Annotated in this window: 126 protein-coding genes, 1 pseudogene and 1 riboswitch (2 of these 128 only partly in view); of the genes and pseudogenes, 107 read left to right on the top strand and 20 right to left on the bottom strand. The window is 38.6% G+C overall.

Features of this window, described 5'->3' with window-relative positions; genetic code table 11:
* Both mntR and LZP85_RS15095 read left to right on the top strand, forming a co-directional pair.
* On the top strand, positions 1–105 hold the 3' end of the coding sequence (mntR, locus tag LZP85_RS15100) for a transcriptional regulator MntR (RefSeq protein WP_025911536.1). It extends 327 nt beyond the left edge of the window; only the last 105 of its 432 coding nucleotides appear in the window; its start codon lies beyond the left edge, outside the window; the stop codon is at positions 103–105.
* A gap of 118 nt (positions 106–223) precedes the next feature.
* Positions 224–1,105, top strand: a complete 882-nt coding sequence (locus LZP85_RS15095; RefSeq protein WP_119543439.1) for a patatin-like phospholipase family protein — start codon at positions 224–226, stop codon at positions 1,103–1,105.
* Positions 1,106–1,143: 38 nt separating this feature from the next.
* Here LZP85_RS15095 and LZP85_RS15090 read toward each other — a convergent pair whose 3' ends face one another.
* Together LZP85_RS15090 and LZP85_RS15085 are read right to left on the bottom strand one after the other, a co-directional pair.
* A complete protein-coding gene (locus tag LZP85_RS15090; RefSeq protein WP_025911533.1) occupies positions 1,144–1,542 on the bottom strand; it encodes an SA1362 family protein in 399 nt (132 codons plus the stop codon).
* Between the two features lie 41 nt (positions 1,543–1,583).
* Positions 1,584–2,531 (bottom strand): DUF1385 domain-containing protein, encoded by a 948-nt coding sequence (locus LZP85_RS15085; RefSeq protein WP_234561782.1) that lies wholly within the window; start codon positions 2,529–2,531, stop codon positions 1,584–1,586.
* A gap of 222 nt (positions 2,532–2,753) precedes the next feature.
* Here LZP85_RS15085 and LZP85_RS15080 point away from each other — a divergent pair, with 222 nt between their 5' ends.
* The 27 genes from LZP85_RS15080 (at position 2,754) to LZP85_RS14950 (ending at position 25,517) form a co-directional block, all read left to right on the top strand.
* Complete coding sequence (locus tag LZP85_RS15080; protein ID WP_206782108.1) at positions 2,754–3,278, top strand: YqhR family membrane protein; 525 nt, start codon at positions 2,754–2,756, stop codon at positions 3,276–3,278.
* Positions 3,279–3,370: 92 nt separating this feature from the next.
* Positions 3,371–3,808, top strand: coding sequence for a type II 3-dehydroquinate dehydratase (gene aroQ, locus LZP85_RS15075; RefSeq protein WP_119543441.1), 438 nt, complete (start codon positions 3,371–3,373; stop codon positions 3,806–3,808).
* Between the two features lie 3 nt (positions 3,809–3,811).
* Complete coding sequence (locus LZP85_RS15070; RefSeq protein ID WP_025911528.1) at positions 3,812–4,870, top strand: M24 family metallopeptidase; 1,059 nt, start codon at positions 3,812–3,814, stop codon at positions 4,868–4,870.
* Between the two features lie 19 nt (positions 4,871–4,889).
* On the top strand, positions 4,890–5,447 hold the full coding sequence (gene efp, locus LZP85_RS15065) for an elongation factor P (RefSeq protein ID WP_076512146.1): 558 nt from the start codon (positions 4,890–4,892) through the stop codon (positions 5,445–5,447).
* A gap of 123 nt (positions 5,448–5,570) precedes the next feature.
* Positions 5,571–5,852: a YqhV family protein gene (locus tag LZP85_RS15060; protein ID WP_025911524.1), complete on the top strand. Its 282-nt coding sequence runs from the start codon at positions 5,571–5,573 to the stop codon at positions 5,850–5,852.
* Between the two features lie 66 nt (positions 5,853–5,918).
* Positions 5,919–6,851 carry a stage III sporulation protein AA gene (gene spoIIIAA / locus LZP85_RS15055; protein ID WP_025911522.1) on the top strand — a complete coding sequence of 311 codons (933 nt, stop codon included), beginning with the start codon at positions 5,919–5,921 and terminating at the stop codon, positions 6,849–6,851.
* A gap of 16 nt (positions 6,852–6,867) precedes the next feature.
* Positions 6,868–7,380 carry a stage III sporulation protein SpoIIIAB gene (spoIIIAB, locus tag LZP85_RS15050; RefSeq protein ID WP_076512148.1) on the top strand — a complete coding sequence of 171 codons (513 nt, stop codon included), beginning with the start codon at positions 6,868–6,870 and terminating at the stop codon, positions 7,378–7,380.
* A gap of 18 nt (positions 7,381–7,398) precedes the next feature.
* Positions 7,399–7,605 (top strand): stage III sporulation protein AC, encoded by a 207-nt coding sequence (spoIIIAC, locus tag LZP85_RS15045; protein WP_025911519.1) that lies wholly within the window; start codon positions 7,399–7,401, stop codon positions 7,603–7,605.
* A 20-nt stretch (positions 7,606–7,625) separates the two neighbouring features.
* Positions 7,626–8,009: a stage III sporulation protein AD gene (gene spoIIIAD / locus LZP85_RS15040; RefSeq protein ID WP_061784668.1), complete on the top strand. Its 384-nt coding sequence runs from the start codon at positions 7,626–7,628 to the stop codon at positions 8,007–8,009.
* A gap of 37 nt (positions 8,010–8,046) precedes the next feature.
* Positions 8,047–9,219, top strand: coding sequence for a stage III sporulation protein AE (gene spoIIIAE, locus LZP85_RS15035; RefSeq protein ID WP_090752760.1), 1,173 nt, complete (start codon positions 8,047–8,049; stop codon positions 9,217–9,219).
* Between the two features lie 11 nt (positions 9,220–9,230).
* A complete protein-coding gene (gene spoIIIAF, locus LZP85_RS15030; protein WP_119543444.1) occupies positions 9,231–9,842 on the top strand; it encodes a stage III sporulation protein AF in 612 nt (203 codons plus the stop codon).
* Positions 9,843–9,849: 7 nt separating this feature from the next.
* The gene (gene spoIIIAG, locus LZP85_RS15025; protein ID WP_076512149.1) at positions 9,850–10,497 is read left to right on the top strand and encodes a stage III sporulation protein AG; all 648 of its coding nucleotides are present in this window, start codon (positions 9,850–9,852) and stop codon (positions 10,495–10,497) included.
* Between the two features lie 13 nt (positions 10,498–10,510).
* Positions 10,511–11,104, top strand: coding sequence for a SpoIIIAH-like family protein (locus LZP85_RS15020; RefSeq protein WP_119543445.1), 594 nt, complete (start codon positions 10,511–10,513; stop codon positions 11,102–11,104).
* Positions 11,105–11,436: 332 nt separating this feature from the next.
* On the top strand, positions 11,437–11,940 hold the full coding sequence (gene accB / locus LZP85_RS15015; RefSeq protein ID WP_119543446.1) for an acetyl-CoA carboxylase biotin carboxyl carrier protein: 504 nt from the start codon (positions 11,437–11,439) through the stop codon (positions 11,938–11,940).
* Between the two features lie 13 nt (positions 11,941–11,953).
* Positions 11,954–13,306, top strand: a complete 1,353-nt coding sequence (gene accC / locus LZP85_RS15010) for an acetyl-CoA carboxylase biotin carboxylase subunit (protein ID WP_206782105.1) — start codon at positions 11,954–11,956, stop codon at positions 13,304–13,306.
* Between the two features lie 29 nt (positions 13,307–13,335).
* Positions 13,336–13,737 (top strand): Asp23/Gls24 family envelope stress response protein, encoded by a 402-nt coding sequence (locus LZP85_RS15005; RefSeq protein WP_025911505.1) that lies wholly within the window; start codon positions 13,336–13,338, stop codon positions 13,735–13,737.
* Between the two features lie 289 nt (positions 13,738–14,026).
* Positions 14,027–14,419 carry a transcription antitermination factor NusB gene (gene nusB, locus LZP85_RS15000; RefSeq protein WP_119543447.1) on the top strand — a complete coding sequence of 131 codons (393 nt, stop codon included), beginning with the start codon at positions 14,027–14,029 and terminating at the stop codon, positions 14,417–14,419.
* A gap of 83 nt (positions 14,420–14,502) precedes the next feature.
* Positions 14,503–15,846: an exodeoxyribonuclease VII large subunit gene (xseA, locus tag LZP85_RS14995; RefSeq protein WP_119543448.1), complete on the top strand. Its 1,344-nt coding sequence runs from the start codon at positions 14,503–14,505 to the stop codon at positions 15,844–15,846.
* Between the two features lie 2 nt (positions 15,847–15,848).
* Complete coding sequence (locus LZP85_RS14990; RefSeq protein WP_025911499.1) at positions 15,849–16,082, top strand: exodeoxyribonuclease VII small subunit; 234 nt, start codon at positions 15,849–15,851, stop codon at positions 16,080–16,082.
* 2 nt (positions 16,083–16,084) lie between these two features.
* Positions 16,085–16,978: a polyprenyl synthetase family protein gene (locus LZP85_RS14985; protein ID WP_061784665.1), complete on the top strand. Its 894-nt coding sequence runs from the start codon at positions 16,085–16,087 to the stop codon at positions 16,976–16,978.
* A 316-nt stretch (positions 16,979–17,294) separates the two neighbouring features.
* Positions 17,295–19,193, top strand: coding sequence for a 1-deoxy-D-xylulose-5-phosphate synthase (gene dxs, locus LZP85_RS14980; protein ID WP_076512153.1), 1,899 nt, complete (start codon positions 17,295–17,297; stop codon positions 19,191–19,193).
* Positions 19,190–20,020 (top strand): TlyA family RNA methyltransferase, encoded by an 831-nt coding sequence (locus LZP85_RS14975; protein ID WP_025911493.1) that lies wholly within the window; start codon positions 19,190–19,192, stop codon positions 20,018–20,020. Before dxs ends, LZP85_RS14975 begins: the two co-directional genes overlap by 4 nt.
* Before the next feature lie 186 nt (positions 20,021–20,206).
* Positions 20,207–20,656, top strand: a complete 450-nt coding sequence (gene ahrC, locus LZP85_RS14970; protein WP_025911491.1) for a transcriptional regulator AhrC/ArgR — start codon at positions 20,207–20,209, stop codon at positions 20,654–20,656.
* A 16-nt stretch (positions 20,657–20,672) separates the two neighbouring features.
* Complete coding sequence (gene recN / locus LZP85_RS14965; RefSeq protein ID WP_025911489.1) at positions 20,673–22,391, top strand: DNA repair protein RecN; 1,719 nt, start codon at positions 20,673–20,675, stop codon at positions 22,389–22,391.
* A 186-nt stretch (positions 22,392–22,577) separates the two neighbouring features.
* Positions 22,578–23,855: a SpoIVB peptidase gene (gene spoIVB, locus LZP85_RS14960; protein WP_119543449.1), complete on the top strand. Its 1,278-nt coding sequence runs from the start codon at positions 22,578–22,580 to the stop codon at positions 23,853–23,855.
* Positions 23,856–24,080: 225 nt separating this feature from the next.
* Entirely contained in the window at positions 24,081–24,872 is a 792-nt protein-coding gene (spo0A, locus tag LZP85_RS14955) for a sporulation transcription factor Spo0A (RefSeq protein ID WP_094910755.1), read from the top strand.
* Between the two features lie 396 nt (positions 24,873–25,268).
* Positions 25,269–25,517 (top strand): DUF2798 domain-containing protein, encoded by a 249-nt coding sequence (locus tag LZP85_RS14950; protein WP_224839988.1) that lies wholly within the window; start codon positions 25,269–25,271, stop codon positions 25,515–25,517.
* Positions 25,518–25,550: 33 nt separating this feature from the next.
* On the opposite strand, the gene LZP85_RS14945 is transcribed toward LZP85_RS14950, so the two are convergent.
* The 3 genes from LZP85_RS14945 to LZP85_RS14935 all read right to left on the bottom strand — a co-directional run bounded on the left by LZP85_RS14945 (position 25,551) and on the right by LZP85_RS14935 (position 28,517).
* On the bottom strand, positions 25,551–27,122 hold the full coding sequence (locus LZP85_RS14945; RefSeq protein WP_234561780.1) for an L-lactate permease: 1,572 nt from the start codon (positions 27,120–27,122) through the stop codon (positions 25,551–25,553).
* Between the two features lie 49 nt (positions 27,123–27,171).
* Complete coding sequence (locus LZP85_RS14940; protein WP_119543450.1) at positions 27,172–28,113, bottom strand: L-lactate dehydrogenase; 942 nt, start codon at positions 28,111–28,113, stop codon at positions 27,172–27,174.
* Between the two features lie 260 nt (positions 28,114–28,373).
* Positions 28,374–28,517 (bottom strand): YycC family protein, encoded by a 144-nt coding sequence (locus LZP85_RS14935; protein WP_064484024.1) that lies wholly within the window; start codon positions 28,515–28,517, stop codon positions 28,374–28,376.
* A gap of 101 nt (positions 28,518–28,618) precedes the next feature.
* Here LZP85_RS14935 and LZP85_RS14930 point away from each other — a divergent pair, with 101 nt between their 5' ends.
* Positions 28,619–29,347: a glycerophosphodiester phosphodiesterase gene (locus LZP85_RS14930; RefSeq protein ID WP_076512157.1), complete on the top strand. Its 729-nt coding sequence runs from the start codon at positions 28,619–28,621 to the stop codon at positions 29,345–29,347.
* Between the two features lie 14 nt (positions 29,348–29,361).
* On the opposite strand, the gene LZP85_RS14925 is transcribed toward LZP85_RS14930, so the two are convergent.
* Complete coding sequence (locus LZP85_RS14925; protein WP_061784659.1) at positions 29,362–29,622, bottom strand: DUF2627 domain-containing protein; 261 nt, start codon at positions 29,620–29,622, stop codon at positions 29,362–29,364.
* A gap of 145 nt (positions 29,623–29,767) precedes the next feature.
* Here LZP85_RS14925 and LZP85_RS14920 point away from each other — a divergent pair, with 145 nt between their 5' ends.
* From LZP85_RS14920 to LZP85_RS14840, 17 genes are all read left to right on the top strand, one after another.
* On the top strand, positions 29,768–31,837 hold the full coding sequence (locus tag LZP85_RS14920; protein ID WP_119543453.1) for a sigma 54-interacting transcriptional regulator: 2,070 nt from the start codon (positions 29,768–29,770) through the stop codon (positions 31,835–31,837).
* 229 nt (positions 31,838–32,066) lie between these two features.
* Entirely contained in the window at positions 32,067–32,975 is a 909-nt protein-coding gene (gene yqiS / locus LZP85_RS14915) for a phosphate butyryltransferase (protein WP_061784658.1), read from the top strand.
* Between the two features lie 15 nt (positions 32,976–32,990).
* Positions 32,991–34,091: a branched-chain amino acid dehydrogenase gene (gene bcd / locus LZP85_RS14910; protein WP_061784657.1), complete on the top strand. Its 1,101-nt coding sequence runs from the start codon at positions 32,991–32,993 to the stop codon at positions 34,089–34,091.
* Positions 34,092–34,332: 241 nt separating this feature from the next.
* Positions 34,333–35,433, top strand: coding sequence for a butyrate kinase (gene buk, locus LZP85_RS14905; protein ID WP_119543482.1), 1,101 nt, complete (start codon positions 34,333–34,335; stop codon positions 35,431–35,433).
* A 20-nt stretch (positions 35,434–35,453) separates the two neighbouring features.
* Complete coding sequence (gene lpdA, locus LZP85_RS14900) at positions 35,454–36,875, top strand: dihydrolipoyl dehydrogenase (protein ID WP_119543454.1); 1,422 nt, start codon at positions 35,454–35,456, stop codon at positions 36,873–36,875.
* Between the two features lie 21 nt (positions 36,876–36,896).
* Positions 36,897–37,889 carry a thiamine pyrophosphate-dependent dehydrogenase E1 component subunit alpha gene (locus LZP85_RS14895; protein ID WP_025909226.1) on the top strand — a complete coding sequence of 331 codons (993 nt, stop codon included), beginning with the start codon at positions 36,897–36,899 and terminating at the stop codon, positions 37,887–37,889.
* Positions 37,890–37,902: 13 nt separating this feature from the next.
* Entirely contained in the window at positions 37,903–38,886 is a 984-nt protein-coding gene (locus LZP85_RS14890; protein WP_206833197.1) for an alpha-ketoacid dehydrogenase subunit beta, read from the top strand.
* A gap of 14 nt (positions 38,887–38,900) precedes the next feature.
* Positions 38,901–40,169 (top strand): dihydrolipoamide acetyltransferase family protein, encoded by a 1,269-nt coding sequence (locus tag LZP85_RS14885; protein ID WP_206833198.1) that lies wholly within the window; start codon positions 38,901–38,903, stop codon positions 40,167–40,169.
* A 197-nt stretch (positions 40,170–40,366) separates the two neighbouring features.
* Positions 40,367–42,319 (top strand): methylmalonyl-CoA mutase family protein, encoded by a 1,953-nt coding sequence (locus LZP85_RS14880; RefSeq protein WP_234561778.1) that lies wholly within the window; start codon positions 40,367–40,369, stop codon positions 42,317–42,319.
* Positions 42,312–44,468, top strand: a complete 2,157-nt coding sequence (gene scpA, locus LZP85_RS14875) for a methylmalonyl-CoA mutase (RefSeq protein ID WP_119543457.1) — start codon at positions 42,312–42,314, stop codon at positions 44,466–44,468. The genes LZP85_RS14880 and scpA overlap by 8 nt, the downstream gene beginning before the upstream one ends.
* Positions 44,469–44,472: 4 nt before the next feature.
* On the top strand, positions 44,473–45,474 hold the full coding sequence (meaB, locus tag LZP85_RS14870; RefSeq protein WP_119543458.1) for a methylmalonyl Co-A mutase-associated GTPase MeaB: 1,002 nt from the start codon (positions 44,473–44,475) through the stop codon (positions 45,472–45,474).
* Positions 45,475–45,565: 91 nt separating this feature from the next.
* Positions 45,566–46,003 carry a BrxA/BrxB family bacilliredoxin gene (locus LZP85_RS14865; RefSeq protein ID WP_025909220.1) on the top strand — a complete coding sequence of 146 codons (438 nt, stop codon included), beginning with the start codon at positions 45,566–45,568 and terminating at the stop codon, positions 46,001–46,003.
* A 282-nt stretch (positions 46,004–46,285) separates the two neighbouring features.
* Positions 46,286–47,080: a transporter substrate-binding domain-containing protein gene (locus LZP85_RS14860; protein ID WP_025909772.1), complete on the top strand. Its 795-nt coding sequence runs from the start codon at positions 46,286–46,288 to the stop codon at positions 47,078–47,080.
* 32 nt (positions 47,081–47,112) lie between these two features.
* Positions 47,113–47,772 carry an amino acid ABC transporter permease gene (locus LZP85_RS14855; protein ID WP_025909773.1) on the top strand — a complete coding sequence of 220 codons (660 nt, stop codon included), beginning with the start codon at positions 47,113–47,115 and terminating at the stop codon, positions 47,770–47,772.
* The gene (locus tag LZP85_RS14850) at positions 47,765–48,487 is read left to right on the top strand and encodes an amino acid ABC transporter ATP-binding protein (RefSeq protein ID WP_062686278.1); all 723 of its coding nucleotides are present in this window, start codon (positions 47,765–47,767) and stop codon (positions 48,485–48,487) included. Before LZP85_RS14855 ends, LZP85_RS14850 begins: the two co-directional genes overlap by 8 nt.
* A 148-nt stretch (positions 48,488–48,635) precedes the next feature.
* Positions 48,636–49,586 (top strand): aromatic acid exporter family protein, encoded by a 951-nt coding sequence (locus LZP85_RS14845; protein WP_119543459.1) that lies wholly within the window; start codon positions 48,636–48,638, stop codon positions 49,584–49,586.
* 63 nt (positions 49,587–49,649) lie between these two features.
* The gene (locus LZP85_RS14840) at positions 49,650–50,156 is read left to right on the top strand and encodes a L,D-transpeptidase (protein ID WP_119543460.1); all 507 of its coding nucleotides are present in this window, start codon (positions 49,650–49,652) and stop codon (positions 50,154–50,156) included.
* 29 nt (positions 50,157–50,185) lie between these two features.
* Here LZP85_RS14840 and prli42 read toward each other — a convergent pair whose 3' ends face one another.
* Positions 50,186–50,281, bottom strand: a complete 96-nt coding sequence (prli42, locus tag LZP85_RS14835) for a stressosome-associated protein Prli42 (protein WP_165932592.1) — start codon at positions 50,279–50,281, stop codon at positions 50,186–50,188.
* A gap of 155 nt (positions 50,282–50,436) precedes the next feature.
* On the opposite strand from prli42, the gene mce reads away from it, so the two are divergent.
* The 13 genes from mce to rnz all read left to right on the top strand — a co-directional run bounded on the left by mce (position 50,437) and on the right by rnz (position 66,040).
* Complete coding sequence (gene mce / locus LZP85_RS14830; protein WP_025909777.1) at positions 50,437–50,850, top strand: methylmalonyl-CoA epimerase; 414 nt, start codon at positions 50,437–50,439, stop codon at positions 50,848–50,850.
* A gap of 3 nt (positions 50,851–50,853) precedes the next feature.
* The gene (locus LZP85_RS14825; protein WP_061786356.1) at positions 50,854–52,404 is read left to right on the top strand and encodes an acyl-CoA carboxylase subunit beta; all 1,551 of its coding nucleotides are present in this window, start codon (positions 50,854–50,856) and stop codon (positions 52,402–52,404) included.
* 25 nt (positions 52,405–52,429) lie between these two features.
* Positions 52,430–53,548, top strand: coding sequence for a tripeptidase T (locus LZP85_RS14820; protein ID WP_025909779.1), 1,119 nt, complete (start codon positions 52,430–52,432; stop codon positions 53,546–53,548).
* A 243-nt stretch (positions 53,549–53,791) separates the two neighbouring features.
* A complete protein-coding gene (locus tag LZP85_RS14815) occupies positions 53,792–55,159 on the top strand; it encodes an NAD(P)-dependent oxidoreductase (RefSeq protein WP_025909780.1) in 1,368 nt (455 codons plus the stop codon).
* A gap of 23 nt (positions 55,160–55,182) precedes the next feature.
* Positions 55,183–56,463: an NAD-dependent dihydropyrimidine dehydrogenase subunit PreA gene (gene preA / locus LZP85_RS14810; protein ID WP_025909781.1), complete on the top strand. Its 1,281-nt coding sequence runs from the start codon at positions 55,183–55,185 to the stop codon at positions 56,461–56,463.
* 25 nt (positions 56,464–56,488) lie between these two features.
* A complete protein-coding gene (gene hydA / locus LZP85_RS14805) occupies positions 56,489–57,904 on the top strand; it encodes a dihydropyrimidinase (RefSeq protein WP_061786354.1) in 1,416 nt (471 codons plus the stop codon).
* Between the two features lie 116 nt (positions 57,905–58,020).
* On the top strand, positions 58,021–59,499 hold the full coding sequence (locus LZP85_RS14800) for an NCS1 family transporter (RefSeq protein ID WP_206782099.1): 1,479 nt from the start codon (positions 58,021–58,023) through the stop codon (positions 59,497–59,499).
* A 9-nt stretch (positions 59,500–59,508) separates the two neighbouring features.
* Positions 59,509–59,721 (top strand): hypothetical protein, encoded by a 213-nt coding sequence (locus LZP85_RS14795; RefSeq protein WP_025909784.1) that lies wholly within the window; start codon positions 59,509–59,511, stop codon positions 59,719–59,721.
* Between the two features lie 265 nt (positions 59,722–59,986).
* Positions 59,987–60,184, top strand: coding sequence for a hypothetical protein (locus tag LZP85_RS14790; protein ID WP_025909785.1), 198 nt, complete (start codon positions 59,987–59,989; stop codon positions 60,182–60,184).
* Positions 60,185–60,326: 142 nt separating this feature from the next.
* Positions 60,327–61,964 (top strand): PucR family transcriptional regulator, encoded by a 1,638-nt coding sequence (locus tag LZP85_RS14785; protein ID WP_374955886.1) that lies wholly within the window; start codon positions 60,327–60,329, stop codon positions 61,962–61,964.
* A gap of 151 nt (positions 61,965–62,115) precedes the next feature.
* Entirely contained in the window at positions 62,116–63,585 is a 1,470-nt protein-coding gene (locus LZP85_RS14780; RefSeq protein WP_076512170.1) for a CoA-acylating methylmalonate-semialdehyde dehydrogenase, read from the top strand.
* Positions 63,586–63,672: 87 nt separating this feature from the next.
* Positions 63,673–65,037: an aspartate aminotransferase family protein gene (locus tag LZP85_RS14775; protein WP_061786534.1), complete on the top strand. Its 1,365-nt coding sequence runs from the start codon at positions 63,673–63,675 to the stop codon at positions 65,035–65,037.
* 85 nt (positions 65,038–65,122) lie between these two features.
* Entirely contained in the window at positions 65,123–66,040 is a 918-nt protein-coding gene (gene rnz, locus LZP85_RS14770) for a ribonuclease Z (protein ID WP_234561776.1), read from the top strand.
* Positions 66,041–66,070: 30 nt separating this feature from the next.
* Here rnz and namA read toward each other — a convergent pair whose 3' ends face one another.
* Both namA and proI read right to left on the bottom strand, forming a co-directional pair.
* Complete coding sequence (namA, locus tag LZP85_RS14765) at positions 66,071–67,087, bottom strand: NADPH dehydrogenase NamA (RefSeq protein WP_025909790.1); 1,017 nt, start codon at positions 67,085–67,087, stop codon at positions 66,071–66,073.
* Positions 67,088–67,217: 130 nt separating this feature from the next.
* Complete coding sequence (gene proI / locus LZP85_RS14760) at positions 67,218–68,072, bottom strand: pyrroline-5-carboxylate reductase ProI (RefSeq protein ID WP_119543483.1); 855 nt, start codon at positions 68,070–68,072, stop codon at positions 67,218–67,220.
* A gap of 252 nt (positions 68,073–68,324) precedes the next feature.
* Between proI and LZP85_RS14755 the strand changes: the two genes are divergently transcribed.
* Both LZP85_RS14755 and LZP85_RS14750 read left to right on the top strand, forming a co-directional pair.
* Complete coding sequence (locus LZP85_RS14755; RefSeq protein ID WP_025909792.1) at positions 68,325–69,278, top strand: MBL fold metallo-hydrolase; 954 nt, start codon at positions 68,325–68,327, stop codon at positions 69,276–69,278.
* A gap of 66 nt (positions 69,279–69,344) precedes the next feature.
* Positions 69,345–70,136 carry an SDR family NAD(P)-dependent oxidoreductase gene (locus LZP85_RS14750; RefSeq protein ID WP_025909793.1) on the top strand — a complete coding sequence of 264 codons (792 nt, stop codon included), beginning with the start codon at positions 69,345–69,347 and terminating at the stop codon, positions 70,134–70,136.
* A gap of 25 nt (positions 70,137–70,161) precedes the next feature.
* Here the strand turns inward: LZP85_RS14750 and LZP85_RS14745 are convergent.
* Both LZP85_RS14745 and LZP85_RS14740 read right to left on the bottom strand, forming a co-directional pair.
* Positions 70,162–70,560 (bottom strand): annotated as a pseudogene (locus LZP85_RS14745) (SDR family oxidoreductase); the annotation flags it as partial.
* Positions 70,561–70,569: 9 nt separating this feature from the next.
* The gene (locus tag LZP85_RS14740; protein WP_234562263.1) at positions 70,570–70,758 is read right to left on the bottom strand and encodes a CDGSH iron-sulfur domain-containing protein; all 189 of its coding nucleotides are present in this window, start codon (positions 70,756–70,758) and stop codon (positions 70,570–70,572) included.
* A gap of 169 nt (positions 70,759–70,927) precedes the next feature.
* Between LZP85_RS14740 and LZP85_RS14735 the strand changes: the two genes are divergently transcribed.
* Positions 70,928–71,266, top strand: a complete 339-nt coding sequence (locus tag LZP85_RS14735; RefSeq protein WP_061784739.1) for an iron-sulfur cluster biosynthesis family protein — start codon at positions 70,928–70,930, stop codon at positions 71,264–71,266.
* 24 nt (positions 71,267–71,290) lie between these two features.
* Here LZP85_RS14735 and LZP85_RS14730 read toward each other — a convergent pair whose 3' ends face one another.
* Positions 71,291–72,202 carry a hydroxymethylglutaryl-CoA lyase gene (locus LZP85_RS14730; protein ID WP_206833202.1) on the bottom strand — a complete coding sequence of 304 codons (912 nt, stop codon included), beginning with the start codon at positions 72,200–72,202 and terminating at the stop codon, positions 71,291–71,293.
* A gap of 175 nt (positions 72,203–72,377) precedes the next feature.
* On the opposite strand from LZP85_RS14730, the gene LZP85_RS14725 reads away from it, so the two are divergent.
* From LZP85_RS14725 to LZP85_RS14710, 4 genes are all read left to right on the top strand, one after another.
* A complete protein-coding gene (locus LZP85_RS14725; RefSeq protein ID WP_119543467.1) occupies positions 72,378–73,565 on the top strand; it encodes an acetyl-CoA C-acetyltransferase in 1,188 nt (395 codons plus the stop codon).
* 233 nt (positions 73,566–73,798) lie between these two features.
* A complete protein-coding gene (locus LZP85_RS14720; RefSeq protein ID WP_119543468.1) occupies positions 73,799–74,488 on the top strand; it encodes a CoA transferase subunit A in 690 nt (229 codons plus the stop codon).
* 17 nt (positions 74,489–74,505) lie between these two features.
* Positions 74,506–75,174, top strand: a complete 669-nt coding sequence (locus LZP85_RS14715; RefSeq protein WP_206833214.1) for a 3-oxoacid CoA-transferase subunit B — start codon at positions 74,506–74,508, stop codon at positions 75,172–75,174.
* A 65-nt stretch (positions 75,175–75,239) separates the two neighbouring features.
* A complete protein-coding gene (locus LZP85_RS14710) occupies positions 75,240–75,488 on the top strand; it encodes a YqkE family protein (RefSeq protein WP_309247706.1) in 249 nt (82 codons plus the stop codon).
* 31 nt (positions 75,489–75,519) lie between these two features.
* On the opposite strand, the gene LZP85_RS14705 is transcribed toward LZP85_RS14710, so the two are convergent.
* Together LZP85_RS14705 and mciZ are read right to left on the bottom strand one after the other, a co-directional pair.
* The gene (locus LZP85_RS14705; protein ID WP_206782095.1) at positions 75,520–76,428 is read right to left on the bottom strand and encodes an aldo/keto reductase; all 909 of its coding nucleotides are present in this window, start codon (positions 76,426–76,428) and stop codon (positions 75,520–75,522) included.
* Between the two features lie 115 nt (positions 76,429–76,543).
* Complete coding sequence (mciZ, locus tag LZP85_RS14700) at positions 76,544–76,696, bottom strand: Z-ring formation inhibitor MciZ (RefSeq protein ID WP_076512177.1); 153 nt, start codon at positions 76,694–76,696, stop codon at positions 76,544–76,546.
* A 71-nt stretch (positions 76,697–76,767) separates the two neighbouring features.
* On the opposite strand from mciZ, the gene LZP85_RS14695 reads away from it, so the two are divergent.
* The 3 genes from LZP85_RS14695 to fur all read left to right on the top strand — a co-directional run bounded on the left by LZP85_RS14695 (position 76,768) and on the right by fur (position 78,631).
* The gene (locus LZP85_RS14695; RefSeq protein WP_025909101.1) at positions 76,768–77,319 is read left to right on the top strand and encodes an NUDIX domain-containing protein; all 552 of its coding nucleotides are present in this window, start codon (positions 76,768–76,770) and stop codon (positions 77,317–77,319) included.
* A gap of 97 nt (positions 77,320–77,416) precedes the next feature.
* Positions 77,417–78,061, top strand: coding sequence for a stage II sporulation protein M (spoIIM, locus tag LZP85_RS14690; RefSeq protein WP_119543471.1), 645 nt, complete (start codon positions 77,417–77,419; stop codon positions 78,059–78,061).
* A 111-nt stretch (positions 78,062–78,172) separates the two neighbouring features.
* On the top strand, positions 78,173–78,631 hold the full coding sequence (gene fur, locus LZP85_RS14685) for a ferric iron uptake transcriptional regulator (RefSeq protein ID WP_094910708.1): 459 nt from the start codon (positions 78,173–78,175) through the stop codon (positions 78,629–78,631).
* A 97-nt stretch (positions 78,632–78,728) separates the two neighbouring features.
* Here fur and LZP85_RS14680 read toward each other — a convergent pair whose 3' ends face one another.
* Positions 78,729–78,914: a hypothetical protein gene (locus LZP85_RS14680; protein ID WP_119543472.1), complete on the bottom strand. Its 186-nt coding sequence runs from the start codon at positions 78,912–78,914 to the stop codon at positions 78,729–78,731.
* Between the two features lie 152 nt (positions 78,915–79,066).
* Between LZP85_RS14680 and LZP85_RS14675 the strand changes: the two genes are divergently transcribed.
* The 17 genes from LZP85_RS14675 to lysA all read left to right on the top strand — a co-directional run bounded on the left by LZP85_RS14675 (position 79,067) and on the right by lysA (position 93,386).
* Positions 79,067–79,294, top strand: a complete 228-nt coding sequence (locus LZP85_RS14675) for a YqzK family protein (protein ID WP_025909098.1) — start codon at positions 79,067–79,069, stop codon at positions 79,292–79,294.
* A gap of 6 nt (positions 79,295–79,300) precedes the next feature.
* Entirely contained in the window at positions 79,301–80,194 is an 894-nt protein-coding gene (gene xerD, locus LZP85_RS14670; protein WP_025909097.1) for a site-specific tyrosine recombinase XerD, read from the top strand.
* Between the two features lie 247 nt (positions 80,195–80,441).
* The gene (gene deoB, locus LZP85_RS14665; RefSeq protein ID WP_076512179.1) at positions 80,442–81,626 is read left to right on the top strand and encodes a phosphopentomutase; all 1,185 of its coding nucleotides are present in this window, start codon (positions 80,442–80,444) and stop codon (positions 81,624–81,626) included.
* A gap of 16 nt (positions 81,627–81,642) precedes the next feature.
* Positions 81,643–82,470, top strand: coding sequence for a purine-nucleoside phosphorylase (locus LZP85_RS14660; protein WP_206833203.1), 828 nt, complete (start codon positions 81,643–81,645; stop codon positions 82,468–82,470).
* A gap of 93 nt (positions 82,471–82,563) precedes the next feature.
* Positions 82,564–83,868, top strand: coding sequence for a pyrimidine-nucleoside phosphorylase (locus LZP85_RS14655; protein ID WP_061784733.1), 1,305 nt, complete (start codon positions 82,564–82,566; stop codon positions 83,866–83,868).
* Between the two features lie 114 nt (positions 83,869–83,982).
* Positions 83,983–85,149, top strand: coding sequence for a D-alanyl-D-alanine carboxypeptidase family protein (locus LZP85_RS14650; RefSeq protein WP_119543474.1), 1,167 nt, complete (start codon positions 83,983–83,985; stop codon positions 85,147–85,149).
* 106 nt (positions 85,150–85,255) lie between these two features.
* A complete protein-coding gene (spoIIAA, locus tag LZP85_RS14645; RefSeq protein WP_025909092.1) occupies positions 85,256–85,606 on the top strand; it encodes an anti-sigma F factor antagonist in 351 nt (116 codons plus the stop codon).
* Entirely contained in the window at positions 85,606–86,049 is a 444-nt protein-coding gene (spoIIAB, locus tag LZP85_RS14640) for an anti-sigma F factor (protein WP_025909091.1), read from the top strand. The genes spoIIAA and spoIIAB overlap by 1 nt, the downstream gene beginning before the upstream one ends.
* Before the next feature lie 12 nt (positions 86,050–86,061).
* Entirely contained in the window at positions 86,062–86,820 is a 759-nt protein-coding gene (gene sigF / locus LZP85_RS14635; RefSeq protein ID WP_025909090.1) for an RNA polymerase sporulation sigma factor SigF, read from the top strand.
* Positions 86,821–86,956: 136 nt separating this feature from the next.
* Positions 86,957–87,577 carry a stage V sporulation protein AA gene (locus tag LZP85_RS14630; protein ID WP_025909089.1) on the top strand — a complete coding sequence of 207 codons (621 nt, stop codon included), beginning with the start codon at positions 86,957–86,959 and terminating at the stop codon, positions 87,575–87,577.
* Positions 87,567–87,989, top strand: coding sequence for a stage V sporulation protein AB (locus LZP85_RS14625; protein ID WP_025909088.1), 423 nt, complete (start codon positions 87,567–87,569; stop codon positions 87,987–87,989). Before LZP85_RS14630 ends, LZP85_RS14625 begins: the two co-directional genes overlap by 11 nt.
* A gap of 17 nt (positions 87,990–88,006) precedes the next feature.
* Positions 88,007–88,465: a stage V sporulation protein AC gene (gene spoVAC, locus LZP85_RS14620; RefSeq protein WP_119543475.1), complete on the top strand. Its 459-nt coding sequence runs from the start codon at positions 88,007–88,009 to the stop codon at positions 88,463–88,465.
* Between the two features lie 18 nt (positions 88,466–88,483).
* Positions 88,484–89,497 carry a stage V sporulation protein AD gene (spoVAD, locus tag LZP85_RS14615; RefSeq protein ID WP_119543476.1) on the top strand — a complete coding sequence of 338 codons (1,014 nt, stop codon included), beginning with the start codon at positions 88,484–88,486 and terminating at the stop codon, positions 89,495–89,497.
* Between the two features lie 2 nt (positions 89,498–89,499).
* Positions 89,500–89,850, top strand: coding sequence for a stage V sporulation protein AE (gene spoVAE, locus LZP85_RS14610; RefSeq protein WP_025909085.1), 351 nt, complete (start codon positions 89,500–89,502; stop codon positions 89,848–89,850).
* A gap of 10 nt (positions 89,851–89,860) precedes the next feature.
* The gene (locus LZP85_RS14605) at positions 89,861–90,442 is read left to right on the top strand and encodes a stage V sporulation protein SpoVABEA (RefSeq protein WP_076512181.1); all 582 of its coding nucleotides are present in this window, start codon (positions 89,861–89,863) and stop codon (positions 90,440–90,442) included.
* A gap of 7 nt (positions 90,443–90,449) precedes the next feature.
* Positions 90,450–91,901 (top strand): spore germination protein, encoded by a 1,452-nt coding sequence (locus tag LZP85_RS14600; protein ID WP_374955887.1) that lies wholly within the window; start codon positions 90,450–90,452, stop codon positions 91,899–91,901.
* Between the two features lie 165 nt (positions 91,902–92,066).
* Positions 92,067–93,386 (top strand): diaminopimelate decarboxylase, encoded by a 1,320-nt coding sequence (lysA, locus tag LZP85_RS14595; protein WP_119543478.1) that lies wholly within the window; start codon positions 92,067–92,069, stop codon positions 93,384–93,386.
* Between the two features lie 30 nt (positions 93,387–93,416).
* Here lysA and LZP85_RS14590 read toward each other — a convergent pair whose 3' ends face one another.
* On the bottom strand, positions 93,417–94,280 hold the full coding sequence (locus LZP85_RS14590) for a DUF1002 domain-containing protein (protein ID WP_373688723.1): 864 nt from the start codon (positions 94,278–94,280) through the stop codon (positions 93,417–93,419).
* Positions 94,281–94,550: 270 nt separating this feature from the next.
* Between LZP85_RS14590 and LZP85_RS14585 the strand changes: the two genes are divergently transcribed.
* The gene (locus LZP85_RS14585) at positions 94,551–94,985 is read left to right on the top strand and encodes a peptidylprolyl isomerase (RefSeq protein ID WP_025908337.1); all 435 of its coding nucleotides are present in this window, start codon (positions 94,551–94,553) and stop codon (positions 94,983–94,985) included.
* A gap of 201 nt (positions 94,986–95,186) precedes the next feature.
* Positions 95,187–95,540, top strand: coding sequence for a GNAT family N-acetyltransferase (locus LZP85_RS14580; protein ID WP_025908338.1), 354 nt, complete (start codon positions 95,187–95,189; stop codon positions 95,538–95,540).
* A 20-nt stretch (positions 95,541–95,560) separates the two neighbouring features.
* Here the strand turns inward: LZP85_RS14580 and LZP85_RS14575 are convergent, their stop codons facing one another.
* Positions 95,561–96,085 (bottom strand): DUF309 domain-containing protein, encoded by a 525-nt coding sequence (locus tag LZP85_RS14575; protein ID WP_234561774.1) that lies wholly within the window; start codon positions 96,083–96,085, stop codon positions 95,561–95,563.
* Between the two features lie 73 nt (positions 96,086–96,158).
* A complete protein-coding gene (locus LZP85_RS14570; RefSeq protein WP_076512182.1) occupies positions 96,159–96,254 on the bottom strand; it encodes a YjcZ family sporulation protein in 96 nt (31 codons plus the stop codon).
* A gap of 178 nt (positions 96,255–96,432) precedes the next feature.
* Between LZP85_RS14570 and LZP85_RS14565 the strand changes: the two genes are divergently transcribed.
* From LZP85_RS14565 to LZP85_RS14510, 12 genes are all read left to right on the top strand, one after another.
* The gene (locus tag LZP85_RS14565; protein ID WP_119542497.1) at positions 96,433–97,194 is read left to right on the top strand and encodes a segregation/condensation protein A; all 762 of its coding nucleotides are present in this window, start codon (positions 96,433–96,435) and stop codon (positions 97,192–97,194) included.
* A complete protein-coding gene (scpB, locus tag LZP85_RS14560; RefSeq protein WP_025908341.1) occupies positions 97,191–97,763 on the top strand; it encodes an SMC-Scp complex subunit ScpB in 573 nt (190 codons plus the stop codon). Before LZP85_RS14565 ends, scpB begins: the two co-directional genes overlap by 4 nt.
* A gap of 167 nt (positions 97,764–97,930) precedes the next feature.
* Positions 97,931–99,067 carry a D-alanyl-D-alanine carboxypeptidase family protein gene (locus LZP85_RS14555; RefSeq protein WP_119542498.1) on the top strand — a complete coding sequence of 379 codons (1,137 nt, stop codon included), beginning with the start codon at positions 97,931–97,933 and terminating at the stop codon, positions 99,065–99,067.
* 1 nt (position 99,068) lies between these two features.
* Entirely contained in the window at positions 99,069–99,668 is a 600-nt protein-coding gene (locus LZP85_RS14550; protein ID WP_025908343.1) for a nucleoside recognition domain-containing protein, read from the top strand.
* Positions 99,665–100,198 carry a spore maturation protein gene (locus tag LZP85_RS14545; RefSeq protein WP_025908344.1) on the top strand — a complete coding sequence of 178 codons (534 nt, stop codon included), beginning with the start codon at positions 99,665–99,667 and terminating at the stop codon, positions 100,196–100,198. The genes LZP85_RS14550 and LZP85_RS14545 overlap by 4 nt, the downstream gene beginning before the upstream one ends.
* A 126-nt stretch (positions 100,199–100,324) precedes the next feature.
* A complete protein-coding gene (locus LZP85_RS14540) occupies positions 100,325–101,050 on the top strand; it encodes a pseudouridine synthase (protein ID WP_061784724.1) in 726 nt (241 codons plus the stop codon).
* A 228-nt stretch (positions 101,051–101,278) separates the two neighbouring features.
* Positions 101,279–101,800, top strand: coding sequence for a thiol-disulfide oxidoreductase ResA (resA, locus tag LZP85_RS14535; RefSeq protein WP_119542500.1), 522 nt, complete (start codon positions 101,279–101,281; stop codon positions 101,798–101,800).
* A 12-nt stretch (positions 101,801–101,812) separates the two neighbouring features.
* Entirely contained in the window at positions 101,813–103,435 is a 1,623-nt protein-coding gene (gene resB, locus LZP85_RS14530) for a cytochrome c biogenesis protein ResB (RefSeq protein WP_119542501.1), read from the top strand.
* Positions 103,436–103,446: 11 nt separating this feature from the next.
* On the top strand, positions 103,447–104,625 hold the full coding sequence (gene ccsB / locus LZP85_RS14525; protein ID WP_119542502.1) for a c-type cytochrome biogenesis protein CcsB: 1,179 nt from the start codon (positions 103,447–103,449) through the stop codon (positions 104,623–104,625).
* A 221-nt stretch (positions 104,626–104,846) separates the two neighbouring features.
* On the top strand, positions 104,847–105,563 hold the full coding sequence (locus LZP85_RS14520; protein WP_025908349.1) for a response regulator transcription factor: 717 nt from the start codon (positions 104,847–104,849) through the stop codon (positions 105,561–105,563).
* Positions 105,563–107,341 carry an ATP-binding protein gene (locus LZP85_RS14515; protein ID WP_234561772.1) on the top strand — a complete coding sequence of 593 codons (1,779 nt, stop codon included), beginning with the start codon at positions 105,563–105,565 and terminating at the stop codon, positions 107,339–107,341. Before LZP85_RS14520 ends, LZP85_RS14515 begins: the two co-directional genes overlap by 1 nt.
* Positions 107,342–107,499: 158 nt before the next feature.
* Positions 107,500–108,183 carry a peptidoglycan DD-metalloendopeptidase family protein gene (locus tag LZP85_RS14510; protein WP_163070591.1) on the top strand — a complete coding sequence of 228 codons (684 nt, stop codon included), beginning with the start codon at positions 107,500–107,502 and terminating at the stop codon, positions 108,181–108,183.
* A 35-nt stretch (positions 108,184–108,218) separates the two neighbouring features.
* Here LZP85_RS14510 and serA read toward each other — a convergent pair whose 3' ends face one another.
* Positions 108,219–109,793 (bottom strand): phosphoglycerate dehydrogenase, encoded by a 1,575-nt coding sequence (gene serA, locus LZP85_RS14505; RefSeq protein WP_061784721.1) that lies wholly within the window; start codon positions 109,791–109,793, stop codon positions 108,219–108,221.
* Between the two features lie 376 nt (positions 109,794–110,169).
* A riboswitch (FMN riboswitch) is annotated at positions 110,170–110,308 on the top strand.
* A gap of 147 nt (positions 110,309–110,455) precedes the next feature.
* On the opposite strand from serA, the gene LZP85_RS14500 reads away from it, so the two are divergent.
* Positions 110,456–111,031, top strand: a complete 576-nt coding sequence (locus LZP85_RS14500) for an ECF transporter S component (RefSeq protein ID WP_025908353.1) — start codon at positions 110,456–110,458, stop codon at positions 111,029–111,031.
* Between the two features lie 48 nt (positions 111,032–111,079).
* On the opposite strand, the gene LZP85_RS14495 is transcribed toward LZP85_RS14500, so the two are convergent.
* Complete coding sequence (locus LZP85_RS14495; protein ID WP_061784720.1) at positions 111,080–111,328, bottom strand: ferredoxin; 249 nt, start codon at positions 111,326–111,328, stop codon at positions 111,080–111,082.
* A 258-nt stretch (positions 111,329–111,586) separates the two neighbouring features.
* Here LZP85_RS14495 and LZP85_RS14490 point away from each other — a divergent pair, with 258 nt between their 5' ends.
* The 5 genes from LZP85_RS14490 to LZP85_RS14470 all read left to right on the top strand — a co-directional run.
* The gene (locus LZP85_RS14490) at positions 111,587–112,639 is read left to right on the top strand and encodes a YpbB family protein (protein WP_078990515.1); all 1,053 of its coding nucleotides are present in this window, start codon (positions 111,587–111,589) and stop codon (positions 112,637–112,639) included.
* A 15-nt stretch (positions 112,640–112,654) separates the two neighbouring features.
* Positions 112,655–114,172 (top strand): RecQ family ATP-dependent DNA helicase, encoded by a 1,518-nt coding sequence (locus tag LZP85_RS14485; RefSeq protein ID WP_234561771.1) that lies wholly within the window; start codon positions 112,655–112,657, stop codon positions 114,170–114,172.
* A gap of 84 nt (positions 114,173–114,256) precedes the next feature.
* A complete protein-coding gene (locus LZP85_RS14480) occupies positions 114,257–114,706 on the top strand; it encodes a DUF2663 family protein (RefSeq protein ID WP_206782090.1) in 450 nt (149 codons plus the stop codon).
* A 62-nt stretch (positions 114,707–114,768) separates the two neighbouring features.
* Positions 114,769–115,137 (top strand): hypothetical protein, encoded by a 369-nt coding sequence (locus LZP85_RS14475; protein ID WP_206833208.1) that lies wholly within the window; start codon positions 114,769–114,771, stop codon positions 115,135–115,137.
* Positions 115,138–115,150: 13 nt separating this feature from the next.
* Positions 115,151–115,343, top strand: the start of a protein-coding gene (locus LZP85_RS14470) for a metallophosphoesterase (protein WP_224839984.1). It continues 581 nt past the right edge of the window; 193 of the gene's 774 nt are visible here — the first part of the coding sequence; its start codon is at positions 115,151–115,153; its stop codon lies off the right edge, out of view.

The raw sequence follows: 115,343 nt of genomic DNA, 5'->3' as shown, positions 1-115,343 counted from the left end.
ATTGACAGAATCGGTGATTTAGTACAATATTTTGAGGAAGATCCAGAGCGTGTGCAAGGTTTGCGAAGTGTCCAAAAGAAAAATGAAGAAGAGCAACAGCTATAACGCATATTGGAAAAGCCGTTCTAATTTAGATTAGAACGGCTCTTTTTATTTTTAGCATAATTTAATAAAAGAGGTACTAAAGTGTAGATAGGAGGCAGACTGAAGGAGTTGAGAACTTCTGTATATTGATGGCGTTTTTTCAGGTGGTGGCCTTAAAGGCTTTGCATTAATTGGGGCCTTACAAGCTTTAGAGGAGCGAGACTTTATTTTCAGGCGTCTAGCAGGTACAAGTGCTGGCTCAATTGTATGCGCTCTTATTGTGGCAGGTTATACAAGTGACGAAATGATGGAGATGATGGATGAAATGAATGTGAAGTCTTTGCTAGATCAACGCGTTTCTTTTCTTCCATCCGCCTTAACAAAGTGGCTTCTTCTCTATTGGAACTTAGGATTATATAAAGGTGAAAAATTAGAAAAATGGATAGCGAGTAAATTAAAAGCAAGAGGCATTGTTACATTTGGTGATTTGCCAGCGGGATCGTTGCGCATCATTGCTTCTGATTTAACAAATAGTAAGCTCGTTATACTACCCGATGATTTGCCTAGGTATGGAATAGATCCAAAGAAATTTCCCGTAGCAAAAGCTGTGCGGATGAGCTGTAGCATTCCCTACTTTTTTGAGCCAGTTAGGCTGCGGACAAATCCCGTAAGCCTCATTGTGGACGGTGGGGTATTAAGTAACTTTCCTATTTTTTTATTTGACGATGATCAAAAGCGTAAACAAAGGCCTGTTTTGGGTATTAAGCTTAGCCCTCGTGAAAAAGAAGAAGATAAAAAAAATATTAAAAATGCAATCGCGATGTTTTCAGCTTTATTTGATACAATGAAAGACGCTCATGATGCAAGGCATATATCAAAACGTCACGAGCGAAATATTATCTTTTTACCAGTTAGTGAAGTGTTCGCTACGGAATTTTCCTTATCAGACGAACAGAAACATCAGCTTTTTCACTATGGCAAGAATAAAGCGGAGCTATTCTTAAAAAGATGGTGCTATTAAATAGAAAAAACTGCGTCTTTGTAAGGCGCAGTTTTTCATTAAAAGAAGGCACGGTTTTTCTTTTTTCCTTTTTTGCCTTCAATGACTGTTAAATGTGTATTGCTTTTCTTCTTCTTTAACGGTTTGTTAACTTTAGCAGATGGACGTTTTTGGACGTTTCGATAAGCGTTCATATCCACTTTATTACCGCTGCGTTCTTTTTCTTTTTGGCGTATTTTTGATTGTTTTACAGCTCGATGATAGCCTTTGTCTTGTCCTTTGGTTTGGGCAGGACGGATAATAAACCGATAAACTAAGTAAAACAAAATGATAAATAAAAAGATATAGCCTGCTTGGCGCAATAGGCTTGTTGGATTTGTTGCAAGTGTGTAAATAAACCCAATGATTCCTAAAGCAATTAATGAATTAACAAGTGGTTTAACGAATGGACGCCTCATTTTGTTCACCTCCTAAAATGATAAAAGAAAGCAAAACAGTCTTAACTTACTTGTTCGCCACCGGTTACAGATTTTCCCTCATTTTCAATGCGTAAAAGCTCTTGAAACGAAGCGATTGCAACTTCGACTTGGTCATCCTTAGGTTCCTTTGTAGTAAGAAGCTGTAGCCATAGCCCAGGGTAACCTAAGAATCGTAAAACAGGTACATGGCGAACTTTATTGGTCAATTGTAGTACTTCAAAAGATAAACCCAACACGACGGGAATCAAAGCAAGTCGGTTTACGACTCTAAGCCAAAGCGGGTCCGTAGGGACAAGGAGATAGACAAACATTCCAACGACAACTGTAAATAGAATGAAGCTACTTCCGCAGCGATAGTGTAGCCGAGACTGAGCTTGAACTGATTCTACCGTAAGTTCCTGATTGTTTTCATACGCATTAATGACTTTATGTTCTGCTCCGTGATATTGAAAGACGCGTTTAATAAGCGGAGTTTGTGAAATCGCGTAAATATAACCGAGCAATAATAAAAGCTTAAAGAAGCTTTCAATCACTACTTGTGCTAAATCGGAAGCGAAAATAGGACGAGTCAAATTTGCTAAAAACACTGGGATTAGAGTGAAAAGCACTTTTCCAAATAGAAAAGAAAGTACACCAATTGTTGCAACACCCAATATTAAGGATAGTTTTGATTCTTTTTTTTCTTCTTTAATTACATCGTCTTCGTTAGGATGTACATCGTAACGTTCAGATGAAAAATTTAAATGTTGTGTACCGTTTGCACTTGCTTCAATAATCGCTACAATTCCTCTTAAAAACGGAATTTTTTTCAGCGCTGTTAGTACACGATTCGATCTCCGGGAAGATTGAAAATACTCAATAGATTGATCTTTGCGACGAATGGCAGTGACCATCATTTTCTTGCCGCCAAACATGACTCCTTCAATGACAGCCTGCCCACCGTATGCGGTTTTTTGTAATTTAGACATTTCAGACACCAACCTAACTCAGACTAATTGCCCCTTAATAATTTATATTCTACAGCAATTTCGAATAAACCTCTAGGTCGATGTATGTTATCTAGTTTAGACAAAACTTTTCTATATCACACATGAAATGATAAAATTTTCCTGTTATTCTCATTAAGAAACGTTCAACCTTATAATAGAACAGTAAAGATCAGCTCATACTATTCAGTAGAGGTGATGAAGATGACAGCTAAACAAGATAATAAGTCGACAAATCAACAAATACAATCAAAGGAAGGCTCATTCTTAGCTAAAGCGGTAGTTATTGGTTTTGTAGGAGGAGTGTTTTGGAGCTTAATGGGATACATTACGTATTTATTTAGCTTTAGTGAAATTCATCCCAATACGATTTTACAGCCGTGGGCTTTTGGTAGCTGGAAAGATCGCTGGCCAGGGCTTATTGTTAGCGTTTTGATAATTGGTATTATATCAATTGGTGTAGCGCTTCTTTACTATGTGCTCTTAAAAAAGTTTAAATCAATATGGTTTGGTATTGCATATGGGGCAGTGCTTTGGGCGCTCGTTTTTCTTTTACTCAACCCGTTGTTTCCAAGCATGAAAATGATAGGAGAATTAACGTCTAATACCATTATTACAACCATTTGTTTATACATCTTATACGGGGTATTTGTCGGATATTCCATTTCCTTTGAGGCAGCAGAGCTAAACAGCAGTTCTAGACATAACCCAGAACTTGTGAATGAGTAGTGTGAATGTTTTGATTTATGATAAACTAAAAAGAGAAAACATAAGGTTTATTTTAATGATAGAAATAGCTGTGTAAGCAAGGGAGAGTGTCCATGAGAAAGTTTTTGGTAATTAATGGTCCGAACTTAAATAGGCTCGGTGTTCGAGAACCAGCAGTTTATGGGAGAGAGAATTTAAAAACGTTAGAGCACAACCTCCAGCAGCTTGCTGAGCAACAGGGTGTGCATATTGAATGTGTTCAGTCTAATCATGAAGGAGTTATTATTGATTGGATTCATGAAGCAGACGAGAACTTTGATGGAATTGTCATTAACCCAGGGGCATTCACCCACTATAGCTACGCAATCCGCGATGCGATTGCAAGCATTTCAGTTCCTGTGCTTGAAGTTCATATTTCAAACGTACATAAGCGAGAAGCATTTCGTCACGAATCAGTGACGGCGCCTGTCACAGCAGGACAAATTGTAGGTTTGGGTATTTATGGATATGAGTTAGCGATTCTTGCTCTGTTGCAAAAGAAAGGGGAATGAAGGATGAAAATAGAGAAATTACGCAAACAGTTTCATACGTTAAATGTTGACGGAATGGTTATTACAAGTGAATATAACCGTCGCTATATGACTAACTTTACTGGTTCGGCAGGTATAGCAGTAATCTCTAACGATAAAGCTGTATTTATCACAGATTTTCGTTATGTAAAGCAGGCCGCTGAACAAACAGAGGGATTTGAAATTGTGCAACATAAAGGCCCAATCTTAGAAGAAGTAGGGCAGGTTATTACGAAGCTTGGAATGAAAAGCGTTGGCTTTGAAGAGAATCATGTTTCATATGCTCAGTTTCAACAGCTTGAAAAGCACGTCAAAGCAGAGCTTATTCCAGTTTCCACTGCCGTTGAAAACTTACGCTTGATAAAGAGTGACTCAGAGATTAAGATATTAAAGGAAGCTGCAAAAATTGCAGATGCAGCATATGAGCATATTTTGACCTTCGTTAAGCCTGGTGTAACAGAGCTTCAAGTGTCTAATGAGCTGGAGTTCTTTATGCGAAAGCAAGGTGCAATTTCGTCCTCGTTTGATACAATTGTGGCGTCAGGTCATCGTTCGGCATTACCGCACGGCGTTGCTTCTGAAAAAGTCATTGAAGCAGGAGAATTTGTTACGCTTGATTTTGGTGCGTATTATAAAGGCTATTGTTCTGACATTACCCGTACATTTGCGGTAGGGAAAGTCAGTGAAGGACTAAAGGGAATTTATGATACAGTATTAGAGGCGCAGTTAAGAGGCATGAAAGGAATTAAAGCGGGTATTACGGGTAAGGAAGCCGATGCCTTAACAAGAGACTATATTGTAGAAAAAGGATATGGACAGTATTTTGGTCATTCTACAGGTCATGGTGTGGGGTTAGAGGTTCATGAAGGCCCGTCGCTTTCTGTGAAGTCTCAGGATACGCTGCAGCCAGGAATGGTTGTAACGGTTGAACCAGGTATTTACATACCAAACCTTGGTGGCGTTCGTATTGAAGACGATACCGTGGTAACAGAAGAAGGAAATGAGTCATTAACATACTCACCGAAAGAACTTATTATTTTATAAGATGTAGGAGGATTTTTTCATGATTTCAGTAAACGATTTTCGCACAGGTCTAACAGTAGAAGTAGACGGAGGTATTTGGCGCGTAATGGACTTTCAACACGTAAAGCCAGGTAAAGGAGCAGCGTTTGTTCGCTCAAAGCTTCGTAACTTACGTACTGGAGCTGTTCAAGAGAAAACATTCCGTGCAGGTGAAAAGGTAGCAAAAGCACAAATTGATAACCGTAAAATGCAGTATTTATATGCAAGTGGTGATCAGCACGTATTTATGGATAACCAATCATATGAGCAATTAGAACTTCCAGCATCAGCAATTGAATATGAGCTAAAGTTCTTAAAAGAAAACATGGAAGTAGCTATCATGATGTATCAAGGTGAAACGCTAGGTGTTGAGCTTCCAAATACAGTTGAATTAAAAGTTACTGAAACAGAACCAGGTATTAAAGGTGATACAGCATCAGGTGGTACGAAGCCAGCTACGGTTGAAACAGGCCTAATTGTACAAGTTCCATTCTTCGTGAATGAAGGCGATGTATTAATTATCAACACAACAGATAGCAGCTATGTATCACGTGCATAATAAAGCATAAAAAAAGAAGAGATGATTATCTCTTCTTTTTTTATGCTTTTCTTTTTCGTAAGTGATAAGTTGTCTACGGATTGCATAGGTTGTACTAAATGATGTAATACGTGGGAGGAAGTTATGAAGCATTGGTTTGATCACATAAACGGAACTGTTTTGACGATGGCTTGCTTACGGTTTGTCTCATCTTTTATTGAATTCATCGCAGCCATTTTAATTTTTACGAATAATGATGTCAAAAAAGCATTAATGATTAATGGAATGCTGGCGCTGGTAGGGCCAATTGTGATGATCACGTCATTTAGCCTTGGATTAGTATCAGTTGCTGACCAACTATCTTTTGGCAAGCTTGTGCTCATCGGTACAGGCGTCCTTTTAATTTTAATTGGGGTATTTAAGTGAAGTTTCTGACATAACAAGTAAAAGCTTGCCATACATTGAAATGAGTATAAAGGTGAGGGGATTTCAATGCTAGATGAAATTGTGGCTATTTTTCCAGAAGGCATTAAGCGTAATGTCCAGCCATATATACAGCGCTATATAGATACTTTAGAGGAAGTGCGCATTCGAATTGGAAGGCCAATTGAGCTAACAATTGACAGTCAGCCAGTCTTTTTGTCCTATGTGGTAACGGCAGAAGATACGCTATTTATTTTAAACAAGCTCAGTCATTTCTCTATTTATATGATTGAAGAAGAATTGAAAAAAGGGTATGTCACGATTGAAGGGGGTCATCGAGTAGGACTTGCAGGTAAAGTTATTACTGAAAATGGACATGTTCGTGTAATCCGTGATGTGACGTCGTTCAACATTCGAGTGGCAAAAGAACAGATTGGCATAGCGGAACCACTAATTCCTCTTCTCTACCAATCCCGATGGCTTAGCACCATTTTGATTGGTCCCCCACAAACGGGAAAAACAACAATGATAAGGGACTTAGCAAGAATGATGAGCACAGGGAATAGGCAACGAAAGATTGAAGCGGTTAAAGTGGGTATCGTAGATGAACGCTCGGAAATCGCAGGCTGTGTCAAAGGTGTTCCACAACATACTTTTGGAACACGAATAGATGTTTTAGATAGCTGTCCGAAAGCTGAAGGAATGATGATGATGATTCGATCGATGAGTCCAAACGTATTAATTGTGGATGAGGTAGGAAGTGAAGAAGATTGTCAAGCTGTGTTAGAGGCTGTCAATGCGGGTGTACAAGTGTTTATGACGGTGCATGGTTATGATCTATTTGATTTAAATAAACGTCCCTCCTTGAAACAATTAATAGAGCTTGAAGTATTCGAACGCTATATCGTATTAACCAATGAGAATGGTCCAGGAACTGTAAAAACCATCTATGATCGAGGAAGAAAGCCACTTTCGTTGAAGTCGAATTATTCTTTGAAATAAAAAGGGTGACGAAGAAATGAAAATTTTAGGAGCTATTTTTATTTTGCTTGCTTCTACGTTCACAGGTTTTGAAGTTGCCAAGCAGCTTAGCGAAAGGCCGAGGCAACTTCGGCAATTGAAAACAGCGCTACGATCGTTAGAGTCAGAAATTATGTACAGTAATCGCCCACTTCATGAAATTTCACACATGCTTTCAAAACAATTTCCTAATCCGTTATCGCTTTTTTTTAAGGAGTTTGAACAGCGTTTAACACAAGGAATGACCACTGCCAAAGAAGCGTGGGAGCATGCTCTTCAAACTCATAAAAAAGCGCTTGCCTTTAAAGAGGGAGAACTTGAAGTGTTGAAGCAGTTTGGTGAAACGTTAGGACAACATGATCGGTATTCCCAACAAAAACATATATTATTAGCTATTAACCATTTGGATCGGGAAGAACAGGACGCACTTGAACAGCAAAATCGGTATGAAAAAATGATAAAAAGTCTGGGCTTTTTATCAGGATTGCTACTCGTCATTTTATTGATGTAGTGATTGGGGGAATTAGGGATGAACATTGATATGAATACAATTTTTCAAATAGCAGGAATCGGTATTGTTGTAGCATTTCTCGTTACGGTGTTAGAGCAAATGGGGAAGAAAGATTACGCGAACTGGGTAACGCTTATAGGGTTTATTTATATCTTGTTTATGGTTGCATCGATTGTTGAAGATTTATTTCAAAAAATTAAAGCCGTTTTTTTATTTCAAAGCTAAGGGAGTGATTAGCCATTGAAATGATACAAATTGTGGGCTTAGGCTTAGTGGCTACCTTTTTAGCACTCATTTTAAAAGAACATAAATCGCCCATTGCCTTTTTACTTGTTGTCTTTGTAGGCTGCGTGATCTTTTTATTTTTAATCGATCAGATATACGAGATTATTAAAATGATTGAAAAACTTTCTGTGAATGCACATGTGAATATGATTTATGTGGAAACAATCTTAAAGATTATAGGGATTGCTTACATTGCAGAGTTTGGTGCTCAGATTACGAAGGACGCTGGGCAAGGTGCGATTGCTTCTAAAATTGAACTGGGCGGTAAAATTTTAATTTTATCAATGGCTATTCCAATTTTAACAGTAATTATTGAAACAATTATTTCCATGCTACCGTCCTAAATTATTAAGCTTATGAGGTGACGAGATGAAGTGGTGTATGAGTAAACGAAAATTGCTCGCATTCCTTTTGCTCCTCTTCTTTTTCTTTCCAAATAATGTACAAGCCTCTCAGTCTGCGCCTCAAGAAGAAATAGTAGATGAACAAATAGACCAGCTCGATATCGATGAAGTGAAGCAATTTTGGGATGATATCTTGACTCAGTATGGCGGCTTTTTACCAGAAAGTCAAAAGGGTAGTTTAGTTGACTTCTTAAAAGGTGACAAAGAGTTTTCACTTCAAGAATGGCTGAACGGGTTGGTGAAATTTTTACTTCATGAAATTATTTCAAATGGAAAACTGCTGGGAACGCTCATTATGTTAACTGTATTCAGCGTCTTTTTACAAACGTTACAAAGTGCATTCAATCAGCAAGCTGTTAGTAAAGTGGCATATGCACTTGTTTATATGGTGTTAATTATCATTGCTTTAAATAGTTTTCAAGTAGCCATTGCATACGCAACCGGCGCAATTGAAACAATGTCTAAGTTCATTTTAGCCTTAGTGCCATTATTATTGGCGTTAATGGCTTCATCAGGCGGGGTAATATCGGCTGCTTTCTTTCATCCAGTCATTTTATTTTTAATGAACATTAGCGGGATGCTAATCCAGTATATAGTCATGCCACTATTATTTTTATCAGCACTATTAAGCATTGTGAGCACTATTTCAGATCAGTACAAGGTTACACAGTTAGCTCAGCTACTTCGAAACGTCAGCATTGGTATTCTAGGAATCTTTTTAACAGTCTTTTTAGGAGTCATTTCAGTACAAGGTGCTACTTCTGCTGTGGCGGATGGAATTACTATTCGGACCGCTAAATTTGTTACGGGAAACTTTATTCCAGTTGTGGGACGAGTGTTTACGGACGCGGCAGATACCGTTATCACAGCTTCACTTCTTTTAAAGAATACAGTTGGAATAGCAGGAGTGGTGGTTTTACTTCTAATTGTTGCTTTTCCAGCTATTAAAGTATTAGCCCTAGCACTTATTTATAAGCTAGCAGCAGCACTTTTACAGCCGATTGGCGGTGGTCCTGTTATTTCGTGTTTAAGCATTATTAGTAAAAGTGTTGTTTACATTTTTGCTGCATTGGCAATTGTCTCACTGATGTTTTTCCTATGTTTAACAGTCATCATTACGGCCAGCAACGTTACGATGATGGTGAGATAGGAGGGAAAGAAATGCAAGCACTAACAAGTTGGATTACGAATATTATTCTATTTATTTTACTAGCAACCGTTATAAATTTACTGCTTCCTAGTTCAGGCTTTCAAAAGTATACGAAGCTCGTCATTGGCTTGCTTTTAATGTTAATTATTGTTACGCCAGTCTTTCAAATTTTAAAAGTAGACGTGAACAAAATGTTTAATTCTATTCGATTGTCAGCGGCTAGTGACGATGCAGGAGTAGAAAATTTAATAGAAAGTAAGAAAAAAGAAATACAAGCTTCACAACGTGCATATATTTTAGAACAAATGGCTGTCCAAATGGAGACAGAGGTAAAAGAGGAGCTGATGGAACAGTATGGTGTAGCAATTGATCAGATGCACATTGAAACGAAAAGCGAAGAAGCAGATCCCGAAGCCGACAATATAAAAACGATTACAGTTGTGATGAGTGCAGAAGAGCCTGAGGATGAACAGGCCGTGGCAGTTGTGAAAGAAATCTCCATTGACACCTCCACACCAATTGAAAAGGAACCTTCAAAAGAAGCGACGGATATTACTACGTATCTAGCAGCTAAATGGGGCATAGATGAAAAACAAATGATTGTAAACTTGGAGGAGGAGTGAACGTGACATGAATGATAAAAAAGAAGGATCATCATTTTTAAAAAGACTTTTCTCCTTGACAAAAAAATCAGATGATAAGAAGCCGTCTAAGCTTGTCTACATGGGTATTTTATTAGCAGCAGGCATGGTGTTTATGCTCATGAACGGTTCAAAGGGTATGTTGCAATCAACAGTAGATGAAGCAAAACCAGCTTCTTCTACTGTACAGGACCAAGAGGATGTTCCGACATTTGGTTCAAAAAAAAACACAGCGATTACTGATTATGAAAAAAAATATGAAGAACAGTTACAAGACGTATTAGAACAGATTGATGGTGTAAGCAAGGTGGAAGTAATCGTAAACCTCGATGCAACAGAGGCAAAAGTTTATGAAAAAAACACGGTGACCCAAAAGCAGTCGACAGACGAAACAGATCGTGAGGGTGGAAAACGAAAAGTAGAAGACATCTCTACGGATGAAAAGTTAGTTATCGTCAGAAGTGGTGACCAGGAAAAGCCTGTTGTAGTGAAAACAGAAAAGCCGAAAATACGAGGTATCCTCGTCGTTGCGAAAGGGGCTGATAATATCGAAGTGAAAAAATGGATTATTGAAGCAGTCACACGCTCCTTAGATGTGCCTAGTCATAGAGTTGCTGTATTACCTAAAAAAGGTTAAGGGGGAAATCCAAATGTTATTAAAAAAGCAAACAGTTTGGTTATTAACAATGTTAAGTTTAGTAGTGGTTTTATCAGTGTATTATATGACAACGCCAGAAAGCCCTCAGTCAAACGTAGCGGTTGTGGATCAACAAGAAGAAAATACGAACAAAGAAGATGTAAAAGAAGATGCTAAAGAGCCAGCAAAAGAAGATACAAAAAAGGAAAATGCTAAGTCTACTACAGAGAGCAAAACGACTGTATCAAATGTAGAAAGTGATGAATTATTTACGGCGCTTCGCTTAGAGCTAATTGATGAGAGAAGCAAGCTGAAAGAAGAGTTACAGGAAGTAGCTGCTTCTAAAAACGTATCAGCTACTGAAGTAAGTAAAGCAATGGATAAAATCGACCAGCTATCGGAGCTAGCAGAGAAAGAGGCTGTCATTGAAACTTTAATTAAGTCTAAAGGTTATGAAGATGCACTGGTAAGAGCTGATGGTAGCGAGGTTAACATTACTGTGAAAACTGAAAAGCATTCTAAAGCAAAAGCAAATGAAATTATTCAATTAGTGAAAAAAGAGCTTGGGCAAAAAGAGGTAGCAGTTGAGTTTCAACCAACAAAATAAATCAATTCAAAAAGCGATGAAGCCTATTGTCATCGCTTTTTTTTTATGATTCTTACTAGGCTGATAGCTGAATTTTAACGTGGATTTATCCAGGTGATTGGGTTATAATTATCATTATAGCCTTATATTAGTACTAGGTTATAATGTTTTTCTACAATTGTAATTTCTCTATCGATACGATTATAATTGTAAATAGTAGTAAGTTCTAAAACCCATTTTGAGTAGATTATTCTTTTACATGCGCACAAAGCAATTTGAATGAAGATTGCAATTTGTCGTATCATAGCAAAGTAGTAGAAAGATTTCTATTTCATGAAGTAGGAGTGTTTAATATGTTGAAAATTCAAGAAATCCGTGAATTAATTAAATTAGTTGATCAATCATCCATTGAAGAATTTGTATATGAGCATGAAGGGTCAAAAGTAAAAATGAAAAAGAAAGATGCAATTGTTTCAAAGAACGCTGCGCCTGTACAAGTTGTTTCATCAACTCCTGAAGTAGTAGCACCACAACCTGTTGCTCAGCCACAAGCGGCAGCCGTAAGTGAAACAAAAACAGCTGAGCCAGTAGAAGCAGCACCAGCAAAAGATGAGAATCTACATAAAATTACGTCTCCAATGGTTGGAACGTTTTATGCATCATCTTCTCCAGACGACGATGCGTATGTTGCAGTGGGTGACAAAGTTCAAAAAGATTCCATTGTGTGCATCGTTGAAGCAATGAAATTATTTAATGAAATTGAAGCAGAGGTTAAAGGTGAGATTGTAGAAATTTTAGCTGAGAATGGTCAGCTTGTAGAATATGGTCAACCACTGTTCTTAGTGAAGCCTGAATAAGGAGCGGTAAAACATGATTAAAAAGCTTTTAGTTGCAAATAGAGGAGAAATTGCAGTTCGTATTATTCGTGCCTGCAAAGAATTAGGCGTAGAGTCAGTTGCAGTTTATTCCCAAGCCGATCGCAACGCTCTTCATGTACAGCTTGCAGATGAAGCTTATTGCATCGGACCTACGGCATCAAAAGATAGTTATTTAAACTTTACAAATATCATGAGCGTTGCAACATCGACAGGTTGTGATGCAATCCATCCTGGATATGGATTCTTAGCGGAGAACTCTGATTTTGCAGAGCTTTGTCGCGAATGCAATATTACATTTGTGGGACCTACTCCTGAAGCTATTACAAAAATGGGAACAAAAGACATTGCGCGAGAAACAATGCGTGAAGCAGGTGTGCCAATTGTTCCAGGCTCAACGGGTATCGTAGAGTCTGTTGAAGATGGCATGTCAATTGCTAAAGATATTGGGTACCCTGTTATTATTAAAGCAACAGCCGGCGGTGGAGGAAAAGGAATTCGCGTTGCGAGAACGGAGCAAGAGCTCGTAAAAGGAATTACGATTACGCAACAAGAAGCTGCTACGGCATTTGGTAACCCTGGTGTATATATTGAAAAGTACATCGAGGACTTCCGTCATGTTGAAATTCAAGTATTAGCAGATACACATGGTAACGTGATTCATTTAGGAGAGCGTGACTGTAGTATTCAGCGCCGACTTCAAAAATTAATTGAAGAAACGCCTTCTCCAGCATTAAATGAAGAAACACGTACTAAAATGGGAGACGCAGCTGTAAAAGCGGCTCAAGCAGTTGGCTATACAGGGGCTGGTACAGTAGAGTTTATCTTTGATTATCGCGAAAATAAATTCTATTTTATGGAAATGAATACACGGATTCAAGTAGAGCATCCTGTAACAGAAATGGTAACAGGTGTTGACTTGATTCAGGAACAAATTAAAGTAGCAAATGGCGAATATCTTCCTTTAAAACAAGAGGAAGTAACATTTAATGGGTGGGCAATTGAATGTCGTATTAACGCAGAAAACCCTGAGAAAAACTTCATGCCATCTGCTGGAACAATCGAAATGTATTTACCACCAGGGGGCTACGGAGTACGCGTTGATTCAGCCGCATACCCAGGCTATACAATCCCGCCATATTATGATTCTATGATTGCGAAGCTAATTGTTCATGCACCAACTCGCGAAGAGGCAATCGAGCGAATGAAGCGTGCTTTAAGCGAGTTTGTTATTGAAGGAGTTGCAACAACGATTCCGTTCCACTTGAAATTATTAAATCACGAACAGTTTGTAGGTGGAGAATTCAATACAAAATTTCTTGAGCTACATGATGTAATGAATTCGTAGTATAGTATAAATAATAGGAGGTGCTGTACATGAACGAAAATCATGTATTAGAAATGGAAGAACATCCAAATTCCTTAGGTAAAGTTGAAATTGCTCCTGAAGTCATTGAAGTAATTGCAGGGATTGCGGCTTCAGAAGTAGATGGCGTTACGGCTATGCGTGGCAATTTTGCAGCAGGTGTCGTTGAAAAGTTAGGGAAGAAAAACCATGGAAAAGGCGTTAAAGTTGATTTAACTGAAAATGGTATTAAAGTTGATGTATTCTGCATGATGAAGTTTGGTGTATCTATTCCGGTTGTGGCGCAAAAGGTACAAGATAATATCCGCCAAGCGTTAAAAAATATGACAGCAATTGAAATAGATGAAGTAAATATTCATATTGTAGGCGTTCAATTTGATACGCAAAAGCAAGAAGTTGAAGAAGAGGAGTAACTCCTAATTTTAGTTATTTCTTTTCCAGACAAGCTATGGTAAAGTGAAAAAGACTGTCTCGTCACATAGACGGTCTTTTTCGTGTTTATGAGTTGGTCTAGAAGGTGTAACATGGCGGAAAAGCACTTAATGAAGAAGGACGCCATGTTACGCTTTCTAGTGTTGGATGATTAACAGCCGCGTAAAAATGAGATAGTAATGACGGGTGAAATTCCTTCTTTGATTTACAATAAATTGTGCTATTATCTAGGTATACTAGTGAAAGTAGATAAATAAAGGAGTCAAAATAATGAAAAGACATACAGCAAGACAAAAAGCATTACAGGCCTTATTTCAACACGATCTTGGGCAAATTGAGCCATTAGAAGCGATGGAAAATGTGTTGCAAGAGGGAAAAGGTGACGATTTCTTAGAAAAATTAGTGTTAGGCGTGGCAAACAATCAGAAAGAGATTGATGGCATTCTACGCGACCACTTAGAAAAATGGACGTTAGATCGAGTTGCAACGGTAGACCGTACTATTTTACGTATGGCGGTATATGAAATGAAATACGAAGAAGAAATTCCTGGAAATGTTACAATGAATGAAGCAATTGAGTTAGCAAAAGTATTTGGTGATGATCAATCTGGTCGCTTTATTAATGGCGTATTATCGAAGGTAGCTGTTACTCTATCTCGTTAACCGAGTACAATCTAATAGGGTACTTCTCTCCTTTATCTAAAAAGGAGAGGGGAAGAACCTTTTAGAAACAAGGAGGTTATATTATGAGTGAAGTTCGTTATTTAACTGTGTCAGCATTAACACGCTATATTAAGCGGAAATTTGATGTCGATCCTCATCTACAAGATATTTGGATTAAAGGTGAAATATCTAACTTTAAAAAGCATAGTAGAGGTCATATGTATTTTACTTTAAAAGATGAAAATGCTCGCATTGCAGCGGTCATGTTTGCTGGTCATAACAGCAAATTAGCCTTTCAGCCTGAAGAAGGAATGAAAGTGTTAATTCGCAGCGAAATATCTGTATACGAGCCGAGTGGAAACTACCAAATGTATGTAAAGGAAATGCAGCCTGATGGCGTTGGTAATCTCTACTTAGCTTATGAACAGTTAAAGAAAAAGCTTGAAAAAGAAGGGTTATTTCATGCTTCCCACAAACAAAATCTCCCTAAATACCCGAGTACAATCGGTGTAATTACATCCCCGACAGGAGCCGCAGTGCGCGACATTATTACAACGCTAAAGAGGCGCTATCCAATCGCTAAAATCATTGTTATACCAGCTCTCGTTCAAGGTGTGAACGCTGCTCCTTCAATCGTAAAAGCAATTAACGAAGCAAACAAGCGAGACGAAGCTGATGTGCTAATTGTTGGGCGAGGAGGAGGGTCAATTGAAGAGCTATGGGCGTTTAATGAAGAAGTGGTTGCACGCGCGATTTATCATTCTGCGCTGCCTATTATTTCAGCTGTTGGCCATGAGACGGACTTTACAATCGCAGATTTTGTAGCAGATCTAAGAGCACCTACTCCAACAGGAGCTGCAGAACTGGCGGTACCAAGTATTGCTGAGATTTCAGAGCGTATTTCACAGCGGAATATTCGTTTACTTCGCGCGATGAATGAAAAAATTCAGCACAGTAAAAGAAGATTAGAAAAGTCTCAAAAATCGTATGCGTTTCGTTATCCACAAAAACTAATCGAACAAAAAGAGCAACAACTTGACCGCGTTATCGATACATTATATCGTGAAAGCAAGAGATTTTTTGAAAGAAAGCAAAATCAGTATGAACAACTTGCTATGAACTTGCAGCGTAACCACCCTCAGCAAAAAGTTAAGCAAGCACGTGAACAGCACATGCAGCTAGCAAAAGTATTGCAAAGAGAAATGCAACAGCTTATGAAACAGCAACACCTTTTATTTGCAACTACAGCTTCTAAGCTACATGCATTGAGCCCGTTAAAAACAATGGAGCGAGGTTATAGCCTGGTGTACGATGATGACCAGACGCTAATAAAGTCCACAAAACAATTGGCAAAAGGTGATACCATTCAAGTTCGATTAACAGATGGACAATTACAGTGTGAAGTGTCAGATATAAAGGAGCGATAAAAATGGCGAACAAAACAGAGCAGACGTTTGAAGACGCAATGGACCAGCTAGAGAAAATTGTGAATAAGTTAGAAGAAGGCGACATTCCGTTAGAAGAAGCGATTGAAAAATTTCAGCAAGGGATGTCTTTATCAAAATTCTGTCATGATCGCCTTCAGCAAATTGAAAAACAAATGGAGAGCATTTTGCAAGAAGACGGAACGTTAGCACCTTTTACTGTTCAGGAGGAAGAATAGACGTGAGCGAACAGCAGCTACAGGAGTACATTCAGTTTACAAAAGGTAAAGTAGAGACATTTCTACATGGATATGTAACGAATCTGCAAGCGCCTTCGCTATTAAAAGAATCGATGTTGTATTCATTAACGGCTGGAGGAAAGCGTCTGCGACCAATGTTAGTCTTTGCGACGCTAAAAGCATTAGGGCATGATGAAGAAAAAGGGCTCGCAGCTGCAAGCGCAGTTGAAATGATTCATACATATTCACTCATTCACGATGACTTACCAAGCATGGATGACGATGATTTACGAAGAGGTAAGCCAACAAATCATAAGGTGTATGGCGAAGCAACGGCGATTTTAGCTGGTGATGCGCTATTAACCAACAGTTTTCAGGTAATTATAAACGCCTCAGAAATAAAAGATGAAGTAAAAGTGAAGCTTCTAAGTGAGCTTGTGAAAGCAGCTGGAGCAGAAGGTATGATTAAAGGACAGGTTGCTGATATGCAAGGAGAACAGCAGCATGAACATTTAACTCTTCAGCAGCTAGAAGATATTCATATACATAAAACAGGAAAGCTTTTAAGTTTTTGTGTGAAAGCAGGTGCAATCTTAGGTGAAGCGACTGAGGAACAATTAGAGCTTCTAGAGAAGTTCAGCTTTAACTTAGGGCTTGCTTTTCAAATTCAAGATGACATTTTAGATATTGAAGGGTCCGAAGAAGCAATTGGTAAACCTGTTGGAAGCGATACGGAGAATGAAAAGACGACGTATCCTCTTCTACTTGGAATGGAAGCAGCAAAGCAAAAGCTTCATCATCATATTCAATCCAGCTTAGATGCGCTTAAAACAACCAAGTTGGATACGGGGTTGCTTGAAGAAATTTGTCTATACGTGGCGAAGCGTGATCGTTAAGTAATGGACCTGTTTTTTATATAAATGAGATAAAATAAGATTGAGTCCCAATATTGCCTATGCTATAATAGCCTTACTACTATGTCAAAGACGTAGTGCATAGGTTTGCAAGACATATACAATATTTTGGTGGCCGTTATCACATTTGTGTTAGCGGCTATTTTTTCACGGTTTTCTTTTAAAGAGAGGTATGTTTACTTATAACCTGACAAAGGTATTATAAGTAGTAACTGTGTTAATAATTGACTATTAGTATAAAACCATACAAAATGTATTAAGGTAACTTTATAACAAGTACGAAAGTGAGTGATCCAGATTGGATCTTACAACGATAAAAAGTCCTGATTTTTTAAAAAAGATGTCAATAACAGAATTAGAAGCATTGAGTGAAGACATTCGTCGCTTTTTAATTACAAAGCTCTCTGCAACAGGAGGCCACATTGGGCCAAACCTAGGAGTAGTTGAGCTGACGGTTGCGCTTCATAAAGTATTTAACAGCCCAAAGGATAAATTTTTATGGGATGTTGGACATCAGTCCTATGTTCATAAAATTTTAACGGGGCGAGCATGCGAATTCGATACGATTCGCCAGTACAAAGGTCTTTGTGGCTTTCCTAAGCGGGATGAAAGTGAACATGATGTGTGGGAAACAGGACACAGCTCTACGTCATTATCTGCTGCAATGGGAATGGCAATTGCGCGTGATTTGCAAAAAACAAAATCTTATGTTGTCCCAATTATTGGTGACGGAGCATTAACAGGCGGAATGGCCTTGGAAGCGCTAAACCATATTGGACATGAAAAGACAGATATGACGGTTATTTTAAACGATAACGAAATGTCAATTGCCCCAAATGTAGGTGCTCTTCACAGCGTACTAGGACGACTTCGTACAGCAGGGAAATACAACTGGGTAAAAGATGAGCTAGAAGTATTTCTGAAAAAAGTGCCAGCCGTTGGAGGGAAGTTAGCAGCCACAGCGGAGCGAGTTAAAGATGGCCTGAAGTATATGGTTGTGTCCGGTATGTTTTTTGAAGACCTTGGGTTTACATATCTAGGTCCGGTGGATGGTCATAATTACGAAGAGCTTTTAGAAACTCTTCAGTATGCCAAGAAAACAAAAGGTCCAGTTGTCGTTCATGTTATTACGAAAAAAGGTAAAGGTTACTTGCCAGCGGAAAGTGATACTAGCGGTGCGTGGCACGGTCCAGGCCCTTATAAAATTGAGTCTGGTGACTTTATTAAAGATAAGAATGTACCGGTAGGATGGAGCGCATTAGTGAGTAATACTGTTTTAAAGATGGCTCGTAAAGACGACCGTATTGTAGCAGTGACTCCTGCTATGCCGGTTGGTTCGAAGCTAGAAGCATTTCAACAAGAATTTCCTGATCGTATGTTTGATGTTGGAATTGCAGAGCAGCATGCGACAACGATGGCAGCTGGCTTAGCTACTCAAAATATGAAGCCGTTTTTAGCTATTTATTCAACGTTCTTGCAGCGTGCTTACGATCAAGTTGTGCATGATATTTGTCGTCAAAAGCTAAATGTATTTATCGGAATTGATCGAGCTGGTTTAGTAGGAGCAGATGGTGAAACACATCAAGGTGTATTCGATATTGCGTTTTTACGTCATTTACCAAACTTGGTGTTGATGATGCCGAAAGATGAAAACGAAGGTCAGCACATGGTTCATACAGCCTTAACATATGAAGCAGGACCGATTGCTATGCGTTACCCTAGAGGGAATGGTTTAGGCATACCATTAGATGACGAGCTAAAATCGATTGATATTGGGACATGGGAAGTGCTAAAAGAAGGTACAGATGCAACGATCTTAACGTTTGGTACAACCATTCCAATGGCTATGGAAGCGGCGGAAGCGTTAAGTAAAAAAGGTATTCAAGTTGAGGTTGTAAATGCACGTTTTATTAAGCCAATGGACGAAGAGATGCTGCATAACATTTTAAAATCAAATCGTCCTGTTTTAACAGTTGAAGAAGCTGTATTGCAAGGTGGGTTTGGAAGTGCAGTACTAGAGTTTGCTTCAGAGCATGGCTATTATTCCGCCATCGATCGTATGGGGATTCCAGATAAATTTATTGAGCATGGAAGCGTAACAAAGTTATTAGAAGAAATCAACTTAACAACCGAAGAAGTAATTAATCGAGTAAATAAACTCGTAAGACCAATACAAAAGAGGCTTGAAGTGAAGTGACGAAAAAAGAACGAGTAGACGTTTTACTAGTCGAAAGAGGCTTGGTAGAAACGAGAGAGAAAGCGAAGCGAACAGTTATGGCTGGTCTTGTATACGCGAACGAACAGCGGTTAGATAAGCCCGGGGAAAAGATTGACCGAGATACACCGTTGACTGTAAAGGGAGCAGTAATGCCGTATGTGAGTAGAGGTGGCTTTAAGCTTGAAAAAGCACTGAAAGAGTTTGATGTACAAGTAAAAGATCGTATTATGATTGACATCGGCTCATCAACGGGTGGATTTACTGACTGTGCTTTGCAAAACGGAGCAAAAATGTCATATGCATTAGATGTTGGGTACAACCAACTAGCTTGGAAGCTACGACAGGATGAGCGAGTGGTTGTAATGGAACGTACGAACTTTCGTTATGTTACGCCAGCTGACCTAGCAGCAGGATTACCTGAATTTGCGTCAATTGATGTTTCATTCATTTCCTTAAAGCTAATTCTACCCGTGTTAAAACAGCTCCTTGTATCAGGTAGTGATGTGGTAGCACTTGTGAAGCCGCAGTTTGAAGCAGGTCGTGAGCAAGTTGGAAAAAAAGGGATTGTACGAGATGCAAAGGTTCATGAAGAAGTTGTTGAAAACATGATGAACTTTGCACTCAAGGAAGGGTATGATGTACGAAACGTATCGTACTCACCGATTACGGGTGGAGATGGAAACATTGAATTTTTACTTCACCTACATTGGAAAGGGCAAAGAGAACAAGGAGAGAACCTTGCTGGTCTGACAGCTCAAGAAGTTGTTGAACAAGCGCATTCTGTACTTAAAGAGAAAAAGTCTTAACGCTCTTGTCTCTTTTCAAGCATCAAAAGCCAATGCTAGTAATTCTAGCATTGGCAATTTGATTATACACCTTTATACGCAAAGGTGTATAATCAAATTGAATGTCAGCATGATGTGGAAGAGAATCATAACATTTCGTCTATACTATAAGAAATAAGATAATACATATTAGTGTGAGGTGCCAGTATGAACAAAGGGCAAAGACATATTAAAATTCGTGATATTATTACAAACAATGATATTGAAACGCAAGATGAGTTAGTAGATATTTTAAAAAATCAAGGATTTAACGTAACGCAAGCAACCATCTCTCGCGACATTAAAGAGCTTCACTTAGTAAAAGTTCCGTTAATGGATGGTCGCTACAAATACAGTCTCCCTGCAGATCAGCGCTTTAACCCTTTACAAAAGCTAAAGCGTTCATTAATGGATGCTTTTGTAAAAATTGATTCAGCTGGACATATGCTGGTAATGAAGACCTTGCCGGGTAATGCCAACGCCATTGGAGCATTGATTGATCATTTAGATTGGGAAGAAATTTTAGGTACAATTTGTGGTGATGATACGTGTTTGATTATTTGTCGAACGCCTGAAGACACCCAAAAGATTTCGGATCGATTCTTAGAAATGTTGTAAAGGTGTGTGAAACAGATTGTTAGCAGAACTATCAATCAAAAACTTTGCCATCATTGATGAGCTTTCAGTATCGTTTGAAAAAGGCTTAACAGTTTTAACAGGTGAAACAGGAGCTGGTAAGTCAATTATTATTGATGCCATTCATCTGCTTGTTGGTGGACGCGGTTCATCCGAGTTTGTAAGGCATGGAACAAATCGAGCGGAAATCGAAGGGTTATTTCTAATTGAAGACGAGCACCCTTGCTATGAAAAAGCGAAGCAGGTGGGAGTTGAAGTTGAAGATGGCATGGTGGTACTCAGACGAGATATTACCATGAATGGTAAGAGTATTTGTCGTATTAATGGTAAGCTAGTCACGCTTGGCATTTTACGTGAAGTGGGTCAAACACTGATGGATATTCATGGTCAGCATGAGCATCAGGACTTAATGAACCAAGATCGACATCTAATTCTTCTTGACCAGTATGGAGGTCAGAAGGTTGAAGAAGCACTATCAGAATATCGAGAAGTGTTTGCTACATATACAACGCTAAAGAAACAATTAGAACAATTAACAGAAAACGAACAGCAAATGGCCCACCGCTTAGATTTAATTCAATTTCAGCTTGATGAAATAAAAGCAGCCGACCTTCAACCAAATGAAGATGAGCAACTGATGGATGAGCGCCTTAAAATTTCTAACTTTGAAAAGATTTATACGTCCTTAACGGATGCATATAACGCTCTTCATGGTGAGCAAAGAGGACTAGATTGGCTAGGTGTAGCTATGAACCATGCAGAAGAAATTTCGAATTTAGAAGACACCTATGGTGAAATTTCAGAAGTCATATCATCAAGCTTTTATCAAATTGAAGATGTGTCTTATCGTATTCGCCAGCAGCTCGATTTATTAGAGTATGATCCAAAGCGTCTCAATTTTATTGAATCACGGCTAAATGAAATTAGTCATTTAAAGCGTAAATATGGTCAAAGCGTTGATGAAATTCTAGAGTATGCAGCTCAAATTGAAGATGAAATTGATCGAATTGAGAACCGAGATACTCATGTTGAAAAAATTAAACAAAAACTGTCGAGCGTAGCAGAGGACTTGCTTGTTGAAGCGAAAAATGTTTCTGAGGTTAGAAAGCAGTTAGCTGCGGAATTAACGGATAGTATTCATCAAGAGCTACAGGAGCTTTATATGGCTAAAACTATCTTTAATATCGTATTTGAAAAGCTACCGCCAAACCAAGCTGATAGCGAACTGAGCGGTGGTTCTGTTAAGTTTACTAAGGATGGTATTGATTCAGTGGAGTTTTATATTTCGACAAACCCAGGAGAGCCGCTAAAGCCACTTGCTAAAGTAGCTTCTGGTGGAGAGTTATCTCGTATTATGCTTGCACTAAAAAGTATTTTCTCTAAGCATCAAGGTGTTACGTCCATTATTTTTGATGAAGTAGATACAGGAGTGAGCGGTCGTGTCGCACAATCCATTGGTGAAAAAATTCACGCCATCTCTGTAGATTCCCAGGTGCTTTGTATTTCGCATCTTCCACAGGTCGCTGCTATGGCGGATACACATTTGTTTATTTCAAAGCAAATCAAAGATGATCGCACTACAACATCTGTTTTACCGTTAAACGAAGAAGAGAAAACAAAAGAAATTGCTCGCATGATTGCAGGAGCCGAAATAACCGATTTAACGCAGCAGCATGCCCAAGAACTGTTAGGTCTAGCAGCAAAAATTAAACAATAATTATTTAAAAAGCGCTTCTGGTGGATTGTTATGTGCCAAAAGCGCTTTTTTTATGTAGTAAACATTGGTTAAAAATCTTTCCTGCGGTTCTTTTTATTTTTCTTTGAACTTCGGTTATAAATGGGCTATAAGAAGGCAAAAGTAAAAGTGTAGCCATTTAGGCGAGGAAGCGAGGAGAGTGAAAAGATGAACAATCGACTTAGATATATAATTGGTGCAATTCTCCTTGTTTCGTTTATTTTTGTAGGCTTTATCCCTGTTGTGCAGCAATACCTTACTATCCCAAAACAAATGACACTGTTTAAAAGTGATGAAGTAAATTTTTCCACATCGTTAGCAGTTAGCACTCATAGTAATGATGTTATTGAAACGATGAAACAAGATGCTAAGCTTAGCATAGCTGGCAAAGAAGTAGGAAAAGAAGAAATGATGCTTCATCTTGCAGGAGTACCGGTCAAAAGAGTAGATGTTCAAGTATTATCTGACTTTAAAGTCATTCCTGGAGGCCAATCAATTGGCGTCAAGTTGAACTCTAAAGGTGTTTTAGTTGTTGGTTATCATCAAGTTGATACGAAAGATGGAAAGAAATCTCCAGGTGAAATTGCAGGCATCCAAGTAGGCGACATGATTACAAAAATCAATGGCAAAACGATTGAAAAAATGAGTGATATTACGCCATTTATTCAGCAAGCAGGAAAAACTGGAGAGCCTTTAAAATTACAAGTAATGAGAGAAAAAGAACAATTTCAAACAAAGTTATATCCCTTAAAAGACAAAGAAGATTACGCGTATCGAATTGGTCTATATATTAGAGATTCTGCTGCGGGCATTGGTACGATGACTTTCTATGATCCCAAATCAAAAAAATATGGAGCGTTAGGTCACGTAATTTCCGATATGGATACCAAAAAGCCAATTGTTGTAGAAGATGGGCAAATCGTACGCTCTACCGTCACATCAATTGAAAAAGGTGAAAACGGTGTTCCAGGCGAGAAGCTAGCGCGTTTCTCAGAAGATAAAGAAATTATCGGTAATATTAAAACAAATAGCCCATTTGGTATCTTTGGAAAGCTATCTGAAACGATGGAAAATGGCATTTTAGATAAGCCGATGCCGATTTCACTATCTCATCAAGTAAAAGAAGGACCAGCTAAAATTTTAACGGTGGTCGAAAACGATAAAGTGGAAGAGTTTGATGTGGAAGTTGTTAGTAGTATTCCACAAAAGTTTCCTGCTACTAAAGGAATGGTCATTAAAATTACAGACAAAAAGTTATTAGAAAAAACAGGCGGTATTGTGCAAGGAATGAGCGGAAGCCCAATTATTCAAGATGGCAAAGTAATTGGAGCCGTTACTCATGTGTTTGTGAATGACCCAACTTCAGGATATGGTGTTCATATCGAATGGATGTTAAATGAAGCGGGCATTAATATTTATAAAAAAGAATCAAAAAGAGCGAGCTAATGATAAATAGTTCGCTCTTTTTGTTATGAAAAGACTGTCGTATTTTTGTTAGAAAAACGTCGAAAAAACCAGAAAACAAAAGGAATTTATGGGATAATGATAAAAAAGACTTTTTTATAAAAAAATAAAGGAAATAATGTTGCATTGTCGAATTTGTCCTTTAGAATAAAGAGTAGAGACATGCGGGACTGGCGTATAAGTTAAGGGAATGAGGAGGAAGATACTTTGAAAAAAATTAAAGTATGTTTAGTCGATGATAATAGAGAATTAATTGGACTGCTTGAGGATTACATTTCTGAACAAGATGATATGGAAGTAATCGGGGTTGCGTATAACGGGCAGGAATGTTTGTCTATTTTAAAAGATAAAGATCCGGACGTGCTTGTACTAGATATCATCATGCCTCATTTAGACGGGCTTGCAGTATTGAGTCAATTAAAAGAAATGAAAAAAGAAAACTATCCTAATGTAATTATGTTAACCGCTTTTGGTCAAGAAGATGTGACGAAAAAGGCAGTCGATTTAGGTGCTGCTTATTTTATTTTAAAGCCATTTGATATGGAAAACTTAGTAAATCATATTCGCCAGGTAAGTGGTCAAGCATCATCTTTTACAAACCGTTCATCCTCATCAGCAATGCGCTTACAGCGTGATAATAAACCTGCAAACTTAGATGCGAGCATTACAAGCATTATTCATGAAATTGGTGTGCCTGCCCATATTAAAGGTTACTTATATTTACGTGAAGCGATCTCCATGGTTTATAAAGATATTGAATTACTTGGTTCGATTACAAAGGTTCTTTATCCGGATATTGCAAAAAAATATAATACCACAGCAAGTCGTGTGGAACGTGCCATTCGCCACGCAATCGAAGTAGCCTGGAGCAGAGGAAACATTGATTCAATTTCGTCTTTATTTGGCTATACTGTCAGCATGACGAAAGCGAAACCGACGAATTCGGAGTTTATTGCAATGGTTGCGGATAAATTACGCCTTGAACATAAAGCTTCTTGAGAGGGTAAGAAGTAAACGAATGCTTATTCGTCCTTGAATAGTAAGATATATTTAGATAAATGAAAAAACATCATTCTTTACGAGGACGCTGATCCTACAAAGAATGATGTTTTTTATTGTACTAGTTTTTTCAAAAGCTATTCATAACTTTAGGCACTAAGTACAATAAAGATGATAAATATCTGTACGGTTAGATTTGAAAATAGTTAATTTATTAAAATAAATATAGGTGATACCATATATATACTTGTAAAAGTGTTGATTTGTAAATAAGCGGAACGAACTGCTATGCATACTTGTTATGGTTTTCACATATTGAATAAGTAACATAACATCCACTCCCACTTTTAATTTATTTGTTAAAAAAGAAGGTGACATTTAAAATTGAGGATTCATATGAAATATAAGCGTATTATTTTTGCATTTTGTATGGCATTAAGTATTTCTTGTTTTGTTTCATTTACCTTGGTATCCATTAACTTTGGTTACAATGATACATTTATGTCAACGTGGTTAAAAATCTGGTCTGAAGCTTTTGTATGTGCTTTTTTTGGTTCGTATTTCTTTCCAATCGGAATCAATAAACTAATGAGCAAAATTCAGTTTGTGGAAGAGTCTCTGAATCGTAGTGGAAAAGAAATGTAAAAAGATCCTCGGCTTGAGAAGCCGAGGATCTTTTTATTGAAGAAGGGATAAGATAAAAGTCCAAATACAAACAAATAAAAGTAAAGCGAGGCTGTAGCGAAGCGTCATCTTGGTTAACTCAGCTTCTTTTCCTGTTTGACCAACTGCTGCTGTTGCAATAGCAATTGACTGCGGGGATACGAGCTTTGCCATGACTCCTCCAGCTGTGTTGCTAGCAACTAGCATAGAAGGGTTTGTTCCAATTAAAGATGCGGCCGTTGTTTGGATTGGAGCAAACAGCGTGTTGTTATTCACAACAGATCCCGTCATAAAAACACCAATCCAGCCAAGAACAGGGGAGAACAAAGGAAAAGTTTGACCTGCTTCGGCTACGGCATTCCCAAGTGCCATTGTTAAGCCACCATATGTCATTAGTTTAGCGATGCTGATAACAGCACAGATCATCCCAATAGGAATGATAAATTCTTTGATTGTCTTTCCTAGAAGTGCTATGCTCCGAGAACGGTTAATGTTTTTCGTTGTTAAAACAGTCGTTATAGCAGCAAAAAGGATGGCCGTTCCTGTTGCTCCAATGAAATCAATTGAAAGTACAATAGGTGTTCCAGGAGCATTAAAAGTGAAAACAAAAGGTGATAACAGGTTTCCTAGTTGGAAAAGAGATTTGAAAACAGGAAGGCTCCAGATTAGTACAAATCCTGTTAACAAATAAAAAGGTGACCAAGAAAGAATAACTTCTTTTACTGGATATTTTCTCACAGTAGGGGCTTGTCCATTTAGCAAGAAAATACGCTTTGGCTGCCATTTACGTAAGAAAAGAGCAAGTGCTCCCATTGCTAAAAGCGCAGGAATAATATCAGCAAGCTCTGGCCCAATTAGGATGGTCATAGCGGCTTGTGCACTAGTATAAACAAAAGATGTGACCAAAATAGCAGGGAGCGTTTCTTTAACTCCTCGCCATCCATCAATTAAAAAGATAAGTAAAAAAGGAATCGTAAAGTTAATGAAAGGGAGAGTTAAAGTTGTTTGCACCGATACATCCATGGCGCTTACGTTCTCTAACTGAAAAGTATCAACAATCGCTACTGGAATCCCAATGGCGCCAAATGCACCAGATGCTCCGTTCGCGATTAGGCAAAGCATAGCTGCTTGAAGTGGCTTAAAACCGAGTGAAACAAGTAGTACGGCGCAAATTGCAATTGGCACACCAAAGCCTGCAGCTCCTTCTAAAAAGGCATTAAAGCAAAAGCCGATGAGCAATAGCTGAAGTCGCTGATCACTGGAAATGTTAATAATACTACCTCTTAAAACATCAAATTTTCCGGTTTCAACGGCAATTTTATAAAGCCACACAGCCATAATAATAATATAGCCAATAGGCCAGATACCTTGAACGAACCCTTGAATAACGCTGCCGAATGCATGCGTAGGTGAAAGGTCAAAAAAGTAAATAACAAGAAAGAGCGTAATACCCAAGTTTAACAGTGCTGCATAAATTCCTTTCATTTTAAAAAGGGTCAAACATATTAAAAATGAGATAATGGGAATAGCTGCAATAAGTGCTGAAAGCGTAAGGTTTTGAAATGGATTATACGTATCAACAAGCATATGAATGGCTCCTTTAGAAAGCGAGAAAGCGAACTTCCTCGCTTCCTGCTTAGTTTGTTAAAGAGAAAAATGGCTGCTGAATTTCTTTTAACGTTTGAATAGATTTTGAGAATTTTTCATGTTCGGACTTATCTAACGGAAGTTCTAAGACTTTCTTTACACCTCCACGGTGAATGATACTTGGAACACCTACATAAATATCATGTTCACCATATTCTCCGTCTAGATAGGCTCCTACTGGAAGGACAACCTGCTCATTTTTCAAGATGGCTCTCGTAATTCTAGCTAATCCCATTGCGATACCATAATAAGTAGCACCTTTTGATTTGATAATTTCATAAGCCGCATTTCGTACTTGAACAGCAATTTCTTCTTTTCGTTCTGATGATAGCTGATCTGCGATTGGTGTTCCAGAAATGTTAGCGCCACTCCAAACGGCAAGCTGAGAATCTCCGTGTTCTCCAATGATATAACCGTGGACGCTTGTTGGAGCTGCGCCAAGCTCTTCACTGAGGAGGTGACGGAAACGAGCTGAGTCAAGGATGGTGCCTGAACCAATCACGCGTTCCTTTGGAAGTCCTGAAAATTTCCATGTGGCATAAGTAAGGATATCAACTGGGTTTGTCGCTACTAAAAAAATACCATTAAATCCAGAGGACATGACTCCATTCACGATGTGTTCAAAGATTTTGACATTTTTATGAACAAGGTCAAGTCTTGTTTCTCCTGGCTTTTGAGCTGCTCCTGCACAAATTACGACAATAGCAGCATCTTTGCAATCATCGTACGTTCCAAAAGAAATGCGCATAGAGCTTGGAGCATATACGATACCGTGAGCTAAATCCATTACATCACCGCGTGCTTTTTCTTCGTTTAAGTCAACTAACACTAACTCATCGCAAATACCTTGGTTCATTAATGAATAGGCATAGCTTGCTCCAACTGCACCTGTACCTACTAACACAACTTTGTTTCCTAATGTCATTTCCATAAGAATGCCTCCTCAAGCAAATAGTATGTGAAATATTTCACATAGTTAGATAAATAAAAAACAAATCATCTTTAATTTTTTGTAATCATTTCGGCGAATTAGATATTGTGAAGTATTTCACAATTAGATAATAACACTTGCTTTTTCATTTTGCAATAATAAAATATCATTTTTGTTAAAAGTTAATTAAATAAAAAAAGACCTTCTAAAAGGCCTTTCTTATCTTGTATCGCTCCATAATACCAGTGATATTTCTATCATTAGCTCTTGTCGTCTTCTTTATCCAGCTGAGCAAGCTTTTGCAATAGGATATGCTGGGGCATGTGCATAAGTTGTTCTAAAGGAACGTTTAGTTTTTCAGCTAGTTTGACAGCCGTATCAGGTGAGATTTGTAATGGTCTCATACATATCAACTCCTATTCTCTTGTAAAATATATGTGTAAGCATTATGATAAATTGCAACTACCTTGTTAATCATAAGTCATAATGAAGGGATTGAGCAAGTATGCGTATTATGGGTCACAGAGGAGCAGCAGGGACGTTTCCTGAAAATACAATGATTTCGTTTGAAGAAGCAATCAGAGTAGGAGCAGATGGAATTGAGCTTGATGTTCATATGTCCAAAGACGATGAGCTCATGGTTATTCATGATGAAAAAGTTGATCGTACAACAAATGGTAAAGGGTATATAAGGGACTTTAATTATAAAGAATTAAGAAGCCTTGATGCGAGCTATAAATTTAAAAAGAAATACGGCGCGTGTCAAATACCTACGTTAAAAGAAGTACTAGCTTGGGCTTCTAATCAACAGTTTTCTGTTAATATTGAATTGAAAAACAACTTGTTTGACTATGCTTATTTAGAAATGAAAGTACTGGACCTTATTTACTATTATAAAATGAAAGACCGTATCATTATATCTTCATTCAATCATAATAGCTTAGCGAGAGTAACATCTTTTGATTCAACCATTGAAACCGCTATTTTATACTCATACCCAATGTTTGAGCCTTGGATTTATGCTCAACACCTTGGTGCTAGAGCACTTCATCCAAATTATCGTACGGTTAATCAAGTAAACGTAGCTGCTTCCAAAGACTATCGTATCCCTGTGCGTCCATATACGGTGAATGATGTGAAGCTAGCGAAACAGCTATACGGATATGGCTGTGAATCCATCATCACTGATTATCCTGAGAAGATGGTTAATGAATTTGCTAATAAACGTATGTAAAAAAAGAAGCATCTCTATTTTTTTGATAGAGATGCTTCTTTTTTTTGCTGAAAGCGAGGTTGAACCTTTTGACGCTTTCGATCTCGATGAAGAATAAAACCTGCTACAAATCCTAAACCAATTACAAAAAATAGCAACCCTACAGTGAACTGAAGCATTAAGGATGAAAAAGGCGGCTGTAAAATGCCAAACACCATATCTCTCATTAATTTAATGCCATAACCTGCTAAAACTCCGGGAATTAATAAAATGAGCAATGCAATAATCCTCATCATAGTTAGGAAATCCTTTCCTGATTTGTCTTACTTAAATGATAAAACAGCAAAAAAAATTGTCAAGACTGTTTAAAGTTTTATATGATAAAGTGGTGCAAGAAGTTGCAGAGTATTTTTCCATTTTAAATGAAAAAGGTGAAAAAATATGCAAACTGTGTTGATTATTGGTGCTAACACGGGTGGGTTGGCCGTATTAAAGATGATTGAAGAAGCGGAAGGCGTAAAGGTAGCTGGAGTAGTAGACGTTAACTCTGAGGCGCCAGCGATGAAGTATGCAGAGCAATTAGGGATAAAAGTGTCCACAAGCTGGTCATCTTTTCTTCACCAAGGTGTGGATGTGATTGTAGATGCGACTGGAAGTGAACGTGTCTTTCAGGAATTACATAAGCAAAAACAAAGTAATACGCTGCTGATTCCAGGATCAGTTGCTAAAATGATGGCTAGCTTAATGGAGCAAAAAGAAGAATTAATTGAGCGGTTAACGCATGAATCAGATAAATATAACCTGATCTTTAACTCTACGCATGATGCAATGATTGTTGTAGATAAAGAGGCAAAAATAACCCTCTTTAATAAAAGTGCTGAACGAATTACAAACTTAAAAAGTGAAAACGTCATTGGAAAGCATATTCATGAATCCATTCCAGCGAGTGAGTTACCAACGACTTTACTGACAAAACGGACGGATTATAATCAAGAGTTTACCATTACGAACAGTCATAAAGTAATTACGTCACGCATTCCTATGATTAATGAAAAAGGAGAATTATTTGGAGCGTTTTCTGTTTTTAAAGACATTACAGAAGTGGTGAATTTAGCTGAGGAAGTAACTAATTTAAAGGATATTCAAACGATGCTTGAAGCAATCATTCAGTCATCAGAAGAAGCCATTTCAGTTGTGGATGAAGAAGGTGTTGGGTTATTAATAAACCCTGCTTATACAAAAATCACGGGACTTCAGCGCTCAGATATTATTGGGAAGCCGGCAACCACAGATATTTCTGAAGGAGAAAGCATGCACATGCAGGTGTTAAAAACAAGAAGAGCTGTGCGCGGTGTCAGCATGAAAGTGGGACCGAACAAAAAAGATGTTGTTGTAAACGTTGCTCCGGTTATCGTGGATGGTAAGTTAAAAGGGAGCGTAGGCGTTATTCACGATATCTCAGAGATACAGCAGCTTACGACGGAATTAAACAGAGCGCGCCAAATTATTCGTACGCTAGAAGCGAAGTATTCATTTGCTGACATTATTGGTGAATCTGAAGAATTTTTGTTAGCCATTGAACAAGCAAAACTAGCAGCTAAAACGCCTGCAACGGTTTTACTGCGCGGAGAGTCTGGAACTGGAAAAGAGCTGTTTGCCCATGCTATTCATAATGCAAGTGAACGAAAGTATAACAAATTTGTACGCGTAAACTGCGCCGCGTTATCGGAATCTCTTTTAGAAAGCGAGCTCTTTGGTTATGAAGAAGGAGCATTTTCAGGTGCTAAGCGGGGTGGCAAGCGCGGGTTGTTTGAAGAAGCGAATAACGGAAGTATTTTCTTAGATGAAATCGGTGAATTATCAGCACATATGCAAGCAAAACTATTACGAGTGCTACAAGAAAAGGAGCTAGTACGAGTGGGGGGGACCAGCTCTATTCCTGTAAACGTGCGAGTGATTGCGGCAACGAATGTGAATTTGGAACAAGGGATTGCCAACGGAACAATTAGACAAGATCTCTACTATCGATTGAATAAAATTCCAATTCAAATTCCACCTCTTCGACAGCGAAAAGAAGACATCGAGGCCTTGGCGCTACACTTAATTACAAAAATTAACCAAGACTATGGCAGAAGTGTAGAAGGTCTATCAGAGGATGCATTAAAATTGCTTGTCCACTATGACTGGCCAGGAAACGTCAGAGAGCTTGAGAACATTTTAGGAAGAGCTGTTATTTATATGCATTATAGTGAGGTAATCATTACTGCAAAACATCTTCCAACTCTAAATGATGTAAGTGAACAGACTGAACCAACATCTGTTGATTTTACTATACAAAGCGGTGAGACCCTTTCAATGTTAGTGGAACAATATGAAAAAGATGTTATACTGCACGTTTTAAAAGAACATGATTATAATAAAACCAAAACTGCAAAACGTCTAAATATATCAATTCGCGCTCTTTACTATAAGCTTGAAAAGTACGGAATTGCAAATATAGGCATGCAATAATATGCATAACATGCAAAATGTTGCACGTGATTTAATGCGCTTATTAATCGATTGTATATCCTAAAAAATAATAAAGCGTATTGTTTTCAGCCTTAATCAAGGGAACTCGTTAGAAAACGAGGAATTCTTCAATGTTCTCAACATTTGGCATGGTTCTTGCAAATATAAAAAGTGGTGAAGCTACTAGCTTCTTTCTTACCAAACTCTAACATGAAAGGTCGAGCATTTCATGATACTTAAACAGTTAATGCGTAAAAGTGTAACAAATAAACAGGTTACAGTTGCCGTTGCTGCTGCTGAGGATGCAGAAACTCTCGAAGCGGTTAACCAGGCATGTGAGCACCAATTAGCTCGTTTTGTTTTATATGGAAACGAAGCTAAAATTAAATCAATTTTAGAGCGAGAGACTGAAAAACGCTTGGAAACAGGCGAAGTTACGATTGTGCATACTAATTCACCTCAACAATCTGCGCAAGAAGCAGTGCATGCCGTAGCAATGAATGAAGCGCATATTGTTATGAAAGGTCACCTCTCAACTTCAACCATTCTTAAAGCTGTTTTACATAAAGAGAACGGTTTGCGAACTGGAAACGTCCTATCACACGTAGCTGCTTTTGAAGTTCCGGGGTATGACAGACCTATTATTGTCACTGATGCAGCAATGAATATTGCACCAAGTATTCAAGAGAAAGTTCAAATTATTGAAAATGCGGTTGGTGTTGCAAAAGCAATGGGGATAACAACACCAAAAGTAGCGCCAATCGCAGCTGTTGAAGTAGTCAATCCAGCAATGGAAGCTACCACAGATGCTGCATTATTAACACAGATGAACAAGCGTGGTCAAATAAAAGGCTGTGTTGTCGATGGACCTCTTGCTTTGGATAATGCCATCAGTCACGTAGCTGCTGAGCAAAAAGGAATCCAAAGTGAAGTTGCTGGAGCAGCTGATATTTTAGTAGTACCTACGATTGAATCAGGAAACATTTTATATAAATCACTTATTTATTTTGCACAAGCAAAGGTTGGAGCTGTTATTGCCGGAGCGAAAGCGCCGATCGTACTTACGTCAAGAGCAGATTCTGCTGAAAGTAAACTTTATTCGTTAGCGTTAGCAATCAACGTAGCGACACATAATTGATAGGAGGAAACAACAATGAAAATTTTTAGCTATATGGAACAGTATGATTACGAACAATTAGTTTTTTGCCAAGATGAGCAATCGGGGTTAAAAGCAATTATTGCAATTCATGATACAACAATTGGGCCGGCTTTAGGTGGAACGAGAATGTGGACGTATGAGTCTGAGGAAGCAGCGATTGAAGATGCGCTGCGTCTTGCAAAAGGCATGACGTACAAGAACGCAGCAGCAGGGCTTAACTTGGGAGGCGGTAAAACAGTTATTATTGGTGATCCTAAGAAGGATAAAAACGAAGAAATGTTCCGTGCATTTGGGCGCTATATTCAAGGGCTAAACGGACGCTATATTACAGCTGAAGATGTAGGGACAACAGTTGAAGATATGGACCTTGTATACCAAGAAACTGATTACGTAACAGGAGTTTCACCTGCATTTGGTTCATCAGGAAATCCTTCACCAGTTACGGCTTATGGAGTTTATCGCGGGATTAAAGCAGCAGCAAAAGAAGCTTTTGGTACGGATATTTTAGAAGGGAAAATAATCGCAGTTCAGGGAATCGGAAACGTTGCATATAACCTGTGCCGTCATCTTCATGAAGAAGGCGCACAGCTCATTGTGACAGACATCAACAAAGAATCTGTACAGCGTGCAGTTGAAGAATTCGGTGCAAAAGCAGTAGACCCACAGGATATTTATGGAGTAGAATGTGATATCTATGCACCTTGTGCACTAGGCGCAACAATTAACGATGAAACAATTCCACAATTAAAAGCAAAGGTAATTGCTGGAGCAGCAAACAATCAGCTAAAAGAAGCGCGTCATGGCGATATGATTCATGAGATGGGAATCATTTATGCACCGGATTATGTAATCAATGCTGGAGGAGTAATTAACGTAGCGGACGAATTAATTGGTTATAACCGCGAACGCGCATTGAAAAAGGTTGAAACGATTTATGATAATATTGAAAAAGTAATTGAAATTTCAAAGCGAGACGGAATTCCAACATATGTAGCAGCAGATCGCCTAGCAGAAGAGCGTATTGAGAAGCTAAGACGCTCTCGTAGTCAATTTTTACAAAACGGACATCACCTTTTAAGTAGACGCTCTCGCTAACAGTCAACAGCTAGGGACTTGTAGGAATATGCTCCCTAGCTTCATTTAAGCAAACAATATTTTATCCCACTCTTAACGGACAGTAATCCTTCCTTTTAAGATGATGAGGCCAGAAAGAAAAGAAGTGGGAAATCAGCTGTCTGTAAAGGTCCGATAAGTTTAACTAATCATCAGTGGAGATGAAGAAAATTTTCACTGATGGAAGTTAAACTTTATACAGCTAGGAGGCTCTGTGTTAATTATGCAAGATTATCGAATACTCACCATTAATCCAGGATCGACATCAACGAAAATCGGTGTATTCCACAATGACCAAATGATTTTTGATCGCACGATTCGCTATGAAGCAAAAGAACTGAGTGTATTTGAAACCATTTATAATCAATATGAATTTCGAAAAAAATCCATTTTAGAAGCGCTTGATGAAGAAGGGATTAATTTATCAAAGCTTAATGCCGTCTGCGGACGTGGGGGATTATTGCGTCCGATTGAAGGTGGTACGTATGAAGTGAATGAGTTAATGCTTAAAGATTTAAAAGAAGGATATGCAGGTCATCATGCATCAAACCTTGGTGGAATCTTAGCATATGAAATTGGTTCTGGCTTGAATATTTCATCATTTATTGTCGACCCTGTGGTTGTTGATGAACTATTAGATGTGGCAAGGGTGTCAGGCAGCCCGCATATGGCGCGTAAAAGTATTTTTCATGCATTAAATCAAAAAGCTGTAGCCCGTAAAGTTGCAGCTCAGCTCGATAAAAAGTACGAAGAGTTGAATTTAATTGTGACGCATATGGGTGGCGGTATTACTGTTGGTGTTCATAACTATGGAAGAGTTATTGACGTGAATAACGGTTTACACGGTGACGGTCCTTTTAGTCCAGAGAGAGCGGGAAGCGTTCCGGTAGGAGAACTTGTCCGCTTATGCTTTTCGGGTGAGTATTATCGCGAAGATATTATGAAGATGCTTGTTGGTAAAGGTGGATTAGTTGGGTATTTAGGGACGTCTGATGTTCAAAAAGTTGAAAAGCTTATTGAACATGGAAATGAAAAAGCAAAATTAGTGTATGAAGCGATGGCTTACCAGATTGCAAAGGAGATTGGTGCAGCAAGTGCTGTGTTAGCGGGGAAAGTCGATGCAATTATTTTAACAGGTGGAATTGCTTATTCAAAAATGTTCGTGAGTTTAATTATTGAACGCGTAAAGTGGATTGCAGATGTTACGGTGTTTCCAGGAGAAAACGAACTTCAAGCACTGGCTGAAGGAGCACTGCGCGTCTTAAAACAAGAAGAGAAAGCGAAGCAATATCCTGGTGAGCATATTCACTCTTCTACACTTTAAAAGGAAAGGTGTGACAATATATGGCAAGGGAATATGATGTAGTAGTTCTAGGGGGAGGCACCGGCGGATACGTAGCGGCAATTCGTGCTTCCCAGCTTGGCCTAAGTGTTGCAATTGTAGAAAAAGAAAAGCTGGGTGGTACATGCCTTCATGCAGGTTGTATCCCAAGCAAAGCTTTATTACGAAGTGCAGAAGTGTATCAAACAGCAAAAAAAGCAGACTCTTTTGGCGTTTTAGCATCTGACGTAAAACTCGATTATGAGCGTGTACAAGAGCGAAAAGATTTGGTTGTTACACAGCTGTATAACGGCGTCAAAGGACTGATGAAAAAAGGCAAAATTGATGTGTATGAAGGCTTTGGCCGTATATTAGGGCCATCCATCTTTTCACCGATGCCAGGAACCATTTCAGTTGAGCTAAAGAGCGGTGAAGAAAATGAAATGCTTATACCAAATAACGTAATCATTTCAACAGGCTCGCGCCCAAGAACATTACCAGGGCTAACGATTGACGGTGAGTTTATCATTACATCGGATGAAGCATTACAAATGAAAAATCTTCCTCAATCTATTATGATTGTTGGTGGCGGTGTAATCGGTGTTGAATGGGCTTCAATGCTTGCTGACTTTGGAGTTGAGGTAACGATTATTGAATACAGTGATCGTATTCTACCAACCGAAGATCACGATATATCAACTGAAATGAAAAAACAGCTACAGCGAAAAGGAATTAAGGTAGTTACTTCTGCTAAAGTGTTAGCGGATACCGTTGAAGTAGATAAAAGTGTCAAAGTGAAAGCTGAAGTGAATGGTGAAACAAGTACATACGAAGCTGAAAAGATGCTTGTATCTGTTGGAAGACAAGCCAACGTTGAAGGCATTGGATTAGAAAACACAGATATTGTTGTTGAGAGCGGTTTTATTAAAACAAATGAATTTTATCAAACAAAAGAGTCGCATATCTATGCAATTGGTGACGTCATTGGTGGTCTTCAGCTGGCTCACGTGGCTTCTCGTGAAGGAATTGTAGCAGTCGAACATATAGGAGATAAAAAGCCGCTCCCAATTCAATATGAAAATATTTCAAAGTGCGTATATAGTAGCCCAGAAGTGGCAAGCGTGGGTTTAACAGAACAAGAAGCAAAAGAAAAAGGTCATGCCGTGAAAGTTGGCAAAATGCCGTTTAAAGCAATCGGTAAAGCACTTGTATATGGTGAAGCTGAAGGATTTGTGAAAATTATTAAAGACGATGAAACAAATGACCTACTAGGAGTTCACATGATTGGTCCTCACGTAACAGACATGATTTCAGAAGTAGGTCTTGCAAAAGTGTTAGACGCGACGCCATGGGAAGTTGCTCATACTATTCATCCACACCCAAGCTTATCCGAAGCGATCGGTGAAGCAGCCCTTGCTGTTGATGGAAAAGCCATTCATTTTTAATTATTAAGGAGGTTTTAACTGATGACAGAAAATCGTCATGAAGCACTAGGCTTAACAAATGAACAAGTAGTTGAAATGTATCGTACAATGCTTCTGGCTCGTAAAATTGACGAGCGTATGTGGTTATTAAATCGTGCTGGGAAGGTACCTTTTGTTATTTCGTGTCAAGGACAAGAGGCAGCGCAGGTCGGTGCAGCATTTGCGTTAAACCGTGAGAAAGACTACGCGTTGCCGTATTACCGAGACATGGGAGTAGTCCTTGCATTTGGGATGACGGCTCGTGATTTAATGCTATCAGGATTTGCAAAAGCGGAAGATCCAAACTCAGGTGGTCGTCAAATGCCTGGTCACTTCGGCTATAAAGAGAAGCGCATTGTAACGGGGTCTTCTCCGGTGACAACGCAGGTTCCTCATGCCGTTGGAATTGCTTTGGCCGGAAAAATGGAGAAAAAAGAGTTGGTGACATTTGTAACGTTCGGTGAAGGTTCATCAAACCAAGGTGATTTTCACGAAGGTGCTAATTTTGCAGGCGTTCACAAATTACCGGTTATTTTCATGTGTGAAAACAATAAGTATGCCATTTCGGTGCCGGTAGAAAAGCAACTTGGTTGTGAAAAGGTATCAGACCGTGCAATTGGCTATGGTATGCCTGGATACACAGTAGACGGAAATGATCCTTTAGAAGTGTATAAAGTTGTAAAAGAAGCAAGAGAAAGAGCAGTAAAAGGTGAAGGACCAACGCTTATTGAAACGGTTTCTAGCCGCTTGACTGCTCACTCAAGTGATGATGATGATCGCGCTTATCGCGAAGCAGACGAAATTTCAGAAGCGAAGAAAAATGATCCAATTATTCGCTTTGGTGCTTATTTAAAAGAAACTGGGACTCTAACAGATGCGAAAGAAGCTGAAATGCTTGAAGAAATCATGAAAATTGTGAATGAAGCAACAGACTATGCAGAAAATGCTGCATATGCAGACCCAGAATCAGCTTTAAAATACGTATACGGTGAGTGAGGAGGAAACTAAAATGCCAGTAATGTCATATATCGATGCCGTAACAATGGCTATGCGTGAAGAAATGGAGAGAGACCCACGTGTATTTGTATTAGGAGAAGATGTGGGAAGAAAAGGCGGCGTATTCAAGGCAACGAACGGCTTATATGAGCAGTTTGGCGAAGAGCGCGTAATTGATACACCGCTGGCAGAATCAGCGATTGCTGGAGTTGGAATTGGAGCAGCAATGTACGGAATGCGCCCAATTGCTGAAATGCAGTTTGCTGATTTTATCATGCCTGCTGTGAACCAAATCGTTTCAGAGGCTGCAAAAATTCGCTATCGCTCGAACAATGATTGGAACTGTCCAATTACAATTCGTGCGCCTTACGGTGGAGGCGTGCACGGTGCTCTTTATCATTCGCAATCAGTTGAAGCGTTGTTTGCCAATCAGCCAGGTTTAAAAATCGTGATGCCATCTACGCCTTATGATGTGAAGGGGTTATTAAAAGCAGCAATCCGCGATGATGACCCGGTGCTATTCTTTGAACATAAGCGTGCGTATCGCTTAATTAAAGGTGAAGTGCCAGAAGATGATTATGTACTTCCAATCGGAAAAGCAGATGTGAAGCGCGAAGGTGATGATATTACTATTATTACATATGGTCTTTGCGTCCATTTTGCACTCCAAGCAGCTGAAAAACTTGCGGCTGATGGAATTTCAGCTCATGTATTAGATTTACGAACAGTTTATCCATTAGATAAAGAAGCGATTATTGAAGCTGCATCTAAAACAGGTAAGGTGCTTCTTGTAACAGAAGATAACAAAGAAGGAAGCATCATGAGTGAAGTAGCGGCTATTATTGCAGAACATTGTTTATTTGATTTGGATGCACCGATTCAACGTTTGGCTGGGCCAGATATTCCAGCTATGCCATATGCTCCAACGATGGAGAAGTATTTTATGGTAAATCCAGATAAAGTAGAAAAAGCAATGAGAGAATTAGCTGAATTTTAAAGGAGTTGTTTCCAGTGGCAATTGAAAAAATCAAAATGCCTCAGCTTGGAGAAAGCGTAACGGAAGGCACGATTAGCAAATGGCTAGTAGCTGTGGGAGACCAGGTTAATAAATATGATCCATTAGCAGAAGTGATGACCGATAAAGTGAATGCAGAAGTGCCATCTTCATTTACGGGTGTGATTAAAGAAATTATTGCAGCTGAAGACGAGACGCTGCCAGTTGGAGAAACGCTGTGTTTGATTGAAGTAGAAGGAGCTTCTTCAGCAGAGACAGCTCAAAATGCGCCAAAAGAAACGAATGAAAAAGTTTCTTTACCAGATACAGCTGACCAATCTAATAAAAAGCGCTATTCACCAGCCGTTCTGCGTTTATCCCAAGAACATGGAATTAATCTTGAAACACTTACAGGGTCAGGTGGAGGTGGTCGAATTACAAGAAAAGACGTACTGGGTGCAATTGAAAAAGGTCCGCAAAGGGATTCAGCTGTTCATCAGGAGGCGCCAAAAACAGCACCGGCTTCATCAGCAGCGCCTTCACCAAAAGCAGAGATGAAAAAGCTGGAACCTATTCCAACGGCTTCTGGTGATAAAGCCATTCCTGTATCTGGTGTACGTAAAGCGATTGCCAGCAACATGTTACGAAGCAAGCACGAAATTCCTCATGCATGGACAATGGTTGAAGTGGATGTAACAAGCCTCGTAGCATATCGTGATTCTATTAAAACGGAATTTAAACAAAAAGAAGGATTTAACTTAACGTACTTTGCTTTCTTTGTCAAAGCGATTGCACAAGCCTTAACAGAATTCCCAGAAATCAATTCAATGTGGGCAGGCGATGAAATTATTCAAAAGAAAGACATTAATATTTCTATTGCTGTTGCAACAGACGATGCATTGTTTGTACCTGTCATAAAAAATGCTGATGAAAAAACAATTAAAGGAATTGCACGCGAAATTAATGAATTAGCGCAAAAAGTACGAGCAGGTTCATTAAAAGCGGCAGACATGCAGGGTGGAACGTTTACTGTTAATAACACGGGATCATTTGGTTCCGTTCAATCGATGGGAATCATTAATTATCCACAAGCAGCAATTTTACAGGTGGAATCTATTGTTAAGCGTCCGGTTGTTATTAATAATATGATTGCCATTCGAGATATGGTCAATCTATGCTTATCTCTTGACCACCGTGTGCTTGATGGACTCGTATGTGGTCGATTCTTAAAACGCATTAAAGAAATTTTAGAATCGATGTCTAAGGAACATACATCTATTTACTAAAAGTGAAAGCACAATGATTCGTTCATTGTGCTTTTATTTGTTTAATATTTAATTCGAAAAGGTTTTGCTCGTCATGACGATTTGGCATACGGTATTTTGAGAAGGTATATATATTTCGTTTATAGAATGTAATAAAATAAAAGAGAGTGTGTCAGTAGAAAAAGGCTTTGGTATCAAAGTATAAAGGGGAAATGACGATGAATAAACCATCCTTTCATGAATTTGCCTATACTCCTCAGCAAGAATGGATACAAGAAGTAAAAAAAGCGCTAAAAGATGACCCTCATCTATATGAAAAAGAAACGTTTGAGAACATTCTTTTGAAAACGCTTTATCGAAAAAATGACGTGCAAGATTTACCACATTTAAAAGACGAAGAGCTTTACTTATTCGTAAGAGGAATAGACTCACATTTCGTATCAAATGAATGGAATATTGCACAACGAATAAATGTAGCCGTTCCAAAGAAAGCGAATCAAATGATAAAGGAAGCATTAGATAACGGACAAACGTCATTGGCTATTGAGTTAAATCCTATATCAATTAAAGGAAAGAATCCGTTAACAGTTCCTTTTACTGAATTAAAAAGCGGCGTTTTGCTCTCTAACTATGCAGATCTATGTGCGCTTTTTAAAGACATTCAGTTACCTGAAGTACCTCTTTTTATTCCTTCTGGATATACGGCCCTGCCGTTGATTGAATCCATCGATACGTACTGTCAACAGGAAGGGATCACATTATCACAAGTAGCTGGAGTGGTTGGAATGGATCCGCTCGGCTCATTAGCTGAACACGCTCATTCACCAATTCCAATCACTGATTTGTATCATGACATGGCAAACGCAATTGCTTTTGTACAAGAAAAGAAAAGTTCGCTAAAGACGGTACTTATTGATACAAAACCGTATCACATGAGCGGGGCAACAGCCGTTCAAGAGTTAGCATATGCACTTTCAACAGCCGTACAATATACGGATGAATGTTTAAGACGCAATATTCCTTTACATCATGTATTACCTCATCTGGCATTTTCATTCTCAACAAGCTCACAGCTTTTTATGGAAGTTTCAAAACTACGTGCATTTCGCTTACTGTGGCTTCAGGCCGTTCGAGCATTTTCACAGACTATAGACGTACCGCTTCCTTTCATCCATGTAAATACATCCATCCATACGCTTTCATCTCAAGACTTACATACGAATATTTTACGAGGAACACTGCAAGCATTTGCTGGAATTATTGGCGGAGCAAATAGCCTCCATGTTTATCCATATGATGCTATATCAAAGCAGTCAACAGAATTATCCAATCGACTCGCACGAAATACGCAGCTAATGCTTCGAGAAGAATCACAATTAGGCAGAGTCATAGACCCGGCAGGAGGCTCATGGTACATCGAATCCTACACGCATGAGCTTGCAGAAAAAGCTTGGAAGCTGTTTCGGAAAATGGAATCTAAAGGCGGTATGGAAGCATGTCTAGAGTCAGGTTGGATTCAATGTGAGCTTCAACATGTAAGTGAAGAGAAAAGAGAACAGATACATAGCAGAAATGAAAGAATGGTAGGAATTACGCATTATGTATCTCCAAGTAAAACTACTTATGAAGAAGATAACGTTGCAAACAAAGACTACCACGAATATCAATTGCAATTAAGAAATGAATTGACGGCATCTTCTCTATTGGTGAATGCGCATGAAGAACAATCCCCTTCTCAAGCAATTCTCTTTTTGAATCAGTGGAGAAAAAGCGAAGCGTTTGAACAGATGCGTGAAACAACCAAAGGATTGACTATTGGTTGCATTGAATTATCAGAAAGTAAATTGGTTAAGCAACAAAAAGAGTTTGCTTATGATTTTTTCCAGTCTGGTGGATTTCAATGTGAAACTTTTTCACCGTTATATCATGACCTGGATACCATTGAATGGTTGAAAAAGCGTCCTTGTCATGCATACGTAGTATGTGGTGAACCTGAACAAGTAAAAGATATGCTTGCCTTCCTTAATGGGTATAAGCAAGAAAAGCTTTACGTATTTGTTGTAGCAAAATCAGAGGTAGACGGAGCTGCGGAATTCATTAATGAAAATGTGAATGCAATTAACTGTTTTACGCAATTAGTACGCTGGATTGAGGTGAATCAACATGTATAAAAAACCACAATTTGAAAATATTGATTTTGGCGCTGTTACGCAACCGAAAGCTGTGGAGAGTAAGCAGCATACTGTAGAATCTTTTCAAACAAATGAACAAATTTTTGTGAAATCTCTATATACAGAAAAAGATTATAAAGGCATTGAATTTCTTGATTTTACACCAGGAAAACCACCATACCTCAGAGGACCTTACGCGACGATGTACGTGAAAAAACCATGGACAATTCGTCAGTACGCAGGGTTTTCAACAGCAGAAGAAAGCAATGCCTTTTATCGCAGAAATTTAGCTGCAGGGCAGAAAGGATTGTCTGTTGCTTTTGATTTAGCAACACATCGAGGGTATGACTCTGATCACCCTCGCGTGGTTGGTGACGTAGGAAAAGCGGGGGTAGCAATTGATTCGATCTTAGACATGAAAAAGCTTTTTGATGGTATTCCTCTGGATAAAATGTCGGTTTCAATGACGATGAATGGTGCTGTATTACCAATCATGGCTTTTTATATCGTGACTGCTGAAGAACAAGGTGTGCAAAAGGAGCAGCTAGCCGGTACCATTCAAAATGATATTTTAAAAGAATACATGGTACGTAATACGTATATTTATCCTCCAGATATGTCGATGAGAATTATTGCAGATATTTTCAAGTATACGTCTGAGCATATGCCCAAATTTAATAGCATCAGTATTTCAGGCTATCACATGCAAGAAGCGGGAGCACCAGCTGACCTGGAGCTAGCTTATACGCTAGCAGACGGATTAGAGTATGTTCGAACCGGAATAAAATCTGGTATTTCAGTAGATGCCTTTGCACCACGCCTATCATTTTTTTGGGCGATTGGAATGAACTACTTTATGGAAGTAGCAAAAATGAGAGCCGGTAGATTGCTATGGGCTAAGCTAATGAAACAGTTTAATCCAACGAATCCCAAGTCGTTAGCTTTGCGTACTCACTCGCAAACGTCTGGCTGGAGCTTAACGGAGCAAGATCCGTTCAATAACGTAGTGCGTACATGTGTGGAAGCACTGGCAGCAGTTTCAGGGCACACGCAGTCACTGCATACGAATGCATTGGATGAAGCAATTGCGCTACCAACGGATTTTTCAGCAAGAATTGCACGTAATACACAGTTATATTTACAAGATGAAACGTCTATTTGTTCTGTTATTGACCCGTTGGGAGGGGCTTATTATATTGAATCACTAACGAATGAGCTCGTTCATAAAGCTTGGGGTCATTTAGAAGAGATTGAATCACTTGGTGGTATGGCAAAAGCAATTGAAACTGGGATTCCGAAAATGAAAATTGAAGAAGCTGCTGCCAGAAGGCAAGCTAGAATTGATTCAAAAGCCGAAATTATTGTTGGTGTGAATGCATTTAAAGCGAACGAAGAAGAAGAGTTAGAGATTTTAGATATTGATAATCAAGCAGTGCTAACAGCGCAGGTAGAAAGATTAAAAGAACTCAAGAATCAGCGCGATGACAAGCAGGTGGAAAAAACTTTACGTGATTTAACGTATGCTGCTGAAACAGGAAAGGGAAATTTATTAGAGTTAGCGGTTGAAGCTGCCAGAGCAAGAGCAACGCTAGGCGAAATATCACTTGCTCTTGAAAAAATATCTGGTAGGCATCAAGCGGTTACACGTTCAATAAAAGGTGTTTATCAAGCAGAATTTGAAGGAGCAGAGCTTATTGATAAAGTGCGCCAGTTAACAGATGACTTCTTAGAAGAAGAGGGAAGAAGACCAAGAATCCTAGTTGCCAAAATGGGTCAGGACGGTCATGATCGCGGAGCAAAAGTCATTTCTACAGCATTTGCGGATCTAGGCTTTGATGTGGATGTTGGTCCACTTTTTCAAACGCCTGAAGAAACTGCTGTGCAAGCAATTGAAAATGATGTTCACGTCGTAGGGTTTAGCTCGCTTGCTGCTGGACATAAAACGCTACTTCCACAGCTTGTTGAGCAGCTGCGTTTACACGGTAGAGAAGATATTTTAGTCATTGTTGGAGGAGTTATTCCAAAGCAAGATTATCCTTTTTTAGAAGCAAGCGGAGCAGCAGCTATTTTCGGTCCAGGTACGGTCATTCCAAAAGCAGCTATCCACGTGTTAGATAAGATTAAAGAAAAGCTAGCGGTGGATGAGTGATTATATGACCAAATTAAAAACAGTGTCTCAGTATAAAGAAGGGCTTTTAGGAAAAAACCGAGCTGCTTTAGCACAAGCTATTACCTTAATTGAAAGTCAGGCTGCTAAGCATAAACACCTGGCTCAACAGTTAATGAAAGAAATTTATTCGCATACTGGAAAATCGATTCGGATTGGATTTACAGGTGTACCAGGAGCAGGGAAAAGTACGTTAATTAATGCATTTGGAACTTATTTATGTGATCAAGGATACCGAGTAGCAGTACTTGCGATTGATCCAAGCAGTACGGTATCTGGTGGAAGTATCTTAGGTGATAAAACGCGAATGGAGCAGCTTGCTAAGCATCCAAGAGCTTTTGTTCGACCGTCTCCTTCGCAAGGAACATTAGGCGGGGTTCATCGCAAGACGAGAGAAGCTGTTCTTTTATGCGAAGCAGCAGGATATGACGTCATTTTTATAGAAACGATGGGCGTGGGGCAAGGTGAAGGAATCGTTAAGCAAATGGTTGATGTCTTTGTTCTTCTTGTTTTAACAGGTGCAGGAGATGAGCTTCAAGGAATTAAAAAAGGAATCTTAGAGCTAGCCGACTTGATTTGTGTAAATAAAGCGGATGGAGATAATCGACAAAAAGCAGTACTGACGAAAAAAGAGTATGAGTCCGTTATTTCATTTCTATATGCTCATTCATCTAGTTGGCAGCCAAGGGTATTAACAACATCTGTTTACGAGACAGGTGATTTGATTAGCTTATGGAATCACATCTTGGATTACAAGAGCTGGCTAATACAAAATGAACGATTTGAGCAAAAGCGAGGTCTTCAACTTTCTTCATGGCTACAGTCGAGAATTGCTGATTATCTGTACGAGTCTTTTTATGGTAAGCAAGAGCTACGTGATACGCTAAAAGATGTTGAGCAACGTATGCAAAAAGGAGACATAACAATGGAGGAAGCATTTGAGACAATAATTCATCAGTATAAACAAGTAAACCAACCGATAAAGTAACAATAATTTTTTCGTAAACATAAGCCAAAGAAATCGCGTTTTAAGTCATGGTTTGCTATGATAAAAGTAGCTAACTAAAGGAGGTAAAAAGATGAACATCGATTTTAATTTATTTATGAATGATGTTGTTCGCCAAGCGCGTCAAGAGATTGAAGCTGCAGGTTACACGCAATTAACGACGGCTGAAGATGTAGAGGAAGCGTTTCAAAAGCCCGGTACAACATTAGTAATGGTTAACTCAGTTTGTGGATGTGCAGGAGGAATTGCTAGACCAGCAGCTGCTCATTCCGTTCATTACGATAAGCGCCCAACGAATCTAGTTACGGTATTCGCTGGCCAAGATAAAGAAGCAACGGCTCGCGCTAGAGAATATTTTGAAGGCTACCCACCATCTTCACCATCATTTGCACTATTAAAAGATGGTAAAATTATGACAATGGTAGAGCGTCATGAAATTGAAGGACATGAGCCAATGTCAGTTGTAACAAAACTTCAAGAAGCGTTTGATCAATATTGTGAAGAAGTATAAATAAAAAAGTCGCGTAAGCGGCTTTTTTATTTTTGGTAAAAATATTTGTAATATCAATTTTTTATACATGATTCACATGGTTATGGAAAATGGTGGATAGGTATTTTCATATAGTTAAATCTATATTTAAAAAAAGTGTTGCATAAATATAAATACGTGTTAAAATACAGTTACATGAATATATATTTATTTTTTTACAATGACTTGCAATAAGGAAAAACTTATTTCATAATATTATTAATTTTAAGAAAATATTAAAATTGGGGGAAACGTGACATGAAAATGAAAAAATGGCTATCAGTAACAGTTATAGGGTTGTTAACAGCGGGAGCATTAGCTGCTTGTGGTGCTGGTGAAGGTGCTTCAAATGGAGGCGGAGGCAGTGAGGATGCAAAAGTTTTAAAAATGGGAACTTCAGCTGATTATCCACCGTTTGAGTATATTGATACAGCAAAAGGTGACAGCGAGCCGGTCGGTTTCGATATTGATTTAGCAAAAGCAATTGGTAAAGAGCTAGGCTATGAAGTACAAGTTGTCGATATGGAGTTCGGTAGCTTAATTCCATCTTTACAGTCTAAAAAAGTGGACTTTGTTTTAGCAGGAATGACGCCGACGGAAGAGCGTAAAAAGAACATAGACTTCTCTGATGTATATTACGAGGCGAAAAATGTACTTGTATCTAAAAAGGACGAGCCGATTAATAGCATTGAAGAGCTGAACGGAAAAACAGTAGGTGTTCAAACAGCATCTATTCAAGAAGATGAAGCAAAAACATTATCAGAAGAAGTAGACATTAAAATTGAAAGTCGCGATCGTATTCCGCAATTGATTCAAGAAATGAAGTCAAATCGTATTGATGTAGCAATCATTGAGGATACAGTAGCAAAAGGCTATGTAGCAAAAGATGATACGTTACAACTTGTAGAAACAGGAAGAGAAGACTCTAACAAAGGTTCTGCCATTGCATTTCCTAAAGACAGCAAGCTAACGGATGAGTTTAATAAAGAACTACAAGAAATGAAAGAAAGCGGAGAGCTAGAAGAGCTAATCGTTAAATGGTTTGATAGTAAAGAATAAGAGACAATGAACGGAGAGGAAGGAAAACAGGCATGAATTTGGACTTTTCACAAATCGTGCCTTCAATCCCTTATATTTTAAAAGGGATAGGAGTGACGATTCAAATAGTTTTAGCTTCAGCCATTGTCGGTTTTGTACTAGGGACAATCTTATCTCTATTTAAAATTAGTCGTTCAAAACCGCTCATTTGGTTAGCTGATCTTTATACATCAATCTTTCGTGGTACGCCGCTCGTACTGCAGTTATTGCTTATTTATTTTGGGTTACCACAAATTTTAGGTTTTGATATTGCGCCATTTCCTGCTGCAGTTGCTGCATTCGGATTAAACTCAGCTGCATATATCTCTGAAATTATTCGTGCTGGTATTTTAGCAGTCGATAAAGGACAACGTGAAGCTGCTCTTGCTTTAGGAATTCCATATCGTAAAATGATGGGCCAAGTCATTATGCCTCAAGCTTTAAAAAACATTTTACCAGCTTTAATGAATGAGTTTATTACGCTTACGAAAGAATCAGCACTTGTAACGGTTATCGGTGCGCTTGATATTATGAGACGTGCATATATCGTTGGAGGAGAAAAGTTTGCGTATTTTGAACCTCTGTTATTTGCAGGATTAATTTATTACATCATGGTAATGGGCTTAACGCTCCTTGGTAAAGTGATCGAGAGGAGAATGAGAAAAGGTGATTAAAATTGAAAACTTACACAAGTCCTTTGGCCAAAATGAAGTTCTAAAAGGCATTTCAACAGTTATTAAAGAAAAAGAAGTAGTCGCTGTAATCGGTCCATCAGGTTCCGGGAAATCAACGTTTTTGCGCTGTATGAATTTACTTGAACAGCCAACTAGTGGAGCCATTACAATAGCTGATCAAGAAATTACAAATGCGAAGACAAACATTATGAACGTGCGACAAAATGTCGGGATGGTATTTCAGCACTTTCATCTGTTTCCTCATATGACGGTGCTTGAAAACTTAACATACGCGCCTACTACAGTTAAAGGAATCTCAAAAGAAGAGGCGAAGAGCAAAGGAATGGAACTACTAACTAAAGTCGGACTAGCTGAAAAAGCAAACGAGTATCCAAGTCGACTTTCAGGAGGTCAAAAGCAGCGTGTTGCTATTGCTCGTGCTCTTGCGATGGAACCAGAAATTATGCTTTTTGATGAACCAACATCTGCTTTAGACCCAGAGATGGTAAAAGAAGTATTAGATGTAATGAAATCACTAACTGAAACGGGTATGACAATGGTTATCGTTACGCATGAAATGGGCTTTGCGCGCGAAGTAGCAGATCGTGTTTTATTCTTAGATGGTGGCCGCCTAGTGGAAGATTCACCTCCGGCTGAGTTTTTTACAGCACCTAAAAGTAAGCGTGCGAAGGATTTTCTTGAAAAAATCTTATAATAATCAAAAAGTGTAGAACGAAAGTCGTTCTACACTTTTTTTAATTTATAAATAGCGAGAAGCATTGCGTAATTGAATGAAACATGTTAATAAATAATAGTATTATGAATAACTTATAAAAAAGGAACTGTTTAGGAGCTTTGACGATATGAAGTATAAAATTGGTTATCGAACCTTTAAAACAGCCGTAGGTACTGCACTCGCAATTAGCATTGCACAGCTCATCGGCCTTGAGTTTTTCCCATCAGCAGGAATTATTACAATCTTATGTATACAAAATTCACAGAAAAAATCGTTGCAAAGTGCGTTTGATCGCTTTGTAGCTTGTTCGATTTCAATTTTATTTTCATTTATTTTCTTTGAAGGAATTGCTTATCATCCAGCGGTCATTGGATTGATGCTGCTATTTTTTATTCCGTTAACCGTTATTTTAAAGGTCAACGGAGGAATTGTAACAAGTTCAGTTATTTTACTGCACATTTACTCTCTTGAAAATATGACGTGGCAAATTGTTTTCAATGAATTAGGGCTCATTGTGGTTGGTATTGGCGTAGCGCTTCTTGTGAATTTATACATGCCAAGCTTAGACAAAGAGCTTCGTCAGTATCAGCAGGACATTGAAGAGAATTTTCATATCATGCTTAAAGAAATGGCGCTTTATTTAAGAAGAAATGAAAGCACTTGGTCTGGCAAAGAAATTGCCGATACAGCAGTGCTCTTAGAAAAAGCTAAAAGTCTAGCTTTCCGTGATGTTGAAAACCATTTTGTACGTTCAGAAAATTATTATTATCGATACTTTAAAATTCGTGAAAAACAATTAGAAATTCTAGAACGTACTCTTCCTCTTCTTACATCAATTGACCTTGTGGTTGAACAAAGATATATGATTGCTGATTTTATTGAAGAATTAAGCTTTTCTATTCATCCGGGTAACACAGCAAAGCTTTTTTTATTAAAGCTGGAGCAGCTCAAGGAATCTTTTCAATGCATGGAGCTACCTAAGTCTCGTGAAGAATTCGAAGCACGAGCAGACCTGTTACACTTTGTAAAGGAAATAGAGCAATATTTAATTATTAAACAAAGCTTAAAAATTACGTAAACAATATGCATGTTGTAGCAACCCCTTACGAACAATAAGAAAAAGCGTAAGGGGTTGAATTGTATGCACGTCATGTTTCTTATTTTAGTACTTGTATCACCAATTTGGCCGCTGGGAGCAAATCCTTTACCAGCTGACCCTTTTATTATTGTAAATAAACAGACAAATGAATTAGCATATATTGAACACGGCAAGGTAGAGAATATTATTAAAGTGGGTTCGGGAAGAACAAAAGATTTAACACCAGAAGGCGAGTTCACTATCACAGTTAAAGCAGCAAACCCTTATTATCGAAAAGATAAGATAGAAGGGGGAGACCCTACTAACCCACTTGGGGTGAGGTGGATTGGATTTGATGCAAAAGACACAGATGGGCGAATTTATGGAATTCACGGTACAAACCAGCCAAACTCTATCGGCAAGTATGTTTCTAATGGGTGCATAAGGCTTCGAAATGAACGCGTTGTTGAGCTTTATGAAAAGGTTCCTCTTGGAACAAAAGTATGGATTGTGACCAGTGGAAAATCCTTTGAAGATCTAGCGAAGGAAAAAGGAATAGTAGTGCAATAAAAGGTAGGTGATTCATCACCTACCTTTTTTTATAGCCACATTGTAATGCCAGCAAGAACAGTTGTGATTACCATCGTTCCCAGCATTAAATAGACCACAATTTTTTGCCATTTTTTATTCGACATAAAAGAGTAGCTCCTCTCACAACCTTTTTTTCTATTTTACATGTAGCAGGGAAATGGGACAAGCAACTTCTTTATTCGCTTTCGTTTTAAGAAGGAGAATGAAGATTCATTCAAGAATATGTCTAAATGAAAACGCTTTTTTAGGAGGTGGGAATATGAATAAAATTGATCATATTGGCATCGCTGTTCATTCTATTGATAACATCAAAGCATTTTATGAGAGGCAGCTTGGCTTACTATGCTTAGGGATAGAAAAAGTAGAAAATCAAGGTGTAAAGGTAGCTTTTTTTCAATGCGGTGATTCGAAAATCGAGCTTCTTGAACCTTTAAATAATAGCAGTCCAGTTGCTAAATTTCTTCAAAAACGTGGAGAGGGTATACACCACATTGCCTTTGGTGTTGGAAGCATTGAAGATCGCATTCAAGAGCTGAAAGAACGTGGAATTAAAATGATTGATCATGAGCCAAGATTAGGAGCTGGTGGTGCTTCCATTGCTTTTTTACACCCGTCGTCCACCGCAGGGGTTTTGTATGAACTTTGTGAAAAGAAACCAACAGAGGAGGAATAGCACATGGTTGATATTTATGAAAAACTAAATGAGCTATACGACAAGCGCCGCAAAATTGAACAAGGGGGCGGAGATCAAAAAATTGAAAAGCAACATTTCAAAGGAAAACTAACGGCTAGAGAACGCATTGACTTATTGGTTGATGAAGGAACATTTGTTGAAGTTCAGCCTTTTATAGAACACCGCTGTCTGGACTTTAATATGAATACGCAAGCAGGTCCTGGAGACGGTGTTGTCACTGGGTACGGTAAAGTGAATGGACGAGGCATTTATTTGTTTTCTCAAGATTTCACGGTGTTTGGCGGTGCGCTTGGAGAAATGCATGCCAAAAAAATCGTCAATGTAATGGACCTAGCAGCGAAAACTGGTGTTCCTTTTATCGGATTAAATGACTCGGGTGGAGCGCGAATTCAAGAAGGCGTGATGTCGTTAGACGGATACGGTCAAATTTTTTATCGAAACGCCATTTATTCAGGAGTCATCCCTCAAATCTCCGTGATTATGGGACCATGCGCAGGTGGTGCAGTATACTCACCAGCCATCACTGATTTTGTATTTATGGTGGAAAAGACGAGCCAAATGTTTATTACAGGACCGAAAGTGATTGAGACAGTAACGGGTGAAACAATCACAGCAGAAAATTTGGGTGGAGCTGCTGTTCATAATGAAATTAGTGGAAATGCTCATTTTAGCGCAAGTTCAGAAGAAGAAGTGCTTGAGCAGGTTCGCCTCTTACTAAGCTACTTGCCTTTATCTAATGCTGAAAAGCCACCGAGTGTCCCTTATAATGATCAAAGCAATGACCGCCCAGAATTATTGGATGTTGTGCCTTTTGATGCTGTCAGACCATATGATGTTCGCCATGTTATTGACCACGTCGTAGACGAAGGAACATTTTTAGAAGTACAAAAAGATTTTGCTAAAAACATTGTAGTCGGCTTAGCTCGCTTGAATGGAAACGTGGTCGGGCTGGTTTGTAATCAACCAAAATTTATGGCCGGCAGCTTAGATATTAACTCCTCAGACAAAGCTGCACGTTTTATAAGGTTTTGTGACTCTTTTCATATTCCACTCATTACGTTTGAAGATGTAACAGGATTCTTTCCTGGTATTAAGCAAGAACATGGCGGTATCATTCGTCACGGTGCTAAAATTTTATATGCCTATTCTGAGGCAACTGTTCCGAAAATTACGGTGATTTTACGAAAAGCCTACGGTGGAGCTTATGTTGCGCTAAATAGTAAATCAATTGGTGCAGATATGGTATATGCTTGGCCAAACGCTGAAATTGCCGTTATGGGTCCTCAAGGAGCTGCCAATATTATTTTTGCGAACGAAATCCAAAGTAGTGATGCTCCCGAAGAAGTTCGAGCTGAAAAAATTGAGCAGTATCGCGATAAGTTTGCTAATCCATACGTTGCGGCGAGGGCGGGTATGGTAGATGATGTGATTGATCCAAGAGATACAAGAATAAAATTAATACAAGCACTCGAAATGTTGCACAATAAAAAGGAAGAGCGTCCACAGCGAAAACATGGTAACATACCATTGTAGGTTAATTTTGGAGGGATTACATATTATGGTTAATGAGCGACGTCTAGTTGATCTATTTTTAGAACTTATACAAGTTGATTCAGAAACAAAGTATGAAGCCGAGATTGCAAAAGTATTAACGGAAAAATTCACGGCTTTAGGAGTAAAAGTTGTTGAAGATGATACAACAGCTGAAACTGGACATGGTGCAGGTAATTTAATTTGTACTCTTCCAGGAACAAAAGAAGGAGTAGATACCATTTATTTTACTTCTCATATGGATACGGTTGTTCCTGGAAAAGGCATTAAGCCATCTATTGAAGACGGTTATATTAAAAGCGATGGAACAACGATTCTAGGAGCTGATGATAAGGCTGGATTGGCAGCGATGCTAGAAGCTATTCAAGTGCTAAAAGAGCAAAATGTTGAGCACGGTACCATTGAGTTTGTCATCACAGTTGGAGAGGAATCTGGATTAGTTGGAGCGAAAGCATTAGATCCAAAGCTTGTAACGGCAAAATTTGGCTATGCGCTTGATAGCGATGGAAAAGTGGGCGATATTATTGTTGCTGCTCCAACGCAAGCAAAAGTCAAAGCAGATATTTATGGAAAAACAGCTCACGCTGGTGTAGCACCTGAGCGTGGAGTATCGGCAATTACCATTGCCTCAAAAGCGATTTCACGTATGCCTCTAGGGCGTATTGATGAAGAAACAACGGCGAATATTGGTCGCTTTGAAGGTGGAACGCAAACGAATATTGTGTGCGACTACGTATCGATCTTAGCAGAAGCTCGTTCATTGGTTCCTGAAAAAATGGAAGCGCAAGTGGCAAAAATGAAGGAAGCATTTGAATCTGCAGCAAGTGACATGGGAGGAAGAGCTGAAGTAGATATTAAAGTGATGTATCCTGGCTTTAAATTTAGCGATGGAGACCATGTTGTAGAAGTAGCAAAAAAAGCGGTTGCCAATATCGGTCGTCCTTCACGCTTGCTACAAAGCGGCGGTGGCAGCGATGCAAACGTCATTGCAGGTTTTGATATTCCAACTGTAAACTTAGCTGTAGGCTATGAAGATATTCATACCACAAGTGAAAAAATTCCAGTTGAAGAACTTGTAAAAACATCAGAGCTGGTTGTATCGATTATCAAAGAAGTAGCAAAATGATAATAATCACATTGTAAAAAGCTTGGGTCTTGTCGCTCAAGCTTTTTACATATCGGCTAATAAAAAGTTTGAATTTTTTGACACTTTGTATAATGTAAACAGCACATTTCTTCAGTAAAATGGATTATAAGCTTAAAACCTCAACACAAAGGAGTGAAACCAATCGGGGAAAAGTTAATAAAAAAATATGTAAGCGCTTTCAAATATAATCGATATAAAGCAATTTAGAAGGGGGATGGATTTATGAAATCTTCAGCTCAGCCGATGCTTCAAGCAATTGTAGAGAACTTTAGTGAAGTTGAAAAAGGCTTGCCAAATCAAGAAGCTATTGAAGAAGCTAATCGATGTTTGTACTGTTACGATGCTCCTTGTATTCAAGCTTGTCCAACGGGCATTGATATACCAACGTTTATTAAAAAAATTGCATCTGGAAACTTAAAGGGGTCCGCTCAAACGATTATGACATCGAATCCTGTTGGAGCGAGCTGTGCGAGGGTTTGTCCAACAGAAGAGCTTTGTGAAGGGGCATGTGTATTAAATCATTCGACTAAACCTATTATGATTGGTGATCTTCAGCGTTATGCTACTGACTGGGCTATTCAAAATGAACAGGTGTTATTTACAAAAGGCAAGCCAAACGGAAAGCGAGTTGCTATTGTAGGCGGAGGACCTGCTGGGCTTTCAGCTGCCAGAGAGCTAGCTCGGTTTGGATATGCTGTGACAATCTTTGAAGCAGAAAAAGAAGCAGGAGGGTTAAATACCTATGGAATTGTATCGTTTCGACTCCCTCAAGCTATTTCTTTTTGGGAGGTACAGCAGGTAAAAGCCCTAGACGTTGAAATTAAAACAAACATGCGTGTTGGTGAAGACGTGATGCCGAGTGAACTTTTAGAGAACTATGATGCAGTCGTTCTTGCTATTGGAATGAGCAAAGTTCCAAATTTAGGTATTGAAGGAGAACACCTAAAGGGAGTTTATGATGCAATTGACTTTGTGAAGCAAACAAAATCAGAAGCGTTGACTACAGAGTTTGTGGGGAAAAAAGTAGCGGTTGTTGGTGCAGGAAATACAGCGATTGATGGAGCAACATGTTCCATACGATTAGGGGCAAAAAATGTAAAAATTCTATACCGTAGAACGAGTGCTGAAATGACAGCCTATGATTTTGAATATGAATTTGCCAAGCAAGACGGTGTAGAGTTTCGATGGTTAACAGCACCTGTGAGAATTGTTGGAAATGACAAAAATGAAGTAACAGGTATTGAATGTATCAAAATGGAACTAAAAGAATCGGAAGGTGATGGACGTAAAAAGCCTGTACCAATAGAAGGGTCAGAGTTCTTAATTAAAGTGGATGCTGTTATTAAAGCAATTGGGCAAGAGCGTTACTTATCTTTAATTAATCAGTTTGAATTAAAGCAAGATGGTGGAGTCGTACTAATTGATCAAGATACATTCCAAACCTCAAACCCTAAAGTCTTTGCTTGTGGTGACGTTGTATTTGGAAAAGGGCAAGGTGAAGCCATGGTTGTGACGGCTGCACAGCAAGGGAAGCAAACGGCATATGGCATTCATGCTCAGTTAAAGAAAGAAGCAATTGAAACGGCTTAAACAAACGAGAGGGGGAAACAAGTATGGCAGATTTACGCATAAACTTAGCAGGTATTAAATCACCCAATCCATTTTGGCTAGCATCAGCGCCGCCTACAAACTCGGGGTATCAAGTACAGCGTGCCTTTGAAGCAGGATGGGGCGGAGCAGTTTGGAAAACGCTTGGAGATCCAATTTTAAATGTATCTTCACGGTTTGCAGCGGTGAGCTTTAACGGCCAGCGCGTAGCGGGTTTTAATAATATTGAGCTTATTACGGATCGGCCGCTTGAGGTTAATTTAAAAGAAATCTATGAGACCAAAAAGAAATTTCCTGACCATGCTATCATTGCTTCTTTAATGGTTGAACCAAAACAGGAGAAATGGCATGAAATTGTAAAACGTGTAGAAGATGTAGGCGTTGACGGCTTAGAGCTAAATTTCGGCTGTCCTCACGGCATGGCCGAGCGAGGAATGGGAGCAGCTTCAGGGCAGGTGCCTGACCTTGTTGAAAAGCAAACGTACTGGGCTAAAGAAGTAGCGAAAACGCCTGTTATTGTTAAGTTGACTCCAAATATTACGGACATCACAGTTACAGCAGAAGCCGCTGTAAGAGGCGGAGCGGACGCAGTGAGTATGATTAACACTATCAATAGCTTAGCCGGAGTGGATATCAATTCATGGAACACAATTCCCCACGTGGCTGGTAAAGGTGCACATGGAGGCTACTGTGGTCCAGCTGTTAAGCCTATCGCCTTAAATATGGTGGCTGAATGTGCAAGAAGCCCTCATATTAACGTACCGATTTCAGGTATGGGAGGCGTATCGAATTGGCAGGAAGCAGTGGAATTTATGCTTATGGGAGCAACTGGGGTTCAAGTGTGCACAGCTGCTATGCATCATGGTTTTAGAATTGTAGAAGACATGCTTGATGGACTAAACAACTACCTTGATGAGCGAGGAATTGCAAAAGTGAGCGATCTTGTTGGAAAAGCTGTTCCGAAATACTCTGATTGGGGAAATCTTGATTTAAATTATAAAGTTGTGGCTCGAATTGACCCCAATACATGTATTAATTGTAACAAGTGTCATATTTCATGTGAAGACACGTCCCATCAATGTATTGATATGTTGAAAGACTCTTCAGGTAAACCGTATTTGCAAGTAAGAGAAGAAGATTGTGTGGGCTGTAATCTCTGCTCGATTGTCTGTCCTGTTGATGGAGCAATCTCTATGGTGGAGGTAGCGAGTGAGCAGCCGCCTATGACGTGGAATGAAAGACAAGCGGCACTTGCGATGACATCTGCACAAAAACTGGACGTATAACAAACACAATAGGGGGGATCAAATTATGAAAAAATTAGTGAAAAATGGAGTAATCGTTACAGCAGCAGATACGTACAGCGGAGACATTTTAATTGAAGATGGGAAAATCGCAGCAATTGGAAAGGGACTAGATGAGTCTAGTTGTGAAATTGTTGACGCAAATGGAGCTTATATTTTCCCTGGAGGAATTGATCCACATACTCATTTAGACATGCCATTTGGAGGGACGGTCACAAAAGATGATTTTGAAACGGGGACCATTGCAGCGGCGTTTGGAGGTACCACAACTATCATTGATTTTTGCTTAACAGATAAAGGGAAGCCGTTGCAAAATGCCATTAATACTTGGCATGCAAAATCAGAAGGAAAAGCAGCTATTGACTATAGCTTCCACCTGATGATTGGAGAGATGAACGATCAGGTATTAGAACAACTTCCTACTATTATTGAAGATGAAGGGATTACGTCGTTCAAAGTATTCATGGCGTATAAAGATGTATTTCAAGCGGACGATGCGACCCTTTATCAAACGCTTATTCAAGCAAAAGAGCTTGGGGCATTAGTTATGGTACATGCTGAAAACGGAGACGTGATTGACTATTTAACGAAGAAAGCGTTAGAAGCAGGAAGTACAGATCCAATTTACCATGCGCGTACAAGACCTCCAGAGATTGAAGGTGAGGCAACAGGTAGAGCAGCTTGTTTTACAGGTCTTGCTGATTCACAGCTATATGTAGTGCATGTATCTTGTGCTGAAGCGGTGAATCAAATTGCTCAGGCTCGAAATCGAGGCGTGAATATTTGGGGTGAAACATGTCCGCAATATTTAGTATTAGATGAATCCTACTTAGAAAAACCTAATTTTGAAGGAGCTAAATACGTCTGGTCACCACCTCTTCGTGAAAAGTGGAACCAAGAAGTGTTATGGAACGCATTAAAAAATGGAGATTTACAAACGATTGGGTCTGATCAATGTTCATTTGATTTTAATGGGCAAAAAGATTTAGGTAAGAATGATTTTACAAAGATTCCAAATGGCGGTCCTATTATTGAAGACCGTATGAGCATCTTATTTTCAGAAGGTGTACAGAAAGGGAAGATTACGCTTAATCAATTTGTAGACGTAACATCTACTCGCACTGCTAAGCTATTTGGATTATATCCGAAAAAAGGCACAATCGCTGTAGGAAGCGATGCCGACCTATTAATTTTTGACCCGACTGTCAAGCGTAAAATTTCTGCTGAAACACATCACATGGCTGTTGATTATAGTGCGTTTGAAGGAATGGAAATTACGGGTGAGCCGGTTTCAGTATTGTGTAGAGGAGAATTTGTGATTAAAGAAAAGCAATTTGTTGGTAAGAGTGGTTATGGTGAGTATATTAAGCGGTCAAAATTTAATGAGCGTAATGAAGCTCAGCAATCCCCAGTAAAACTGTAATTATGCTACTGCGCTGTGCTTATAGCATAGCGCAACCCCTATGTATATAAATAGAGAGAAAACAGCCTTCATGATGAATGTAACGCGTTTACTAAATAGTATGAGGGGTGCAAGAAATGAAAAAATCAGGAAGCTATTTAAAATCACCGGATTTATTACCTGTTGCGCATCAAAACCGTAAAATTGGAACGCTTGGTTTTTCATTAATGTGGGTTAGTATGGCGGTTGTATTAGCCGCATTTGCAATCGGAGGGTCCGGTGTGCAAAGCTTATCTCTCGGCTGGGTTGTAGTAGCAACCGTGATTGGATCAATTGCGATTGGTTTATTTGTGACCATTATTGCCGATATTGGGATTGAACATGGTTTATCATTTCCAGTCTATATGAGAGCTCCATTTGGAACAATTGGCACTCATATTCCATCCGTTATGCGAGGGCTTGCAGCGTCTTGTTGGTTTGGAATCAATACGTACTTTGGTGCTACGGCAATGAATGGGATTTTAAATGCTCTAGCAGGGTTTAATAACTGGCTCATATGCTTTTTTCTCTTTGCATTATTACAGCTTATTAATACAGCGCTTGGAATTAAAGCAGTTGAACGCTTTACGGACCTAGCAGCCCCAGTTATCATCATTATTTCAGCCTGGATGTATACGACTCTGTCGGACCAAGCTCTTTCTCAAGGTAGAGAGGTATGGGGGTGGATTGAAAGTCCGGTGACAGGAGGGGCAGCTGTTACAGCATTTATCGTAGTCATTATGAGTAACATGGGGTTTTGGGCAACGCTTGCAGCAGATATTCCGTCTATCTCAAGGTTTATTAAAGCACCTACACATGAGCGGAGTTGGGTAAAACGCAATAAAGGAGCTCTTGTAGGAAGCGTAGTGGCATTGCCGCTAACTCAAACATTTATGGTTATCATTGGTGGTGTCTCTTATATTGCCGTGAAAAACTATGATCCAGTAGTAGCGCTTCAAGAAGCTGCGTCTGGCTTCGCGCTTGGAGTATTACTTTTAATGGTTGTATTTGCCCAGTGGTCAACAAATATCTCAGCAAATTTGATTCCAGCTGCAACGATTTTTTCAAATGTTGGTGGACCTAAAGTGCCATTTTGGGTTGGGGTATTCATCGCTGGTATTGTGGGGACAATTGTTCAACCATGGAGCTTGTTTGGTATTATTGTCCCTGCATTGTTAATTGTCGGTGGAATTTTATCGGCCATTGTTGGTATCTTGTTTGCCGATTACTACTTATTACGAAAGCGTAGAGTAAACGTGACAGAGCTATATGAAGAGAATGGGCAGTATCGCTACTTTTATGGCTTTAATATAGCTGGTTTACTTGCATGGACTATAGGTGGAACAAGTGCTTACTTTCTATCAACTTATTCTTTTGTTGTTGGATTTGTAGTAGGCGCTATCTGTTATTATGTCTTAGCTAAATATTGGTGGTTTAAGCGTTATAAACAAGCTGAGATTGAGACACCAAGTGATGAAAAGTATCTAGGCATTACAGTTGGCCGTGATTGGGTGATTTCAATTGATGAGGAAGTAATTCAACCTGTCGCATCCAGCCAAACTATTTCAACAGATTGAGGTGAAGGTATGTCAGACTATCAGCATTTTGTTGCAGAACGTGAAAAAATTGATTTTCTTATTGAAAAAGGTTTCATTATTAAAAGCGTAACAGAAAATCTGAGCGGTGCATTTCTAGAGTTTGAACGCATAAAGCAAGGGAAGGTTGAAAAAGAAAAGCTTCATATCTTAACAGCGGATGCTAGAAAGTACTTTTCAGGAATATTAATTCAGCAGTTATAAAATAAGCCTACCTTACATCAAAAATGTAAGGTAGGCTTATTTATTTTGAAAAATAGCGCAAAAAGTGAAACTAACTCACATTTTTTTCGTTACTATTCATGTCAAGTGTTACGTATTACAAACAGTTATTACATTTCATTTACAACAATGGGAAAAGGGTTTAGTTAGGGAGGGATTTGTAGTAAATAGTATAGTATAAAAGTTTTTTTGAAACAAAAATGTAAACGTTAAATATACCTATAAATGATAAGGGTGTGAAACAGAGATGATGAATGAGAAAGATTTAGATGTGATGACAGTTGAGGAAAGAAAAGTAATAGATAAGCTTAAGATGGAAATGCTTAATGCAGTGTCACTTCACGACCTACGTTTCTATAAACAGGAAATTCAGAGAATAAAAGAGCAAGCAAAAAAAAGGCATGGTTTTTTTAAAACACTGCAAGTAGCCGCTGAGAAGCTGTAAATCGCATAATGATTTATAGCTTTTTTTTTGAGTAATTCCATGTAAGCAGCGAGTTATATTCTAAAAAAGTATAAAGAGATAAAATGATTTATTTTTCAGAAAACTTAAGTTAATATAAAAAGATAGACTGATTAAGGGTGGTGTGAGTTTGAAATCTTATTTGACAATTAATGAGGTTTTAAAAAGAAAGCATTTTAACAGCTGTGAAGTAATCGCAGGTAAAGTCGGTCTCACAAATCGGGTAAAATGGGTTCACGTGATGGAAGTGACTCGCGTGAATGAGCTTTTAAAAGGGAATGAATTAATTCTTTCAACTGGTGTAGGGTGGAAGGAAGATAATGAATTATGCCTTTCATTTTTGAAACAGCTAATTGAATGTCAAGCTTCGGGGCTCTGTATCGAGCTTGGTACGTATACCTCTCAGATTCCTCAAAACGTTATTGAATTTGCAAATGAACACGAATTTCCCATTATTTTATTTCATGAAGAAGTCCCGTTTGTTGAAATAACGCAAGATTTGCATGCGCTACTAGTTAATCAGCAGTATTTAATGATTTCCGATTTAGAAAATTACTCTCAGCAGCTGAATCAAATGCTGCTTTCTGTCAACGATCCAAAAGATATTTTACAGCATCTTTGCGAATCAACCGGACTTTTAGCCGGGCTTCGTATACATAGTGAAGTAACGCTTTTTCCAGCCTGTTTAGACTTACCCCAACAACAATTATTACAGCATCATATTACTAAACAAAAAAAGAATCAAAGTAGCTTTTTTACCCATTCAATTCAACTGTTAGGCGAAAGCTATGCAGAGCTATATATTCTTTCAACCAATGATTTTTTTACGGAACTTGAAATGTTAACGGTTGATCGAACAGCAACAGCTCTAGCGCAGCATTTTTTACGAGACTTATATGTTGAAGAAAAAAAGCGAGTTCAAGAAACAGAGTGGATGGTTCAGTGGATAAACGGTGAAATTTCCTCATCTCAAATCACACATTGTTTACAAGAAGTATTACATGACTTTCCAATCCAAGGTGGAACGGTTATATGCTGTCAATGTATACAAGATGTCAAGCTAGACCATACGTACTTAAAATTGACGATTCGAGCAATCTTTGAACAAGAAGGTTTTCACCTTCTCATTTTAGAAAAGAAAAGAGAGTTAGTACTGGTTGTTTTAAATAAACGTCAGGTGACTACGTGGAGGGAAAGATTAGAAAGAAGTTTGAACCGTTGGATAAACCACGTTGATTTGCAAGAAGTCAACAAATCACTAGCAGTGCAGCTGATAGGAGTGGGACAGTTTAATAGACGCTTAGATCACATCTATAAAGGCTATGAAACTGCTAGAAAAACAGTTTCCATTCAAATGACTTTGCACAACCAAGTGAAAAATCATATTTGTTTTTATGAAGACCTGCACATGTACCGCATTATTTCGTTAGTCAATGAACAGCAGGAATTACAAGAAGTGGTGATGGAGTATTTACAGCCAGTTCTCGAGTATGATCGAAAATTTAATGCAAAGCTATTTGAAACACTAAAAGTATATTTAGCATGTAATGGATCAAAGCAAGAAACGGCAAAGCGCTTATATATTGTGCGTCAGACTCTTTATCATCGCATTGAAAAGCTGGAAAAGCTATTAGGTTCTGATTTTATGGCTCACGAAAAACGAATGGCCATCGAATTTATGATCATGACCTATGACTATTTGTTTGCACTAAACGCATCTACTACTGCTATTGATGAGCTAGAAAAAGCATCCCTTACATGAGCTCTCTTTCATTTTACTAGGTCTACTTCGTATTTCACTATCCAATGTGTGAAACTATACAGAATTTCTATTTCACATTCTGTCTAATGAATCTGAAGCAAGAATTCATGATAATAAAAGTAAGATTGTATGCTAAAAGGGGGCTAATTAGATGTCAGTCGTGAATGAAGATACCAAACAATTAAGAAACTATGTAGGTGGAAAGTGGGTTGCCTCAACAAGCAATCAGTTTCAAGATGTGATTGATCCTTCAACCGGAAAGACGCTTGCAAAAGTACCTCTTTCAACTAAACAAGATGTTGACCATGCTGTTAAAAATGCAAAAGAAGCGTTTAAAGCATGGAAGCATGTACCAGCTCCGAAACGGGCAAGGCTTATGTTTGCGTTTCAACACTTGCTTATTGAACATCATGAAGAGCTTGCAAGACTCGTAGTAAAAGAGAATGGGAAGGCTTATAAAGAAGCTTATGGAGAAGTCCAGCGTGGTATTGAATGTGTAGAATTTGCTGCCGGAGCACCGACGCTACTTATGGGTGAATCGCTTAGTAATATTGCAGAAGAAATTGATTCAGAAATGTATCGTTATCCTGTTGGGGTTGTGGGAGGAATTACGCCGTTTAACTTTCCGATGATGGTTCCACTTTGGATGTTCCCACTAGCGATTGTCTGTGGAAACACATTTGTATTAAAACCATCAGAGCGCACGCCTTTATTAGCTACTCGGATTGCTGAATTGTTCACAGAAGCTGGAGCTCCATCTGGCGTATTAAATCTTGTGCATGGTGCACATGATGTGGTCAACGGTCTCATTGAACATGCGGATATTAAAGCAGTGTCTTTTGTTGGTTCTCAACCAGTTGCAAAGTATGTATATGAACAAGCCGCAGCGCAAGGCAAGCGAGTTCAGGCTTTATCTGGTGCCAAAAATCATCATATTGTTATGCCGGATTGTGATATAGATAAAGCGGTGAATCACATTATAAGCTCTGCTTTTGGTAGCGCTGGACAGCGCTGTATGGCATGCAGTGCTGTTGTAGTGGTAGACGGTGTTAAAGAACAGTTCGTTGCGAAGTTGAAGCAAAAAGCAGATGAATTAATTATGGGCAGTGGGTTACAGGATGAAGTGCTTTTAACGCCCGTTATTCGGAAAGAGCATCGAGATAAAGTACTTGGCTATATCGAAGCCGGGGTGGAAGAAGGTGCTCATTTAATTAGAGACGGTCGTAAGGAAATGGAAGATTATTCGGAAGGGAATTTTCTTGGTGCCACGATTTTTGATCACGTAACGCCCACTATGACCATTGCAAAAGAAGAGCTGTTTGCACCCGTTTTAAGCTTGCTTCGAGCTGAAAATTTAGATGAAGCGTTAGAATATATTGAAAAATCTCGGTTTGGAAATGGTGCAACAATTTATACAAAGGATGCAAAAGCAATCCGTCAATTTAGAGAAGAAGCAGATGCTGGTATGCTAGGTGTCAACGTAGGAGTGCCTGCTACTATGGCTTTCTTCCCGTTCTCGGGTTGGAAAGACTCTTTTTACGGAGATCTACATGTCAATGGAAAAGACGGATTGAACTTTTATACGCGTAAAAAGATGATAACATCACGCTTTGATTTTTAACATATTTATTAGATGAAAAGAGAGACTTCGGCTTTGGTCGAAGTCTCTTCATCCATATAATTACTAAAATCAGAAGGAGTGAATGCAATGGTTCAAGCTAGCAGTGGCGAAAAAAATAAAAGCTTAAAAAATAAGGATGAGCAATACGTATGGCACGGAATGAAACCTTATTCTCCTGAAGCTACTATGGTAGTAGAAAAAGCGAAGGGCGCTTGGATAACAGATGAGGATGGAAATCGATTTTTAGACGCAATGGCGGGACTTTGGTGCGTAAATATAGGCTATGGAAGAGAAGAGCTAGCCCAAGCAGCTTATGAACAGCTCAAAGAACTAGCTTATTTTCCATTAACGCAAAGTCACCCTCCTGCGATTCAATTAGCTGAAAAGCTCAATGAAATGCTAGGAGATGAATATGTCATCTTTTTTTCTAATAGCGGATCAGAAGCGAATGAGACCGCATTTAAAATTGCGAGACAGTATCATCAGCAACGAGGAGAACATGGGCGCTATAAAATTATCTCACGTTACCGTGGATATCATGGAAACTCGATGGGGGCACTGTCAGCTACGGGGCAAGCTCAGCGTAAATACAAGTACGAACCTTTAGCAACTGGCTTTCTTCATGTTCCACCCCCTGATAGCTACCGAGGTGTCGATAAAATAGATGCACCAAAAGAGCTGCTTCAGTCGGTGAAGACGATTGATGACACGATGACGTGGGAGCTTAGTGAAACAATTGCTGCGGTCATAATGGAGCCAATTATTACAGGGGGAGGTATTTTAATTCCACCAGATAACTATATGCAAGGGGTAAAAGAAGTTTGCGAAAAGCACGGGGCGTTATTGATTGTAGATGAAGTTATATGTGGATTTGGACGCACAGGGGAAGCGTTTGGATTTATGAATTATGGCGTGAAGCCGGATATTATTACGATGGCGAAAGGTATTACAAGTGCTTATTTACCTTTATCGGCAACAGCGGTCAAACGAGAAATTTATGAAGCATTTAAAGGTAGCGATCAGTATGAATATTTTCGACATGTAAACACATTTGGAGGAAGTCCAGCTGCCTGTGCACTTGCACTCAAAAACCTAGAGATTATGGAGAGTGAAGGCTTATATAATCGTTCAAAAACGATGGGAACCTATTTATTGAAAGAGTTAAAAGAAGAATTGAAAGGACACCCGTATGTAGGCGACATTCGTGGCAAAGGGCTGCTGGTAGGAATCGAGCTTGTTTCTGATCAAATTTCCAAAGTGCCCCTGGATATACAGTTAGTGAATCAAGTAATTGCAAGGTGTAAAGAAAAAGGAGTCATTATTGGGAAGAATGGCGCAACAGTAGCCGGGCATAACAATGTGCTCACTCTTTCACCGCCTCTCATGATTCCAAAGGAAGATTTAAACCTTCTTATTTCTGTATTAACAGAGGCGCTTCAAACAATTAGGTAGCATAGGTAAGTAAAAAGCCTGTATAATGTGCATACAGGCTTTTTGTTCGGATTAATGTTTGAATTAAGTAGAAAGGGAGAAGCACATGGAACTATTATTTTTAGGAACGGGTGCCGGAGTACCAGCTAAACAACGAAACGTTTCCTCAATTGCTTTACAGCTTCTGCAAGAGCGAAGTGCCGTATGGCTTTTTGATTGCGGAGAAGCAACTCAGCACCAAATTTTACATACTTCCATTCGCCCTCGTCGCATCGAGAAAATTTTTATTACGCACTTGCATGGTGACCATATTTATGGCCTTCCGGGTTTGTTGGGGAGCAGATCGTTTCAAGGAGGCGAAGAACCTCTTACCGTATACGGTCCCCCTGGTATTGAGCAGTTTATTAAAGTCGCATTAGAAGTTAGCCAAACGCACTTGAAGTATCGGCTTCAAGTTGTTGAAGTCAATGAAGGGGTTATATTTGAAGATGATACGTTTAAAGTAGAATGTGCAAAGCTTGAGCATGGCGTAACGTCATACGGATATCGAATCGTTGAAAAAGACTTACCGGGTGCGCTACAAGTAGAACGTTTGAAAGAAGCTGGAGTACAATCAGGACCTCATTATAAGCAGTTAAAAGAAGGCAAAACTATTTTTCTAGAAGATGGGCGGGAAATTAACGGAGCAGAATTCATTGGAGAATCCAAACCAGGAAAAATCGTAACCATTTTAGGAGATACGCGAATGTGTGAAAATAGCACGATGCTTGCAGAGAATGCGAACGTTTTAGTTCATGAAGCAACATTTGCTGAGGGCGATGAAAAGCTGGCTTATGATTATTATCATTCTACAGCCAAGCAAGCAGCACAAGTAGCTAGGCAAGCGAATGTGCAGCAGCTAATTCTTACTCATATAAGTGCTAGATATCAAGGAGAAGCAGTCAGGCAGTTAGCAGAGGGGGCGCTGAAGGAATTTAAACATACTCTGGTTGCGTCTGACCTAGCGAGTTTTCCTATTGAATAAAAGTGAGGAGCCCCAAAGGCCCTCACTTTTTTACCAACCTCGTTCATATTGAACAGGTGCTTCAATGGTTGTGTTTAACTCTTTGGCGGCTGTGCGTGGCCAATACGGATCGCGCAGTAGTTCTCTCGCGACGAATATGAGGTCAGCACGTTTACTTTGAAGAATCTCTTCCGCTTGAAGACCGCTCGTAATTAAACCAACAGCCCCTGTATCAATGTTTGCTTCGTGCTTGATTTTTTCTGCAAACGGTACCTGATAGCCAGGGTAGACGTTAATTTTAGCATGCACAAGTGCCCCTGAGCTTACATCGATTAGGTCAACACCTTGTTCTTTCATCCATTTAGCGAATGTAACATGGTCATCGATAGTTAATCCGCCTTCAGCGTAGTCAGTTGCAGAAACACGAACAAATAAAGGACCGTCCCATACCTCTTTTACACTGTTAATCGTTTGTTGTAAGAAGCGATAGCGGTTTTCAGCAGACCCACCGTATTCATCCGTGCGCTTATTGCTTAATGGAGATAAGAATTGGTGAATTAAATATCCATGTGCTCCGTGAATTTCAATAATATCAAAACCAGCTTGTTTTGAGCGTTTTGCACCTTCTTTAAAGGCTTCAATTGTCCTCTCAATATCTTCTTTTGTCATTTCAGCAGGTGTTTTACTTTCATCATCAAATGCAATAGCAGAAGGAGCGTAAATCGTTCCATCTACCGTCGCTTTACGGCCTGCGTGTGCAAGTTGAATAGCGGTTTTACTACCGTGTGCTTTCACTTGATTAACAAGCTTTTGTAACCCTTCAACATGTTCGTCATTCCAAATCCCTAAATCACGTGATGTAATACGTCCTTCAGGTGTTACCGCAGTCGCTTCAATCATGATTAAGCCAACTTGGCCAACAGCACGTGATGTATAGTGAGCCAGATGCCAATCTGTTACGATGCCATCTTCCTCTTCACATGAATACATGCACATGGGCGACATTACAATTCTATTTTTCAACTTTACATCTTTCACTTGATAAGGTGTAAACAATTCAGCAGTCACTTTCATATCCCTCCATTATTTCGAGTTGCTAACAAAATGCATTATAGCACTGAGGTTTAGTGAATTTCACTTTATATGCTTTACTGTTTCATGGAGAGTTAGTAAAAAAACTCAGCAATATGCTGAGTTTTTAACGTGATGTACGACTGCTCATCATTTTTTCATCAATAGCTTCACCTAATTCTTTTGAGCGAAGTGTAGCTTTGTCAATACATTGGATAAGCGCTTCTTGAAATTCGTAGTCAGTCAGTTGTTCTAGCCCTGCTTCTGTCGTTCCTCCTGGACTGGTAACTTCTTTTCGTAACGTGGTAGGACTTTTTGGTGATGTTCTGAGCATCTGAGCTGCACCAATTAGTGTTTGTGTAATTAAGTCTGTCGCTACGTCTGACTCAAGGCCTTGATGTAGAGCAGCTTTTTGCATCGCTTCTACCAAATAATAAACATATGCGGGTCCACTACCTGATAAGCCTGTAACAGCATGAAGATGTGCTTCGGGAACAACTGTAACCGTTCCAACTGTATGGAAGAGAGTTTCAGCTAATTTTATATGCTCGTCGTTGGCATGCTCCCCTTTGGAAATGGCTGTTGCAGATAAACCGATTGAAGCGGAAGTATTTGGCATTGCTCGAACAACAGGTACTTCGTGTTGAAATAAAGATAAGATGCTACTTGTTGAAACTCCTGCAAGGACAGAAATGATAAGGTGGCTCTTATGGATATAAGGCTTAATGTTTTCAATGCTTTCCACAACGTCTTTTGGTTTGACTGCTAATACAATTACGTCGCTTTTTTGAATGATTAAAGGAATGTTTCGAGTAATATTAATTTTATATTGATTACGTAATTCATGAAGTCGTGCGTCGTTGCTGTAATTTGTAACGTGAATTTGTCCGGGCTTAAATTTGTTTGTACTAATTAGCCCTGAAATCATGGCTTCGGCCATTGATCCAGCGCCGATAAAAGCAATATTTAATGGTTGTTTCATCAAGGGATGAACCTCCTTTTTATATATACCTATTAATGAATAAAAATACTTTTTGTTCTGTATGAAGTCGTTGTATTTAATACATATAAGCTGTCTTCTGTGAGTGGATTTTATAAGCACATTGTTGTAATTATGCACTGAGAAAATGATAGCTGTCAATCTAATTTTCAGAAAAGAAAGCATATTGTATGAATGTATATTGGAATCGTGTACACTTAAAGAAAACGTCATTACTTAGAAGGGGACAACGTTATGAAGGAACAAATTCACAAGTTCACATTGCCAACACCGTTTGCAGTTGGAGATGTAAATGTATATGTACTAAAAGGAGAGTCCATTACTTTAATTGATGCAGGGGTGAAGACAGAAGAGGCTTGGAATTCTTTTACGAAACAGCTAAATGAAATTGGCTTACATGTAGAGGATATCGATCAAGTGTTACTGACACACCATCATCCGGACCATGTAGGTATGCTTGATTATTTTTCACCAGATACACCGGTAATCGGACATTGGAGAAACGAGCCGTGGATTTCGAAAGATCCGAATTTCTTTGATCAGTATGACCGATTTTTCACAGAGTTCTTTACGCAGTTAGGCGTAGATGAACGATTTCGAAAATATCTAAAAGGATTACGTCATTCAATGAAATATTCTTGTGAAAGATCACTAAACAATCAAGTTCAAGAAGGTAGTGTAATAAAAGGCTTGGAAGATTGGGGTATTATTGAAGTGCCTGGACATGCTCAAAGTCATATTGCCTTATATCACCAGCAAAGCGAAACCTTAATTGGTGGAGACGTATTACTTAAACATATTTCATCTAACCCGCTTATTGAGCCTCCGTATCATGAAGGTGAGAAACGAAAAAAGTCAATGCTTCAGTATAATACATCTCTTCGTCGTCTTTCTGAATTACCTATTTCATGTATCTACACAGGCCATGGAGATGAAGTGAAAGAAGTGAGTAAACTTGTATCAGAACGACTAACTAAGCAAAGAGAGCGTGCTGAAAAAGTATATCAACTTTTAAAGAACAAGCCGATGTCTGCATTTGATGTTTGTAAATTCCTGTTTCCATCCGTGTATGAAAAAGAATTAGGGTTGACGATGTCTGAAACGGTAGGGCAATTAGACTACCTTGAAAGCCTCCGCCAAATTAGTTGTCAATATGAAAGTGATCGTTTTATTTATCACACTCATTAATCTTGTTTTTTTAAGTGTAGAAAGATAAGATTAAAAGCACTGAGTTTGTACAATTGAGGTGTAAGAATGAATAATCTTAAAGGAAAGCATATTTTAATTACGGGTGCATCCGGTGGATTAGGAAAAATGATTAGCTATGAAGTAGCTAAAAGAGGTGCTAATCCAATCCTTGTTGCTAGAAATGAAATCCGCCTTCAAGAAGTATCAGAACAAATCAGTGAGAAGTATGGAGTTACTTGCCGTACATATCGATTAGACGTTGCTAATCTAAGTGACGTTCAAACGGTCATGAATCAAATTCTTGAAGATGTTTATAAAATTGATGTGCTAATTAACAATGCTGGTTTTGGGGTATTTGAGGAAGTAACGGAAGCTTCAATGGATACGATTTTGTCCATGTTTCAAGTAAACGTCCTGGGATTAATTGCGTGTACGAAATCAGTATTACCAGCTATGTTAGAAAGAAATGAAGGTCATATTATTAATATTGCTTCTCAAGCAGGTAAGCTAGCTACGCCTAAATCCAGTGGGTATGCTGCTTCAAAGCATGCCGTATTAGGGTTTACAAATGGATTACGCCTAGAAATTGCTAGGACTAACGTGCGAGTGACTGCAGTTAATCCAGGTCCAATTCAAACCAACTTTTTTACCATTGCCGATCAAACAGGTTCTTACGAAAAGAGCATGAAAAATATGATGCTTGATCCAGTAGATGTTGCTAGAAAAGTCGTTGAATCTATCGGGACCAACAAGCGAGAGATTAACTTGCCAAAGTGGATGGGCATTGGCTCTACAATTTATCAGGTTGCTCCATGGTTAGTTGAAAAACTAGCAGGAAATGCGTTTTACAAAAAATAAGCTCAGTGCCCTCAATGGGCATGAGCTTATTGTAGGATGGGTCATAAAGCATTTTACCAGGCCATGTGTATGCCATGTGACCTCCATCAACCGTAATGCAATCTCCCGTTACATATGAACTGTCATCAGATGCCAAGAAAAGTACAGCGCCTGCTACCTCTTCTGGTTTTCCTAGACGTCCCATTGAATCAACCCATTCGTAGGCTTTTCTAAATTTTTTTCCTTCTTCTGATCCTGATAGTCCGTCAAGAAGGGGAGTTTCAATTGTTCCTGGTGCAATAACATTAACAGGAATACCGTCACGTGCATAACCGATAGCCATTGTTCGAGTAAGATTTGTAATTGCCCCTTTTGTAGCGTTATATCCGGATTGACCTAAATCTGCAGCTAGTCCAGATACAGAGGAGTTATTAATAATTGAACCACTTAAAGATTACTCGTCTAATACGGCTTTAGCACGCACGAAAGACTCAAATTTACCTTTATGATTTCCGTCACAAAAGGGCATCTTTTGTGACATGCCACATCGACATAGTGAAAACGTGGGTTTCGTTTCATACTTATTACCTTCAGCATCAATTAATTCAACATCACCAGTCACTCGAAATGATCCGTTATCCATTACCTTGATTTGAACTTTTGGCAAGTTAATTCCTCCTTATGTATGATAAGCGCTCATCCATTGTCTATACTAATGAGCGTAATAGTTTATGGAGTGAGCATTGTATATTATACTTCATTATATAAACATGTTCGCATCGTTTATACATTTATTTAAAAGGAGCGATAGAATGAACATTGTATTTACCAATCGTGCTCTTGAAAAAGTTGCTGAAAAATATGATCAAAGCTCATCTCTATTTTTAAAATTGAAATATGATACGGACGGCTGTGGCTGTGTTGTAAGCGGCGTTACATCACTTTGGATTGTTGCTGATAAAGAATTTGATGACGTTGTTGTTTCGACAAACGGTGGTGACATTCTTATTGAGAAAACAAAACAAGTGTTTATGGATGATAACATGACAATTGATTATAGTGACGCTGCTGGAACATTCATGCTAAAAAGTCCAGCGCAAATTTTAAATCCAAGAATGTCATTTATTGACCAATCAGCAAAAGCGCGGTAGATTCTACCGTGCTTTTTTACTTTCTTATTGTTTAGCTAATTGATAGAGACGGTATTGCTTACTTGAAACTGGATGTGAAAGGTAGGGTTCAATATAGGAAACAGCTTCCAGAATTTTTTCACGATTCACATTTGTTTGAACACCCATTTCATCTAACATAAAAATTAAGTCTTCTGTTGCAATATTACCAGTTGCCCCTTTAGCGAAAGGGCATCCACCAATCCCGCCAGCTGAAGAGTCAAAGCGGGTAACCCCAGCTTGAAGGCAAGCATAAATATTAGCCATAGCTACTCCTCTTGTGTCGTGAAAGTGTGCGTTTAGTAAGACTGTAGGAAATGCGCGTTTCAATGCTGAAAAGAGAGTAAAAACGTCTTTTGGGTTAGCCATCCCGATTGTATCTGCAATGCTGAGCTCGGTTACGCCCGCTTCTACAAAGTGTGCGCAAAGCTCTACGGTTTTGTCTGGATTAATTTTCCCTTCGTATGGACAGTAAAATGAAGTTGATATGCATGTGCGAATGTAGGCATTACGTTCTTTAAGCTTCTCCATAAGAGGTAGCTGTTGGTGAATAGCTTCAGCGGTTGTTTTGTTAATATTATGCTGGTTAAACGAGTTGCTGACGCCGATAAATAAAGCAACCGATTGACAATTTTCTTCAAGTGCTTTAGTCAGGCCTTGCTCATTTGGAACGAGAACAATATGGCGGTTATTAGTAGGTTGCTGTAATGAGAATGCTTGAATAACTTGCTGTGCATCCTTCATTTGAGGCACCCATTTTGGTGAGACAAAAGAAGTTAATTCAATCTCTGATAGGCCAGCTTCTTTTAATAAAGAAATAAACTGGATTTTCACATGTGTTGGTACAAATTTTTTTTCATTTTGTAGTCCATCTCGAGGACCTACTTCAATGATGGTTGCTTTAGAAGGTAACGACATAATTTTCCTCCTTTTTGATAACGCTTTCAATTACCTATTTTAAAGGATAGAAGTTTAAATTCAATAAAAATTATAAATTTTTACAAAATAAACGAAATTACAACAGGAAAATTAAGTTGGTTGTCGAATAAGCATATATGTGACAGTAATCAAACAGTAAGGAGAGGTTAACGACATGAGTCAAACAGAAGTGGTCATTGTAAGCGCTGTTAGAACGGCAATCGGCAGCTTTGGGGGAAGCTTACAAAATGTTTCTGCACCAACTTTAGGTGGAGTAGTCATTAAAGAAGCACTAAATAAAGCAGGAATCGCAGCAAATGATGTAGATGAAGTAATTATGGGGAACGTCTTGCAAGCAGGATTAGGTCAAAACCCGGCTAGACAAGCAGCTCTCGCAGCGGGTTTACCAGAAACAGTTTCTTCATTAACAATCAATAAAGTGTGTGGATCAGGACTAAAGGCAGTTCATCTTGCAACTCAAGCAATCCTTGCTGGTGATGCTGAAGTTATCGTAGCGGGTGGAATGGAAAATATGAGCCAAGCGCCATATTTATTAAAGAATGCTCGCAATGGATTTAAAATGGGAGATCAAAAAGTCGTTGATAGTATGATTCAAGATGGACTATGGTGTGCTTTTAACGATTATCATATGGGAATTACAGCTGAAAATTTATGTGATAAATATAGCATTACGCGTGAAGAACAAGACTCTGTTGCTGCTGCTAGTCAGCAAAAAGCAGAGGCTGCAATCGAATCAGGACGATTCCAAGATGAGATTGTTCCGGTAGAAGTACCAGGACGCAAAGGTCAAGTAACCATTTTTGATCGCGATGAGTTTCCACGTGCTGGTACAACAGCAGAAAGCTTAGGTAAGTTACGTCCTGCATTTAAAAAGGATGGTTCTGTAACAGCTGGAAATGCTTCTGGTATTAATGATGGTGCGGCAGCGGTTGTTGTGATGAGCCGTCAAAAAGCAGACGAACTAGGCTTAACACCTTTAGTAACAATTAAATCCAATGCAAGTGCTGGTGTTGACCCAAGCATTATGGGAATCGGCCCAGTAAGCGCTGTAAAAAAAGCATTGGAAAAGGCAGCGGTATCTTTAGAAGATGTTGAATTAGTAGAAGCAAACGAAGCTTTTGCAGCACAGTCAATTGCTGTTGATCGTGAGCTTAAATTTAACCAAGAAACATTAAATGTTAATGGTGGAGCAATCGCACTAGGTCATCCAATAGGAGCTAGTGGAACTCGCGTGTTAGTTTCTCTTATTCATGAAATGCAAAAACGTGAAGCGAAGCTAGGCCTTGCAACGTTATGCATTGGTGGCGGACAAGGGGTTGCTACATTAGTAGAACGTCCATAATATTGAAAAAACCATGAAGCTATTTTAGCATTCATGGTTTTTTTTTATGCCATATATTCTCAAATGAAGTGAACGTTCTTAAAAAGTAGGCATATAGTATAGCAAAACACCTATAACTTTTTCGAACGAAAAAATAATTACTTATAATTGCTAGTTATATATTTAAAAAAAGTTCTAAATATTCTATAATAAAATAGTAAGCGTTTTCAAAAAATCAAAGGGGTGGGTTATGTATGAAACCGGTACATACATCATTTATTGAAGCAGTTAAGCCAGTAAAAGATGGTTCAACAATTATGGTTGGAGGATTTGGTCTTTGTGGTATTCCGGAAAATCTCATTTTAGCGTTAGTCGAAACGGGAGTAAAAGACTTAACGGTTATCTCCAATAACTGTGGAGTTGATGAGTGGGGACTAGGGTTATTATTAAAAAATAAGCAAATTAAAAAGATGATAGGTTCCTATGTTGGTGAAAATAAAGAATTTGAGCGTCAAGTTCTATCAGGAGAGATTGACGTAGAGCTTTTACCACAAGGGACGCTTGCAGAAAAGATTCGTGCTGGCGGAGCAGGGATTCCAGCTTTTTATACACCAGCAGGAGTTGGCACACCAATTGCGATGGGAAAAGAAACAAGAACATTTGACGGCAAAGAGTATTTATTAGAAGAAGCATTGGTGGCAGATGTCAGCTTAGTAAGAGCTTGGAAAGCTGATTACATGGGAAACCTTATATACAATAAAACAGCTCGCAATTTTAGTCCGATGATTGCAGCTGCAGGTAAAGTGACAATTGCTGAAGTAGAAGAGCTTCACGAAACAGGTACATTAAATCCAAATATGATTCATACACCGAGTGTTTATGTTCAGTCTTTAATTGTTGGCGAGCAGCAAAAACGTATTGAACGCTTAACGGTTCAAAAATAACGAGAGGAGCGGTTATGATGATTGAAAATGGTGTAAATGTAAGAGAGCGAATTGCAAAGCGAGCAGAAAAAGAAATTCAGGATGGCTTTTATGTAAACTTAGGTATTGGTATTCCAACACTTGTTGCAAATTATATTTCAGACAATAAAACGGTGGTACTTCAGTCGGAAAATGGATTGTTAGGTATTGGACCTTATCCAAAAGAAGAAGACGTCGATCCAGATTTAATTAATGCCGGTAAAGAAACCGTAACAGCTATCGATGGAGCAGCGTATTTCGATAGCGCTGAGTCGTTTGGAATGATTCGTGGTGGCCATATTAACATAGCGATTTTAGGTGGTATGGAAGTTTCGGAGACCGGTGATTTAGCAAACTGGATGATTCCAGGAAAGATGATTAAAGGTATGGGTGGAGCTATGGACCTTGTCCACGGAGCTCAGCGCATTATCGTTATCATGGAACATGTGACAAGAAAAGGTGAACCAAAGGTTTTAAAAGAATGCACGCTCCCTTTAACAGGTCAAGGTGTTGTAAACCGCATTATTACAGATCGTGCTGTTATTGATGTAACTGATAGCGGGCTAAAGCTAATTGAAGTAGCATCAGGATATACGGTCGATGATATTATTCAATCAACCGCTCCAGGTCTAGTAATAGACGAAAATGTAAAGCTGGATGCGTTCTAATTAATTGTTGTAGATATTTGCTTATGGTAAAATGTCTATCATAATTTAATTGCAGTGGGTGAATAATGATGGCAAAACACAAGCAAAAGAACAGTCAAAAGAAACAAGAAAATCAAATTAGTTTAAAAGATCAATTGAATAGCGATTTAGTAAAGCAGCTTCAAGCAAAGAAACATGCGCTCGCGAAGCGTGAAGAGCAGAGAATTGAGGAAGAGCAAAAAGAGAAAGAGCGCGCTCGAAAGGAAAAAGAAAAAAATAAATCATTTGAAGAACTATTTAATGAAAGTGATTTAAAATGGAATGAATTTAAATAAAAGCTCTTGCCGATAAGGCAAGAGCTTTTATTTAGCGGTGTGCTTCGTATTTATTTGCTTTAGTTAATGATTGAAGCTTTTCATAGTGTAGTTCACTTAAAGGGAGCTTTTCAACAGCTTGTACATTTTCTCGAAGCTGAGCTGGACTACTTGCTCCTGCTACTACTGATGCAACAACAGGATGATAAAGGCAGTAGTTTAACGCTGCGTGATTTAAGTCTGAATCAACGCCCTGTAGAGCAGGTATAAGCTGTTCCAAATCTTTTTTCGTATAAGTTAAATAACCTGCTTCGTTTGTAGCAAGCTTTTCTTGAGCGCGATTTGTTAGCAAACCTTTTGCGACGGGACCTCTTGCAACCACGCTGATGTTATATTCGTTTAAAAGAGGAAGCACGCTTTCTTCAGGTCGACGGTCTAATAGGCTATACTGCATCATTACGCTAACGATTGAAGCTTTTTTTACGAATTCACGAATAACGTTTGGGCGTATAGACGAAATCCCATATTCACGAATGAGTCCTTCTTTTTTTAGCTCTTCGAACGCTTCGATTGTTTCGTCAATGTTGTCTTCAATTGTGCCTCCGTGCAGTTGATATAAATCAATATAATCGGTTTTTAGTCGGTGTAAGCTTTCCTTTACAGCATCCTTTATGTATGCTTTCGATGGGTCCCAACGCCAACCGTCCTCAACGTCATTCCAGCGGTTTCCTACTTTTGTAGCCAAAATGATATCTTGTCTCTTTTGTTTTAGCGCTTGACCAACAATCTCTTCATTGAGACCGAAGTCATATAAATCAGCAGTGTCAAAATAATTGATACCAAGATCAACCGCTTCATCTATAATTCGCTGAGCACTTTTAACATCCGTTCCTAGCGACATACACCCCAAGCTAACTTCACTAACCAATAGATTGGAGGAACCTAGCTGCCTCTTTTTCATCCTATCCACTCCTTTGGAATACGTTTTATCTATTATATTGTAGCCTGGATAATTTTATAAACTCAACTAATTGACTCAAAGAGGCATAGAAAAAGCAGCGTTTTGCTAGCGCTGCTTAACTTTTTATTATCTTTTTAGGTTCGTTTGAAATAGTAGAAACCCATTCGTGAACATATTGAAAATGCGTACCATATTCTTTTAGCTTTTGGCGGATTTCCCATGCTTTTCCTACTAAAATCACTTGTTTACCCTCTACATAAACTTTCATTTCTTCTACCTCCTAAAAGTCGTATGATAGAATATATGTAAAGGGTTTAAATTTAGAACGAGGTGGATAAAATGGATCATTTAATTGAAAAGACGCTTGCGAAAAAAGAGATTTTTAAAGGAAGAGTCATTGATTTACAAGTGGAAGAAGTACAGCTTCCAAATGGGAAAACGAGTACGAGAGAAGTTATTAAGCATCCTGGAGCAGTTGCTGTTATTGCATTAACGGCTGACCATAAGCTAGTAATGGTCAAACAATATCGCAAAGCAATGGATCGAGTCCTAGTCGAGATTCCAGCAGGTAAACTTGAAAAAGGTGAAGAGCCCATCGTCACAGCTAAACGTGAGCTAGAAGAAGAAACGGGTTATACATGTAAAGAACTGAAACATATTATTTCCTTCTATACGTCACCGGGATTTGCAGATGAGCTTGTACATCTCTATACAGCCGAGAAGCTAGAGGTTATGGAAACAAAAGCAAGCCTAGATGAGGATGAGTTTGTTGAAGTGATAGAAACAAGCATTGAAGAAGCGCTTCAAATGATTCAAACAAATGAAATTTACGATGCAAAAACAGCGTACGCAGTTCAATATTTACAGCTTAGAAGTGCGCTAGGTGAGTAACTACCATTCGTTTCTACTATAAAAAGTAGAATAATCTCTGTCATAGTTACGCTGAATCTATCATATACTCTATCAAGTGATTGATAGGGGGAAGACGATGAGACAAATGTGGATTAAGCGTGCTTATACACAGCACTTGCGCGATAACAGTTCAATTTATCTATTTGTCACGGTGCTGTTTTTAATGGGGATTATCTTTGGAGCTATCGTGGTAAATAGCTTAACAGTCGATCAAAAAGAGGATCTTTATTTTTACCTAAACCGTTTCTTTGGTCTTGTTAAAACTGGAGAAGTGGCCACGAGTACCGAAATGTTTCAGCAAAGCTTCTTTCATAACGTAAAATACCTCGGGCTTATTTGGATTTTGGGTATAGCTATCATTGGCTTACCAGTCGTGTTAATCTTACTTTTTATTAAAGGAATGGTGATCGGATTTACGGTTGGCTTTTTAGTAAATCGCATGGGACTTTCCGGCTTTGCGTTATCTTTTGTGTCGGTAATGCCACAAAACATTTTCTTAATACCTGCGTTTTTAATCTTAACAACAGCTTCCGTGGCGTTTTCGTTAAAGCTTATTCGTCAGCAGTTCTTTAAGGGAGCAAAGGAACAGGTTGCTGCTTCGTTCTTTCGTTACAGCGGTATTTTAGTAGGAGTATTTGTTTTAATTGCATGTGCATCCTTAATTGAAGGCTATGTTTCTCCTACATTAATGAAAACAATGATGAGCTTAGTGAATAAATAATAGTTATTCTTATTTTAAAAACATTCTTTTATTTACGTTATAATAATTTTATTTTGACACCCCTTCGACATTTGATATAATAAATGAGTGAATGGCGAGGGAGGGAATGTTATGGAAAATCGAGTTGAGCGAATAAAGCAACAGTTGCACTCAGCAAGCTACAAATTGACACCTCAACGTGAGGCGACTGTAAGAGTACTCCTTGAACACGAAGAGGATCATTTGAGTGCCGAAGATGTGTATCTCCTCGTCAAGGAAAAGTCTCCGGAAATTGGTTTAGCAACTGTTTATCGAACTTTAGAATTACTAACAGAATTAAAAATTGTTGATAAGATAAACTTTGGTGATGGCGTGTCTCGCTATGACCTTCGTCAAGAAGGAGCTGCACACTTTCATCACCACTTAGTTTGTATCGAATGTGGATCAGTGGACGAAATTCAAGAAGACTTGCTTGAAGATGTAGAAGAGATTGTTGAAAAGCAGTGGCGTTTTAAAATTAAAGATCATCGCTTGACGTTTCATGGCATTTGTCATCGTTGTCAAGACGAAGATGAAAACAAAGACGAGTGAAATAAGCCTTTTCCTTTTGGGAGAAGGTTTTTGTTTTTTTATGAAAATGACTAAGCTCGGCGCTGTATTTACGAACGCGTAGCTTAGTCATACGGAGTTAATGGAATGGAAGATTGTGAAAAAGTGAAATCGTTAATGGTATTGCTAGTAGAGTACCCGCAGATAGTAGCGTAATAAGCTTGTAGTTATTTATTTCTTTAGAGGATTTCATCGTTTCGCGAGATACTTCATACCATATTCCGGTTGATATTAAGGCAATCAGTAATAGCATAGTGGTAGTCATCTTTTTACCTCCTTCAGCAATATAAATGTATTTTAACATATTTGTAAGTTATTAACATAAGTTAGCGTTGAATTAGGCAAGGTAAAGTAGGTATAAAACATGTCCAGATTGGCATATCTTTTAATAGTGTTGAAAATTGGAGGATATGTCTAATGAAATCATGGGTTGAGCTAGTATATAATAGCTGTAAGGTGTTTATTTTATTTACAGGCTGCACACTATTGTTTTATTTTGGTATGGTATGGGTGTCAGGAGAATATCAAGATTATAAACGTTATGATGAGCCGAGCGGCTCCGCAGTGAAAGTAATGCAAATGAACGTATATGAAGATCAAACGTGGATTGAAAGATTATTTATGTTTTATCAAAACGGGGAGTAGAGGCAATTGAAGGATCAAGTTCAAGATTTTATTCACTATTTAATAGTAGAAAGAGGTTTAGCTAAAAACACAATCGATTCGTATGAGCGGGATTTAAAGAAATATAGTCAGTATTTAGAACATGTTGAGCAGTTAAATCATCTAAATGCTGTGACAAGAGCACATATTGTGAGTTTTCTTAAGCATTTAACAGATCAGCAAAAATCATCCAAAACAATTGCTAGACATATCGCATCGATTCGTTCGTTTCACCAATTTTTACTTCGCGAGAAAGTGACTGAACAAGATCCATCCGTTCATATTGAAACACCGCAGCTTGAACGAAAACTACCGAAAGTATTAAATGCAGAGGAAGTAGAAGCACTTCTGTCAGTCTTTGATACGTCTACGCCATTTGGATTGCGAGATAAAGCGATGCTTGAGCTTCTCTACGCAACGGGAATGCGTGTGTCAGAGCTTGTGAATTTAAACATAGAAGATGCACATTTAACAATGGGCTTTGTTCGTTGCTTTGGAAAAGGTAGTAAGGAGCGAATTGTTCCACTTGGGCGAATGGCAACGGAAGCAATCGAAGCATACCTGGCACAAGCTCGTCCAATTTTAACGAAAAAGCAGCAAGGAGAACACGCTTTGTTTGTGAATCATCATGGGAAGCGACTAACAAGGCAGGGGTTCTGGAAGATTTTAAAAGGATTAGCGAAAGATGCGCGTATTGAAAAGGAATTAACGCCTCATACTTTGCGACATTCTTTTGCTACACACTTGCTTGAAAATGGGGCGGATCTACGAGCAGTTCAGGAAATGTTGGGGCATGCAGATATTTCGACGACTCAAATTTATACGCACGTAACAAAAACACGCTTGAAAGATGTCTATAATCAATTCCATCCGCGTGCTTAAAGGTAAAAGGTTAACGGCATTGTTTTATAGCAATGTCGTTCTTTAAATGAAAACACTTTCATTTTCTATGTACAAATAAGAAAAAACCTTTTATACTATAGAGGTCAGACTTCTGACCAATAAAGATTATGGTTAAACTTTTCCTTAAAGGGAATTTTATAATATATTGGAAACTATACGATTACAGTATGGTTTATTATAGCTTCATGAGTGAAGTGAATTTTACAACAAAGATGGAGGAATGAAGATGTTATCATCTACATACAAACGCGTATTTCTAGTTGTGATGGACTCTGTAGGAATCGGTGAATCACCAGACGCGGAAAAGTACAATGACTTGGGAGCAGATACACTAGGGCATATTGCAGAGCATCGCAACGGCTTAGATATGCCGAACATGAGCAAGCTTGGCCTAAGTAATATCCGTCCAATTAAAGGAATTGAAAAAGCAGAACAGCCGTTAGCAGTTTACACAAAGATGCAGGAAGCTTCAGCGGGTAAAGATACAATGACGGGTCATTGGGAGATTATGGGGCTTAATATCGATACACCATTTAACGTGTTTCCAGATGGATTTCCAGATGAGCTTATTAAAAAGCTAGAGGATAAGACAGGACGTAAAATTATTGGTAACAAGCCTGCGTCAGGAACAGAAATTTTAGATGAGCTTGGAGAAGAGCATGTGAAAACAGGTGCGTTAATTGTCTATACTTCAGCAGATTCAGTGCTACAGATTGCAGCTCATGAAGAAGTAGTGCCGCTTGAAGAACTATATGAAATCTGTGAGTATGCTCGCAAAATTACGCTAGACGACCCATATATGATTGGGCGTATTATTGCTCGTCCATTCCTTGGAGAGGCGGGGAACTTTACACGTACAGCAAATCGACATGATTATGCACTAAAGCCGTTTGGACGCACAGTCATGAACGAATTAAAAGATAGCAATTTTGATGTTATTGCTATTGGGAAAATCTCTGATATCTATGATGGTGAAGGTGTGACAAAATCACTTCGTACAAAGTCAAACATGGATGGAATGGATAAGCTAATCGACACATTAAAAATGGACTTTAACGGATTAAGTTTCTTAAACTTAGTTGATTTTGATGCGTTGTTTGGTCATCGTCGTGATCCAGAAGGATATGGAAAAGCTCTTGAAGAATTCGATGATCGTTTAGCAGAGGTATTTCCGTTATTAAACGATGATGATTTGTTAATCATTACAGCAGACCACGGAAATGACCCAGTTCATCATGGTACAGATCATACGCGTGAATATGTTCCAATGTTAGCCTATAGCCCAAGTATGAAAATTGGTAAAGAGATTGACGTGCGCTCAACGTTTGCTGACATTGGAGCGACGGTAGCTGAGAACTTTGGTGTGAAGATGCCACAGTTTGGAAAAAGTTTTTTACGTGAACTAAATTAAGAGAGTGGGGAAAAAGATGAAGCGAGATGTAATTCATACAGCAGCAACATATATTCAAGGTAAAACGACAATTCAACCAACAATTGGATTGATTTTAGGATCAGGTTTAGGCGTATTAGCTGATGAGGTTCAGGACGCTGTAAAAATTCCATATAATGATATTCCCGAGTTTCCGGTATCAACAGTTGAAGGTCATGCGGGTCAGCTTGTAATTGGTACAATTCAAGATGTACCTGTCATTGCAATGCAAGGGCGCTTTCACTTTTACGAAGGATACTCTTTAGAAAAAGTAACATTTCCAGTGCGCGTTATGAAAGAGCTTGGAATTGAAACAATTATTGTGACGAACGCAGCGGGAGGCATAAATGAATCCTATAATCCTGGAGACTTAATGCTTATCTCAGATCATATTAACAACTTTGGAACAAATCCTTTAATTGGACCAAATGACAGTGAACTAGGCGTTCGTTTTCCAGATATGTCAACAGCCTATTGTCCAAAGCTACGTGCATTAGCAAAAGACGTAGCTAGTGAGCTAAATATTGCTGTTCAAGAGGGTGTATATGTAGGAAATACTGGTCCTACGTACGAAACGCCAGCTGAAGTTCGTATGCTACGCGTTGTAGGTGGAGACGCAGTGGGGATGTCAACTGTGCCGGAAGTAATTGTTGCTCGTCATGCAGGCTTGCGCGTCCTGGGTATTTCATGTATTTCAAATATGGCTGCAGGAATTTTAGATCAGCCCCTTCACCATGATGAAGTAATTGAAACAACAGAAAAAGTAAAAAAACAGTTCCTAGCACTAGTAAAAGAAATTGTAAAACAAATTCCAAAACACTCATAAAAAGGGAGTAGCTGTTACATATCATGTGACAGCTGCTTTTTACCTAAGGGTGAATCCGTTTTCAAAAAACTATTTTAAAGGGGACTTACGAACATGAGAATGGTAGATTTAATTGAAAAAAAGCGTGATCGCAAAGAACTTACAACAGAAGAGATTCAGTTTATCGTTAAAGGTTTTACAGATGGAGACATTCCCGATTATCAAATGAGTGCTCTTTCTATGGCTATTTTCTTTAACGGGATGACAGAGCAAGAGCGTGCAGATTTAACAATGTCAATGGTGGACTCCGGTGATGTCATTGATTTATCAGCAATTGAAGGTATTAAAGTTGATAAACATAGTACAGGGGGAGTAGGAGATACAACAACTCTTGTTCTGGCGCCTTTAGTGGCAGCTGTAGGTGTACCGGTAGCGAAAATGTCGGGACGTGGCTTAGGACATACAGGTGGGACAATTGATAAGCTAGAAGCTATCTCAGGCTTTGATGTAGAAATTAGTAAGCAAGAATTTATTGATTTGGTTAATAAAAACAAAGTGGCTGTAGTTGGTCAAACAGGAAATTTAACGCCAGCTGACAAGAAGCTGTACGCGCTTCGTGATGTAACTGCAACCGTTAACAGCATTCCTCTTATCGCAAGTTCAATTATGAGTAAGAAAATTGCTGCGGGGGCAGATGCAATCGTGTTGGATGTAAAAACAGGTGCTGGTGCTTTTATGAAGAGCTTGGATGAAGCAAAAGAATTGGCTCAAGCGATGGTGAATATCGGTAATAACGTAGGGCGTAATACAATGGCTGTCATTTCAGATATGAGCCAACCGCTTGGCTATGCAATTGGAAATGCACTTGAAGTAAAAGAAGCAATCGATACTCTACAAGGAAAAGGACCAAAAGATTTAGAAGAGCTGTGTTTAACATTAGGAAGTTACATGGTACTATTAGCTGAAAAAGCAGAATCGCTAACAGAAGCACGCCAAAAACTAGAAGAAGTAATAGCTAATGGAAAAGCGCTTGAAGCGTTTAAAGTTTTTTTAGAGTCACAAGGTGGAGACGGCTCTCTTGTAGATGATCCAACAAAATTACCGCAGGCGAAACATATCGTGGAAGTTGAAGCAAAAACGGATGGCTATGTATCGGAAATTATTGCTGATTCTATTGGGACAGCTGCCATGTGGCTAGGCGCTGGTCGAGCAACAAAAGAATCGGAAATCGATTTGGCAGTAGGACTGGTTCTTCAAAAGAAAATCGGAGACTACGTGAAGGCTGGAGAATCACTTGTAACGATTCATAGCAACACAGAAGATATTGCCAAAGTAAAAGAAAGAATTTATGAAAGCATCAAGCTAAGTGAAGAAGCGGTCGAGGCACCTCCACTTGTATACGATACAATTCCTAAATAAATGATTGAAAAAGCATTGAGGTAACTCTCAGTGCTTTTTTTATTTTGGAGCGGAGTATAAAGTCTTACAACGGTGGAAAAAATAGGTTTGTATAAAGAATGGAGGTTTGTGTAGATGAAGTGTAATATTATGAAACTACTCGTTGTCATCTTTTTATTCTCACTTATGACACAGCCTGTTTTAGCGAGTGAAAAAAAGTCTACGGAGTTAGCGGCACAAGCTAAATCGGCAATTTTAATTGAACGAGATACAGGGAAGATTTTATATGAAAAAAATAGTGATCAACCCCTCCCACCTGCAAGCATGACTAAAATTATGACAATGATTTTAATTATGGAAGCGCTTGATGAAGGTAAAATTACGTTCAAAGATAAAGTTAGAGCAAGTGAATATGCAGCTTCTATGGGAGGTTCACAAATCTTCTTAGAGCCTGGTGAAGAGATGACCGTTAATGAATTATTAAAGGGAATTGCAATTGGGTCTGGAAATGATGCATCAATGGCGATGGCTGAGCACTTAGCTGGTTCAGAGGATAAGTTTGTTGAAATGATGAACAAGAAAGCTAAAGAAATTGGCTTAAAACATACAAAGTTTCAAAACCCAACAGGACTGCCTGTTGACGATCATTATAGTACTGCCCATGACATGGCAATGATGGGAAAAGAACTATTGAAATATGAAGATATTATTAATTATACAAGTAAATATGAAGATTACTTAAGGGAAGATACTGATAAGAAATTCTGGCTCGTTAACACAAATCGCTTGGTGAAATTCTATCCGGGTGTTGACGGTTTGAAAACAGGGTTCACAGGGCAAGCCAAATACTGCTTAACGGCTACTGCTAAAAAGGGAAATATGCGTGTCATTGCAGTTGTATTTGGAGCGAATACGCCTAAAGAGCGAAATAATGAAGTAACAAAAATGTTAGATTATGCATTTAGTCAGTATACAACAACTCCTTTATATAAAAAGGACGCACCAATTAAAAAGGTAGAAGTTAATAAAGGAGAGCAAAAGTACGTAAATGCCGTAACATCAGAGCCATTATCTGCTCTTGCGAAAAAAGGAACAACAGCTAAGGACATGAAGACAGAAGTCAAACTTGATGAAAATTTGAATGCCCCTGTAAAAAAAGGTGATGAAATCGGCACTATTACCATCAAGAAAGATGGTAAAGTTATGAGCAAATCTCCACTTGTTGCGGAAGAAGACGTTGAAATTGCCTCGTATTGGCAGCTATTTAAGCGTACATTTTCACTATTTTCACAAACATCTTAAAAAAAACGACTAACATTGACGAAATGCTACTAGTTTTGTCACTCGGAAGGAATACGTCTTCGCTATAGCGAAAGATTGACTATACGACTGATAGGAGGTTTGTATAGTGAGTCTTTCTATAGAACTTGAATTAAAACAGGATGTGCTGTTAGTGCGATTGGGTGGAGAGTTAGATCATCATGCTGCAGAGCATTTAAGAACCCGCATTACACAAGAGTTAGAACAAAATGCGATTCAGCACTTAATTTTAAACCTTGAGAAATTAACGTTTATGGATAGCTCAGGTCTCGGGGTTATTTTAGGAAGGTACAAGCAGGTTCGAAACAACGGAGGAGAAATGGTTGTATGTGCAATCTCTCCACCGGTTGAACGCCTCTTCAATATGTCTGGGTTATTTAAAATTATTCGCTTTGAGCCAAGTGAACAAAATGCGCTGCAGAAGTTGGGGGTGGCATGATGAAAAACGAAATGCACCTTCAATTCTCAGCTCTTAGTCAAAATGAATCATTTGCACGGGTTACGGTGGCTGCTTTTATCACGCAGCTTGACCCTACAATGGATGAGTTAACGGAAATTAAAACAGTTGTGTCAGAAGCCGTAACGAACGCCATTATTCATGGTTATAACAATAACGCAGAAGGTATTGTACACATTGACGTTACGCTTCATGATAATGGAATGGTTGAACTTATTATTAAGGACGACGGTGTGGGAATTGATGATGTTAATGAAGCTACGCAGCCTCTTTACACAACAAAACCTGAACTTGAGCGTTCTGGAATGGGTTTTACAATCATGGAGAACTTCATGGATGAAATTAACGTCGTATCTGCGCCTTTAGCGGGAACAACTGTCTACTTAAAAAAACAATTAACAAATAGTAAAGCGCTATGTAATTAAGGAGACTTGCCGATGGATGTGGAGGTCAAAAAGGAAAAAAATGAGCCGTATTTAAAAGATCATGAAGTGAAAGACCTCATCAAGCGCAGTCAACAAGGTGATCAGAATGCTAGGGATACAATCGTTCAGAAAAATATGAGGTTGGTTTGGTCAGTTGTACAGCGATTTATTAATCGAGGATATGAGCCTGATGATTTGTTTCAGATTGGCTGTATTGGCTTGCTCAAGTCAGTCGACAAGTTCGATTTATCCTATGATGTGAAATTTTCAACCTATGCAGTTCCAATGATTATTGGTGAAATACAACGTTTTATTCGAGACGATGGAACGGTGAAAGTAAGCCGTTCATTAAAAGAAATGAGCAATAAAATCCGAAAAGCCAAAGATGAATTATCAAAAATGCTTGGACGGGTTCCCACTGTGGCAGAGGTTGCTGAACACTTGGATTTTACACCTGAAGAAGTGGTTATGGCGCAAGAAGCAAATCGAGCACCGTCTTCTATACATGAAACCGTTTATGAAAACGATGGTGACCCAATTACGCTTCTTGATCAAATTGCTGACCATAGTGAAGCAAAATGGTTTGATAAAATTGCATTAAAAGAAGCTATTGAAGAGTTAGAGGAACGTGAAAAGCTCATTGTATACTTGCGTTATTACAAAGATCAAACTCAATCAGAGGTTGCGTCTCGATTGGGGATTTCTCAGGTGCAGGTATCAAGGCTTGAAAAGAAAATTTTAAAGCAAATGAAGAGTCAAATGAATGAATAAAGAGTGGTAGGTTATCTATAACCTGCTGCTCTTTTTTTTGGTAATTAATGGTCTGTTGTGAAACTTTGAATTAGAAAATTTAAGTGAATACATACTACACGTACAAGGAGGATAACGAATTGTAGGTGTGATGTAAATGGATAATACTTTATATATCAAAATGAGACATCGTGTGCAGGTCGAACCAAATGCAGTGGTCAACCTTGGACAGCTAGCTCTCTTGATAAGTGAAGAATCAATTGAGAAAGAACTTGCTCAGCTCAGCGTGTATAAGGTGAAAAAGAGTGATCGTAACATTATCATCATTGATTTAATGAAAGTAATTGCATTAATAAAGAAGGCTTGTCCTCACCTTGATGTTCAAACAATTGGTCCTGCTCAAACGATTGTTGAAGTTGTTTATAAAAAAAAACAATCGTCTTTTATCGCATTTATAGCTGTCTGGTTTCTGTTGTTTATTGGTGCGGCCATGGCCGTCATGAATTTTCATGAAGATGTTAGCATGCAGCAAGTGCATCAAAAACTGTTTTATATGCTCACAGGAATAAAGGATAAGCAGCCTTTAGTCATTCAAATCCCCTATTCATTTGGCCTTGGTTTAGGCATGATTCTCTTTTTTAACCACGTGTTTCGCAAGCGAATTAATGAAGAACCTAGCCCTTTAGAAGTTGAAATGTTCAATTATCAACAGGATTTAGATCAGTATGTCATTATGCATGAGAACAAAGAAAGTATGAAGAATTTAGATGATCGCTAACATCGTATTTACGATAATTGTAGGGTTTGCTAGTGGGCTAGCTGTAGGTGGAGGATTTGTGGCTTTTTTAACAGTACTAGGCATTATTCCAAGGTTGATGCAGCTTACGAAAACAATGAAATATATTCAATTTTATGAGTGGGCTGTTGTTGGGGGAGCAGTAGCTGGTGGTTGGTGTAGTTTACATCAGTATACATGGAGCGTTCCTTCACTGTTTATTGGCATTATTGGGTTAGCGAGTGGAATTTTCTTTGGCATGCTAGCAGCTGCTCTAACTGAGATGCTGAATGTATTGCCTATCTTAACAAAAAGAATAGGAATGGATGGAAAGCTTATTCTATTACTAATGGCCATTGTACTGGGGAAGGTTTTTGGATCGCTTTTTCACTGGGTTTATTTTGTTAATCAATAAAAAGGAGTGGATACTAAGTGGCAGGTAATCAAAAGCTAAAAGATAACTATCAAGAGAATATAAAATCATTTCAACCAAAGCCTCCTTATGTGTTGAATTGTCTCAAAGCTTTTATCGTTGGAGGGTTGATATGTGGGTTTGGGCAAGCTATACAAAACTTTTATATCACATTTTTTGATTTCACGACAAAAACAGCAGGAAATCCAACAGCCGCAACGCTTGTTTTAATTTCAGCAATCTTAACAGGTATCGGTGTATACGATCGAATCGGTCAATTTGCAGGTGCCGGATCTGCCGTACCGATTACTGGGTTTGCAAATTCAATGACAAGTGCAGCCCTAGAACATAGAAGTGAAGGGCTTGTTTTAGGAGTTGCAACAAATATGTTTAAGCTAGCTGGAAACGTCATCGTTTTTGGTGTTGTGGCTGCTTATATCGTCGGAATGATTCGATATGTATTTAAAACATTTTTTTAGATAAAGGAGAGAAAGCAAATGAGAAAGGCTGGAAAACAAACATGGGTATATGAAAATCCTGTTTATATTAACGCAGCTGGTACAGCTGTTGGACCCAAAGAAGCTGACGGTCCATTAGGAAGTACCTTTGATATCACGCATAAAGATCTGCACTGTGAAGAAGCAAATTGGGAGTTAGCTGAGCGTAAGCTTATGCGCGAATCCATCGACTCATGTTTGGGGAAGATGAATTTATCGTATGAAGACGTAGATTTATTTTTAGCTGGTGATCTTTTAAATCAAAACGTAACGGCCAATTTTGTCGCAAGAGATCACCAAATTCCTTTTCTTTGTATGTTTGGAGCTTGCTCTACTTCAATGGAAACGTTAGCAACGGGAGCAGCACTCGTAGATGCAGGGTTCGCCAACCGTATTATAGCGTCTGCCAGCAGCCATAATGCAACGGCAGAGAGGCAGTTTCGGTACCCGACTGAATACGGAGGGCAAAAACCAGACACTGCAACTGCAACAATTACGGGAGCAGGAAGTGCACTTGTTTCTAGACAAAAGAGTCCTGTTCGCTTGACGTCTGCTACTGTAGGCCGAGTAATGGATTATGGAATTAAAAACCCTTTTGATATGGGTTCAGCTATGGCTCCAGCGGCTGCGGATACGATTCAAAAACATTTTGAAGATTTACAGGTTTCTCCGGATCACTACGATTTGATCGTTACTGGAGATTTATCAGGCGTCGGTAGCCCAATTTTGAAACAGTTATTAAAAGATGAAGGGTATGACGTTTCAGAGAATCATAATGATTGCGGCTTGATGGTTTATCGTCCGAACCAAAACGTATTTGCTGGTGGAAGTGGATGCGGTTGCTCTGCTGTTGTCACATATGGACATCTGCTTAATGAATTAAAGTCAGGAAACTTAAAACGAATCTTTGTTGTTGCAACGGGAGCACTGCTTAGCCCAACGATGACGCAGCAAAAAGAATCAATACCAACCATTGCACACGGTGTTGTAATGGAACATGTTGAGGAGGGATAATTGTGGATTATGTTATTGCTTTTGTGGTAGGAGGAGCAATCTGTGTAATCGGTCAGCTGTTGCTTGATTTTGCCAAGCTTACCCCTGCTCACGTTATGAGTTCCTTTGTAGTAATTGGAGCAATCTTAGATGGATTTGGGATTTATGATAAATTTATCGAATTTGCTGGAGCAGGCGCCACAGTTCCAATTACAAGCTTTGGACACTCGCTATTACACGGAGCTATGCATCAAGCAGATGAACATGGGTTTATTGGAATTGGTATCGGTATGTTTGAGCTAACATCGGCAGGTATTTCAGCAGCTATTTTATTTGCTTTTATCATCGCGCTAATCTTTAAACCAAAAGGATAAGAGGTGTGATATGAAAAAAAGGCAAGTTATTTTAATTACCGATGGAGATGAATACGCACGAAAAAACATTGAGTACATTGCGAAAAAAGTGGGCGGCAGATGTATTTCAAAGTCCTACGGAAATCCAACGACTCTAACGGGTAAAGAAATTGTTGGCATGATTTTAGAAGCACCGTATGATCCTGTATTTGTTATGTTCGATGACAGCGGCTTTGTTGGCGAAGGTGCTGGAGAACAAGCGCTTAGGTATGTAGCGACAAATAAACAAATGGATGTATTAGGTGTTATTGCGGTAGCTTCTAGAACCCATCAAAGTGAATGGTCCAAAGTAGATGTTACAATCGACCGCTTTGGTGAACTAACGCATTATGGTGTGGATAAAAGTGGTATTCAAGAGTTGGAGGTTGGGCGAATAAATGGTGACACGGTGTACTGTTTAGATGAGCTCGATGTTCCGCTGGTTGTCGGAATTGGAGACATTGGTAAAATGGCACGCATGGATGATGTAAAAGCTGGTTGTCCAATTACAGAGCAAGCTGTACAACTGATTTTAGAAAGGAGTGGCTTCCGTGAGCAACAAAGTGGAAAATAAAACAAAGATTTTCCCAAAGATTCAACAAAATGATGAATGGTACAAAGAAAACGCTAGTATGATTACAAGCTTTGATGTAGGTGTTCGTAAACTTCTTATCCTAGGTCGAGAAGTGCATGTATACTACGTAACAGGCCTATGTGATAGTGCATTTATCATTGAAATTACCAAAGTACTTGTTCAAATTAATGATAATGAAGTTGAGCAGGCAAAATTAAAAGATATTATTGAAAACCGTTTAATTCATCAACAGGTTAAGCCTCTAAGAACACTGGATGAAGGAATGGATAGCATTTTATCAGGTCTCATTTTTGTACTTATTGATGGAGAAGAAGTAGGCTTTGAAGTTGATGTAAGGATGTATCCAGGGCGTTCGCCAGAAGAACCAGATACAGAAAAAGTTATTCGCGGTGCGCGCGATGGATATACAGAAAATATTATTATCAATACAGCACTAACTCGTCGTCGAATTCGAGATGGAAGACTACGCTTTGAAATCTTTAAAGTAGGTGAACGTTCCAAACTGGACGTAGCAATTGGTTACATAGATGAAATTGCAGATCCTGGACTTGTGGAAATTATAAAAAAAGAGCTTACTTCTATCAAAGTAGACGGTCTACCGATGGCAGATAAATCGCTAGAAGAGTATATGGTCAAACAAGGTTTTAATCCGTTTCCTATGGTTCGCTATACGGAAAGACCAGATACGGCTGCTACGCATTTATTAGAAGGGCACGTTATTTTAATTACAGATACATCACCAAGTGTCATTATTACGCCAACTACGTTTTTTCATCATATACAACATGCAGAAGAATATAGGCAATCTCCTGCTGTTGGGACGTTTATTAGGTGGGTAAGGTTATTAGGGATTTTAGCATCTGTATTTTTATTACCACTATGGCTATTATTTGTTCTAGAACCACAGCTTTTGCCGCCGGCACTTCAGTTTATAGGACCAAATGAGCAAACGAATATTCCAACTGTTATTCAAATCTTCTTAGCTGACTTAGGCGTCGAATTCTTAAGGATGGCCGCCATTCATACACCAACTGCTCTAGCTACCGCCATGGGCTTAATCGCCGCTGCTCTCATTGGGCAGATTGCCATTGATGTGGGACTTTTTGTACCTGAGGTAATCTTATACGTAGCGGTAGCAGCAATTGGTACATTTGCTACTCCAAGTTATGAATTGGCCATTGCGAATAAAATGATTCGTTTAATGCTCTTAATAGGTGTAGCTGCTTTTCACACGCCTGGATTTGTTATTGTGTCTACGCTGTATTTAATCCATCTCGTGAGCTTAAAGTCGCTGAACACGCCTTATCTATGGCCGTTTATGCCATTTAATCCTAATGCGCTGCTTCAGATTATTATTCGCCCAGCGGTACCGTCTGCGAAATCAAGACCTAGCATTGTACACCCACAAGATAAAGATCGTCAGCCAGCAGAGTCGTAAATCTAGTAGCCATCTCTTGTTTATTTAGCAATATGTAGTTGAAACCTGTAAAAAAATGTGATAGATTTGTTTTAATTATGTAAAATAATAAATTTTTAGACAGTTAGCAGCTCTTTATGCTGTCAGCTGTCTTTTTTACAATATATAAAGGAACGGGGTAGAAGGATGTTTTTACATGGTACAAGTCGCATTAATGAACAAGGTCATCTTGAAATCGGTGGTGTAGACGCGGTTAAGCTTGGTAAAGAGTTTGGAACGCCTCTTTACGTATACGATGTCGCTTTAATTCGTCAACGCGCTAGAGGATTTAAAGAAACGTTTGAAAAACACAATATAAAAGCACAGGTAGCATATGCAAGTAAAGCCTTCTCGACCGTTGCGATGGTACAAGTGGTAGACCAAGAAGGCCTGTCCTTAGATGTTGTATCTGGAGGAGAGCTTTATACGGCGCTGGCGGCTAATTTTCCTAAAGAACGTATTCATTTTCATGGAAACAATAAAAGCCGAGCTGAGTTAGAGATGGCTATTAAAGAAGATATTGGGTGCATTGTTGTAGATAACTTTTATGAGATTGCGCTGTTACAAGAACTAACAGAACAGTATGGCAAAACGATGCCTGTATTATTGCGCTTAACACCAGGTATTGAAGCTCATACTCATGACTACATTCTCACAGGACAAGAAGATTCAAAGTTTGGTTTTGATTTGCAAAATGGTCAGGCTGATGAAGCAATTAAAGCTGTGATGGAAACCAGTGGAATTAACCTGTTAGGAATTCACTGCCATATTGGTTCACAAATCTTTGAAACAACAGGATTTGTCATGGCGACTCAGAAGCTTTTTTCAAAAATGAAAGAGTGGAAGGAAACAATTGGCTATGTACCGGAAGTACTTAATCTTGGGGGAGGGTTCGGAATTCGCTACACAGAGGAAGATCAGCCTATTCCTGTTTCCGAGTATGTAGAAGTGATTATTGAAGAAGTTAAAAAGCAATCAGCTCAACTAGATGTTCCAATTCCTGAAATTTGGATTGAACCTGGCCGTTCACTCGTAGGAGATGCAGGTACAACACTTTACTCTGTTGGTTCACGCAAACATGTCCCGAATATTCGTGAATATGTTGCGATTGATGGGGGGATGAATGATAATATCCGTCCTGCATTATATCAAGCAAAGTATGAAGCTGCTCTTGCGAATCGAATGAATGATGTGAAAGATGAACTTGTATCGATTGCTGGGAAATGCTGTGAATCTGGAGACATGCTAATGTGGGACTTGTCGTTGCCAACAGCACGTCCAGGTGATATTCTAGCGATGTTCTGTACAGGTGCATATGGTTATTCAATGGCGAGTCAGTATAACCGTTTGCCTAAACCAGCGGTCGTGTTTGTTGAAGATGGAGATGCTCAATTAGTTGTACAACGTGAAACATATGAAGATATTATTAAAAATGATTTAAAGTATAACGTTGCGTTAAAAAAGTAAAAAAACGGTTGCCTTAGAGGCAACCGTTTTTTATGAGAATAAAGCTTTAATAGCATCAATGATACTAATAAAGAAGTTTTTTAGTTTATCAAGGAATGACTGTCCTTCTTCAGACTGCAAAAATGTTGTGACTTTCTCTTTAGTGGCTGATAATTGATCTTTAACTTGATTCCAATCAATATCTAAGTCTTTTAAACGATTGAAAAAGTCAACGAGTGTGTTCAGCTCAGAGTCTGTTAGGCTAATGCCTAAATCATTGGCTACACGCTCGATTAAAGCACGCAAATCATCTTTTGTTTGTGGATTTTCTTTGGCAATTTCTTCTTTTATTGTTGCCATAAATTCAGCTGCTTTTTCTTTTCCTACTTTTTCACCAAGTTCAGCTGTTTGAACCATCTCTTCGTTGGCCGCTTTTTTAACCTCTTCAGGTATTTTTTTATTTGTTTGTACTTCATAGGCTTTCATAATTCCGGTTAATGCGGCAGTACCTGATACTTCAAAAGGTGCAGTAATTTTAATATCAGCGTCTTTTACACCTGCAGTCATTAACGCGTTTAGGTACATATCATCCGTAATGGATGTAATGTTTTGGGTGGCTACGCTTAAGCCTGAATCTTTTGCAGTAAGCGTAATGCTTGAAGATGAAATCGCTCTAGAGCCGATGGTTGCTTTTGGAATAAAGTCACCTAAATACTCATGTTCTTCTGCGTTAGACACAGTAATGGTTTGCGCATTATCTGGTGCTTCAAGGTCTTTTAATACTTTTTCTTTTTGCGCAATTGTTAAATCTTCTCCTAAAGTAACAATGACGTCACCTACAGCTGCGTCTGCAAGACTTTTTATTGGCGCAGTTAAAAACAAAATCAAGCTCATAGTAAGCAAAGCTATTTTTATATAAGGCTTCATAATTTTTTCCTCCTTTAACCATATCCTATTATAATACGATTTTAGATAATGCGATAGTTTCATCTCGCGCTACTTATTAAACGAAGAGACAACAAGAAAGTTTCAAAAAAAGAAAAATTCGCTAATTGATTGAAGAAAAGTGATTCATTGAATTTAGATATTCACTTATAGTACAATAAGATGAAACATTGTTAAAGCGTGCATAGTTACTTATGTACAACCATAAGTGTTGAAATACATAATTTGGAGGTTTTATACATGAAAAAAGCAAGCATTTTAATGGAAAATGGAGAAAAAATTCTAATTGATTTATTTGAAAATGAAGCGCCTGGAACAGTTGAAAACTTTGAAAAATTAGCAGCTGAAGGTTTTTATAACGGCGTAACGTTCCACCGCGTTATTCCTGGATTTGTATCACAAGGTGGAGATCCTACAGGCACAGGAGCTGGCGGTCCTGGGTATACAATTAAGTGTGAAACAGAAGGTAATCCTCATAAGCATGAAGCTGGTTCATTATCAATGGCTCATGCAGGAAAAGATACTGGCGGAAGTCAATTCTTTATCGTACATGAGCCACAGCCACACTTAAATGGTGTTCATACTGTGTTTGGTAAAGTAACAGAAGGGTTAGATACAGTATTGAAGATGCGTAACGGTGATGTAATGAAAGAAGTTAAGGTGTGGGAAGAGTAATATTCTCATGCTGTAACAATTCAACATTAGGTTGAAAAGAGTGATAATAGAGCGCCTTGTAAGTTGTGAAATCAACTTTACATGTCGCTCTTTTTATGTGAATTTACAGCGATGTTGCTATTATTTCATAAATTTTGTATGATAAAAGCATTAGAATTAACGAACACATCGTAGGAAAGTTTGAGAACGAGGGAGAATTTTATGCTTATTCGCTATAAAAGAAGTCATGAAAAAATTGCTATGGGTCTTCTGTCGTTTGTGCCAACTGAAAAGGATTTAAAAAAACTTCAGCAAACGATGAAAGATTATGAGCAAAACGAAAATCGCCAGCTATATTTATGGAAACAGGGAGAAGACTTTATCGGTATTGTTGGAGTTTCAATTATTGATCAAGATTTAGTTGAGGTTCAACATGTGAGTGTCAATCCATCTCATCGCCAGCAGGGGATTGGAAAAGAAATGATTAAAGCACTTCAGCAGATGTATTCTAATGCTCAAATTAAGCCTAGTGAGTTAATTGCACCGTTTTATGAAAAATGTCAAAGTGAACAATAAAAAGCAGAGCTGCAGTAGTCTTAACTACGAGAAGCTCTGCTTTTTCGTAATTTCTTTGCCCGCTCTGCAATGATAGCTGTTCGATCACGGAGCTTATGACGGTGAATAAGGTGTTCATCCTGCAAATTAGATGGTGTAAGCCACCCGAATGTCTGAGCTAAAGGGTGTGCATGGCATTGCTGAACAAGGTGTTCATCTACAATTGGCATATTTAAGCTTTGATACGGTTTTGAAGCCTGTATTAAGCGCAAATGTTTGTTGAGTATGCTAATTAAATCGATTGGCTGTAAACCAATCTGAAATAGCTCTTGATGGTGCGCATCAAGAATTGAAATTGCTTTTTTCATCGTACGTTCAGCACCTACGTAGTTACTTCGACGATGATGATACAGCGAAACGGCAACTTGAATGAGCCCAACCCATAAAACATTTCGATGACTATGATCAGCGACTTTCCAATGTTCTTCTAGTACTTCATGGCATTCGAAATAATCTCTGTTTGTATGAAAATAAACAAGATAATCTATATACGGTTTTGGATACATAACTGGTAACCTCCTAATGCCAGTGTAACATAAAAAAGTGTCCAGCTAAACTGAACACATTTGGGTCATTTTATTAAAAGTGTAAGCAAGCGCATCCGATGATTACTAATAAAATAAACAATACAATAATTAAAGAAAATCCTCCGTTATAATCATGCTTGTGAGTCATGAGAATTCCTCCTTCGAGTTATCAAAATGCTATTACCCTGACATCATATGTTCATTTTTACGTTTGGTATGGGCGAATGACCTATCTTTCCTAGAAATTATATTGGACATGTGTCTAGAATCCTCTATACTAATGATAGTACGACTTATGACTAAATGATAATTTTGGTGGGATAGAATTGGAATATAGTGTGAAGGTAGATGCTTTTGAAGGACCGCTAGACCTTTTATTGCATCTTATTAACCGATTTGAAATTGATATTTATGACATACCAGTAGCAACGATTACCGAACAATACATGATGTATATACATACGATGAACGAGCTTCAGCTAGACGTGGCAAGCGAATATTTAGTAATGGCTGCTACGCTTATTCAAATTAAAAGTAAAATGTTACTGCCAACATATGATGAAGACGATATAGATGACAGTATGGATGATGTAGAAGAAGATCCTCGCGAACAGTTAATGCAGCAGTTAATTGAATATCGTAAATTTAAAGAAGCTGCCGTTGAACTTCAAAAGCTTGAAGAAACACAAACCCATATTTACGCAAAGGCCCCTAGTAACTTACAGCAAATAAGTGATGAAAAATCGCCGCAGCAAGATAGTGGAGATTTAGATGTTTCGCTTTATGATATGCTTAGTGCTTTACAGAAGTTGATGAAGCGAAAACAGTTACAGAAGCCAGCGCAAGCAAGAGTAGCCCGTCAAGACGTTCCAATTGAAAAAAGAATGACGGAAATTGTATCGGTACTCCAAAAAACAAAGGGCAAACAAAGTTTTTATAAGCTTTTTCCTTATCCTGAGCGCAATCATATTGTGGTAACGTTCTTAGCCATCTTAGAATTAATGAAAAAGAATGAAGTCATCGTAGAGCAGTCCAATAACTTAGATGAACTATACGTTGCATATCAAGAAAGGAATGATGAAAGATGAGTAAACAACATGTTTCTGCGGCTATCGAGAGTTTACTATTCGTTGTGGGAGATGAGGGGCTATCGATTAAACAGCTGCAAGAACTTCTTGATGTGTCAAAAGACGAAGTGAGCATAGAGTTAAATAAACTGATGAAAGAGTATGAAGACGAGAAGCGTGGTCTTCAGCTAGTAGAGATTGCTGGACAGTTTCAATTCGCAACGAAGCAGGAATATGCTTCGTATGTGGAGAAATTAATTGAAGCACCACCTGCACAATCGCTATCTCAAGCTGCGCTTGAAACGCTAGCAATTGTAGCATATCGTCAACCGATTACGCGAGCTGAAATTGAAGAAATTCGCGGTGTGAAAACTGAAAGGCCGCTTCAAACGCTGATTGGCAAAGCGCTTTTAAAAGAAGCAGGCCGCGCAGAAGGAGCAGGCCGAGCGATTCTATATGGAACAACAAAAGAATTCTTAGCTTATTTCGGCTTAAAAGATTTGAGCGAACTGCCACCGCTTCCAGAAGATGAAGCAGGCGCTGAACAGGAAGCAGATTTGTTTTTTCGGACGTTTCAAGAAACAGAATAACTCACTTGGTAAAGAACACGATGAGCATACATCGTGTTCTTTTTATGAATAAAAAAAGAAAAAAATTACAAATAAGATAAAAGTTGAAAGATGCCTTTACGTAAATAATTCATAACATGAAAACAAGTGCATAAACTTGTACAAACAGATAAAGGGACGGGGATGACATGCGGAAAATAAAGCAAAGCATTATATGTTTCATAATTTTATTTTTAGGTCTAAGCAGTTTACCTCCTACTACATATGCAGCAGGTGTAAGCGCCCATAGTGCAATTTTAATTGAACAAAAGTCTGGAAGAGTTTTATATGAGAAAAATGCTGATGCGATTAGCCGCATAGCGAGCATTACGAAAATTATGACCGCTATTTTAGCGATTGAATCTGGCAAAATTGATCAAACAACAACGGTTAGCTCTCGAGCAGTGGGAGTAGAAGGGTCATCCATTTACTTAATTGAGGGTGAAAAAATTAAGCTCAAAGACTTGGTATATGGACTTATGATGAGATCTGGAAACGATGCAGCTGTAGCGATTGCTGAAATGGTAGGGGGCAGCGAAGAGGGATTTGTTTATTTAATGAATCAAAAAGCAAAAGAAATTGGAATGACTAATACCACATTTCAAAATCCTCATGGACTAGATGATCATGAAAATCATCGTTCAACAGCCTATGACATGGCGATCTTGATGCGCTACGCAATGAATAATAAAACGTTTCGAGAAATTTCAGGAACAAAAGTTTACAGAACCGCTCATCCAGAAGAAAAGTGGGACCGCGTGTGGAAAAATAAAAATAAATTACTGACAAGCTTATATGCATATTGCACAGGTGGTAAAACGGGATATACAAAGTTAGCAAAGCGAACGCTGGTAACGACGGCCACAAAAAATGGAATGGATTTAATTGCTGTTACAATTAACGCACCTAGCGATTGGAATGATCACATTTCTATGTACGAAGAGGCTTTTGATAATTATAAAATGACAAGCTTGGCTCCAAAAGGAGAGCTGAAAGGCATCGAAGATTCATTTTATAAAAAGAAGCTTGAAATTAAAAGAGATGTTATATATCCATTAACAAAAGATGAGCAAGAAACCATTAAGTTGAAAACGATTTTAATTAAACCCCAAAAAGAGTGGAAAGAAGGAAAGCCTGTTCCAAGCGTTGTAGGAGAGTTACAGGTGACACAAGATGGTGAGTCAATAGGGAATATACCGATTTACTTCCATAATGAGCAAAAGAAAGAAGAGGGATTTTTCACTAAGGTAAAGAACTTATTTTTCATTTATCCGGGAGCACGATAAGATGGTTAATGTCATTTGGATGTTGCTAACGGTTATTGGAATTGTGTTTGCAATCATTAATGGAAAGATGGATGCGGTTAATAAAGCAATCTTTCAAGGGGCAGGAGAAGCGGTTACCATCAGTATTGGTTTAATAAGTGTATTGGTATTTTGGCTAGGCATTATGAACATTGCGCAACACGCTGGATTATTGGAGAAATTAGCCAAGTTGTTTCGTCCTATTATTGGGAGGTTGTTTCCTGACATTCCAAAAGATCATCCTGCTTTAGGATATATACTATCTAATATGATGGCTAATATGTTTGGGCTTGGTAATGCAGCGACACCGCTTGGGATTAAAGCAATGGAACAGTTAAAACAGCTAAATGGTAATAAGGATGAAGCGAGTAGATCAATGATTACTTTGCTAGCGCTCAATACAACCAGCCTAACATTAATCCCAACAACTGTTATTGCCATTCGTATCACGTATAATTCCGCCAATCCCACAGAGATTGTAGGAACGACACTTCTTGCAACGGTTGTTGCTACAATGGGAGCCATTATCATTGATCGTTATTTCTACCATCGCCGTATGAGAAAAGGAGGCGAGCGTAGATGACCTTATTGAATCAAATTTCCATTATGTTTATCCCTCTTATTGTAGGTTGTATCCTTTTATATGGAACATATAAAAAAATCCCAACTTATGAACGATTTGTAGAAGGCGGGAAGGATGGGCTACAAATTGCGTTTTCTATTATTCCTTATCTCGTTGGGATGCTCGTAAGTATTTCAATCTTTCGAGCATCTGGAGCTTTAGATTTCTTTTTAAACTTTATGAAGCCATTTTTAGATGCAGTTGGCGTGCCAGCTGATATAGTACCACTTGCTTTAATCAAGCCAATTTCAGGAACTGCCGCTTTGGGTATTACAACCGATTTAATTGCAACGTATGGGCCGGATTCCTTTATTGGACGATTAGCTTCTACTATGCAGGGAAGTACTGATACTACATTTTATATTTTAACCGTTTATTTTGGAGCGGTAGGCATAAAAAAAATGGGCGATGCTCTAAAGGTTGGCTTGTTAGCGGATTTAGTAGGCATTGTCGCATCAGTGGTAATTGTTATTCTCGTTTTTGGGTCATAATAAAGGTAAAAGAAAGCAGGCTTGACATGCTTTCTTTTTTTGCATGAGAAAATTAATAGCTATTTGCTGTACAGGCTTGTATATTAGAGAGTAAACAAGTAAGATGTTACAAGAGGTGAGATATAAATGGAACGATTACAAAAAGTAATTGCTCATGCGGGTGTTGCTTCAAGGCGTAAAGCTGAAGAGCTTATTACGCAAGGACGAGTAACGGTGAACGGAAAAGCAATAAAAGAGCTAGGAACAAAGGTAGGACCTAACGATAAAATTGAAGTGGACGGTGTACCATTAGAACGCGAAGAACCCGTCTATTTTATGTTATATAAGCCAAGAGGCGTTATTTCAGCAGCGAAGGATGATAAAGATCGAAAAACGGTTGTGGACTTTTTCCCTCACGTTGAAGAACGTATCTATCCAATTGGGCGCTTAGATTATGATACGTCGGGGCTAATTCTTTTAACAAATGATGGTGAATTTGCCAACCTGCTGACGCATCCAAAGTACGAAATTGATAAGGTGTACGTAGCAAAAATTAAAGGTATTCCACCGCGTGAAAAAATCAGACAGCTACAGAGAGGTATTATGCTTGAAGACGGAAAAACATCGCCTGCGCGTGCAAAAGTTCTGTCTATTGATAAAGGAAAGCAAACAGCCATCGTAGAGCTATCGATTCATGAAGGTAAAAACCGCCAAGTGCGTCGCATGTTTGAAGCGATTGGTCATCCTGTCTTAAAATTAAAGCGCGAACGCTATGCAAATTTAGATTTAAGAGGCTTAAACGCAGGAGAAGCAAGAGAATTAACGGCTCATGAAGTAAAGCAGCTGTATACGAAAGCACAAACAGGTAAGTAAGTATAACAAGGCACGTTTAGCTGGTAGATCATTCGATCAGCTAAACGTGCTTTTTTTATGAATAAAGATGTAAGCGCATAAATTATAAATAAATGAGTTGTCCATTCTTTGTTGAAAGCGTTGCTGTGTCACATAACCTTCATAATATTTTTACCTTTACTAATGCGAAAAAATGCTATAATTGTAAGAAAACGCATAATGAAAACGATTTAGAGGAGTTCGATTGGGATGAAAAAACGTCGCTTATTTATTCGTACTACGATTCTAACTATTTTATTAGTTGCTGTGGGCTATACTCTATATACGCAGTTTATAGCTGACAAGCAAGCATTTTCAGTAGGTGACCAGGCTCCTAACTTTGTTCTCCAAGATTTAGAGGGGAATGAACATAAGCTGTCGGATTACAAAGGAAAAGGCGTCTTTTTAAACTTTTGGGGCACGTGGTGTAAACCTTGTGAAAAAGAAATGCCTGTAATGGAAGCACAATACGCGAAGTATAAAGACCAAGGTGTTGAAATTTTGGCTGCAAATGTTGATGAAACAGATGTTGCTGTTAAGCAGTTTGCAAACCGCTATGGATTATCCTTTCCGATTTTAATGGACAAGGATTCACAAGTTCTCCATGCATACGGTGTAGACCCGTTACCAACTACGTTTTTAATTGATAAGAATGGAAAGATTGTCGATGTGTTTATTGGAGGGTTAGATGAACAACGAATTCAAGAGTACATGGAATTAATTAAGCCGTAGGGAGTTTTTGCTATGAAACAAATACGATGTGAATGCGGTCATCAAAACAAAGAAGGAACCGTATTATGTGAAGCGTGTGGGAAGCCGCTGAATGAAGAGTCCTCAAAGCAACTGGTTGATATGCGATATGAGGGAAGTGCAAGGCGCTCACAAACATACAATAAAACAATCATTGATAAGATATGGAACTTTTTCTCCTCAGTAAAGGTAGGTGTTTGGATTATTATCCTTACACTTGCAGCATCAGCTCTAGGAACGATTTATCCACAAGAAATGTACATACCACCAGGAACAACAGCAGTTCAATACTATGAACAAGAATACGGATGGACGGGAAAACTCTACTATGAACTAGGATTTCACAATTTATATGGTTCATGGTGGTACATGCTTTTAATTGCATCGCTCGGTATATCATTGGTCATCGCCAGCTTAGACCGAGTTGTTCCACTTTATAAATCACTAAAGTATCAAAGAGTAAAAAAACACGCCAATTTCTTGAAAAAGCAGCGTTTATTTAGCGTCACGAAGTCATGGGCAGATGAAGACTATGAAGCTATGAAAGAGCAGCTGAAAAAGCATCGTTATACAATTCGAGAAGAAAGCGGAAACATATTGGCTGAAAAAGGAAGGTTTTCGAGATGGGGACCTTACGTCAATCACGTTGGTCTTATTATTTTCTTAATCGGTGCTATGCTTCGGTTTGTACCTGGCATGTACGTTGATGAAGTGCTGTGGGTACGAGAAGGTGAAACAAAGGTAGTGCCCGGTACTGATGGGGAATACTATTTGAAAAACAATGCGTTTAAAGTCGAAATGTATGATAAAGAGACGGAAAAAGAAGTTTTTCAACAAGCAATTGACCGCGTGGGCAATCAAGCCATTGTAAAGAACTATCAAGCCGATGTGACTCTATACGAGCGTGAAGGGGACAGTATTCCTGGGCAAACGCCAGAATTAAAAGAATTAAAGGATAAGAGCATTCGCGTAAATGAACCTTTAAAGCATGAAGGCTATGCCATTTACCAGGTGGATTATAAGCTTAATGAATTCAACGCCATGTCGTTTCATTTAACAAACAAAGAAACGGAAGAAAATATTGGCCAATTAACAGTTGATTTATATAATCCCGAGGAAACATATACGCTCAAGGATGGCTATAAAGTAGATTTAATTAGCTATTTCCCAGACTTTTATTTGAATGATGATGGAAACCCAGATACCAAAACACGGGTACCGAACAACCCAGCCTTTGTGTTTAAAATGTTTTCACCTGAGCATCCAAAAGGTGAGGTAGCACTTGTCGCTATTCAACAGAACCTAGAGCCACTTGGTGAAAATGATTATAAGATGTCCTTTGCAGGCGTAGATACAAAAAATGTAACAGGGTTAACAGTCAGAAAGGATTATACGCTTTGGATTTTAGGCCTAGGAGGTGCGATCTTTATGATCGGTGTCATTCAAGGAATGTATTGGAATCATCGACGTTTGTGGATTCAAAGGATTGGAGATGAGCTGTGGTTAGCCGCTCACACAAATAAAAACTGGTATGGTTTGAAAAATGAGTTAAATCAAGCAGTTCAACAAACTAAGATTATGCCGTTGCATGATCAAGTAGATAAAGACAAGGGGTAGGAGGAGACAGAATGGATTTTGCTAGCGTTAGTAGTAACTTGCTTTATGTAGCTTTCATTGCTTATTTAGTCGCTACTTTTTTCTTTGGTGGAGCCATTAGAGAAAAAAATTCAAAGCATAAGGCAAACAAGTGGCCGATATTTGGAATTAGCGTAACGATTGTTGGATTCATTGCACAAGTTGGATATTTTATTACGAGATGGATTGCTTCAGGCCATGCGCCGGTTAGTAATCTATTTGAATTTACAACCTTCTTTGGCATGATGATTGTCGGGGCATTTATTATTATTTACTTTATCTATAAATTAAGTATTCTAGGCTTATTTGCTCTTCCTATTGCGCTGTTAATCATTGCGTATGCAAGTATGTTTCCAACGGAAATTTCACCTTTAATACCAGCGCTTCAAACAAACTGGTTACATATTCACGTTACAACGGCTGCTGCCGGCGAAGCAATTTTAGCTATCAGCTTTGTAGCGGGACTGATTTATCTTATTAAATGTATTGATCAAACGAAAGCAACCAAAAAAACATTTTGGCTAGAGTTTATCTTATATTCTTTACTGAGCACGGTTGGATTTATTATCATGACAACAGCTTTTAGTTTATCACACTATGATGCTACGTTTACATGGGTCGATAAAAATGAAAAGCAGGCTGAAATGGTGTATCATCTCCCGGCTCTAGTTGGTCCACATGACGGAGAGTTAGTAACGACTGATCGTTTAGAGCCAGCGGTTTCAGTACCTACAATTATTAATGCACAAAAGTTAAATACGGTTTTATGGTCACTCATGAGTGGTTTTGTCCTATATTGGTTACTTCGTCTTGTTCTTCGCAAACGAATCGGCGCTGCTTTAAAGCCGTTAGTCAAGCAAGTAAACAGTGAACTATTAGATGAAGTAGGCTATCGCTCAGTTGCTATTGGGTTTCCTGTTTTTACTTTAGGTGCTTTAATTTTCGCCATGATATGGGCGCAAATTGCGTGGACACGCTTCTGGGGGTGGGACCCAAAAGAAGTGTGGGCTTTAATTACGTGGCTATTTTACGCAGCCTTTTTACATCTGCGCTTAGCCAAAGGCTGGCAAGGTGAACGTTCAGCATGGCTAGCAGTTGGTGGCTTTGCTATTATTATGTTTAATCTCGTTGCGGTTAACTTGGTCATTGCAGGCCTACACTCATATGCGTAAGAAAAAACTCGCTGTCATTGCGACAGCGAGTTTTTTTTGTCATAATGAATCCAACCAGATGTGGAAATTAGACATAAATGAAAAATGATATAAAAAAGTATAAATAATAGAGACACCTTTTAAGTCCCGTTCATTTGTTACATAGATTGTCACAATGTTGATTAGACATTGGTAGCGGTTCACCCGTTTTTTTTGTAAACTAAACGTAGGAGGTTGAGAACATGCAAACTGAACAAAGATTATTACTTGTGGACGATGAAGATCGTATTCGTCGTTTGTTAAAGATGTATTTAGAAAAAGAAGGATATACGATTGAAGAAGCTGCTGATGGCCATGAGGCTATTGAGAAAGCGTTACATATAAATTATGATCTTATTATTTTAGATTTAATGATGCCTGGAATTGATGGAATTGAAGTGTGTAAACAAATTCGTGAGAAAAAAACAACACCGATTATTATGCTAACAGCGAAGGGTGAAGAAGTAAACCGTGTTCAAGGTTTTGAAGTTGGAACGGATGACTATATTGTTAAGCCCTTCAGTCCTAGAGAAGTTGTACTGCGCGTCAAGGCCTTGTTACGACGATCTTCGTCTACACCTGTTATGGAGCCAACACCTTCGGTTAAAAATATGATTGTGTTTGACCATTTAACAATCGATAATGATGCACATCGTGTGACTGCTGATGATAAAGAAGTCAACCTAACGCCAAAAGAGTACGAATTGCTGTGCTTCTTAGCAAAAACACCGGATAAAGTGTACGACCGTGAGCAGCTTCTGAGAGAAGTTTGGCACTATGATTTCTTTGGAGATTTAAGGACGGTAGATACTCATGTCAAACGTTTGCGAGAAAAATTAAATCGCGTCTCTCCAGACGCTGCTAAAATGATTGTAACCGTTTGGGGTGTAGGGTATAAATTTGAGGTTGGAAACAGCTGATGTTTTGGCGGAGTGTTGTTGGTAAACTCTGGTTCACTATCCTATTACTGGTTACGTTTGTTTTATTTATTTTAACGGTTTTATTGCTGCAGTTCTTTGAAAATTATCATGTAGATGCCGCAGAAAAACGACTAACTAAAACAGCAGCTAAAATTTCTACTATCGTAAAGGAAACCAAAGACCAGGAGCTCGGGCTTTCAATTGCACGCGAATTAGCTGACCAAGCCAGTATCTTAATTGTACAGGGAGATAAGAAGTATTGGAACTCCACTCACCCAGAAGAAGAGAGTCGTGACACTGTCATATCGCTCATTTCTGAAGATGAAAATCTTCAAAGAGTGACCACGCATGGTGAAGTTGTACACGAAGAAATGTACATGACTGAAAATAGAGGTACTTCAGAAAGTCCCCTTATGTTTATTGTAGGCGTTCCGTTATCTGTAGATGGTCAAGGGAATGGCGGGGTTTATTTATACCAATCACTAGCTGAAATTGAAGAGCCTGCACGCTATACAACAAAGTTCATTATCTTGGCTGCGGGTATTGCCATCGTACTAACTACAATTTTTGCTTTTTTCTTATCAACTCGAATTACCGCTCCGCTTCGAAAAATGAAGCAGGCAGCTTTTGAGGTTACGAAAGGAAATTTTGAGACGAAAGTGCCAATTTTAACACACGATGAAATTGGCGAACTAGCAATTGCCTTCAATCAGATGGGAAGACAGTTGAAATTCAACCTTAATGCTTTAAATCAAGAAAAAGAGCAGCTTTCAAGTATATTAAGTAGTATGGCGGATGGGGTTATTACATTTAGTCAAAATGGTTCGATTTTAATTACCAACCCACCTGCCGATCAGTTTTTACAAGCATGGTACTATGAGCAAAATATGAATAACCAGTCCATTCCAGAGCTTCCTTTAAAAGTGGTTCGTTTGTTCGAGAGCGTTGTTAAAAGTGAAAAAGAACAGAGCGCAGAGCTAACCATACAAGGACAGACGTGGGTTATCCTTATGTCACCACTCTATAACCAAACGAAGATTCGCGGAGCCGTTGCGGTTTTACGTGATATGTCAGAAGAGCGTAAATTAGATAAGCTCCGAAAAGATTTTATCGCCAATGTTTCACATGAGTTACGCACACCTATTTCGATGCTGCAAGGTTATAGTGAAGCGATTATTGATGACATTGCTAGCACGGAAGAAGAGAAAAAAGAAATTACCCAAGTTATTTACGATGAATCCTTAAGGATGGGGCGACTTGTTAACGAACTATTAGATTTAGCTCGAATGGAAGCAGGACATGTTCAGCTTCACGTAGCTGAAATTGAGATGGTTGAACTTGCTGAGCGAGTAGTTCGTAAATTCCAAGGAATTGCCAAAGAGCAGGATGTTATGCTGGAACTCCAAACCAATTCACAAACACAGCTCCCGGCAATCATCGATGCAGATCGGATAGAACAAGTATTAACCAACTTGATTGACAATGCGATTCGTCATACCCCTAAAGGTGGAAAAGTGACCCTTGGTATTAACAGTAACCAAACGGAAGTTCATCTTTCAGTTGAAGATACAGGTGTAGGAATACCAGAAGAAGATTTACCATTTGTTTTTGAGCGATTTTATAAAGCAGATAAGGCAAGAACAAGAGGGAAATCAGGTACGGGACTCGGGCTTGCGATTGCAAAAAATATCGTAGAAGCACATCGTGGAGTCATTGTGGTAAACAGCATTTTAAATCAGGGAACAACATTTTTTATTAAGCTACCTAAACACTACTAATAAGATAAATGCTACTTGTGCTTTAAAGACCAAAGAGTAAAAGGTTAGAAAATAGTGAAATATTTTCTAACCTTTTTTACTGGAAATGTCTAGAATTTTTGAAACTGCATATAGTATATTTATGTGTCAAGAAACGCTTAGTACATAGGAGGACATGTATGCTTGATATTGTAAGGCGAATATTAGTAGTAGTCATTATGGGGATGTGTATAGGGCTATTGTTTGTTGGAGGAACAATGGCTAAAGCAGAAGCTTCTACACAGTGGAACTGGCCGACTGAAGAAGGAACGCTTACAGATGTGTTTGGCTCTCGTAACGCAAAGCATTTTGGTATTGATATTGCAGCGCCTGTGGGGACACAGGTGTATGCAGTATATAGTGGAAGAGTTACAAAGTCTTATTACTCTGATACATATGGACAAGTTGTGTTTATTAAGCAAGATAACGGATATGAAACGGTGTATGCACACTTGAATAGTCGAGATGTTACAGAAGGTGAAAGAGTTTCTATTCGTCAGGCAATTGGACAAGTAGGTAACACAGGGCGATCATCGGGTGCTCATTTGCATTTTGAGGTTCATAAGGGAACATGGAATATTAATAAAACGAATGCTATTAACCCGATTGCAAAGCTTGATCAAGGGAAATTATCAGCCTACGTAAGGGAAGATTTAGAGACTGCTGTATTTAGACAGTTGAATGAAGGGTACGTTGTAAAAAGAGGAGACACGTTATCTAAAATCGCACAAAAATATGAAGTGAATGTAGACGATTTAAAAGGAAGAAATCATATGACGACCAGCGATATTTATCCAGGTCAACATCTAAAGATAACAAAATAAAAACAAGAAAGGCCTAGGCCTTTCTTGTTTTTATTTTATAGTTCAATACGTTGAATTGTAACAATTTCACTTGCTTGCTTTAATGATTCAATCGTTGCGTCTTCAATAAGACGGTCGAACGTAAGCATCATAATGGCTTCTCCGCCTTTTTGTTTACGTCCTACCTGCATTGTTGCAATGTTGATATCTAAGTCACCAAGCGCTTTACCAACATTTCCAATAACACCTGGTTGGTCTGTGTGTCGGATATATAATAAATGTCCTTCTGGATAAAAATCAATGTCGAATGAATCAATGTTAATAACGCGAGGACCATAATCTTTAATATACGTACCAGTAATAGAGAATGTGCGAGACTCTCCTTTTACAACAACTTCAATAATGTTAGCATAGCCTTGAGTGTTATCAGAAATCTTCTCACCAAACGTAATGCCTCTTTCTTTGGCAATCATTGACGCGTTTACTTCGTTGACTGAACGGTCAATACGATGAGTTAAAAATCCAGATAACAAGCTTCGTGTAATATAGGTTGTTTCTAAGTCTGCTACTGTTCCTGCGTACGTAACAGAAATATCTTGAACAGGTTCTTTCATGCATTGTGATAGAACGGCACCAAGCTGTTTCGTTAAGCTAGTAAACGGCTGGATTTTTTCAAATACGTCTTTTGAAAGCGTCGGTAAGTTAATTGACGAACTTACTGGGTTGCCTTCTAAGAAGCGTAGCACGTCATAGGCAACATCTTCTGCTACATTTAACTGCGCTTCTTTTGTTGAAGCACCTAAATGTGGCGTTGTAATAACTTGGTCAAAGTTTAAAAGTGGATTATCAGTAGGTGGTTCTACTTCAAATACGTCAATTGCAGCGCCTTGAACGTGACCAATCTCTAAATAGTGTGCAAGTGCTTCTTCATCAATAATACCGCCTCGTGCACAATTTAGTAAGTAAACGCCTTTCTTTGTTTTGGCTAACGTCTCGCGATTCAATAAACCTTTTGTATCTTTCGTTAATGGCGTATGAACAGTAATAATATCAGCTACTGCTAATAAATCATCTAACGATAAGAGGTCAACTCCTAGTTTTTCTGCACGAGATGTTGTTAAAAATGGATCATATACATGTACCGTCATGTTAAAGGCTTTCGCACGTTTTGCAAGTTCAGAGCCGATACGACCAAAACCAACAATTCCCAAATGCTTGCGATTGAGTTCCGTACCAACAAAAGCTGATCGGTTCCATTCGCGAGACTTAACGGAAATGTTCCCTTGAGGGATATGGCGAACTAAGCTAGCCATCATGGCAAAAGTATGCTCAGCTGTAGAAATAGTGTTTCCATTTGGGGCATTAATGACAACAACGCCTCGTTTAGTTGATGCTTCAATATCAATGTTATCGACACCTACACCTGCACGAGCAACAATCTTTAAATTCTTCATTTTGTCTAACAAGTCTTCTGTCACAGTCGTTGCGCTTCGAACAAGCAGTGCATCGTATGTATGCAATAAATCTTCAACTTCCGTTACTTTTTTTCTTGTTAAATTAACATTTGATGCTTCTAATAATGGAGCAAGACCTTCATTGCTAATTGAATCAGCTACTAACACTTCATACATGTATTAACATCTCCCTTTCACAACTCAAATATCTGATAATTTATCACGTTAAAAAAATTCTGTCAATTGGATTGTAGAAAAGTTCACAATTGGTAACGTTTTCATTTTTAATTTTTTGCTTAATATTCGGATTTTTAGTGAAAAACTTGGTATTTTAGCGGGTTTATTTTTGTGAAAATATTTTTAATACGTACTTTTTGGAGTTTTATATGTAAGAAAGTACGGTGAAAGAATACCTGACAATCTTTCGTTATTGCGCTGTTTTTTCATCATGAAAAAATAATGACTAAAAGAAATCGGAATTGTAGTATTTTTTGTATCAAATGATTTACTTTTAATTCAAGGTATCATATAATGTGAACATCATTAAATATTGATCTATCTTCGGGGCAGGGTGTAATTCCCGACCGGCGGTGATAAACAAATTGTTTTAAGCCCGCGAGCTCTTTAAATGTGGAGCAGGATTTGGTGTGATTCCAAAGCCGACAGTAAAGTCTGGATGGGAGAAGGTGGAGGTTCAAACGTTCAAAAACAAATGTGTTGAACGTTTATTGAATGTGCCTGCATTTTCCCTCAACAAATTTGTTGAGGTTTTTTTATGGAGTGCATGTGCAATGAACCTTTCTTCTTGGAAGAATGGATCGCAAGAAGGAGAGAGGAAAATGGAACATAGCAAGAAAACACAAAAGCTTGTTATTCTAGGGATGCTAAGCGGTTTGTCTTATGTATTAATGATGCTTAACTTCCCAATACCAGGTATACCACCGTTTTTAAAAATTGATTTTAGTGAGGTACCGGCGCTGCTTGCTGCATTAATCTTTGGTCCTGTAGCAGGTCTTATTGTCGAAGGAATTAAAAATTTGCTGCACTATCTCATTCAAGGAAGTGCAACAGGCGTCCCTGTAGGCCAATTAGCAAATTTTGTAGCAGGGCTATTGTTTATCTTACCGGTTTCTCTTATGTTTCATAAATTTAAAAATACAAAAGGTATTACAACAGGTTTAGTAGTTGGAACAGTAGTGATGTCAGTTGGCATGGCGTTTTTAAATTACTATGTATTCTTACCTGCATATACGCTTTTCTTACAGTCACCGGCGCTGTCAAGTGAGGAAACACGTCAGCTAGTCGTAACGGGCATTCTGCCATTTAACATGATTAAAGGAATTATTACTGGCTTAATTTTCGTTGTTTTATTTAATAAAATGAAATATTGGATTACAAAGCGAGTCGCTGTTTAAATAGAAAAAAGACCTGTACATGGAGATGTACAGGTCTTTTATTGTTTTTTATTCAAATTTGTTAGAGTCGCCGTCAAACTTCTCATCTGCTACGCGGATTGAATCTGTTGGGCAACCTTCAAATGCATCCATCATATCATCTTCTAATTCGTCAGGAACTTCCACAATCCCTTGGTTATCATCTAATGTTACGAATGCAATTCCTTCATCATCGTAATCGTAAATATCTGGCGCTGCTGCTCCACATGCTCCACATGCAATACATGTATCTTTGTCAACAATTGTATATTTTGGCATAACAAGACCTCCTGTAAAGTGTTCGAAAATTTCGTGTTATATAATCTCTTTTCAACATAAGCGTGAAATTTCTCTTTACCCATTGTAAGACGATTTTTAAAACTTTTCAATAGAAAAGTCATTGATAATGCTTATCAGACAAGGGTTTGTCATGACTTATAGTGCCACTTTTTTCGTTCATCTCAATTCGTGCAATGACAAAAAGGTGCTTTCTGTTAAAGTTTTGGTAAAATGAAAAGAGAAAGGAAGTTGACGATTGTGAACTATATTCAAACCGTTATGCTATATAGTATGCAACAACTAAAAGGTGAACGAACAGTTTACGGGATTTATCATATAGTAGCTGGGAAAAAATCAGCGCAAACAATTCAAGACGGTAAAATCTTTGGCTTGTCTTTTTTATTTCAATCATTTAGTTACTTGAAAAAAGAAACATTTTCTCTATACGTAAAAGAGCTTACTTCTCATCAATTCATTAAAGAAGTGGACCATCAAAAATATATGCTAACAAGCAAGGGTGAAGAGGCACTTCACCAACAATTACGTGAATGGCCTCTGCCAGCTAAGCTTAGCGGTTGGCAATTTGCGAGTAGCACACAATTATTTTTATCGAGACTGACCTTGTTCATTCAAACAATCTCTAATCTACAGTATTTTCAAAAGGGATTTTTGCCAATCACCCAAGATCCTGAGACCATTCAATGGGTGAAAGCTTATTTATTTTCTCAGTCGTATTCAAGAGAAGAGTTGGCCAAACGCTTGTTTAATGAATTAAAATGTATTTTAACGAAATGTTCTTCTCAAAACGCTGATGTGTTTGTTCAACATCTGAGTGGATATAAGCGAATTGGTTTAACCAAAAGTCAGCTTGCTGAATATTATAAGATGAACGAACACTACGTTCATTTATTAATGATCAGCGTCGTTCATCAAATCATTGAGCAAATTAGCGAATGTCGAAGTGAATTTCCAGTTCTTCAACAATTTATACAGGACGTACATATGACTGTGCCACTAACAGCTTCAACAGTTAAAACGTATGAGTGGTTACAAAAAGGAAAATCATTAAAAGAAGTAGCTCGAATTAGACGGTTAAAAGAGAGCACAATTGAAGATCATATTGCTGAATTGGCACTGTTTCTTCCTAACTTTACTATTGATGATTATGTAAAAGTGGAGGATCAAAAGGAAATTATGAATGCTTTTGAAGCGTTAAATACCAATCAGCTAAAAGAAATCAAAAAAAGGGTTAGTGATCACCTTACTTATTTTCAAATTCGTCTTGTATTGGCTAAGTGCGTAACGAATTAAGAAAGGAGTAAGACGATGCAGTTAGAACAGGTACTTCAAAAGGAATTCGGCTTTTCTACTTTTCGGAACGGTCAAAAAGAAATTATAACGGACTTATTAAATAACAATCATGTTCTGGCCGTCTTGCCTACGGGAACAGGAAAGTCACTTTGTTACCAGCTCCCTGGCTATTTTTTAAAGCGGCCAATCCTTATCGTGTCCCCGTTGCTTTCCTTAATGGAAGATCAGGTTCAGCAGCTCAAAGCCAAGGGAGAAAAACGAGTTATTGCTCTTAACAGTTTTTTACGTGAAGATGAAAAGCGGCAGGCGCTTCGTTCCTTAAATAGCTATCGTTTCATTTATGCTTCTCCTGAAATCTTACAGAATCCGTATGTAGTTCAGGCTCTCAAACAAGCAAATATTGGTATGTTCGTTGTAGATGAAGCACACTGTATTTCGCAATGGGGCCATGACTTTCGGTTAGATTATTTAAACTTAGGCATGGTATGGGAAAACCTAGGGAAACCGACTTGCTTAGCGCTAACAGGTACAGCAACGAGTGAAGTGCTCAGTGATATTAAAACTTATCTACACCTTGATCAAGTCAACGAGCATTTATATTCAATGAATCGTTCAAATATTGCTATCAGCGTAGAGCATGTGCATGGTCTTGAAGAAAAAAAGAAAAAGCTACTGGAATACGTAACGAAAATTCAAAAACCAGGTATTATTTATTGCTCTAGCCGAGCGTTAACGGAGTCGTTAACGCACTACTTAAAAGAAAACGGTGTCGAAAAAGTCCAATATTACCATGGAGGAATGGAAGGTAACGATCGCATGCTCATTCAGCGACAATTTCTTGAAAATCAGCTCGACTTCATCTGCTGTACAAGTGCTTTTGGAATGGGAGTTAACAAATCGAACGTTCGTTTTGTCCTGCATTTTCAAACGCCTACGCAGCTTGAATCCTATGTTCAGGAAATTGGAAGAGGAGGCCGTGATGGCTTACCGAGCTTAGCAATTTTATTATATAGTGAAGAAGATGATGTGTCTGCACAGGCTTTGTTAGACTTAGAGCTTCCTTCTCCAGATACGCTTTTATATTGTTTGTCACAAATTCGTTCAAGCTCCAGTCCAGTTGGAGTTCGAGAAGTTGAAGCCCACTTTTTATTTACAATTGGTGTTTATGAGACGCATTGGCGTTTTATTCGCCACTATTTAGAAAACATTGGTGCGATTCATGATGGAATAATTTATCCAGAACAGGTTACGGAATCTCTATATGGAGAACTGGTGGAGATTGTAAATAAACGCCTAAACGCTAAGCAGAAAAAATACCATGCAATGAAAGGGTTTATCCATACAAAAGAATGTAGAAGAAAAGCCTTAATGAGATATTTTGAAGAAGAGGGCATTTCAGAGAGGCACAATTGTTGTGATCTTTGCAGCATTGATTTAGATGAATTTAAGCAATCCGAACATGAGCGTACAGAATCTACATTTTTAGGATGGCAAGCCGAACTAGCGAGATTGCTCAAACAAGACGTTCACTAGAAAGACCATTGTTGAAATTTTAAACATAAACATTCACCTTTCTTCATACTGTTGTACTAGCCTTATAAAGGGGAGTTGAAGAAAGTGAAAGAGCTGTCTCACTATCATGTTGATGAACCTACTCAATATATATTAGAAAGCGTTATAAATAAAAAAGAAAAGTTATCGGCTACTCAAAAATCAATGAATAAATGGAAGTGGGTATCCTTTGTATGCTTGCTGTTTGGGATAAGTTATTTATTTGTATTTACTTCGCGCTTAAACCTGATAGCTTTTAGTGACTTTATTCAATTTTTTCTCGGTGATAGTAAGCATCTTCTCTTGCTTATCATCATTTTTTCTACCTATTTTAGGATGATACAAATGCAAAAGCAATGCGATAAGGTGGAAAAAGAATTTAATGATTTGCGGTGTGAAATTATTCAAAAAAGCAAGGACATTTGGTCAACTCCAGCACAGTGGGAAAGTCGAAAAGATTTGTATGCGGCAATGAAACAAACCTACGATATTAATTTGTATCATGAAAATAAATAAGCATTCAATACATGCAATAGCCTCTTCTCACATACAAGTTGTAGTGAGGGGAGGCTTGTATTATGAGAAAGTGGTTATTATTTGTAATAGGGTGGGTATGTAGTTATTATTTCATTACAACCTCTGTATTTGAACAAGAAGGAGCTTCGCTAGATACCATTGTATTTTTTCTGGAAAATCCAGAGAATCTGTTTGCAACGGTTTTGCTCTTTTTAATTAGCTGTACGTGTCAAGCTATTTGGGTGCAGGTGTTAATTGAAAATGTGTACCGCTGGATACAAGGAACAAGGTTGCACAGAGTGGAATTTCTTGTAGCATTGCTTTCTTTAGTGGGTTGCGTAGCGTTTATTTCATTTGAATATTATGTACTATTACCAGTTATATTGGTCTCATTCATTTACGGTATAGGTGCTGCTTCACAAAGTAAATAAAAAAGGAGTGAGCATGATTATGATTATAGGAATTATCGGTGTGTTAGTAGTGGCTGCTATTGTTTTACTTACTTACATGGCCAAAGAGGCACAGCGTACAGTTGTCGAACAAGAACATATTGAAGTGAAGGGTGTTCCAAAGGAATGGCAGTCACTGCGTATTTTCTTTATTTCAGATATACATAAACGTACGGTTACAAAATCCT

Source organism: Priestia flexa (assembly GCF_021441905.1).
In the GTDB taxonomy this organism is placed as follows: Bacteria; Bacillota; Bacilli; order Bacillales; family Bacillaceae_H; genus Priestia; species Priestia flexa.
This window is presented reverse-complemented; position numbering and strand designations above follow the sequence as displayed.

Excerpts from the sequence above, each read along its gene's own strand:
- resA (WP_119542500.1), top strand. The coding sequence starts at position 101,279 with ATGAAAAAACGTCGCTTATTTATTCGTACTACGATTCTAACTATTTTA.
- LZP85_RS14660 (WP_206833203.1), top strand. The coding sequence starts at position 81,643 with ATGAAGCGAGATGTAATTCATACAGCAGCAACATATATTCAAGGTAAA.
- resB (WP_119542501.1), top strand. The coding sequence starts at position 101,813 with ATGAAACAAATACGATGTGAATGCGGTCATCAAAACAAAGAAGGAACC.
- LZP85_RS14575 (WP_234561774.1), bottom strand. The coding sequence starts at position 96,085 with ATGTATCCAAAACCGTATATAGATTATCTTGTTTATTTTCATACAAAC.
- efp (WP_076512146.1), top strand. The coding sequence starts at position 4,890 with ATGATTTCAGTAAACGATTTTCGCACAGGTCTAACAGTAGAAGTAGAC.
- LZP85_RS14550 (WP_025908343.1), top strand. The coding sequence starts at position 99,069 with ATGGTTAATGTCATTTGGATGTTGCTAACGGTTATTGGAATTGTGTTT.
- LZP85_RS15070 (WP_025911528.1), top strand. The coding sequence starts at position 3,812 with ATGAAAATAGAGAAATTACGCAAACAGTTTCATACGTTAAATGTTGAC.
- prli42 (WP_165932592.1), bottom strand. The coding sequence starts at position 50,281 with ATGTCGAATAAAAAATGGCAAAAAATTGTGGTCTATTTAATGCTGGGA.
- sigF (WP_025909090.1), top strand. The coding sequence starts at position 86,062 with ATGGATGTGGAGGTCAAAAAGGAAAAAAATGAGCCGTATTTAAAAGAT.
- LZP85_RS14755 (WP_025909792.1), top strand. The coding sequence starts at position 68,325 with ATGAAGGAACAAATTCACAAGTTCACATTGCCAACACCGTTTGCAGTT.
- LZP85_RS14800 (WP_206782099.1), top strand. The coding sequence starts at position 58,021 with ATGAAAAAATCAGGAAGCTATTTAAAATCACCGGATTTATTACCTGTT.
- LZP85_RS14790 (WP_025909785.1), top strand. The coding sequence starts at position 59,987 with ATGATGAATGAGAAAGATTTAGATGTGATGACAGTTGAGGAAAGAAAA.
- spoIVB (WP_119543449.1), top strand. The coding sequence starts at position 22,578 with ATGAACAATCGACTTAGATATATAATTGGTGCAATTCTCCTTGTTTCG.
- spoIIIAD (WP_061784668.1), top strand. The coding sequence starts at position 7,626 with ATGATACAAATTGTGGGCTTAGGCTTAGTGGCTACCTTTTTAGCACTC.
- nusB (WP_119543447.1), top strand. The coding sequence starts at position 14,027 with ATGAAAAGACATACAGCAAGACAAAAAGCATTACAGGCCTTATTTCAA.
- LZP85_RS14605 (WP_076512181.1), top strand. The coding sequence starts at position 89,861 with ATGAAAAAAAGGCAAGTTATTTTAATTACCGATGGAGATGAATACGCA.
- LZP85_RS14720 (WP_119543468.1), top strand. The coding sequence starts at position 73,799 with ATGAAACCGGTACATACATCATTTATTGAAGCAGTTAAGCCAGTAAAA.
- LZP85_RS14925 (WP_061784659.1), bottom strand. The coding sequence starts at position 29,622 with ATGATGAGGATTATTGCATTGCTCATTTTATTAATTCCCGGAGTTTTA.
- ccsB (WP_119542502.1), top strand. The coding sequence starts at position 103,447 with ATGGATTTTGCTAGCGTTAGTAGTAACTTGCTTTATGTAGCTTTCATT.
- LZP85_RS15090 (WP_025911533.1), bottom strand. The coding sequence starts at position 1,542 with ATGAGGCGTCCATTCGTTAAACCACTTGTTAATTCATTAATTGCTTTA.
- LZP85_RS14795 (WP_025909784.1), top strand. The coding sequence starts at position 59,509 with ATGTCAGACTATCAGCATTTTGTTGCAGAACGTGAAAAAATTGATTTT.
- LZP85_RS14500 (WP_025908353.1), top strand. The coding sequence starts at position 110,456 with ATGGAACATAGCAAGAAAACACAAAAGCTTGTTATTCTAGGGATGCTA.
- buk (WP_119543482.1), top strand. The coding sequence starts at position 34,333 with ATGCAAGATTATCGAATACTCACCATTAATCCAGGATCGACATCAACG.
- LZP85_RS14880 (WP_234561778.1), top strand. The coding sequence starts at position 40,367 with ATGAATAAACCATCCTTTCATGAATTTGCCTATACTCCTCAGCAAGAA.
- proI (WP_119543483.1), bottom strand. The coding sequence starts at position 68,072 with ATGAAACAACCATTAAATATTGCTTTTATCGGCGCTGGATCAATGGCC.
- LZP85_RS14935 (WP_064484024.1), bottom strand. The coding sequence starts at position 28,517 with ATGAGACCATTACAAATCTCACCTGATACGGCTGTCAAACTAGCTGAA.
- LZP85_RS14655 (WP_061784733.1), top strand. The coding sequence starts at position 82,564 with ATGAGAATGGTAGATTTAATTGAAAAAAAGCGTGATCGCAAAGAACTT.
- accB (WP_119543446.1), top strand. The coding sequence starts at position 11,437 with ATGTTGAAAATTCAAGAAATCCGTGAATTAATTAAATTAGTTGATCAA.
- LZP85_RS14840 (WP_119543460.1), top strand. The coding sequence starts at position 49,650 with ATGCACGTCATGTTTCTTATTTTAGTACTTGTATCACCAATTTGGCCG.
- LZP85_RS14895 (WP_025909226.1), top strand. The coding sequence starts at position 36,897 with ATGACAGAAAATCGTCATGAAGCACTAGGCTTAACAAATGAACAAGTA.
- LZP85_RS14515 (WP_234561772.1), top strand. The coding sequence starts at position 105,563 with ATGTTTTGGCGGAGTGTTGTTGGTAAACTCTGGTTCACTATCCTATTA.
- mce (WP_025909777.1), top strand. The coding sequence starts at position 50,437 with ATGAATAAAATTGATCATATTGGCATCGCTGTTCATTCTATTGATAAC.
- LZP85_RS14945 (WP_234561780.1), bottom strand. The coding sequence starts at position 27,122 with ATGCTTGTTGATACGTATAATCCATTTCAAAACCTTACGCTTTCAGCA.
- LZP85_RS14725 (WP_119543467.1), top strand. The coding sequence starts at position 72,378 with ATGAGTCAAACAGAAGTGGTCATTGTAAGCGCTGTTAGAACGGCAATC.
- LZP85_RS14865 (WP_025909220.1), top strand. The coding sequence starts at position 45,566 with ATGAACATCGATTTTAATTTATTTATGAATGATGTTGTTCGCCAAGCG.
- LZP85_RS14825 (WP_061786356.1), top strand. The coding sequence starts at position 50,854 with ATGGTTGATATTTATGAAAAACTAAATGAGCTATACGACAAGCGCCGC.
- LZP85_RS14520 (WP_025908349.1), top strand. The coding sequence starts at position 104,847 with ATGCAAACTGAACAAAGATTATTACTTGTGGACGATGAAGATCGTATT.
- scpB (WP_025908341.1), top strand. The coding sequence starts at position 97,191 with ATGAGTAAACAACATGTTTCTGCGGCTATCGAGAGTTTACTATTCGTT.
- yqiS (WP_061784658.1), top strand. The coding sequence starts at position 32,067 with ATGATACTTAAACAGTTAATGCGTAAAAGTGTAACAAATAAACAGGTT.
- LZP85_RS14585 (WP_025908337.1), top strand. The coding sequence starts at position 94,551 with ATGAAAAAAGCAAGCATTTTAATGGAAAATGGAGAAAAAATTCTAATT.
- LZP85_RS14495 (WP_061784720.1), bottom strand. The coding sequence starts at position 111,328 with ATGCCAAAATATACAATTGTTGACAAAGATACATGTATTGCATGTGGA.
- LZP85_RS15005 (WP_025911505.1), top strand. The coding sequence starts at position 13,336 with ATGAACGAAAATCATGTATTAGAAATGGAAGAACATCCAAATTCCTTA.
- LZP85_RS14510 (WP_163070591.1), top strand. The coding sequence starts at position 107,500 with ATGCTTGATATTGTAAGGCGAATATTAGTAGTAGTCATTATGGGGATG.
- LZP85_RS14890 (WP_206833197.1), top strand. The coding sequence starts at position 37,903 with ATGCCAGTAATGTCATATATCGATGCCGTAACAATGGCTATGCGTGAA.
- LZP85_RS14695 (WP_025909101.1), top strand. The coding sequence starts at position 76,768 with ATGGATCATTTAATTGAAAAGACGCTTGCGAAAAAAGAGATTTTTAAA.
- spoIIIAA (WP_025911522.1), top strand. The coding sequence starts at position 5,919 with ATGCTAGATGAAATTGTGGCTATTTTTCCAGAAGGCATTAAGCGTAAT.
- LZP85_RS14775 (WP_061786534.1), top strand. The coding sequence starts at position 63,673 with ATGGTTCAAGCTAGCAGTGGCGAAAAAAATAAAAGCTTAAAAAATAAG.
- LZP85_RS15020 (WP_119543445.1), top strand. The coding sequence starts at position 10,511 with ATGTTATTAAAAAAGCAAACAGTTTGGTTATTAACAATGTTAAGTTTA.
- hydA (WP_061786354.1), top strand. The coding sequence starts at position 56,489 with ATGAAAAAATTAGTGAAAAATGGAGTAATCGTTACAGCAGCAGATACG.
- LZP85_RS14715 (WP_206833214.1), top strand. The coding sequence starts at position 74,506 with ATGATTGAAAATGGTGTAAATGTAAGAGAGCGAATTGCAAAGCGAGCA.
- LZP85_RS14740 (WP_234562263.1), bottom strand. The coding sequence starts at position 70,758 with ATGGATAACGGATCATTTCGAGTGACTGGTGATGTTGAATTAATTGAT.
- ahrC (WP_025911491.1), top strand. The coding sequence starts at position 20,207 with ATGAACAAAGGGCAAAGACATATTAAAATTCGTGATATTATTACAAAC.
- LZP85_RS14950 (WP_224839988.1), top strand. The coding sequence starts at position 25,269 with ATGAAATATAAGCGTATTATTTTTGCATTTTGTATGGCATTAAGTATT.
- spoIIM (WP_119543471.1), top strand. The coding sequence starts at position 77,417 with ATGAGACAAATGTGGATTAAGCGTGCTTATACACAGCACTTGCGCGAT.
- LZP85_RS14845 (WP_119543459.1), top strand. The coding sequence starts at position 48,636 with ATGAAGTATAAAATTGGTTATCGAACCTTTAAAACAGCCGTAGGTACT.
- LZP85_RS15060 (WP_025911524.1), top strand. The coding sequence starts at position 5,571 with ATGAAGCATTGGTTTGATCACATAAACGGAACTGTTTTGACGATGGCT.
- LZP85_RS14675 (WP_025909098.1), top strand. The coding sequence starts at position 79,067 with ATGAAATCATGGGTTGAGCTAGTATATAATAGCTGTAAGGTGTTTATT.
- LZP85_RS14475 (WP_206833208.1), top strand. The coding sequence starts at position 114,769 with ATGAGAAAGTGGTTATTATTTGTAATAGGGTGGGTATGTAGTTATTAT.
- meaB (WP_119543458.1), top strand. The coding sequence starts at position 44,473 with ATGACCAAATTAAAAACAGTGTCTCAGTATAAAGAAGGGCTTTTAGGA.
- LZP85_RS14710 (WP_309247706.1), top strand. The coding sequence starts at position 75,240 with ATGATGGCAAAACACAAGCAAAAGAACAGTCAAAAGAAACAAGAAAAT.
- spoIIIAG (WP_076512149.1), top strand. The coding sequence starts at position 9,850 with ATGAATGATAAAAAAGAAGGATCATCATTTTTAAAAAGACTTTTCTCC.
- serA (WP_061784721.1), bottom strand. The coding sequence starts at position 109,793 with ATGTATGAAGTGTTAGTAGCTGATTCAATTAGCAATGAAGGTCTTGCT.
- LZP85_RS14680 (WP_119543472.1), bottom strand. The coding sequence starts at position 78,914 with ATGACTACCACTATGCTATTACTGATTGCCTTAATATCAACCGGAATA.
- aroQ (WP_119543441.1), top strand. The coding sequence starts at position 3,371 with ATGAGAAAGTTTTTGGTAATTAATGGTCCGAACTTAAATAGGCTCGGT.
- fur (WP_094910708.1), top strand. The coding sequence starts at position 78,173 with ATGGAAAATCGAGTTGAGCGAATAAAGCAACAGTTGCACTCAGCAAGC.
- xseA (WP_119543448.1), top strand. The coding sequence starts at position 14,503 with ATGAGTGAAGTTCGTTATTTAACTGTGTCAGCATTAACACGCTATATT.
- LZP85_RS14780 (WP_076512170.1), top strand. The coding sequence starts at position 62,116 with ATGTCAGTCGTGAATGAAGATACCAAACAATTAAGAAACTATGTAGGT.
- LZP85_RS14750 (WP_025909793.1), top strand. The coding sequence starts at position 69,345 with ATGAATAATCTTAAAGGAAAGCATATTTTAATTACGGGTGCATCCGGT.
- LZP85_RS14570 (WP_076512182.1), bottom strand. The coding sequence starts at position 96,254 with ATGACTCACAAGCATGATTATAACGGAGGATTTTCTTTAATTATTGTA.
- spoVAD (WP_119543476.1), top strand. The coding sequence starts at position 88,484 with ATGAGAAAGGCTGGAAAACAAACATGGGTATATGAAAATCCTGTTTAT.
- LZP85_RS14940 (WP_119543450.1), bottom strand. The coding sequence starts at position 28,113 with ATGGAAATGACATTAGGAAACAAAGTTGTGTTAGTAGGTACAGGTGCA.
- LZP85_RS14990 (WP_025911499.1), top strand. The coding sequence starts at position 15,849 with ATGGCGAACAAAACAGAGCAGACGTTTGAAGACGCAATGGACCAGCTA.
- deoB (WP_076512179.1), top strand. The coding sequence starts at position 80,442 with ATGTTATCATCTACATACAAACGCGTATTTCTAGTTGTGATGGACTCT.
- LZP85_RS14555 (WP_119542498.1), top strand. The coding sequence starts at position 97,931 with ATGCGGAAAATAAAGCAAAGCATTATATGTTTCATAATTTTATTTTTA.
- LZP85_RS14820 (WP_025909779.1), top strand. The coding sequence starts at position 52,430 with ATGGTTAATGAGCGACGTCTAGTTGATCTATTTTTAGAACTTATACAA.
- spoIIAB (WP_025909091.1), top strand. The coding sequence starts at position 85,606 with ATGAAAAACGAAATGCACCTTCAATTCTCAGCTCTTAGTCAAAATGAA.
- spoIIIAB (WP_076512148.1), top strand. The coding sequence starts at position 6,868 with ATGAAAATTTTAGGAGCTATTTTTATTTTGCTTGCTTCTACGTTCACA.
- LZP85_RS15085 (WP_234561782.1), bottom strand. The coding sequence starts at position 2,531 with ATGTCTAAATTACAAAAAACCGCATACGGTGGGCAGGCTGTCATTGAA.
- LZP85_RS14625 (WP_025909088.1), top strand. The coding sequence starts at position 87,567 with ATGATCGCTAACATCGTATTTACGATAATTGTAGGGTTTGCTAGTGGG.
- LZP85_RS14930 (WP_076512157.1), top strand. The coding sequence starts at position 28,619 with ATGCGTATTATGGGTCACAGAGGAGCAGCAGGGACGTTTCCTGAAAAT.
- lysA (WP_119543478.1), top strand. The coding sequence starts at position 92,067 with ATGTTTTTACATGGTACAAGTCGCATTAATGAACAAGGTCATCTTGAA.
- rnz (WP_234561776.1), top strand. The coding sequence starts at position 65,123 with ATGGAACTATTATTTTTAGGAACGGGTGCCGGAGTACCAGCTAAACAA.
- LZP85_RS15080 (WP_206782108.1), top strand. The coding sequence starts at position 2,754 with ATGACAGCTAAACAAGATAATAAGTCGACAAATCAACAAATACAATCA.
- LZP85_RS14485 (WP_234561771.1), top strand. The coding sequence starts at position 112,655 with ATGCAGTTAGAACAGGTACTTCAAAAGGAATTCGGCTTTTCTACTTTT.
- LZP85_RS14630 (WP_025909089.1), top strand. The coding sequence starts at position 86,957 with ATGGATAATACTTTATATATCAAAATGAGACATCGTGTGCAGGTCGAA.
- spoIIIAC (WP_025911519.1), top strand. The coding sequence starts at position 7,399 with ATGAACATTGATATGAATACAATTTTTCAAATAGCAGGAATCGGTATT.
- LZP85_RS14855 (WP_025909773.1), top strand. The coding sequence starts at position 47,113 with ATGAATTTGGACTTTTCACAAATCGTGCCTTCAATCCCTTATATTTTA.
- lpdA (WP_119543454.1), top strand. The coding sequence starts at position 35,454 with ATGGCAAGGGAATATGATGTAGTAGTTCTAGGGGGAGGCACCGGCGGA.
- mciZ (WP_076512177.1), bottom strand. The coding sequence starts at position 76,696 with ATGAAAGTTTATGTAGAGGGTAAACAAGTGATTTTAGTAGGAAAAGCA.
- scpA (WP_119543457.1), top strand. The coding sequence starts at position 42,312 with ATGTATAAAAAACCACAATTTGAAAATATTGATTTTGGCGCTGTTACG.
- spoIIIAE (WP_090752760.1), top strand. The coding sequence starts at position 8,047 with ATGAGTAAACGAAAATTGCTCGCATTCCTTTTGCTCCTCTTCTTTTTC.
- preA (WP_025909781.1), top strand. The coding sequence starts at position 55,183 with ATGGCAGATTTACGCATAAACTTAGCAGGTATTAAATCACCCAATCCA.
- LZP85_RS14545 (WP_025908344.1), top strand. The coding sequence starts at position 99,665 with ATGACCTTATTGAATCAAATTTCCATTATGTTTATCCCTCTTATTGTA.
- accC (WP_206782105.1), top strand. The coding sequence starts at position 11,954 with ATGATTAAAAAGCTTTTAGTTGCAAATAGAGGAGAAATTGCAGTTCGT.
- LZP85_RS14705 (WP_206782095.1), bottom strand. The coding sequence starts at position 76,428 with ATGAAAAAGAGGCAGCTAGGTTCCTCCAATCTATTGGTTAGTGAAGTT.
- bcd (WP_061784657.1), top strand. The coding sequence starts at position 32,991 with ATGAAAATTTTTAGCTATATGGAACAGTATGATTACGAACAATTAGTT.
- LZP85_RS14540 (WP_061784724.1), top strand. The coding sequence starts at position 100,325 with ATGGAACGATTACAAAAAGTAATTGCTCATGCGGGTGTTGCTTCAAGG.
- LZP85_RS14650 (WP_119543474.1), top strand. The coding sequence starts at position 83,983 with ATGAAGTGTAATATTATGAAACTACTCGTTGTCATCTTTTTATTCTCA.
- LZP85_RS14860 (WP_025909772.1), top strand. The coding sequence starts at position 46,286 with ATGAAAAAATGGCTATCAGTAACAGTTATAGGGTTGTTAACAGCGGGA.
- LZP85_RS14730 (WP_206833202.1), bottom strand. The coding sequence starts at position 72,202 with ATGTCGTTACCTTCTAAAGCAACCATCATTGAAGTAGGTCCTCGAGAT.
- LZP85_RS14735 (WP_061784739.1), top strand. The coding sequence starts at position 70,928 with ATGAACATTGTATTTACCAATCGTGCTCTTGAAAAAGTTGCTGAAAAA.
- LZP85_RS14580 (WP_025908338.1), top strand. The coding sequence starts at position 95,187 with ATGCTTATTCGCTATAAAAGAAGTCATGAAAAAATTGCTATGGGTCTT.
- LZP85_RS14920 (WP_119543453.1), top strand. The coding sequence starts at position 29,768 with ATGCAAACTGTGTTGATTATTGGTGCTAACACGGGTGGGTTGGCCGTA.
- spoIIIAF (WP_119543444.1), top strand. The coding sequence starts at position 9,231 with ATGCAAGCACTAACAAGTTGGATTACGAATATTATTCTATTTATTTTA.
- LZP85_RS14815 (WP_025909780.1), top strand. The coding sequence starts at position 53,792 with ATGAAATCTTCAGCTCAGCCGATGCTTCAAGCAATTGTAGAGAACTTT.